This window comes from Klebsiella sp. TF21-TM, from assembly GCF_019753495.1.
Lineage (GTDB): Bacteria > Pseudomonadota > Gammaproteobacteria > Enterobacterales > Enterobacteriaceae > Klebsiella > Klebsiella quasipneumoniae.
In genome coordinates this window covers 1-101,822 of record NZ_JAIJYL010000020.1, presented here as the reverse complement: position 1 = coordinate 101,822, position 101,822 = coordinate 1, and the positions used below count along the sequence as shown (strand labels likewise).

The following is a 101,822-nucleotide window of genomic DNA, read 5'->3' as shown; positions in this document are numbered from 1 at the left end:
GAAGGGCGAGGCGAAGCCGAGTCATCCTGCACGACCCACCAATGTAAAAAGGCGCCCTAAAGGCGCCTTTTTGCTATGCGCGGAACGCACGCTCTGGCCACGAGCCTCCCCGTGGCGATAAACCGCTATCAACGCTGATACAGCGGATCTTCAACCCTGGCGGCGGTGAGATTCTCCCCTTCTTCTCGCACGATTTCCCATAAGGCCTGGGCGGCGGTCGACAGCGAGCGATTTTTCCGGCATGCCAGCATCAGCTGCCGCTCCATTATCGGAGTGAGTCGCTTCACCGCCAGATGGCTTCCCTGCGGTAACGGCAGCGCCAGCGCCGGCAGTACGCTGATGCCAATTCCCGACTCCACCATCGGAAACAGCGTTGCCGGATGGCCAATCTCCTGCACAATGTTCGCCCGGACAGCCAGCCTGCTGAGAGCCGCATCAATCAGCGGACGGCTGCCGGAGGCATAGTCCTGCAGGATCAGTCTCTCATCCCGTAGCGCCTGCCATGGCACTTCAGTCAGGCTGGCAAAAGGATGATCCTCCCGGCAGAGCAGCAAAAAAGGTTCCGCCAGGACCACTTCACATTGCAGGTCCGCCGCCGGGCCAGGGTCAATCACAATGCCGAAATCCACTTCCCCCTGGCGAATACTCTCCAGCACCCACTGCTGAGGCCGGTCGTGCAGCACGAAATCGATATCAGGATAGCGACGATTGCTGTGAGCAATACACTGGGGAATAAGGTGGGCGGAAATCGTCTGACTGGCGGCAACCTTGACGGTGCCGCTCAGCTGCTGGCCTACCCGACCGGCATCGCGCAGCGTCACCGCCAGCTCATCGAGCAAACGCTCCAGCCTGCCTGCCAGCTGCTGACCCGCCTCGGTGAGGACCACCTCCCGGGTGGTACGGTCGAGGAGACGGACCCCGGTCTGATGCTCCAGCTCCTTGACGCTGTGGCTGACGGCCGACTGGCTTAAGCCAATCATCTCCCCCGCCCGGCTAAAGCTCCTGGCGCGGGCGACGGTAACAAATACTTTTAACTGACGCAGAGAGTAATTCATCTTTTTTATTCATGAATAGATGCAATAAATCAATTTTATTTCTCAAATCAAAAAAAGCACAATAACGCATCTCTTTTCAGGAGCGTTTATGAAACTTTTCCGCATTCTCGATCCGTTTACGGCAACCCTGGTCACCGTTGTCCTGTTGGCCTCATTCTTCCCGGCCCGTGGCGCTTTCGTCCCCTTCTTTGAACATCTGACCACCGCCGCCATCGCCCTGCTGTTCTTTATGCACGGCGCCAAACTCTCCCGGGAGGCAATTATCGCCGGCGGCAGCCACTGGCGTTTGCATCTGTGGGTGATGTGCAGCACCTTTATTCTCTTCCCGGTGCTGGGGGTTCTGTTTGCCTGGTGGGCGCCGGTGAAGGTCGATCCGATGCTCTACAGCGGCTTTATTTATTTGTGCATTCTGCCGGCCACCGTGCAATCCGCCATCGCCTTCACCTCGCTGGCCGGAGGCAACGTCGCGGCGGCGGTCTGCTCAGCCTCGGCCTCCAGCCTGTTGGGCATCTTTGTTTCACCGCTGCTGGTGGGTGCCCTGATGAACCTTCATGGCGCAGGCGGTAGCCTCGAGCAGGTCGGAAAGATCATGCTGCAGCTGCTGTTGCCTTTCGTGCTCGGCCATTTATCGCGGCCGTGGATCGGCAACTGGGTGGCGAAGCATAAGAAGTGGATTGGTAAGACCGACCAGACCTCGATTCTGCTGGTGGTTTACTCCGCCTTTAGCGAGGCGGTGGTGAACGGCATCTGGCATAAAGTGGGTCTGGGATCGCTGCTGTTTATCGTGGTGGTCAGCCTGGTGCTGCTGGCCATCGTCATCGCAGTCAATGTATTCGTCGCCCGCCGCTGCGGCTTTAACAAAGCCGATGAAATTACCATCGTCTTCTGCGGTTCGAAAAAGAGCCTGGCCAACGGCATCCCAATGGCCAATATTCTCTTTCCGACCTCCATCCTCGGCATCATGGTGCTGCCGCTGATGATCTTCCATCAAATCCAGCTGATGGTCTGCGCGGTGCTGGCGCGGCGCTATAAACAGCAAACCGATGCGCGTCTCGCTCAGGAAAAGGCCAACGCCGCCAAAGCTTAACGCGCTTTCTTCAGGGGCTGGACCAGATCGCTCAGCCCCTCGCTTTTAATCAGCAGGGTCAGCGCCATCAGCTCGCCGAGATGGCCGGCAGGGAATTGATCCTTGCGCGCAAACCACAATAAATACTCCTCCGGGACATCGATTAAACGACGCCCCTTGTATTTACCGAACGGCATCTCAGTATTGGCGATCTCGACCAGCTGCGCTTTATCCACGTTATTCTCCCAGCAGACGCATCATTTCGGCTTCGTCAATCACCTCGATGCCGAGCTCCTGCGCTTTCGCCAGCTTAGAACCCGCCGCTTCGCCAGCAATCACTAGATCGGTCTTCTTCGATACGCTGCCCGCCACCTTCGCCCCCAGCGCCACCAGACGCGCTTTGGCGTCATCCCGCGACAGCTGACTGAGGCTGCCGGTCAGGACGACGGTTTTGCCTGCAAACGGGCTGTCAATCTCTTCCGCCTTCACCACCACCGGCGCCGGCCAGTGGACCCCTTCCGCCAGCAGCTGCGCGATGACATCGCGGTTGCTCTCTTCGGCAAAGAAGTTGAAGGTATGGGTGGCGACCACAATGCCGACATCAGGGACCTTCTGCAGCTCCTCAATGGAAGCCTGCTCCAGGGCCTTGAGAGTGCCGAAATGCGCCGCCAGGCCCGCCGCCGTCGCTTCTCCTACCTCGCGAATGCCTAAGGCGTAGAGGAAACGCGCAAAGGTTGTCTCTTTGGCTTTCTCGAGAGCGTTGACCACCTTTTGCGCGGACTTCGGCCCCATCCGATCCAGCCCGGTCAGTTTCCCTGCGGTCAGCCGGAACAGATCCGCCGGGGTATGGACGTACTCTTTCTCCACCAGCTGGTCGATGATCTTGTCGCCCATGCCATCAACGTCCAGCGCGCGACGGGAGACAAAGTGCTTGAGCGACTCTTTACGCTGCGCGCCGCAGATAAGGCCGCCGGTACAGCGGGCTACCGCCTCGCCTTCCACTCGCTCAACGTCGGACTGACAGACCGGGCAGTGGGTCGGGAATTCAACATCCCGGGCATCTGCCGGGCGTTCGGAAAGCACCACGTTGACCACCTGAGGGATCACGTCGCCTGCCCGGCGAATCACCACCTTGTCGCCGATTTTCAAGCCTAAGCGTTCGATCTCATCGGCATTATGCAACGTGGCATTACTCACCAGCACGCCGGCGACATGGACCGGCTCCAGGCGCGCCACCGGCGTAATCGCCCCGGTGCGGCCCACCTGGAACTCCACGTCCCGGACGAAAGTCATCTGCTCCTGGGCGGGGAACTTAAAGGCCACGGCCCAGCGCGGCGCGCGGGCCACGAAACCTAACTGCTCCTGCAGCGCCAGCGAATCGACTTTGATCACCACGCCATCAATGTCAAAGCCCAGATGGGGACGATCTTCCTCGACTTTACGATAGTAAGTGAGCACTTCCTCGGGGGTATGACATAGGGTGACGCGATCGCTCACCGGTAATCCCCATGCTTTAAACTGCTGTAAACGGGCCGAGTGGCTGGCCGGCAGCTCACCGCCCTCCAGCACCCCAACGCCGTAGCAGAAGAAAGTAAGCGGTCGCTTCGCGGTGATGCGCGGGTCCAGCTGGCGCAACGAGCCCGCCGCCGCATTGCGCGGGTTAGCAAACACTTTTCCGCCGGTGCGTCGAGCTTCTTCATTGATTTTTTCGAACCCGGCCTGCGGGAGGAATACTTCCCCGCGCACTTCCAGGCGTGCGGGAATATTATCGCCATGCAGCCTGAGCGGGATGGTGCGGATGGTTCGCACGTTAGAGGTAATGTCCTCGCCGGTGGTGCCGTCGCCGCGGGTCGCCGCCTGCACCAGCACGCCGTTTTCGTAGAGAATGCTCACCGCGAGGCCGTCGAGCTTCAGCTCGCAGCAGTAGATGAGAGGGTCAGTGCTTTTCAGGCGATCCTGCACCCGCTTGTTGAAGGCCAGAAAGCTCTCTTCGTCAAACACGTTGTCCAGCGACAGCATCGGCACTTCATGGCGGATCTGGCTGAAGGCGGTCAGCGGCGCCGCCCCCACGCGCTGAGTCGGTGAATCCGGGGTAATCAGCTCCGGATGCTGGCTCTCCAGCTCGCGCAGCTCGCGCATCAGCCGGTCATACTCCGCATCGGGCACTTCCGGTGCGTCCATAACGTGGTACAGGTATTCATGATGGCGAAGCGTGGTTCGCAGTTCAGTCAGTTGTTGTTCGATCGGTTCCATATCACACCATCAATGATAAAAAACCCCCGACAGGCGGGGGTTGAGAAGGAGTTGAGATAACGCGCGACGTCAGGCGTTCGCGTCTTTCACTTCGCGAATACGATCCTGGTATTCACGCAGTTTTTGCGGCGTCATCATGCGACGCTGATCGTCAAGCACCACGCCGCCCACTTCATCGGCGATATACTGCGCAGACTGCAGCATCAGCTTGAAGTTCTGCAGTTCATCACCGTAGGAAGGGACCTGCATAAAGATAGTCACCCCAGGGGTCATCATATCCGCCATGCTGTCCGGATTGAAGGTCCCCGGCTTCACCATGTTGGCCAGGCTGAACAGTACCGGGCCGCTGCCGTCCGGGCTCAGATGGCGGTGGAAAATATTCATTTCACCAAACTTGAACCCGGCCTGCTGGATGCTATTGATAAGCACCTCGCCGTTAAGCTGCGCGCCATGGTGCGCGGCAACGTTCATCACGATGACCGTCTCTTTACGCTCTTTCGGCTGGGGCGCTGCAGGCTGCTGCGGCTCTGTCGGCTGCGGTTCAGCAACCGCGGGCTGCGGCGCGGCAACAGGCTGGGGCGCAGGCTGCTGCGGAGCGGCCGGTTGCGGCTGGGCGACGGTCGGGGTCACCGGCTGCGGCGCGACAGGCTGTTGCACAGCAGGTTGCGGCTGGTGTTGCGGCTGCGCGGGTTGCGGCTGTTGCCAGCCAGGCTGTGGAGCTGCATGCGGCGCAGACGGTTGTCCCTGCGGTTGTGCCGGGGCCTGGCGCGGCGGCGCCTGACGAACCGGTTCCTCAGGACGCACAGGCTGCTGCATCTGGCGCTCGTAAGGCGGCTGGTACTGGTGCTGCGGCGCCTGACGAGGGGCTTCATGCTCCCCATGCGCGCCGTGCGGAGCGTGAGTCACCGGATGAACGCGGACTTCACCTACGCCTTCAACATTATCATCAAAGTCGTCGTTTTCCGACTCATCGTCGCGCGACTTCATACGTTTCAGTGGGCGATCGCGAAACATCGAAGAACGTTCTTTACGGCTGGTCCAGAAACCATGTACCAGTAAAGCGATTATGGCGATCGCGCCAACAATGATTAATATCAGACGCAAATCCTGCATCATTATATTCTCTGTTGTTCTAACACCTTGCCACCACGGCAAACATTTACTCACTAAGAGTATTTGCCGATTACCTCAAGTGCAAGTGCGTCGGTCGCTTTCACCACATAAAGATGAACTAAATCGTGCTTTTTGCTGTTTTTTCGAACATTTCCTAACTGGTTATTGTCTGACGACCCGATAAAATAAGCGAGCATTCACACTGGATGTTCAAAAAGGAGCAATGCCTGGCTATGGTTTCATCATCCGCACCGACCCCGCGTAGCGGCGTATACTACTTTTCGCAGGGCTGGAAACTCATCAGGCTGCCGGGCATACGTCGTTATGTCTTCCTGCCTTTACTGGTTAACGTGCTGCTGATGGGCGGTGCTTTCTGGTGGCTGTTTACCCGTCTCGACAGCTGGATCCCTTCGCTGATGAGCCATGTGCCTGACTGGCTGCAGTGGCTAAATTACCTGCTGTGGCCGGTGGTGGTGCTGTCGATCCTGCTGGTGTTTGGCTATTTCTTTTCTACTATTGCCAACTGGATTGCCGCCCCGTTCAGCGGCCTGCTGGCGGAACAGCTGGAAGCGCGTCTGACTGGCGCCACCCCGCCGGACGTCGGCGTCTTTGGCATCATGAAGGATATTCCGCGCATCATGAAGCGTGAGTGGCAGAAGCTGGCCTGGTACCTGCCCCGCGCCATCGTACTGTTGCTGCTCTACTTTATACCCGGCGTTGGCCAGACGGTGGCCCCGGTACTCTGGTTCCTGTTCAGCGCATGGATGCTGGCGATTCAATACTGCGATTACCCCTTCGATAACCACAAGGTCCCCTTCAGGACCATGCGCGAAGCGCTGCGCAGCCGCAAGGTGATGAATATGCAGTTTGGCGCGCTCACCAGCCTGTTCACCATGATCCCGGTGTTAAACCTGGTGATCCTCCCGGTGGCTATCTGCGGCGCCACCGCCATGTGGGTCGATTGCTATCGCGACAGACACGCCAGCTGGAAGTAACAGCAGCACTTCCCCTGGAGCGGCGAAAGCCGCTCCTTATATCTCACTTATTCCTTCTTGATCATCATTATTTCCCTTCCGCATATAGATATGCTAAATCCTTACTTCCGCATATTCTTTAAGCGGGTATGCTGATGCCGTACCCCCAAATTTCATACAGTTAAGGACGGGCCATGAGTAAGATTTTTGAAGACAACTCCCTGACTATCGGTCATACGCCGCTGGTACGACTGAACCGCATTGGTAACGGCCGTATCCTGGCAAAGGTAGAATCTCGTAACCCGAGCTTTAGCGTAAAATGCCGTATCGGCGCCAATATGATCTGGGATGCTGAAAAGCGCGGCGTGCTGAAACCTGGCGTGGAACTGGTCGAACCGACCAGCGGCAACACCGGTATCGCCCTCGCCTACGTGGCGGCGGCTCGCGGCTACAAGCTAACGCTAACCATGCCGGAAACCATGAGCATCGAGCGTCGTAAGCTTCTGAAAGCGCTGGGCGCCAACCTGGTGCTGACTGAAGGCGCCAAAGGCATGAAAGGCGCCATTCAGAAAGCGGAAGAGATTGTCGCCAGCAACCCGGAAAAATTCCTGTTGCTGCAGCAGTTCAGCAACCCGGCTAACCCGGAAATCCACGAAAAGACCACCGGCCCGGAAATCTGGGAAGACACCGACGGTCAGGTGGATGTCTTCATCTCCGGCGTAGGTACCGGCGGTACGCTGACCGGCGTCAGCCGCTACATTAAAAACACCAAGGGCAAAAAAGATCTGTTCACTGTCGCGGTTGAACCGACCGATTCGCCGGTTATCTCCCAGGCGCTGGCGGGTGAAGAGCTCAAGCCGGGCCCGCACAAAATTCAGGGCATCGGCGCCGGCTTCATTCCTGGTAACCTGGATCTGAAGCTGGTGGACAAAGTGATCGGTATCACCAATGATGAAGCGATCTCCACGGCACGCCGCCTGATGGAAGAAGAAGGCATCCTCGCGGGTATCTCTTCCGGGGCCGCCGTTGCCGCGGCGTTGAAGCTGCAGGAAGATGAAGCCTTTACCAATAAGAATATTGTGGTTATCCTGCCTTCCTCGGGTGAGCGTTATTTAAGCACCGCGCTGTTTGCCGATCTCTTCACCGAGAAAGAACTGCAACAGTAGTGCCAGCTTGTAAACAATGTGTAAAAAAGCACCTTTTCAGGTGCTTTTTTGTGGCATACGTCAAAGTTTTACCCCTCCTGGCATTGATTCACCTCGTAGGGTCTGGTATTTAACCAGCACATTTATTTTGATGCGCGAAATTATTCAGAAGAGGATTTCCGCCAGCTGAATCGATTTTATGATTTGGTTCAAGTCTTCCTTTCGCGGCATAATGTTTAATGACGTGCTAGACGTCAATGGCCCGCAGGTCTTCGCAGCGCCAGGCGCTGCCGACGCCAAGGCCGGAAACGTAACGCCGGCGCTAACAATACAGGCTAAAGTCGAGTCGTTAGACTAGACTTTAGGTCCACAACACTAAACCTATAAGTTGGGGAAATATAATGTTCCAGCAAGAAGTTACCATTACCGCTCCGAACGGTCTGCACACCCGCCCTGCTGCTCAGTTTGTTAAAGAAGCTAAAGGCTTCACTTCTGAGATCACTGTAACCTCCAACGGCAAAAGCGCCAGCGCCAAAAGCCTGTTCAAACTGCAGACTCTGGGCCTGACCCAGGGCACCGTAGTAACCCTCTCCGCGGAAGGCGAAGATGAACAGAAAGCGGTTGAGCATCTGGTTAAACTGATGGCTGAACTCGAGTAAGTTCACGGGTTCTTTTTCATATCAGTCACAAGTAAGGTAGGGTTATGATTTCAGGCATTTTAGCATCCCCGGGTATCGCCTTCGGCAAAGCACTGCTGCTGAAGGAAGATGAAATTGTCATCGACCGGAAGAAAATTTCTGCCGATAAGGTTGATCAGGAAGTCGAACGTTTCCTGAGCGGCCGCGCCAAGGCCTCCGCCCAGCTGGAGGTCATCAAAACCAAAGCTGGTGAAACTTTCGGTGAAGAAAAAGAAGCCATCTTCGAAGGGCATATTATGCTGCTGGAAGATGAGGAGCTTGAGCAGGAAATCATAGCCCTGATTAAAGATAAGCATATGACTGCCGACGCGGCAGCCAATGAAGTTATCGACGGTCAGGCCACTGCCCTGGAAGAGCTGGACGATGAATACCTGAAAGAACGTGCGGCTGACGTACGTGATATCGGTAAGCGCCTGCTGCGCAACATCCTTGGTCTGGCCATCATCGATCTGAGCGCGATTCAGGATGAAGTCATTCTCGTCGCCGCCGATCTGACCCCGTCAGAAACCGCACAGCTGAACCTGAAAAAAGTGCTGGGTTTCATCACCGACGCGGGCGGCCGTACCTCCCACACCTCCATCATGGCGCGTTCCCTCGAACTGCCGGCCATCGTGGGCACCGGCAGCATCACGGCGCAGGTGAAAAACGGCGACTATCTGATTCTCGACGCGGTGAACAACCAGGTTCTGATCAACCCGTCTAACGAGCAAATTGAAGCGCTGCGTAATCTGCAGGCTCAGGTTGCGGAAGAAAAAGCCGAACTGGCGAAACTGAAAGATCTGCCGGCGATTACTCTCGACGGCCATCAGGTTGAAGTGTGCGCCAACATCGGTACCGTTCGCGACGTCGAAGGTGCTGAGCGCAACGGCGCCGAAGGCGTAGGCCTGTATCGTACTGAATTCCTGTTCATGGATCGCGACGCGCTGCCAACCGAAGAAGAGCAGTTTGCGGCTTATAAAGCGGTGGCTGAAGCCTGTGGCTCTCAGGCCGTTATCGTGCGTACCATGGACATCGGCGGCGACAAAGAGCTGCCGTACATGAACTTCCCGAAAGAAGAGAACCCGTTCCTCGGCTGGCGTGCTGTGCGTATCGCGATGGATCGTAAAGAGATCCTCCGCGATCAGGTTCGCGCCATCCTGCGTGCCTCCGCTTTCGGTAAGCTGCGCATTATGTTCCCGATGATCATCTCTGTTGAAGAAGTGCGTGCGCTGAAGAAAGAGATCGAAATCTACAAACAGGAACTGCGTGACGAAGGTAAAGCATTTGACGAATCCATTGAGATCGGCGTGATGGTGGAAACACCGGCTGCGGCGACCATTGCTCGTCATCTGGCCAAAGAAGTTGATTTCTTTAGTATCGGCACCAATGATTTAACGCAATATACTCTGGCAGTTGACCGTGGTAATGATATGATTTCACATCTTTACCAGCCGATGTCACCGTCTGTACTGAATCTGATTAAGCAAGTTATTGATGCTTCTCACGCTGAAGGTAAATGGACTGGCATGTGCGGTGAGCTTGCGGGCGATGAACGTGCTACACTTCTGTTGCTGGGTATGGGGCTGGACGAATTCTCTATGAGCGCCATTTCCATCCCGCGCATCAAGAAGATTATTCGTAACACGAACTTCGAAGATGCGAAAGTATTAGCAGAGCAGGCTCTTGCTCAACCGACAACGGACGAGTTAATGACGCTGGTTAACAAGTTCATTGAAGAAAAAACAATCTGCTAATCCACGAGATGCGCGGCCCAAATTACTGCTTAGGAGAAGATCATGGGTTTGTTTGATAAATTGAAATCTCTGGTTTCTGATGACAAGAAAGACACCGGAACTATTGAGATTGTTGCTCCCCTCTCCGGTGAGATCGTCAACATTGAAGACGTGCCGGATGTGGTTTTTGCGGAAAAAATTGTGGGCGATGGGATTGCCATCAAACCGACCGGCAACAAAATGGTCGCGCCGGTAGACGGTACCATTGGTAAAATTTTCGAAACCAACCATGCGTTCTCTATTGAATCTGATAGCGGCATCGAGCTGTTCGTTCACTTCGGTATTGATACCGTTGAACTGAAAGGCGAAGGCTTCAAGCGTATCGCTGAAGAAGGCCAGCGCGTGAAAGTCGGCGACCCGGTTATCGAATTCGATCTGCCGCTGCTGGAAGAGAAAGCCAAGTCGACCCTGACTCCGGTGGTTATCTCCAATATGGACGAGATCAAAGAGCTGATCAAACTGTCCGGTAGCGTGACCGTGGGTGAAACCCCGGTAATCCGCATCAAGAAGTAATATCTGCTGCATAAAAATGGCGCCGAAAGGCGCCATTTTTTTATATCGCGTGGGTCACCGGCTGATAGCATTTTTCGCGGGATAAGATACGCAATCCTTCCGGAGTGCTCTCCAGAATTCGCCGCTCGCTGTCAGAGACCAGCAGTTCACACTGATATCCACCGGCCAGGCCGAACAGCGACCGCGCCACGCAGGCATCCTCCAGCGCCGCCTCCCCTGAAGTATCAAAATGACCAACAATGCGTCCCTGCTGACGGATTACTAATCGATAGCTTTTCATCTCTGTTTCTCCAGCGGAGGCAGGATCAGTTCGTCACATCCCTGCGCGGCAGTCCAGTTCATCACCTCCAGCACGCGCTGGGCGGCTGCCTCCGTCGCAGCACCCAGCGCCAGGCCGGAAAGCAACCCGCTCACCAGCTCGGCGCAGAACAGATCGCCGGTACCCTTTAAATCCGTCTCCACCCGCGGGTGAACCACCACCTCCACCGCATCGGCCGTCACCACCAGCACATTGATCGTCGAATCAGCCTCTCCCGGCGCGCTGGTGATCACCACCCATTTGAGGCTGTCCGACAGCAGGCTACGCGCCGCGGCGACCGCCTCCGGCTGATTGCGACAGCGCTGGCCGCTCAGCGTCTCCAGCTCAAACAGATTAGGGGTGATCCCTTGCGCCAGCGGCAGCAGGTGCTGACGATAGGCGTCCGGGATCTCGGCCTTGACGTAGATGCCGCTGTCGACATCGCCAATCACCGGATCCACCAGAATACAGAGATCGGGATGGCGGTCGCGGACCCGCGTCAGCCACTGCGCCAGACGTTCAATTTGCACGGCGTTGCCCATATAACCGGTGGTCACCGCACGCAGTTCGCGCAACGCGTCGCGCTCCTCCAGCGCCTGCAGGTACCCGACAAACCACTCCTCCGGGATAATGCCGCCATAGAACGTCTCATAATGGGGCGTATTGCTGAACAGCACCGTCGGCACCGCCAGCACGCGCAGACCGTGCTGTTTAATCGCCGGTACCGCGATGCTGTTGCCGACGCTGCCGTAGACTACCTGCGACTGCACGGCGACGATATCGACTTCCGACGCCCGGCTTTTGTCGTGAAAGAGCACTGATTGTATGTCATCTTGCTGGCCCATCTTTTCTCCCCCCGCTGGACAGCGGGTCACGCTCTGATTATGATTCGTCCTATGCTAAATTTCATTTTGTCATAGGTCAATAATGTTTGCCGGAAAAACCGCCAGCGATATCTTCGATCATATCCGCCATCTGGTGCAGAGCGGTGGCTTGCAGCCCGGAGAGGTTCTGCCGCCGGTCCGCGAGCTCGCCAGCCAGCTTGCGGTGAATCGCAATACCGTCGCCGCCGCCTATAAACGGCTGGTCACCTCCGGGCTGGCCGTCAGCCAGGGACGAAACGGCACAGCTATCAAAGCCCGGGATCCGCTGCCAGCGCTGGAAGGCGGTGACCCCACGACGCCGCTGAACGATCTTTCCAGCGGCAATCCGGACCCCGCCAGGCTGCCTGATTTACCACGCTATCTGGGCCAAATTGCCCGCACGCCCCGCCTGTATGGCGATGCCCCCATCGAGCCGCGGCTAGGAGAATGGGCTGAGGCATGGTTTGCCAGGGAGATAACCGTTCCCTTTGCCCTGAATCTCGCCAGCGGGGCGATTGACGCGCTGGAGCGTCTGCTGTGCGCCTTGCTGCTCCCCGGCGACGGCGTGGTGGTTGAAGATCCCTGTTTTCTCAGCAGCATCAATATGGTGCGTTACGCTGGCTTTACCCCCTGCCCGGTGGCGGTGGATGCCGAGGGGATGGATCCAGACGGGCTGGAGGAGGCGTTACGCAACGGCGCGCGGGCGGTGATCTTGACCCCGCGCGCGCACAATCCTACCGGCTGTAGCCTGACGGAAACCCGGGCGCATGCCCTGCGGGAGGTGCTGGCCCGCTATCCGCAGGTGCTGGCGATCGTCGATGACCATTTTGCCCTGCTGTCGGCCACGCCCTGGTTTTCTCCTCTGCCAGCGAGCACCCAACGCTGGGCGGTGGTGCGTTCGATGTCAAAAACCCTCGGGCCAGACCTGCGGCTGGCTTTTATCGCCAGCGATGTCGACACCTCCTCCGCGCTGCGTCTGCGGCTTAACGCCGGCAGCCAGTGGGTCAGCCATCTGCTGCAGGATCTGACGCTGGCCTGTCTCACCGATAAGGCGTTTATCGCCTCGATGACGGAGACCCGCCGTCACTATCGGCAACAGAATGAGAAACTGGCGGCAGCGCTGGCCCGGCACGGCGACAGTCATGCTGCGCCTGGCGATGGCCTCAATTTCTGGCTGCCGCTGCCAACGGCGAGCCAACCCTACGCCTTACGCCTGGCCCGGGCCGGCTGGCTGGTCCGCGAGGGGGAGGTGTTTGGCATCAGTACGCCCTCCCACGGGCTACGCCTGTCGCTGGGTCGCCTGAGCGATGCTGAAATTGCCCGCCTGGCGGCCGATATAGCCCAGGTGTTAGACGCCCCCTGACGCAGGCAGTGCGCCGAACGCATCGGGGAGGGATGGCAGCTGTCGACAACTTACTGAAAAATTAAACGAAAACAGGCGTAGTCTTACCTGCATGACCGGAACGTCGAGACGGATACAACGCTCTCGGTGGCTGACAAATCGCTCACAATAAGGAGCACCAGAGATGCATCACATTGACCTGACGCTAAAAACAGTCATTGAGGCCTGCGACCGCGCTATCTCGCAGGAAGATTACGATACCCTGATGGGCTATTACGCGGAAGACGCCGCGCTGGTCGTCAAACCGGGCATGGTGGTCAGAGGGAAAGAGAATATCCGCAAAGCGTTTATCGCCATTGCCGACTATTTCCAGCACCGGCTGATAGTGACTCAGGGGAAAATGGAGGTCATCGAGGGCGGCGGCAATGCGCTGGTGATTATGGAGACCCGGCTGGATATCCCGACGGCACAGGGGATAACACAGGTTACGCGACGCGCAACCTATGTCTTTCAGAAGCAGGGCGAGCGCTGGCTGTGCACCGTCGATAACTCCTACGGCACCGACCTGCTCGATGATTAAATACCCGCTCCCTGGCTAAAGTGTTCCTCGCCGAACACGCCGGTGGAGAGGTAGCGATCGCCGCGATCGCAGACGATCGCCACCACCACCGCGCCTGGATTTTCACGAGCGATACGTAACGCCCCGGCTACCGCGCCGCCAGAGCTGACGCCGCAGAAAATGCCTTCCTGTACCGCCAGCTGACGCATGGTGTTCTCGGCATCCTGCTGATGAATATCCAGCACCGCATCCACCAGCGAAGCGTTAAAGATCCCCGGCATATACTCTGCCGGCCAGCGGCGTATCCCGGGAATACTGCTGCCCTCCTCCGGCTGCAGGCCGACAATGGTCACCGGTTTACTCTGTTCGCGCAGAAAACGTGACACGCCGGTAATGGTGCCGGTGGTCCCCATACTGGAGACAAAGTGGGTGATACGCCCCGCGGTCTGCTGCCAGATTTCCGGCCCGGTGGTAGTGTAGTGGGCGTAGGGGTTGTCCGGGTTGTTGAACTGATCGAGCAGTTTGCCCTCCCCGCGCTGAGCCATCTCCAGGGCCAGGTCGCGGGCCCCCTCCATCCCCTGCTCTTTGGTGACCAGGATCAGCTCGGCGCCATAGGCGCGCATCGCGGCCCGGCGCTCCTGGCTCATGTTATCGGGCATCAGCAGCTTCATCCGGTAGCCTTTCAGCGCGGCGATCATCGCCAGCGCGATACCGGTGTTGCCGCTGGTCGCTTCAATTAGCACGTCGCCGGGCTGAATTTCGCCCCGCTTTTCCGCTTCAACGATCATCGACAGCGCAGCGCGATCTTTCACCGAACCGGCTGGATTATTGCCTTCAAGTTTGACCCAGATTTCGCTGCCATTGTCCGGCCCCAGACGCTGAAGCCTGACCAGAGGGGTATTGCCGATGGTGTGTTCGAGTGTATTCACGATTTTTACTCAATAAAAAAGCCGGGCGGCGCTTCGCTTACCCGGCCTACCAGACGCATGATAATTCCAGACCGGGTAAGCACAGCGTCACCCGGCAAAAGCACATGGATTTAAGCTATCAGGCCGACTGCGCCAGAGCAAGCTCGCCGCGCGGTTCGATACGCTCGGAACCGTTGTACAGGCGCGCGTTTTGCAGCCCGACGAACAGCCGTTCTCCGCGGGACGGCGCCTCATCGCCCGTTAACACTACGCTCAGCGGTTCGTCATACCACCCCAGAGGCTGGACGACTAATTGGGTGTAGTGGCCTTTCGGGCTGGCCTCCAGGACCTGCACCGGCAGCGGCGAATCCAGGCTGGTTCGGCGGCTGATGTCCACTTCCCACGGACGCAGGAACAGATCCACCGGCCCCTGGTAAGCCGGGGTATAGCCTAACGGCCAGCGGTGAGCGCCAACGTGGAACTGTCCGCCGCGGATAACCCCCTGCAGGCGATTCACTTCCCCCATGAACTCCAGCACGAAGCGGGTCGACGGCTCACGCCACACGCGTTCAGGCGCATCGGCCTGTTCGATGTTGCCCTGGCTCATCACCACCACCCGGTCGGCAACTTCCATCGCCTCTTCCTGATCGTGGGTGACGAACACGCTGGTAAATTTCAGCTCTTCATGCAGCTGACGCAGCCAGCGGCGCAGCTCTTTACGCACCTGCGCATCCAGCGCGCCGAAAGGTTCATCCAGCAGCAGAATTTGCGGCTCTACCGCCAGGGCGCGCGCCAGCGCCACGCGCTGTTTCTGACCACCGGACAGCTGCGCCGGATAGCGATCCGCCAGGTGAGCCAGTTGCACCATCTCCAGCAGTTTGGTCACTTTGGCTTTAATCGCCGCGGCGTTGGGTCGTTCGCGGCGCGGCAGCACGGTCAGGCCAAAGGCGATGTTATCGAACACCGTCATATGGCGGAACAGCGCATAGTGCTGGAAGACGAAGCCCACTTTACGGTCGCGGGCGTGCATCCGGCTGACGTCGGTACCGTGGAAGCGGATATGACCGCTGGTCTGATGCTCCAGCCCGGCGATAATCCGCAGCAGGGTCGTTTTCCCGGAGCCGGAAGGCCCCAGCAGCGCAACCATTTGTCCGGAAGGGATATCCAGCGAGATATCATTCAGCACCTGGGTGCGACCAAACGATTTCTTAATATTGGCAATCTCAATGCTCATGATTTCCCTCCTGTTGCGCGCGTTTTTCCTGATTGGCCAGACGCCATTGCAACATACTCTTTAAAAACAGGGTCAGAATAGCCATTAACGTCAGCAGGGCCGCGGCGGTAAACGAGCCGACGGTGTTGTAATCCTGCTCCAGTAATTCAATTTGCAGCGGCAGCGACAGCGTTTCTCCGCGGATCGAACCGGAGACCACCGACACCGCGCCGAATTCGCCGATGGCGCGGGCGTTGGTCAACACCACGCCGTACAGCAGCGCCCAGCGAATATTGGGCAGCGTCACCCGGCGGAACATCTGCCAGCCGGAAGCGCCCAGCAAGACCGCCGCCTCATCTTCATGACTGCCCTGACTCATCATCACCGGCACCAGCTCACGCACCACAAACGGACAGGTGACAAAGATCGTCGCCAGCACCATGCCCGGCCAGGCGAACATGATTTGCAGGTTATGCGCATCAAGCCAGCCGCCCAGCGGACCGTTAGAGCCGTAGAACAGCAGATAAACCAGACCGGCTACCACCGGCGAGACAGCGAACGGGATATCCAGCATCGTCAATAGCAGCTGGCGTCCCGGGAACGTAAAGCGCGTGACCAGCCAGGCCAGCAAGGTCCCGAACACCAGGTTCACCGGCACGGTAATCAAGGCAATCATCACCGTCAGCCAGATGGCGTGGAGCATGTCCGGATTGGCCAGGTTTTCCAGCACCGGCATTAACCCTTTGCTGAAGGCCTGGATAAAGATGTAAAGCATCGGCACCACGAGGATGAAGGCGGAGACCAGCATCCCGACGCCAATCAGAAACCATTTTCCCCAGTTGATGCGGGGCGCGTCGTAGCGTTTCAATTGAGTAACTTCCGCCATTAGTGACCTACCACGCGTCGACCAAAGCGACTCTGCAGGGTATTGATGGAAAACAGCAGCAGCAGTGAGGCGGCCAGGATCACCGAGGCGATGGCGCTCGCCGCCGGATAGTCAAACTCCTGCAGTCGAATAAAGATCATCAGCGACGTCACTTCCGTCTTCCACGCGATGTTGCCGGCGATAAAAATCACCGCGCCAAATTCGCCGAGGCTGCGGGTAAACGACAGGGCAATGCCCGCCAGCAGCGCTGGCGACAGCTCCGGCAGCACCACCTTGCGGAAGCTCTGCCAGCGCGTAGCGCCCAGCGTTTCCGCTGCTTCTTCATATTCCGGTCCCAGCTCTTCCAGCACCGGCTGCACGGTACGTACCACGAAGGGGATGCTGGTGAACGCCATCGCCACGGCGATACCGAGCCAGGTATAGGTCACTTTAATATCGAACTTCGCCAGCCATTCCCCGTAAATGCCGTTAACCGAAAACAGCGAAGCCAGGGTCAGGCCGGCCACCGCCGTCGGCAGCGCAAACGGCAGATCCATTAAGGCATCCAGCAGCGTGCGGCCCGGAAAACGATAGCGGGTAAGGATCCACGCCATCAGCAGGCCGAAGACGCCGTTAAAAATCGAGGCCACGAACGCCGACAGCAGCGTCACCTTATAGGCCGCCACCACCTGCGGGTTGGTGATCACATCCCAGTACTGCGCCCAGCTCATCTGCGCCAGCTGCATCACCAGCGCGCTGAGCGGTAATAACAGAATCAGACAGACAAACAGCAGGCTGGTGCCGAGGCTCAGGGTAAAGCCCGGCAGCACGCGCTTGGACGACACAGCAAACATTACTTACGCCCCGCCGCCAGCAGTTTGTCCAGTTCGCCGCCGCTGGCGAAGTGGGTCTTCATCACCTCAGGCCAGGAGCCAAACTTGTCCTCCACGCGGAACAGTTCGGTCTGCGGGAATTTATCCTTCAGCGAATCCATCACTTTCGGGTTGTTTACCCGATAGTAGTAGTCGGTAATGATGGTCTGCGCCTGCGGACTGTAGAGCCAGTTCAGGTAGGCCTTCGCCGCCTTTTCCGTGCCGTTGGCTTTGACGTTTTTATCCACCCAGGCCACCGGGAACTCCGCCAGAATGTTGGTTTTCGGGATCACCACTTCAAATCCCTGCGCCTCATACTGCTTGCGAATATTGTTCACTTCCGACTCGAAGCTGATCAGCACATCGCCCAGGCCGCGCTCAGCGAAGGTGGTGGTCGCCCCGCGTCCGCCGGTGTCGAAGACTTCGACGTTCTTCAGGAACTGGGTCATAAACTGTTCGGTTTTGGCTTTATCGCCGCCGTCGGCTTTATCCGCCGCGCCCCAGGCCGCCAGGTAGGTGTACCGCGCGTTGCCCGAGGTTTTCGGGTTCGGGAAGATCAGCTTAACGTCAGAGCGGACCAGGTCATTCCAGTCATGAATGTTTTTCGGGTTGCCTTTGCGCACCAGGAAGCCCATCGTCGAATAGAACGGCGAGCTGTTGTTCGGCAGGCGGCTTTGCCAGTCGGCCGGGATCAGGTTGCCTTTGTCATGCAGGATCTGCACGTCCGTCACCTGGTTGTAGGTCACCACGTCCGCCTTCAGGCCCTGCAGGATCGCCAGCGCCTGCTTGGACGAGCCAGCGTGCGACTGCTTGATGGTCAGCTTGTCCCCGCCATTGTCCTTCGCCCACTGCTGCTCAAAAGGCGGGTTAAGGGCGGCAAACAGCTCGCGGGAGACATCATAGGAGCTGTTCAGCAGCTCCGTCGCCTGCGCCTGCGCCACCAGCAGCATGGAAGCCGCCAGCGCCAGATATCCTTTTTTCAGTGATTTAACGGCCATTGCGCACCCTTATCAAAAATGATCATTTACTGATGATCATCATATTTATAACGGGTACGAAAGGAGTAACGGTTTTATATACCGTTTGGCGATTTGGAAGTCGAAAAGGGAATAAGCACCTGGCAAAGCTTAGCTGAAAGCGGCTGGCAAATAAGGTGATGAAATCGGACGAGGGGCGAACAGCGTGGCACACTTTGTTAATGGAAAACAGCACAAATGACGCCCGGCAGTTGCGCCGCCACCTGACGCCGCAGGAGCGCCGCCTGTGGCACCAGCTGCGCGATCGCCGTTTTGCCAGCTACAAGTTTCGCCGCCAGCATCCCGCTGGACCCTATATTCAAGATTTCGCCTGGTGATTGAGTTCGCCGGCGACCAGGATGACAGCCGGACTGAATACGATGCCCGGCGCACAACATGGCTTAAGCAGCAAGGCTGGACCGTTTTACGCTTCTGGAATATCGAGTATGACCGGAACGAAACCGGCGTGCTGCAGGTGATCCTGCGCACGCACGAGGAACTCTCCCCCTCACCCCGGCGCTCTCCCTCAGGGAGAGGGTTAGGGTGAGGGGAAAGCATTACAGCGCCTGAATACGCTCCAGGGACGGCGCGAAGTAATAGCCGCCGGTCACCGGTTTGGTGAAGCGCAGCATCGCGTCGCGTTTGCCGTCGGTATCGCCGAACATGCTCAGCAGCTGCTGCTCGATGTTGTACAGACGCGCGCAGTAGGCGCAAAAATAGAGGCCATGGGTACCGCTGGCGGTGCCATACGGCAGGCTCTGGCGGACGATTTTCAGCCCTTTGCCATCTTCTTTTAAGTCAACGCGGCTCAGGTGAGACGTGACCGGACGTGCGTCGCCATCGATCTCTTCGTTGGCTTCCTTGGTGCGGCCAATCATCATCTCCTGATCCGGCACGCTCATGCGGTTCAGCTGTTTGAGATTATGCTCCCAGCGCTGGACGAATACGTAGCTGCCGCCCGCATCCACGCCGTCTTTGATCACCGCCACTTCACGACGGGTTTCTTCCCCCGCCGGGTTTTCGGTGCCGTCGACGAAGCCGCTGAGGTCACGCTCTTCCACCCAGCGGAAGCCGTGGATCTCTTCTTTCACCTCGATAGCGTCGCCAAAGGCGGCCAGCGCGGCCTGCGCCACCGAGAAGTTCACTTCATGGCGGGCGGATAAAATATGAATCAGCAGGTCATACTGGGTGGATGGCGCCAGCCCTTTGCCGTAGACCGGAAAATCTTTTAACTCCTCCGCCCCTTCGCCGCCGCTCAGCTGACGCCAGACGGTATTGCCGAACGCCACCACCGCACCGAGTTTAGCGTCGGGGAATTTAGCCTGGAAGGTGGCCACGTTATCGACAAAATTTTTGCTCGCTTCGCGCAGGGCGTTAACGTCCCCTTTGATATTGGCTTCAATCCAAATCGCCGCGCGGCAATGTTCCGGCAAAATGCCGCTCTGAACCTGAGACATCGCTCCTCCTGAAATGATGCAACTACAACGCTGTCGCGTTGCTAACGCGCCATTGTAACCGTTTTTCAGGGCCGTCGTGTCTCTTCAGATCAATTTAGCGACGCCAGATAATTTTGCTGACCTTCCAGTTTTTCAGCGTATCGTCGGAGGGCATCAGCTCCTCCGGGCCGCTCCAGTGACCGGTGAAGGCGTAACTGATGTGCTGGCTCCCCTCGGCCTGACACTCGACGACCGCGCCATTGTCATTGCTGGCTTTCTGGCAGTTGCCGAAGGCTTTGCTGTACAGGTCGCTGAACGGTGTGCCGATTTTCACGCCGCTGGCGGTTTTGATTTCGGCATCGCGGACGTCAATCCGGCTGATGGCGCCGTTGTCGCCATTGATGGTCAGCGCCACGCTGTTGTCTTTCAGCGCTTCAAAGTAGTGGACGATATTCCCCTTATCGGTCTTCATTCCGCTGCGCAAACGGTAGTCGCTCCCCAGCGCATCGCTAATGGCCTGTTCGTTGAGCGGCGTGGACGCCGTCAGTTTCCCCACCCCCTGCTCGGTCACCTCGGTGGAAGAACCAAACCAGTTCCACGGATAGGCCGCCGACCAGTTGACCGCGCTCATCGTTGAGCAGCCGGTCAGCGCCAGCGGAAGCGCGCAGAGCATTACACGTAGCGATTTCATATCACAATCCTTTCTGAGTCATTCAACGCATGTTGGAGTTCACGATCGGCAAAAAGTGCCATTAAAAGGTGGTCTGGCGAAAACAGGCGCCGAGGCGACGGCTGGTCGCCAGCCACCACAGGGCATACCCATCCGCCGCCAGCAGTCCGATGGTCAGCGAGGAAGGAGATTCGCCGCTCAGCCATAGCATCGGCTGCCACAGCAACAGCAGCACTTGCGATAACACCAGCAGCCAGCGCATCGCCCGCCACAGGCGCGGCAGGCGCTGACGATAGCCGCTAAGCAGAAAGGCCAGCACCGCCGGCACGCCGGGGAGTAGACCGAGCCAGAAGCGGTCGTGATCGGGATAGAACAGATTTAGAATCGCGTCGCCCTGCTGACGCGACGCGCCGGCCATCAAGAACAGCACCCAGGTGCGGGCCTGTAACAACAGCACGCACCAGAAAAGGAAAGGCAGACGCAGACGGCCATGGGCATCAAAATCGGCGGAGATAAACTCAGTATTCTTCATCTTCAATCAGGCGTTTGCCCAGGGTCAGGACATCGGCGTACTCATAGCCCAGCCGCTCGTACATCCCCTGCACCACGTCGTTGTCCTCGCGGACCATAATATTGATTTTCGGGCAGCCGCGAGCAATCAGCTTTTTCTCCAGACGGTTGAGCAGCGCGTTCGCGATCCCCCGACCGCGATATTCAGGATGGACGCCCAGATAGTAGGCCGACCCGCGATGGCCGTCATATCCGCCCATCACCGTACCGACAACTTCGCCGTTCACTTCCGCCACCAGAAACAGGCTGACATCGTGATTCAGCTTGCGCTCAATATCCATCTCCGGATCGTTCCAGGGACGCAGCAGATCGCAACGCTCCCACAGCGTCACAACCTCTTCGAAATCCTGCTGGCGAAAAACGCGAATCTCCATGGTATTCCCCACCATTGACGGTTAAAAACAGTGATTATGGCGCGAATATGACTGATAGCCAATATCAGGCGAAATCAGCGACAAAAAATGGCATAATATGACTTTGTCATGTATTGAAATGAAAAGTAAAACAATTCTTATTTTGAATGGTCGTAACGGCAAACGCGATACGATATAACATTGGACATCACTTGTTTACAATTCAGGCCGAATGAGCACTTTTAAACCCTTAAAAATACTTGCTTCGCGCCGTCAGGTGCTGAAAGCCGGGCTGGCTGCCATGACGCTGAGCGGCGTCACTGCACAGGTCAGCGCAAAAGAGCAGCCACTGAAAACATCAAATGGACACAGCAAACCCGCCGCCAAAAAGGCCGGCGCTCGCCGCATTGTGATGCTCGACCCGGGCCACGGCGGCATCGACACCGGGGCTATCGGCCATAATGGCTCGAAAGAGAAGCATGTGGTGCTGGCGATCGCTAAGAACGTGCGCAGCATCTTGCGCAGCAACGGCATTGACGCCCGCCTGACCCGCACCGGCGATACCTTTATCCCGCTGTATGACCGCGTGGAGATTGCCCATCAGCACGGCGCCGATCTGTTTATGTCGATCCACGCCGATGGCTTCACCAACCCGAGCGCTGCCGGCGCCTCGGTGTTCGCTCTGTCAAACCGCGGCGCCAGTAGCGCCATGGCGAAATACCTCTCCGATCGCGAAAACCGCGCCGACGAGGTCGCCGGTAAGAAAGCGACGGATAAAGACCATCTGCTGCAGCAGGTGCTGTTCGATCTGGTACAGACCGACACCATTAAAAACAGCCTGACGCTGGGCTCGCATATCCTGAAAAAGATCAAGCCGGTGCATAAGCTGCACAGCCGCAATACCGAACAGGCGGCGTTCGTGGTGCTGAAGTCGCCGTCCATACCGTCCGTGCTGGTGGAAACCTCGTTCATTACGAACCCGAATGAGGAAAAACTGCTCGGCACCACCGCCTTCCGGCAGAAAATCGCCACCGCGATTGCCAACGGCATTATCAGCTATTTCCACTGGTTCGATAACCAGAAAGCCCATTCGAAGAGACGTTAATGAAACCCGATGCCGCGCAGGTTAAAACTTTTCTGCTCCAGCTGCAGGACAGCCTCTGTCAGCAGCTAAGCGCCGTGGATGGCGCGCCGTTTATTGAAGACGCCTGGCAGCGGGAAGGCGGCGGCGGCGGACGCAGCCGGGTGCTGCGCGACGGCAATGTGTTCGAGCAGGCGGGGGTCAACTTTTCCCATGTCCATGGCGACGCCATGCCAGCCTCCGCCACCGCCCACCGCCCGGAGCTGGCCGGACGCAGCTTTGAAGCCATGGGCGTCTCGCTGGTGGTCCATCCGCTGAACCCCTATGTGCCCACCAGCCACGCCAACGTGCGGTTCTTTATTGCCGAAAAGCCTGGCGCCGAGCCGGTGTGGTGGTTCGGCGGCGGCTTTGATTTAACCCCCTACTACGGCTTTGAAGAGGATGCCGTCCACTGGCATCGTACCGCCCGCGATCTGTGTCTGCCGTTCGGCGAAGCCGTCTATCCGCGCTATAAAAAATGGTGCGATGATTATTTCTATCTGAAGCACCGCCAGGAACAGCGCGGGATTGGCGGTCTGTTCTTTGACGACCTGAACACCCCGGATTTTGACCACTGCTTCGCCTTTATGCAGGCAGTGGGTAACGGTTACGCTGACGCCTATTTACCCATCGTCGAACGCCGAAAAGCCACGCCGTACGGCGAGCGTGAGCGCCATTTTCAGCTCTATCGCCGCGGCCGCTACGTCGAATTCAATCTGGTCTGGGACCGTGGCACCCTGTTCGGTCTGCAGACCGGCGGTAGGACGGAATCTATTCTGATGTCGATGCCGCCGCTGGTGCGCTGGGAATATGATTACCAGCCGGAGGCCGGCAGCCCTGAGGCGGCGCTGAACGAGTTTATTAAAGTGAAAGCCTGGATCTGAGCGACGCCAAATCAGACCAAAAAGCCCCGGAGTACCGGGGCTTTTTTATGACATTTACAGCGGTTCGGTTTGCGCTTCGACAACCGCCAGCGCCACCATATTCACGATGCGACGCACAGAGGCGATCGGCGTCAGGATATGCACCGGCTTCGCTACCCCCATCAGCACCGGCCCGACGGTGACCCCTTCCGAACTGGAGACGCGCAGCAGGTTATAGCTGATCCGGGCGGCTTCCATATTCGGCATCACCAGAATATTGGCCGACCCCTTCAGCGGGCTGTCCGGCATGCGATCGTTGCGAATGCTTTCCACCAGCGCGGCGTCGCCATGCATTTCGCCATCGATCATCAGCTCCGGCGCGCGCGCCTTCACCAGCTCAAGGGTTCTGCGCATCTTGCTGGCGGACGGGCAGTCGGCAGAGCCAAAGTTGGAATGCGACAGCAACGCCACCCGCGGTTCGATACCAAAGCGACGCACGCTTTCCGCCGCCATCAGGGTGATCTCCGCCAGCTCTTCCGGCGATGGATCGTGATTGACATAGGTGTCAGCGATAAAGGTGTTGCCGCTCGGCAGCAGCAGCGCGTTCATCGCCCCGGCGGTGCTGACGCCGTCGCGATAGCCGAACAGCGGCTGCACCACGCGGTAGTGGTCGTGGTACTCGCCAATGGTGCCGCAGATCATCGCATCCGCTTCGCCACGGTGAACCATGATGGCGCCAATCACCGTGGTGTTGCTAATCACCGCCCGCTGCGCCTGCTCCTGGGTAATGCCGCGGCGTTTCATCAGCTGGTAGTACTCGCTCCAGTACTCTTTAAACCGTGGGTCGGATTCATTATTGACGATCTCGAAGTCAACGCCGGCCTTGATCTGCAGGCCCAGCTTCTGGATGCGCATTTCAATCACGCTCGGGCGCCCCACCAGAATCGGTTTGGCCAGCCCCAGCGACACCAGCTCCTGGGTGGCGTGCAGCACCCGGGTCTCCTCCCCTTCCGCCAGCACCACGCGCTTCGGCTCTTTGCGTGCTTGAGAGAAGATAGGCTTCATAAACAGGTTGGTCTTATAGACGAACTCGCTCAGCTTCTCGATATAGGCGTCAAAATCGGCGATCGGGCGCGTCGCCACGCCGGAGTCCATCGCCGCCTTCGCCACCGCGGGGGCGATCTTGACGATAAGCCGCGGATCGAACGGTTTCGGAATAATGTAGTCCGGGCCAAAGCTTAAATCCTGATCGCCGTAGGCGGAGGCCACCACTTCGCTCTGCTCGGCGTGGGCCAGCTCGGCAATGGCATGCACCGCCGCCAGCTTCATCTCTTCGTTGATCGCCGTCGCGCCGACGTCCAGCGCGCCGCGGAAGATGAACGGGAAGCAGAGGACGTTGTTGACCTGGTTAGGGTAGTCGGAGCGGCCGGTGCAGATGATGGCGTCATCGCGGACCTGCTTCGCCAGCGGCGGCAGAATTTCCGGCTCCGGGTTGGCCAGGGCGAGGATCAGCGGCGCGCGCGCCATCTTCTTCACCATCTCCGGGGTCAGCACTTTCGGACCGGAGCAGCCGAGGAAAATGTCCGCGCCGTCGATCACGTCATCGAGGGTGCGTTTGCCGTCGTCTTCCACTGCGTAGGCCGCTTTGGTTTCCGCCATGTTCGGCTCACGATCCTTATAGATAACGCCTTTCGAATCGCAGACCACGATGTTGTGCTTTTGCATCCCCAGCGCCACCAGCAGGTTCATGCAGGCGATAGCCGCCGCCCCCGCGCCGGAGACCACCATCCGCACGTCGGACAGATTCTTCTCAACGACGCGCAGGCCGTTGAGGATCGCCGCGGTGCTGATGATCGCCGTGCCGTGCTGATCGTCATGGAACACCGGAATATTCATCCGCTCGCGCAGCTGCTGCTCAATGTAGAAACACTCCGGCGCTTTAATATCTTCGAGGTTGATGCCGCCGAAGGTCGGCTCAAGGGCGGCGACGACGTTAATGAATTTGTCCGGGTCCAGCTCATCGACTTCGATATCAAACACATCGATGCCGGCAAATTTCTTAAACAGGACGCCTTTGCCCTCCATTACCGGTTTGCCGGCCAGGGCGCCGATGTTGCCAAGCCCCAGCACCGCGGTGCCGTTGGAGACGACCGCCACCAGGTTGCCGCGGGCGGTATATTTGTAGGCCGCCAGCGGATCTTTTTCGATTTCCAGACAGGGGGCCGCGACGCCCGGCGAGTAGGCCAGCGCCAGATCGCGCTGGGTAGCGAGAGGTTTGGTCGGCGAGACCTGGATTTTTCCGGGAACCGGAAATTCGTGGAAGTCGAGGGCGCTCTGTTTTAACTGCTCATCCATTTTATATTCCTTTCTTTCACGTATCGTTCGTAGGGAAAAAGCGTGATGACCATCCTGTCGTTCACCTTTCAGTGGCAGACAGTATCCCTCCTGGCGGGGCGATAAACTTTGAACACCGCCAAACTCTGGCCATCGCTATGATCTGGTTGTTATCAATTTATAGCGGTTATGTTACCCGGATTCGCCGCCAATAATAGCCCCGTCTGCTATGCTTTTTGGTTATGTACCTCATCAATATTTATACCGCATACCGGCAAGCACTCATGTAACACCTTGTTCCAGGAGGACTTATCCATGAATCAGCTAGACAGTATTAAGCAGTTCACCACCGTGGTCGCCGACAGCGGCGACATCGAATCCATCCGCCACTACCATCCGGAAGATGCCACCACCAACCCCTCCCTGCTGCTGAAAGCCGCCGGGCTGGCGTCCTATAGCGGACTCATCGACGACGCGATCGCCTGGGCCAAAAAGCAAGGAGGCAGCCGCGAAGCGCAGGTAACTCACGCCTGCGATAAGCTGGCGGTCAATTTTGGCGCGGAGATCCTCAAAAGCATTCCTGGCCGTGTCTCCACCGAGGTGGACGCCCGGCTCTCCTTCAACCGGGAGAAGAGTATCGAGAAGGCGCGCCATCTGGTGGCGCTGTATCAGGAGATGGGCATTGATAAGTCACGGATCCTGATCAAGCTGGCCTCCACCTGGGAGGGGATCCGCGCCGCCGAAACGCTGGAAAAAGAGGGGATCCACTGCAACCTGACGCTGCTGTTTTCCTTCGCCCAGGCCCGGGCCTGCGCCGAAGCCGGTGTCTATCTGATCTCCCCTTTCGTCGGGCGTATTTATGACTGGTATCAGGCGCGCAAACCGCTGGATCCTTACGTGGTTGAGGAAGATCCAGGAGTGAAATCCGTGCGCAATATCTATGACTACTTCAAACAGCATAAATACAACACCATCGTGATGGGCGCCAGCTTCCGCCGCACCGAGCAGATCCTCGCCCTGGTCGGCTGCGACCGCCTGACCATCGCCCCGCCTTTATTAAAAGAGCTGCAGGCCAGCGACGCCCCGGTGGTGCGCAAACTGATCCCTGCCAGCCAGATCCTGCCGCGCCCGGTGCCGCTCAGCGAGGCGGAGTTCCGCTGGGAACATAATCAGGATCCTATGGCGGTCGAAAAGCTGGCGGAGGGTATCCGCCTGTTCGCCGTCGATCAACGCAAACTGGAAGATCTGCTTGCCGCCAAACTGTCACTTTAGTCTCACGGAGAAAACTATGTCCCGAAGAGAGCTTGCCAACGCCATCCGCGCCCTCAGTATGGACGCGGTGCAGAAAGCCAATTCCGGCCACCCCGGTGCGCCAATGGGGATGGCAGATATTGCCGAAGTGCTGTGGAACGATTTTCTTAAGCACAATCCGCAGAACCCTGGCTGGGTGGACCGCGACCGCTTTATTCTGTCCAACGGCCACGCGTCGATGCTGCTCTACAGTCTGCTGCACCTGACCGGCTACGATCTGCCGCTGTCAGAGCTGAAGCAGTTCCGCCAGCTGCACTCTAAAACACCGGGTCACCCGGAGCATGGCTATACCCCCGGGGTGGAGACCACCACCGGCCCGCTGGGCCAGGGGCTGGCGAACGCCGTCGGTATGGCCATTGCCGAACGCACCCTGGCGGCGCAGTTTAACCGCCCCGGTCATGAGATTATCGACCATCACACCTGGGTTTTCATGGGCGATGGCTGTCTGATGGAGGGGATCTCCCATGAGGCCTGTTCGCTGGCAGGCACGCTCGGATTGGGCAAGCTGATCGGTTTTTACGATCACAACGGCATCTCCATCGACGGCAAAACCGAAGGCTGGTTTTCCGACGATACAGCGGAACGCTTCCGCGCCTACCACTGGCATGTGATCGGCGATATCGACGGCCACGATCCGCAGGCCATCAAACAGGCCATTACGGAAGCGCAGGCGGTGAAAGATAAGCCGTCGCTGATCATCTGTCGGACCATCATCGGCTTCGGTTCGCCCAACAAAGCCGGCTCAGAGGAGTCGCACGGCGCGGCGCTGGGTGAAAAAGAGGTGGCCCTGGCCCGCCAGCAGCTGGGCTGGAAATATCCGCCCTTTGAGATCCCGAAAGAGATCTATCAGGGTTGGGATGCGCGGCCACGCGGCGAAAAAGCCGAGCACGCCTGGAACGAGAAATTCGCCGCCTACCAGCAGCAGTTCCCGGAACTGGCCGCTGAGCTGACCCGTCGCATGGCAGGCGCCCTGCCGGAGGATTTTGCCGCGACGGCGCGCGACTACGTGGCGAAGCTGCAGGCCGAGCCGGCGAAGATCGCCAGCCGTAAAGCCTCGCAAAATGCGCTGAACGCGTACGGCCCGCACCTCCCGGAGCTGCTGGGCGGTTCGGCGGATCTCGCGCCGAGTAACCTGACCATCTGGTCTGGCTCGACATCGATTAAAGAGGATCCCGCCGGCAACTATATCCACTACGGCGTGCGCGAATTCGGCATGACCGCGGTGGCCAACGGCATCGCCCTGCACGGGGGCTTCATTCCCTATACCTCGACCTTTCTGATGTTTGTGGAATACGCCCGCAACGCCGCGCGCATGGCGGCCCTGATGAAGGCCCGGCAGATCATGGTCTATACCCATGACTCCATCGGTCTTGGGGAAGACGGTCCGACCCACCAGGCGGTGGAACAGCTGGCCAGTCTGCGGCTGACGCCCAACTTCAGCACCTGGCGCCCTTGCGACCAGGTGGAGACCGCCGTCGCCTGGCAGGCGGCCATCGCGCGTCAGGGCGGACCGACGGCGCTGATCCTGTCGCGACAAAACCTGGCGCAGATGCCGCGTACCCCGCAACAGGTTCAGGATATCGCCCGGGGCGGCTACGTGCTGAAGGATGCCGGCGGCAAACCCGACCTGATCCTCATCGCCACCGGCTCGGAAGTGGAAATCACCGTCCTGGCGGCGGAAAAACTGTTGGCCAACGGAGTGAATGTGCGGGTGGTTTCGCTCCCCTCCACCGACGTGTTTGATGCTCAGGACGAGGCCTGGCGCGAGTCGGTGCTGCCGTCGGACGTCAGCGCCCGGGTGGCCGTCGAGGCCGGGATAGCGGACTACTGGTATAAATATGTCGGCTTAAAAGGCAAGATCGTCGGCATGACCGGCTACGGTGAATCCGCCCCGGCGGAGCAGCTGTTCCCGTTCTTTGGCTTTACGGTCGACCATATCGTCGCCACCGCCGAACAGGTGCTTAACGGGTGATCCACAGCGTGGGCCAGGCATCTGGCCCCTGCCAGTTGTCGCACGTCGGCTGCTGTGCGTAACGGGAGAGGCTGAACCGCTGGCCGTCAAAACGCCAGCGGGTCTGGATCCCGCAATCGCCAGACGCGCGCCCCTTGTCCAGGGTCACCAGCTCATGACGACGGTCATCATAGCTGGCGTTAATCAGCTCAATCTCCCGCGGCGCCTCGCCGGGCGGCTGAAATGGCAGCGTCAGCCGCACCTGACGGGCGACATACGGGCGCTGGCGGGAGACCAGCCAGGCCAGCCAGACGGTGTTGTACGCCCCGGATTCACAGCTGGTCATCAGCAGCACTTTGTCATCCGTCAGCGCAGTGACGCGAATTTCGCGGCGGAACGGATCGAGGGAGCAGTTGCTGTTGCTCATCCGCTCATTGCCGTAGTCCATCAGATCGTTGAGTTCATCACGTCCCAGCGGCGACTGCGCCGTGACCGCGCTCGCCACCGCGCGCAGCGCCGGCGCCGGCGGTACGCTGAGCGGCGGCTCCTCCCCTTTGCCGACCCAGGCCGTTTCGCTGCCCACCCGCTTTTGCCGGGCGTCGATAAATAACAGGGCCGCTTTCAGCCCTTGCAGGGAGATGGTCTGCAGGCCGTTGGCCAGCGAGAGGGTTTTTCCCTCCTGGACCCGCTGGAGGAAGGCATCGATCGTCACGCTGTCGTCGGTTTTAATGAGTTTATCTTCAATGCGCCAGCGCTTGTCGGTCAGGGACAGCGGTTTACCATCCAGCAGCAGGCGCGGCGCTATCGGCGCGAGCGTCGCCACCGGATTGCCGGTGCCGCCCAGTTCGATACGCAGGCTGGCGTCAGTAGCCGCCCCGGCGCTGCGGCTGAGGGTCATCACCAGACCATAATGCAGCCCCACGTTGCGGGTGACGCAGAAATTTTGGTTATTACAGGTGACCTGCCAGTCGTTGAAGCGCTGCTGCGCCGGTGCCGACCATGCCTGTGAGCAAGGCAGCACCGCCAGAAAGAGGAAAAAAATGATGCGAAAAAGCATGAACCGCCCGACCCCAGATAAACCCGACCACGGCGCCTATCCTGGACAACGGCAGCCGCTGACTCAATCGGATTTGTCAGAGTTCCCCGACATCAGGCCGGAGGTTTGCAGATACTGCAGCAGAATGACCGCTTTCCCGTCGCGGATCTCCCCATCAGCGACCATCTGTAGCGCCTGGCTAAAGGGCAGCTCCAGCACCTCGATGGCTTCGTCATCCACCCCGCCGCCGCTGGTGGTTCGCTGGGCGTCGCTGTACTCGGCGATAAAGAAATGCACCACTTCGGTGACGCCGCCTGGCGACATAAACAGCTCAAACAGCTTTCGCACCTCGCCCACTTCATAGCCGGTCTCTTCCACCGCCTCTTTCCGAATGCAGGCCTCCGGCTCGTCGTTGTCCAGCAGCCCGGCGCAGGTTTCAATCAGCATGCCGTCATGATTGCCATTGACCCAGGTGGCGACCCGGAACTGACGCACCAGGACCACCGTCTGCTTATGGCGGTTATACAGCAGCACGGTGGCGCCATTGCCGCGATCGTAGACCTCGCGTTTGTGGCGCACGACGCTGCCGTCCGCCCGCGTCAGCTCATAGGTCATGTTGCGTAGTACGAACCAGTTCTCAGAGAGGATTTTATCTTTAATGACGTGAATATTGAGTGACATACCGACCCCAAAGCGTAAAAGGACGCCCTCATACTACGCTGCGGAGCCGGGTTTGTCGTCAGTGAAGCGGCGTCGTTTTCAGCCCCAGATAGTCAAGGATCCCCTGCGCCGCATGACGGCCTTCCGCCATCGCCGTTACCACCAGGTCGGCGCCGCGCACGGCATCGCCGCCGGCGAAGATCTTCTCCTGACTGGTCTGATAACGGTAACGGCTCTCCACTCCGGCTTTAATCCGCCCCTGGCTGTCCAGCGCCACCCCGGCCGCTTCCAGCCAGGGCATGCGGTGCGGGTGGAAGCCAAAGGCCATGATCACCGCCTCTGCCGGCATAACAAACTCGCTGCCGGGGATCGGCGTCGGGCGGCGTCTTCCGCCGGCGTCCGGCGCGCCAAGCTCGGTGCGCAAAAAGCGAACCCCGTTCACCCGTCCGTTCTCGTCCAGCTCAAGCGTCACCGGCTGGACGTTAAACTCAAAGAGCGCCCCCTCTTCGCGGGCGTTTTTGACCTCTTTTTTCGAGCCCGGCATGTTGGCTTCATCCCGCCGATAGGCGCAAGTCACCTGGCGGGCGCCATGGCGCAGCGCGGTGCGCACGCAGTCCATCGCCGTATCGCCGCCCCCCAGCACCACCACGTTCAGCCCGGCGGTGTTGACATAAGGCTCCTGCGCCGATTCCGCCAGCCCCATCACCTGTTTGGTGTTGGCGATAAGAAACGGCAGCGCATCGTAGACCCCGGGCGCCTCTTCATTCGGCAGGCCGGCCTTCATGGAGCGATAGGTTCCGGCGCCGACGAACACCGCGTCATACTCAGCCAGCAGCGTCGCCAGGGGGATATCTTTCCCCACCTCGCAGTTGAGCTCAAAGCGGACGCCCATCTCGCAGAAAATCGCCCGCCGCCGGGCCAGCAGTGACTTATCCAGCTTGAACGCCGGAATGCCGAAGGTCAGCAGGCCGCCGATCTCCGGATGACGGTCAAAGACCACCGGCTGTACGCCGTGGCGCACCAGCACATCGGCGCAGGCCAGCCCGGCCGGTCCGGCGCCGATAATCGCCACCCGTTTACCGCTCGGCTTAACCTGCGAGAGGTCCGGACGCCAGCCGCTGGCCAGCGCCTGGTCGGATATAAATCGCTCAATATTGCCGATGGTGACCGCGCCGCTTTCATCGCGCAGGGTGCAGGCGCCCTCACACAGCCGGTCCTGAGGGCAGACGCGGCCGGTGATCTCCGGCAGACAGTTGGTCTGATGGGACAGGGCGACCGCGGCGGCGATATCCCCTGCCTTCACCAGCTCGACCCACTGCGGAATGTGGTTATGCAGTGGACAGGTCCATTCACAGATGCTGTGTTCTCCACATTTCAGGCAGCGGGCGGCCTGCTGCCGGGCCTGCGTCGGGGTGAACGGCTGATAGATCTCCTCAAAGTGGCTCTTACGCGCCTCCGCCGCCAGCTTATCCGGCTCTCCGCGCGGCGGCGTCATCGCCATTTGCCTGGCCTTCTCGCCGGCGTCGGGCTGCCTGGCGGGGGCCGCGCCGCGCTGCCACGGCTGCGCCTCCTGGCAGGCCGACCGCAGACGCCGCTGCCTGGCCAGCGTGGTCAATGTCTCATCGTCGGCGAGGCTCAGCGCCTGCGCCGGACAGTTTTCCACACAGGCCGGTCCCGCCTCGCGGCCCGCGCACAGATCGCATTTTTGCGCGCTGGCTTTCACCTGGCCTGCGGCTTCCGGCGTGACCACGACCTGCATCACCCCGAACGGGCAGGCCACCATGCAGGATTTACAGCCAATGCATTTCTCCTGACAGACCTGAACGCTGTCGCCAGTCTGGGCGATGGCGCCGTTGGGGCAGCTGCGGAGGCAGGGGGCGTCTTCGCAGTGGCGGCAGGTGATGGCGTTACGCTGCCCTTTTGCTTTAATCACGGTGATACGGGGCAAAAAGCGCTGCGGGGTCAGCGCATGTTGCTCCTCGTTATGCGCCATTACGCAGGCCACTTCGCAGGCCTGGCAACCGATACATTTTCGGCTATCGCTCAATATAAAGTGGTTCATGGCTTCCTTTTGTCTTATTGGTGAATAACCCCTTAATGCGCATGCCTATTTATTACCCGACAAGACGAGGCCGGAACAATGTTCATTTGCCCAGGATACCCTTTTTCTGGAAAGAATCCGTTTTGGATCAATTTTTTTGACTTAAATGAAATCAGGTTTCACACCGGCAAGGAATAATGCGTCCCCAGGTGCTGCGGGCGAAGCGGAGTGGCCGACCCGGCGGCAGGAAAGTTCGATGTTTCTTTACGATACGGCAAAAGCAACATGATAAATTACACTATCTCCTTAATTTCTCCACGATTGCCGGAGGCGCTGGGGCTAAAGTGGCACAGGCTGTGCAATAACAAGAACATGTGCATATGAGGTTTTTATTCTGATGGCGAATTTCTTTATCGATCGCCCCATTTTTGCGTGGGTACTGGCAATCCTGTTATGCCTGACGGGCACCCTTGCCATTTTGTCGCTACCGGTTGAACAGTATCCCGATCTGGCCCCGCCGAATGTGCGGGTCACGGCCAACTATCCCGGCGCTTCCGCGCAAACCCTGGAGAATACCGTCACCCAGGTTATCGAACAGAATATGACCGGCCTCGATAACCTGATGTATATGTCATCCCAGAGCAGCGCCACCGGCCAGGCGACCATCACCCTCAGTTTTACCGCCGGTACCGACCCGGATGAAGCCGTGCAGCAGGTGCAAAACCAGCTGCAGTCGGCGATGCGTAAGCTGCCGCAGGCGGTGCAAAACCAGGGGGTAACGGTGCGCAAGACTGGCGATACCAATATCCTGACCCTCGCCTTCGTCTCCACCGACGGCAGTATGGATAAACAGGATATCGCCGACTACGTCGCCAGTAACATTCAGGACCCGCTCAGCCGCGTCAATGGCGTAGGGGATATCGACGCCTACGGCTCGCAATACTCAATGCGCATCTGGCTCGATCCGGCAAAGCTCAATAGCTTCCAGCTGACCACCAAGGATGTTACCGACGCCATCAGTTCGCAGAACGCCCAGATTGCCGTCGGCCAGCTCGGCGGCACGCCTTCCGTCGATAAGCAGGCGCTGAACGCCACCATCAACTCGCAATCTCTGCTGCAAACCCCGGAACAGTTTCGCAATATCACCCTGCGCGTCAATCAGGATGGTTCAGAAGTGACCCTCGGCGATGTCGCTACCGTGGAGATGGGGGCGGAGAAGTACGACTATCTTAGCCGCTATAACCGCCAGGCCGCCTCTGGCCTGGGAATTAAGCTCGCCTCCGGCGCCAACGAAATGGCCACCGCGGAGCGCGTGATCGCTCGCCTCAATGAGCTGTCGCAGTATTTCCCGCACGGGCTGGAATATAAAGTCGCCTATGAGACCACCTCCTTCGTGAAGGCTTCCATTACCGACGTGGTGAAAACCCTGCTGGAGGCGATCCTGCTGGTTTTCCTCGTGATGTATCTGTTCCTGCAGAACTTCCGCGCCACCCTGATCCCGACCATCGCCGTGCCGGTGGTGCTGATGGGCACCTTCGCGGTGCTTTATGCCTGTGGCTACAGCATCAACACCCTGACGATGTTCGCGATGGTGCTGGCTATCGGCCTGCTGGTGGATGACGCCATCGTGGTGGTGGAAAACGTTGAGCGCATCATGAGCGAGGAAGGCCTGTCGCCGCGGGAAGCCACCCGCAAATCGATGGGACAAATTCAGGGCGCGCTGGTGGGGATCGCGATGGTGCTGTCGGCGGTGTTTGTGCCGATGGCCTTCTTCGGCGGCACCACCGGCGCTATCTATCGCCAGTTCTCAATTACTATCGTCGCGGCGATGGTCCTCTCGGTGCTGGTGGCCATGATCCTCACCCCGGCCCTTTGCGCCACCCTGCTCAAACCGGTTAAGCCAGGTGAATCTCATGAGAGAAAAGGCTTCTTCGGCTGGTTCAACCGCACCTTTAACCGCAGCGCCAGCCGCTATGAAACCTTCGTCGGCAAAATTCTTCATCGCTCGCTGCGCTGGATGCTGATCTATGTCGTTCTGCTCGGCGGGATGGTGTTCCTGTTCCTGCATCTGCCCACCTCATTCCTGCCGCTGGAGGATCGGGGGATGTTCACCACCTCGGTACAGTTGCCGAGCGGCAGCACCCAACAGCAGACGCTGAAAGTGGTGCAGAAAGCGGAAGATTACTTCCTCAATAACGAGAAGCAAAACGTGGAGTCGGTGTTCGCTACCGTTGGCTCCGGCCCCGGCGGCAACGGGCAGAACGTAGCCCGTATGTTCGTGCGCCTCAAAGACTGGGACCAGCGCGATCCGCAAACCGGCTCCTCCTTTGCCATTATTGAACGCGCCACCAAAGCGTTTAATCAGATCAACGAAGCCCGGGTCATCGCCAGCAGCCCGCCGGCGATCAGCGGCCTCGGCAGTTCGGCAGGCTTCGATATGGAGCTGGAAGATCACGCCGGTAAGGGGCACGATGCGCTGATGGCGGCACGCGATACGCTGCTTGAGCTGGCGGGTAAAAACCCGCTGTTGACCCGGGTCCGGCATAACGGGCTCGACGACAGCCCGCAGCTGCAGGTCGATATCGATCAGCGTAAAGCTCAGGCGCTGGGCGTCTCCATTGACGACATCAACGATACGCTGCAAACCGCGTGGGGGTCGAGCTACGTCAACGACTTTATGGATCGCGGGAGGGTGAAGAAAGTCTACGTCCAGGCGGCGGCGAAATATCGGATGCTGCCTGACGATATCAATCTCTGGTACGTCCGCAACAGCAGCGGCACGATGGTGCCGTTCTCGGCCTTCGCCACCTCGCGCTGGGAGACCGGCTCGCCGCGTCTGGAGCGCTACAATGGCTATTCGGCGGTGGAGATCGTCGGTGAGGCGGCGCCGGGCATCAGTACCGGTACCGCGATGGACATGATGGAGAAACTGGCCGCGCAGCTGCCAACCGGCTTTGGCCTCGAATGGACCGCCATGTCCTATCAGGAACGCCTCTCCGGCGCCCAGGCGCCGGCCCTGTACGCGATTTCTCTGCTGGTGGTGTTCCTGTGCCTGGCGGCGCTGTACGAGAGCTGGTCGGTGCCGTTCTCGGTGATGCTGGTGGTCCCGCTCGGGGTGATTGGCGCCCTGCTGGCGACCTGGATGCGCGGCCTGGAGAATGACGTTTACTTCCAGGTGGGTCTGTTGACGGTGATCGGCCTGTCGGCGAAAAACGCCATTCTGATCGTCGAGTTCGCCAATGAGCTCAACGAGAAAGGCCAGGATCTGCTCAGCGCCACGCTGTCGGCCTGCCGTCAGCGCCTGCGCCCCATTCTGATGACCTCGCTGGCGTTTATCTTCGGCGTCCTGCCGATGGCCACCAGCACCGGAGCCGGCTCCGGCAGCCAGCATGCGGTCGGTACCGGGGTGATGGGCGGGATGATCTCCGCCACCGTGCTGGCCATCTTTTTCGTACCGCTGTTCTTTGTGCTGGTGCGCCGCCGCTTTCCGCTGAAGGAGCGTCCGCAATAAACCGTCGGGCGTCGGCGGCGAGCCGGAATAACAGAAAAGGCGACCTGATGGTCGCCTTCTTTATGTGTTCAGAACCATGACGCGCTTATTTACGTCGCGTTATTCCCCTGCTCACATTGCGGAAATTTATTTACGAAGCATGCCTTCAATAAAATCTTTCCAGTTCCCCAGTTCATGTTCAATCATAATAGCCTCTCTTATTATTATGGTCGATTCTATATAACTTCATTGCTGATGGGAAGTTATGCTCCCCTATTGCTCTGATTGTCTTGTGGACCGCTGACAGAGAGAAAACCTCTGGTTGCCGCCACTATGCCGTCTCGTATGTAAAAATTATGTGACGCAGAGCACCATCAGGCAACATTTTCGTAATATTGTTAGTGCCCTCACATCATGCCCGCGACTGGGCGAATTTTAATCACCCGAAAACATGGCATAAGATACCCGGTAAAAAGTTATATTTATTCATCTGAATCACGTATTATTTCAATAAGGCTTATATATTCGGAAATATCTGAGTTAACCGCTTAATTGAATGTTAAAGGTTTATCTATGCTCACCATGTACGGAATTAAAAACTGCGATACCATTAAAAAAGCCCGCCGCTGGCTGGAAGCGCATCAGATTGACTATCGCTTCCATGACTACCGCGCCGATGGCCTCGACCGCGCGCAACTGGATACCTTTATTGCCGAACTGGGCTGGCAGGCGCTGCTGAACACCCGCGGCACCACCTGGCGCAAGCTGGACGAATCGCTGCGCAACAGCATCGATAATGCCGATGCCGCCGCCGCATTGATGCTGGAAATGCCGGCGATTATCAAACGCCCATTGCTCTGCGCGCCCGGTCGTCCTATGCTGCTGGGTTTTAGTGAAGCAAGTTATCAGCAGTTTAACGAGGTATAGTCTATGTCTTGCCCGGTCATTGAGCTGGCTCAGCAGCTTATTCGCCGCCCTTCCCTTAGCCCCGATGATGCGGGATGCCAGGCGTTAATGATTGAACGCCTGCGTGCGATCGGCTTTACCGTTGAACCGATGGATTTCGGCGATACGCAGAACTTCTGGGCCTGGCGCGGCCACGGCGAGACGCTGGCCTTCGCCGGCCACACCGACGTGGTCCCGGCAGGCGACGCCGACCGCTGGATCAATCCGCCGTTCGAACCCACCATCCGCGACGGGATGCTGTTTGGCCGCGGGGCGGCAGATATGAAAGGCTCGCTGGCGGCGATGGTGGTTGCCGCTGAGCGTTTTGTCGCGCAGTACCCGAACCACCGGGGCCGGCTGGCGTTTTTGATTACCTCTGATGAAGAGGCCAGCGCCAAAAACGGCACCGTCAAAGTGGTGGAGACGCTGATGGCGCGTAACGAGCGTCTGGACTACTGTCTGGTCGGCGAACCCTCCAGTACCGAAGTGGTCGGCGATGTGGTGAAAAACGGCCGTCGCGGCTCGCTGACCTGCAATCTGACCATTCACGGCGTACAGGGCCATGTCGCCTATCCGCACCTTGCCGATAACCCCGTCCATCGCGCGGCGCCGATGCTGGCGGAGCTGGTCACTATCGAGTGGGATAAAGGCAATGAATACTTCCCGCCGACCAGCATGCAGATTGCCAACGTGCAGTCCGGCACCGGCAGCAACAACGTGATCCCTGGCGATATGTTCGTCCAGTTCAACTTCCGCTTCAGTACGGAACTGACGGACGAGATGATCAAAGCCCGGGTGGTCGCCCTGCTGGAAAAATACCAGCTGCGTTACAGCGTGGAGTGGTGGCTCTCCGGCCAGCCGTTCCTCACCGGACGGGGCAAGCTAGTGGATGCGGTCGTCAACGCGATTGAGCACTATAATGAGATCAAACCGCAGCTGTTAACCAACGGCGGCACCTCAGACGGACGGTTTATCGCGCGCATGGGGGCGCAGGTGGTAGAGCTGGGCCCCGTGAACGCCACGATTCACAAAATTAATGAATGTGTGAACGCCGCCGACCTGCAGCTGCTGGCGCGGATGTATCAACGCGTAATGGAACAGCTGGTCGCCTGACGTACTGACGTAAAGAGGAAGCGCGCATGGAATGGCTTATTAAACACTGGTGGATTCTGGTGCTGGTCTTTTTGGTGGGGGTAATTATCAACGTGATTAAAGATCTGAACCGCGTTGACCACAAAAAATTCCTTAACAACAAACCCGATCTGCCGCCGCACCGTGATTTTAACGATAAATGGGATGATGACGACGACTGGCCGAAGCACGACCAGTCGAAGAAACCGTAAGTTTGCCTTTATCGCGGTACCACCCGCCTGTAACCCCGGCCGCCGGGGTTACAGCATTTCGATGATATCGTCCCCTTTCGGCGTACTGCCGCTCAGCGCCTCATCAAAATAGTGCTTCGGCACGGTATAGCGCAGTCGCTCAATCGCAAACTGCATGCTGCGATCGTCGATGGCATGCCCCAGATCGTCAACAATATCTAAGGTCACGTCGCCCCCCGCCTGCAACAACGCCTCCTGAGCCGACACCGCCCATGCCAGATCGATAACCCGATCGTCACCACCGTGGATCAGGTGAATGGTGGTGGCCGTCGTTGCGGTGACCGGCAGCGTCGCGTAGCGGCCATTAAAGGCGATCACCCGCGAAGCCAGATCCGGCGCCGCTTTGATGCTCTCCAGCGACATGATCGCCCCCTGAGAGAAGCCGATCAGCGCGGTGGCCAGCGGGCTGACGCCGCTCTTTTCCTGCCAGTAGCGCACAATGTCAATAAAGGTCGGCATAATGGCGTCGATACGCTGCTGACGATTCTCTTCCGTCACTCCCTGCACCGAAAACCACTGCCGGCCGTTGGGACCGCAAGGCTCCACCCCGCCAATGCTAACGATCAGCGCATCAGGAAACTGCGGCGCGAACCAGCTGCCAATTTGCCCCATGGAGACCGGGTTATCCCCCACGCCATGAAACAGCAGCAACAGCTGTTGCGCAGGCGTCGCAGGGCTTTGAACAATAAAATGATCGTGTTTCATGGCTGTCTCCTTTGTGTATGCGGGCAGTGTACGCCGCTCGCCAGATATGACCATGCCATTTAACTGAATGAGTTAGTTAAAAAAATTGCAGGTGCGCTACCTGCTGACGCAGCGCCTCAGCGCGCGCTGCATCGAGGAAGCGCAAGGCGTCAGCGGCCTCCTGACGCCATCTCGCCAGCAGCGCTTTACGCCCTGTTAGCTGCAGCGCGGCGCAGAGTTCGGCCTCTTCTTCCCCCTGCAGGCGCCCGCGCAGCGCCGGCAACGGCATGTCGACCTGCATCAGCAGACGATTGAGGCAACCCAGCGCCGCAGCCAGCGGGCGATGGGCGAAGGCAAAGCTGGCCGCTTCCAGCCAGTCCTCCTCACTAAGCATAGCCCCTGAAACGGCCGGCAGCGGCGCGGGCGCGTCCCGCCACGGGCGCAGCCAGTATTCATCGCGTTGTAGCCGCTGTGCCTCCCGCTGCGCGAGCTGATGCCCCGCTGCAGTCAGCGGGAACAGAGCCATCGCGGTATAGCATCCGCTGCTGGCCTCGCGATGAGTACCCAGCCGCACGAGGATAAACCCGCAGCGTTGCCAGAAGCGCCACAGCTCAGGGGTATAGCCAAAGCTGACGGAGAGATAGTCATAACCTGCGGCATCGGCGGCGATATCCGCGATCATCTGCTGTCCCAGCCCTTCGCGCTGGCGGGCGGGGTGGACGGCGATCCGACTGACCCGCAGCCCGCGCAGCGTCGCCGCGAGGGGACTGCCGCCATGCGCCGCCAGCGACTGGGCGACCAGGTTCCCTCGCGGCCGGCGAAAACCCGCCCACACCGCCCGGCTGAGTTCAGGAGAAAGTCCCCCCTCGGCCACCAGCCACAGCGCGCCCACCACCGCGCCGCCGGCGCGTGCACAGCGGAAAGCCTGGCCCGGCGCGTCCATCATGCGCCGCAGATCGAGAGGAGAAGTGCGGTAATGCGCCCCGGACAACAGCTGGTACATCGCCTCCGGCAGCGCCGGCCGCGTTTGCCAGCTGGACTGATCGACCTCTTCCACGGCAACCTCCCCCGTCGGCGCATCGCGAAATGCCTCATCGCTGAAGATCAGCAGCTGACTGATGGCTGACTCCAGCGGACAGCCCGCGGCCCAGCGGATCGGCGCGCTCAGGCTAAACGACTGCAGATGGGGCAGGCTGGCGCAAAATTTCAGCAGGAACCCGCGCCCGGTGCCTTCATAACCCTGCACCGTCGTGGTGAGTAGCGTGCGGGGAAAACGGCTTACCAGCTGCCGGAGAAGCGGAGCCGGAATGGCCGCGGCCTCATCGACAATCAGCCAGGACGCCGTTTCTTTCGACGACAGCAGCGCATCAGGCGCCATAAAGCGAAACGCCTCGCCGGCAAAGCTCGCCAGCACATCGACGGCGCTGCGGGTCGGGGCGGTAACGATGGCCTCGCCCGCGAGCTGGCGCAGCAACATGCCCGCGAGGGCGGATTTGCCACGCCCTCGTTCAGCCGTCACCGCCGCGATACCGGGCGGTAGACGCAACAATTGCGCAAGGATCGCCGCCTGTTCGGCCAGCGGGTGACCCTCGGCGGGATGCCAGTCAGGGCGCGGGACGGCCAGCGGGAGCCGCGGCGAGTCCGACTGCCGCCAGAGCAGCACATCGGGGTCGGCGATAAACTGCCGACAGCAGCGGAGAACAAAGTGGGGGGTAGAGATCGGGTCGGGCGTATCGCTCCAGCGCAGGGAGTCCTCATCCACGCGGGACGGCCAGTCGGCGAAGGGGGGCGTCAGCAGCACCAGCCAGCTTCCCGCCCGCAGGGTACCGCTCAGGGCCGCCAGGGCGGCTACATCAAATCCGCGCCGGGCATCGAAAAAGGCGTGCATGACTTCCCGCCCCAGCAGCGTCTTCAGGGCGCCAGGCGCCACCCCGGGCGCGAAAACCGGCTCGGGGCCCACCCACAGGCCATCGCCGGCGAGCCTCTCCCGCAGCGCCTGCGCCTGCTGCAGCGTCCAGGCCTCGTCGCCGCTGAGTACCAGCAGGCGGCGAATTCCCTCCCGCGCCATCTGCGCGGTGAGGTCAAGCAGCGCGTCCATCATCGGTGGCGATTACAGGGCGCTGCCGAAGGTGTTGCACTGCGCCGGGTCGCCGCTGTCGAAACCGCGTTTGAACCAGGTGTAGCGCTGTTTTGACGTGCCGTGGGTAAAGCTGTCCGGTACCACCCGACCCTGGCTCTGCTGCTGCAGACGGTCGTCGCCGATGGCCTCGGCGGCGTTCAGCGCCTCCTGCAGATCGCCGGTTTCCAGAATATCCTGCTGCTGCATATTATGGCCCCAGACGCCGGCGAAGCAGTCTGCCTGCAGCTCCATCTTAACCGACAGCCGGTTGGCTTCGGCCTCGGTGGCATGCTGCTGTTGCTGGCGGACTTTCGGCTCAATGCCCAGCAGTTTTTGTACGTGATGACCCACTTCATGGGCAATGACGTACCCCTGGGCAAAGTCGCCGTCGGCGCCCAGTTTATTTTTCATCTCATCGTAGAATGACAGGTCGATATAGACCGTGCTGTCGGCAGGACAGTAGAACGGCCCCATCACCGACTGGCCGGTACCGCAGCCGGTACGGGTCGCGCCGCGGTAGAGCACCAGCTTTGGCTGGGGGTACTGGCGGCCCATCTTTTCAAAGATCGGTCCCCAGGTATCTTCGGTGGTGGCCAGGATCACCGAAGTAAACTTCGCCGCTTCATCGTCTTTCGGACTGATTGAGCGCTGCGTGGAGGTCTGCTGCTGCGGCATCGGTTCGCCGGTCAGCATGCCGGTCAAATCCACGCCGTAATAGCCCGCCACCAGCACAATAATCAGCAGCACAATGCCGCCCTTCCCGCTCGGCAGCCGGAAGCCGCCGCCCCCGCCGCCAAACGGCGAGCCCGATTGACCGCGTCGATCTTCAACATTGTCGCTTTCGCGACGCCCTTGCCAGCGCATAAGCACCTCATTCCCTGTTATGTATCAATAGCAGAGATCGTAGGCGGTTCAGCGCAGGATTACCACAGGAAACAGCAAGAGACGCCAGAAGATGAGACCATCTTCTGGCGGCGGGCGAGTTAGTCGAGCTTAACGCCCAGGCGGTGAGCCACTTCTTCGTAGGCTTCGATCAGGCCGCCAAGGCTCTGGCGGAAGCGGTCTTTGTCCATTTTATCAAGGGTGTTTTTGTCCCACAGGCGGCTGCCGTCCGGCGAAAACTCATCGCCCAGTACCACTTCGCCTTTGAACAGACCAAACTCCAGCTTAAAGTCCACCAGAATCAGACCGGCGTCATCGAACAATTTTTTCAGCACGTCGTTGGCTTTGTAGGTCAGCTCGCGCATCCGCGCCAGATTCTCTTTGCTCACCCAGCCAAAGGTTTCGCAGTAGGAGTCGTTGACCATCGGATCGTGCATGGCATCGTTTTTCAGGAACAGATCGAACAGCGGCGGATTCAGCTCGATACCTTCTTCAATGCCTAAACGTTTTACCAGCGAGCCTGCCGCACGGTTACGCACCACGCACTCCACCGGCACCATATCCAGTTTTTTCACCAGGCATTCGGTATCGGAGAGCAGCGCTTCCATCTGGGTAGGGATGCCCGCTTCTGCCAGTTTGCTCATAATGAAGTGGTTGAACTTGTTATTCACCATGCCTTTACGATCGAACTGCTCGATGCGCGCGCCATCACCTGCTGACGTATCGTTACGGAATTCCAGTACCAGCAGGTCCGGATTATCGGTGCTGTATACTGTCTTCGCCTTACCACGATACAACTCAGCTTGCTTTTTCATCTTTCACTACTCCAGTGATATTGAGCCTAAAAATACGTTTCCACCTATACACAAAATCATTCAAAGTGCATCGAGGCGGCAACTGAGCGAATCCCCAGGGGCTTACAAAAGTAAGTGACTGGGTTGAACGAAGGCGGCCAACAAAGAGGCAATTTGAAGGATGATGTGTATACGCACACGTTTGCGTCACTATATATTAAAAGGGCCGGATTGCTCCAGCCCTTTTGATTACTTGTTAAATGCGGCCTGGAATACGGCTACCAGAGCGTCATTTTGCGACTGCGTCAGGGTGTGGCCTTTCGGGTCGATGAACTGCAGGCTACTGCGGTTATCGAGGTCGCCGACCTGAAGTTTGTAGTCACCGGAGACCAACTGCGGGTCGCGTGCGCCCAGCTCCTGCCAGCTGCTGTCAGACAGCGGCTTGTAGGTCAGCGCCATGCTGCCCTGAGAGCGCGTGCTGTCGGTCACTTTCATCCCCACTTTCTCGAGGGCGCCCGGCAGACGCTGCCACACCATGTTAAACGGCGCGCGAACGACGAGCATTGGCAGGCCAGTATCGTCGGCAGCGCTCTGCACGTCGAAGGTGGCGCCCGCGCTGCGCTGAGCGGCGTTCTGGGCGCTGGTGGCGTTCATGTCCAGGCCTTCCGAAATGACGTTCAGCATGGCGGTGCTGTAGCGCTGCAGTGACGCCGGATCGGCAACCGGTTTACCCGCCTGCTCCAGATTCACCAGCTTGACCACAACCGCTTGCTGATAGCCCTGCGGTTTGACGGAGATTTGATAACGACCGCGATACTGCTGATCTTCATCAAGACGGTTCCACTCAACCCAGTCGGTGTTCAGCGTCTGGCTCGCATCATCGCGCTTGGCGATAACGTAGTTCTTCGACTGAAGAATGCTGGTAACCTGCGCCCACAGCGAACCGCTGCGGCCGTTTTCGACCATCAGCGTCGCGGTATCACCGTTGAACTGGGTGCGGGCGCCGCTAACCAATGCCAGCGGCTGCGCCGGCGGGCGAATGTCCAGCGCCTTGCCGACCGCGCCGGTGCTGTTGGCCACCGGAATGTTGTAATCACCCACCTGAATCGGCAGGATCATCCCCGCCGGCGCGTGAAGTTCGCTCAACGGTGACGCCTGTAAATAGGCCTCATCACCGCTCACCTGACGCTTATAGCGCGAGTCGGAACTACAGGCCGCGAGGAGTAGAACCAGCGAAACACCCGCAACCTTCGCCAGGCGCGACTTCTGTACTGAGTAAGCCATCAAATCTCCCTAAACTTTACAGCAAACCGGCATGCTTCAGCGCGGCGGTAACGGCTTCACGACCCTGGTCGGTGATAGGCGTCATCGGCAAGCGCAGCGTATCGGTCGCCACAAGACCCAACGCCTTGCATCCCCATTTCACCGGGATAGGATTGGGTTCGACAAATAATTTTGTATGCAATGGCATCAGACGCTGGTTAATCGCCCGGGCTTCGGCAAATTGACCCGCCAGCGCCAGACGGCACATGTCGGCCATTTCGCGCGCCGCCACGTTGGCGGTAACGGAAATCACGCCCACGCCGCCGAGCTGCATAAAGTCCATACCGGTCGCATCGTCACCGCTCAGCAGAATAAAGTCGTCTGAAACCAGCTCTTTGATCTGGTGAACACGACTTAAGTTCCCTGTTGCTTCCTTAATACCGACAATATTTTTAATTTGCGCCAGACGGCCAACGGTTTCCGGCAGCATATCGCAACCGGTACGGGACGGCACATTATACAGAATTTGCGGCAGGTCAGTATGTTCGGCGATAGCTTTAAAGTGCTGGAACAGGCCTTCCTGGGTCGGACGGTTATAATAAGGAGTGACCGTCAGGCAGCCGACTACGCCGCTGTCGTTAAAACGTTTGGTCAGGCTAATCGCCTCTGCGGTTGCATTGGCTCCCGTTCCCGCGATAACCGGGATACGCCCGTCAGCCAGTTCCAGCGTCATCATCACCACGTCGCCATGCTCTTCATGGCTCAGCGTTGCGGATTCACCGGTAGTCCCTACCGAAACGATCGCCGAGGTTCCGTTGGCGACATGGTAATCAATCAGTTTTTTCAGGCTTGTCCGGCAGACATTACCGTTTTCATCCATCGGCGTGACAAGCGCTACAATACTTCCCGTGAACATGGGCCATCCTCAGAGCAGAAGTGCGACAAGATTCTCAATGTTACGTTTGGAGCTGCAATAAAAGCAAGAGACCCGACGCCATCAGGGATGTTGTATGGCGGTTTTTTTTATGCTTTCCTAATGTTACCTCACCTTTTTAAAGGAAGAACAGGTTTGACAGCCTCATTACAACACTATCTGGTTATTACCGCCCTGGGGGCTGACCGTCCCGGCATCGTGAATACGATCACTCGCCACGTCAGCAGCTGCGGTTGTAATATCGAAGACAGCCGGCTGGCCATGCTCGGTGATGAGTTTACGTTTATCATGCTGCTTTCCGGTTCGTGGAATGCGATTAACCTGATCGAATCAACCCTGCCGCTGAAAGGCGCGGAGCTGGAGCTGTTGATCGTGATGAAACGCACCACCGCGCGCCCGCCGCAGGCCATGCCAAACACCGTCTGGGTCCAGGTTGAGGTGCCGGACTCACCGCATATCATCGAGCGCTTCACTGCCCTGTGCGATACATGGAATATGAATATCGCGGAACTGGTGTCCCGCACGCAGCCGGGAGACGGCGATTCCGCGCAGCTTTTTATCCAGATAACGGCTCACAGCCCTGCGACGCAAAATGCAGCAAATATCGAACAAGCGTTCAAAGCCCTATGTACAGAACTCAACGCACAAGGCAGTATTAACATCGTTAATTATTCACAGCATGATGAACAGGATGGAGTTTAACCCATGACCCCACTGAAAGCCGGTGATCTTGCACCGAAATTTAGCTTACCGGACCAGGACGGCGAGGAAGTAAATTTAACCGACTTCCAGGGACAGCGTGTCCTGGTTTATTTTTACCCGAAAGCCATGACCCCGGGCTGCACCGTCCAGGCGTGCGGCTTGCGCGATAATATGGACGACCTGAAAAAAGCCGGTGTGGAAGTGCTGGGCATCAGCACCGATAAACCGGAAAAGCTCTCCCGTTTCGCCGAAAAAGAGCTGCTGAACTTTACGCTGCTGTCTGATGAAAACCATCAGGTTTGCGAGCAGTTTGGCGTCTGGGGCGAAAAATCCTTTATGGGGAAAACCTACGACGGGATCCACCGTATCAGCTTCCTCGTTGATGCCGATGGCAAAATCGAACACGTCTTTGATGACTTCAAAACCAGCAATCACCACGACGTGGTGTTGAACTGGCTGAAAGAAAACGCCTGATGCAAAGCAAGACGCCGGGGGAGAAAACCTCGCCCGGCGTCTTTTTTTATCCTCAATGCCTTAGTCGTCGTCGACGACCAGGCCATCCGGCCAGGCATGCACCACCGCTTTAATTAACGTGGCCAGCGGAATGGCGAAGAAGACGCCCCAGAATCCCCACAAACCGCCAAAGATCACCACCGACAGGATAATCACCAGCGGGTGCAGATTCACCGCTTCCGAGAACAGCACCGGTACCAGCACGTTACCGTCCAGTCCCTGAATAATCAGATAGACCGCGAACAGACTCCAGAACTCGGTGCCAGCGCCAAACTGAAACAGCGCCACCCCTACCACCGGAATGGTCACCACAAACGCGCCGATATAGGGGATCAGCACCGAGAAGCCCACCAGCACCGCCAACAGCAGCGAGTAGTTGAGGCCGAAAAGGATAAAGCCTATCCAGGTGGCGACGCTGACGACAATCATCTCCAGCACCTTACCGCGAATGTAGTTGGTGATTTGCTGGTTCATCTCCTTCCATACCTGCCCGGCCAGACCGCGGTTTCGCGGCAGCACGCGGCGTACCGCGTTGAGCATCTGCTCTTTATCCTTCAGCAGGAAGAAGACCATCAGCGGCACCAGCACCAGATAGACCGCCAGCGTGAGCAGCCCCACCAGCGAGGCGAGAGAATACTTGACCACCGAGTCGCCCACCGTCAGCATCCGGGTGCGCATATTTTCCGCCATCGCGTCGATGATGCCGGCATCCATCAACGCCGGATAGCGCCGCGGCAGCGTGGCGGCGAAATCAGAGAGCTTGTTAAGCATGCCCGGCATATCGCGGATAAGGTAGATCCCCTGCTGCCAGGCCACCGGCAGCACCACAAAGGCCAGCAAGAGCAGAATACCCACAAAGAGGATTAGCACCAGCGAGGTCGCCCAGGTGCGCGACAGGCCGATGCGCTCCAGGCGAACGGTCGGCCACTCCAGCAGATAGGCCAGCACGATAGCCACCAGTAACGGGGCCAGCAGGCCGCTGAAAAAGAACATGATGCCGAAACCGGCAAGCAAAATAACCAGCAGCGCTATCGCCTCAGGGTCGCTGAATCGACGGCGGTACCACTGCATTAACATCTCGAGCATAAAACCTTCCCTGAAGCGCAACGCGGCGACAAACGGGGGAATTGTATCGAAATGTCACAAAAAAGACTTCGCTTTTTGATGCGCAGCAGACAAACCCGTCTCCGCCGTGAAGAACCTATTTTCAATGCGTCTAACGCCAGCTAAACTCGCTGGGATGCGGCCAGGGAACATTGCGTCGCACAATCGGTCAAACTGGCACACCCACATTACAGGACAGAGGTTATGTTCAGGCAGTTGAAGAAAACGCTGGTGGCGACCGTGATCGCGTCGCTGACGCTGGGTTCGTTAGGCCCTGCTTTTGCTGACTCCGCAGATACCCTGCCGGACATGGGGACCTCCGCAGGAAGCACGTTATCGATTGGTCAGGAAATGCAGATGGGGGATTACTACGTCCGCCAGCTGCGCGGCAGCGCGCCGCTGATCAACGACCCTCTGCTGGTGCAATATATCAACGGGCTGGGCATGCGTCTGGTCTCTCATGCGAATTCGGTGCGCACCCCGTTCCACTTCTATTTGATTAATAACGACCAAATTAACGCCTTCGCCTTCTTCGGCGGCAATGTGGTCCTCCACTCCGCCCTGTTCCGCTACTCCGATAACGAGAGCGAACTGGCCTCTGTCATGGCGCACGAAATTTCCCACGTTACGCAGCGGCATCTCGCCCGCGCAATGGAAGATCAGAAACGCAATGCGCCGCTGACCTGGGTCGGCGCGCTGGGTTCAATTCTGCTGGCGATGGCCAGCCCGCAGGCCGGGATGGCGGCGCTGACCGGGACGCTGGCCGGCACCCAACAGGGCATGATCAGCTTCACCCGTCAGAACGAAGAAGAGGCCGACCGGATCGGTATTCAGGTTCTGCAACGCTCAGGATTCGACCCGCAGGCCATGCCGATGTTTATGGGTAAACTGCTTGATGAGTCGCGCTACTCAACGCGGCCGCCGGAAATGCTGCTCACCCACCCCCTGCCGGAAAGCCGGCTTGCCGATGCCCGTAACCGCGCCAACCAGATGCGCCCGGTTGTCGTACAGTCCTCAGCGGACTTCTATCTGGCGAAGGCGCGTACCCTCGGAATGTACACCAACGGCGACAATAAGCTAGGCACCGATCTGCTCAACGCCTGGGATAAAGGCAATATCCGCCAGCAGCATGCCGCGCAGTATGGCCGCGCTCTGCTGGCGATGGAAAGCAACAACTTTGACCAGGCGCGCAAAACGCTGCAGCCGCTGCTCAGCGCCGATCCGCAAAATCCCTGGTTTCTCGATCTGGCCACCGATATCGACCTCGGGCAGAAGAAAACCGGCGACGCCATCAACCGCCTTAAAAACGCTCGTGAACTGCGAACCAATCCTGTGCTGCAGTTGAACCTGGCCAACGCCCTCCTGCAGGGCGGACAGCCCGGGGAAGCGGCGACCATCCTGAATCGTTATACCTTTACCTATAAAGAGGATGGCAACGGCTGGGACCTGCTGGCGCAGGCGGAAGGCGCCCTGGGCAATCGCGACCAGGAGCTGGCGGCGCGGGCAGAAAGCATGGCGCTGGTCGGCCAGCTGGAACAGGCGATTTCCCTGCTCAGCAGCGCCAGCTCGCAAGTGAAACTCGGTAGTCTACAGCAGGCCCGCTACGATGCCCGCATCGACCAGCTACGTGAGCTACAGGCCCGCTTCCGCCCCTACCAAAAAATGTAAGGAGACCCCATGAACGACGCGGTAAAAATTTACCATAACCCACGCTGCTCGAAGAGCCGCGAAACGCTGAGCCTGTTGAATAGCCACGGCATCGATCCTGAGGTGGTGCTTTATCTTGAGACGCCACCGGATGCCGGGACGCTGCGTCAACTGCTGCAGCTGCTGGGTATGGAGAGCCCCCGCGAGCTCATGCGCCAGAAAGAGGATCTGTATAAATCGCTCAATCTTGCCGACCCGGCGCTCAGCGAAGCCGCGCTGATACAGGCGATGGTCGACAACCCTAAGCTCATCGAACGCCCAATTGTCGTCAGCCGCGGCCAGGCGCGTATTGGCCGACCACCGGAGCAGGTCCTTGAGATCGTGAGCTAAGCCACCCGCGCCGCGCTACGCGGCGCTTTTTTTACGTAGCTGATTCCAGATCTTCCACGCCAATCCCTCCCGCCCGTCTTGCAGTGCTACTGTTCATCTAACGCTCAATCCACTGGACGGATGAACATGAAAAAACCAACCTCAACGCCTCACGATGCCGTATTTAAGACCTATCTCTCCCACCCTGATACCGCCCGCGATTTTCTGCGGCTGTACCTGCCCGAGACGCTGCTTAAAGTGTGCGATCTGCGTACGCTGCATCTTGAGTCCGGGCATTTTGTCGAAGACGATCTGCGTCCCTTTTACGCCGACATTCTGTATTCCCTGAAAACCACGGCGGGAGACGGCTATATTTATGCGCTTATCGAACACCAGAGCACGCCCGACCGGCATATGGCCTTTCGTCTGATGCGCTACGCCATCGCCGCCATGCAGCGCCACCTTGATGCCGGCCACGATCGGCTGCCGCTGGTGATCCCTGTTCTCTTCTACCACGGTCTGGTAAGCCCCTACCCGTTCTCACTGCGCTGGCTCGATGAATTCGTCGCTCCGGAGCTGGCCGGCCACCTTTATCACGGGGCGTTTCCGCTGGCGGACATTACCGTCATTCCGGATGACGACATTGCCACCCACCAGCGCATGGCGACGCTGGAGTTACTGCAAAAACATATTCGACAACGCGATCTGGCGCAGCTCCTCGACAAACTGAGCGAATTATTATTGACTGGTCTGGCGACGGAATCGCAGGTACAAGCCCTGATGCACTATCTGGTGCAGGCAGGCAACGCGCGAGAGCCGATCAAGTTCATTCGCGAGCTGGCGTTACGTACGCCGCAGCACAAGGAGACGTTGATGACAATTGCGGAATATCTGGAACAGCAGGGTCTGGAGCGGGGCCTGGCGCAGGGACTGGCGCAGGGCCGTCAGGAAGGCCGGAAAGAAGAGGCGCAGCGTATCGCCGCCGCTATGCTACACAGTGGCCTGGCGCGCGACCTGGTCGCCCGGTTGACCGGGCTGACGGAGGAGGAACTGACTCCGCAGGCGGACTAGAGTTTAAGGATCTCTTTCACGAAGGGGATCGTCAGCTTGCGCTGAGCGGTAATCGAGGCATGATCCAGCTGATCGAGGGTCATAAAAAGCGAGCGCATCTCGCGATCCAGCCGCTTCAGCAGGAAGCGGCACACGTCCTCCGGCATCTCAAAGCCGCGCAGTCTGGCGCGCAGCTGCAGGGCCTGCAGTTTGTCTTCATCCGACAGCGGCTGCAGCTTATAGATCTGCCCCCAGTCAAGCCGCGAGGCAAGATCCGGCAGACCAAGATTCAGTTGCCGCGGCGGCCGGTCGCCGGTGATCAGCAGCCGGGTTTTACCTGATTCCAGGATCCGGTTGTAGAGATTAAAGATGGCCATTTCCCAGGGCTCATCCCCGGCGACGCACTCGATGTTATCGATGCAGACCAGGGCCAGCTGTTCCATCCCCTCCAGCACCTCCGGCACAAACCAGGTGCGTTTATCCAGCGGCACGTAGCCCACGGCATCCCCGCGCTGGGAAAGCTCGGCGCAGGCGGCGTGTAACAGGTGGCTGCGACCCGCCCCTTCACGTGACCAGATATAAATATACCCGCTGTGTTCCTGGCGCAGTACGTTCTGGAGGGCAGCAAGTAGGGAAGGATTATCACCCGGCCAGAAACTCGCGAAGGTTTCGTCGTCAGGAAGATACAGTGGCAAAGAGAGCTGTGCCGGTGCGTTCAGATGGACCTCAACATAGGCTTACAGAAAAACGCGAAGAGTTTATCACAGATTTAGGTCAGGAGAGAACCGGGCGGGATCGCCGCCCGGTCAGGCGATCGTTATTTAACCTCTTCGCTATCCACGGCGTCGAGAACCACCTCTTCCGGACGCAGGACGCTGATAAGCTTGAAAATCAGGCTGAGCGCGATACCGACGATGGTGGCCAGCGCCATCCCTTTCAGCTCAGCGGCGCCGATGTGCACTTTGGCACCGCTGACGCCGATGATCAGGATCACGGAGGTGAGGATCAGATTCTGCGCTTTGCTGTAATCCACCTTCGATTCAATCAGTACGCGGATCCCCGAGGCGCCGATCACCCCGTACAGCAGCAGCGACACGCCGCCCATCACCGGCACCGGGATGATCTGGATCGCCGCCGCCAGTTTGCCGACGCAGGAGAGCAGAATCGCAATGATCGCCGCGCCGCCGATAACCCAGGTGCTGTAGACGCGGGTAATCGCCATCACACCGATATTTTCCCCGTAGGTGGTGTTAGGCGTCGAGCCGAAAAAGCCGGAAATGATCGTCGACAGGCCATTGGCAAACATCGAACGATGCAGGCCCGGGTCGCGGATCAGATCGCGTTTGACGATATTGGCCGTCACCACCAGGTGACCGACGTGCTCGGCAATCACCACCAGCGCAGCGGGCAGAATGGTGAAGATGGCGAACCATTCAAAACGCGGCGTGTAGAAGGTTGGCAGCGCGAACCAGTGTGCTTCGGCGATCGGGGTGGTATCAACCACGCCCATCACAAACGACAGCGCATAGCCCACCAGAACGCCAATCAGGATCGGGATAATCGCCAGGAAGCCGCGGAACAGGACCGAACCAAACACCGTCACCGCCAGGGTTACCATCGAGATAATAATGGTTTTGCTGTCCGGTGACTGGCCGTCGGCTGGCAGCAGCCCGGCCATATTGGCCGCCACGCCTGCCAGCTCCAGACCGATAACCGCCACGATGGCCCCCATCGCCGCCGGGGGGAACATCACATCCAGCCAGCCGGTACCGGCTTTTTTGACAATAAAGGAGACGAGGCAGAATAGCACGCCGCACATAATGAAACCGCCCAGCGCCACTTCATAGCCCAGCGGCAGCAGGAGCAGCACCGGAGAGATAAAGGCGAAACTCGATCCCAGATACGCCGGGATTTTGCCTTTACAGATAAAGAGGTACAGCAGCGTACCAATACCGTTGAACAGCAGCACGGTGGCCGGGTTGATGTGGAACAGGATTGGCACCAGCACCGTTGCGCCGAACATGGCAAACAGGTGCTGCAAACTAAGCGGGATAGTCTGTAAAAGCGGCGGTCTTTCACTCACCCCGATAGCACGGCGCGTCATAGTGTTTTCCTCTGAGATGGTTAGTTATGTGTGTTTTATTCAAAAAAAAGCCGACTCTCAAAGTCGGCTTATTTATCGTTATTCGATTATTTCGTACCAAAGATCTTGTCGCCGGCATCGCCGAGACCGGGAATGATGTACCCGTGCTCGTTCAGTCCCTTATCGACAGAGGCGGTATACAGCTCAACGTCCGGGTGCGCTTTCTCCAGCGCGGCAATCCCTTCCGGCGCCGCCACCAGCACCAGCACCTTGATGCTGGTGCAGCCGGCGTTTTTCAGCAGATCGATAGTGGCGATCATCGACCCACCGGTGGCCAGCATCGGGTCAACCACCAGCGCCATCCGCTCATCGATGTTGGACACCAGCTTCTGGAAGTAAGGTACCGGCTCAAGGGTTTCTTCATTGCGATAAATACCCACCACGCTGATACGCGCGCTTGGCACGTGCTCAAGCACCCCTTCCATCATGCCGAGGCCTGCGCGCAGGATAGGCACGACGGTAATTTTCTTGCCCTTGATCTGCTCAACTTCCACCGGGCCGTTCCAGCCCTCGATGGTCACTTTCTCGGTTGCCAGATCGGCGGTGGCTTCATAAGTCAGTAAGCTGCCCACTTCTGAGGCGAGTTCACGGAAGCGTTTGGTGCTGATGTCGTGCTCGCGCATCAGGCCCAGCTTGTGTTTGACGAGTGGGTGTTTGACTTCCACAATCTTCATTCTCTTTCTCCTCTGAGGGGCAGCCACAAAAAAAATCGCGGGATTATACCGCTTTTTTCGGATTAGGCCATACCCATCTTGCTTGACGTATATCAAGCAAAGTGATTTAGAGACAAAAAAACCGGAGACGAGGCTCCGGTTTTAGCGCGGGGTTCTGCCGGGCGGCGCTAACGCTTACCCGGACTGGAAACCACGCAGGCTCGATAAGCGCAGCGCCATCGGGAAATTATAGCTGCTCCCCGTTGCTGGCAATCACCTTCTTATACCAGTCGAACGACTTCTTCTTACTGCGGTCCAGCGTGCCGTTGCCTTCATTATCTTTATCCACGTAGATAAAGCCGTAGCGTTTTTTCATCTCCCCCGTGCCGGCGGAAACCAGATCGATACAGCCCCACGGGGTATAGCCCATCAGGTCAACACCATCTTCGACCACCGCCTTTTTCATCTCCGCGATATGGGCGGAGAGATAATCGATACGGTACTGGTCATCCACGCTGCCGTCCGCTTCACGAACATCGATCGCGCCAAAACCGTTTTCGACAATAAACAGCGGTAGCTGATAGTGATCCCAGAACCAGTTCAGCGAATAGCGCAGGCCGACCGGATCTATCTGCCAGCCCCAGTCCGACTTTTTCACGTACGGGTTGGAGACCAGGCTGGTGGTTTCATCATAATCGAGCAATGGGTTGTCTTCGGTGGCTTTGGTGGCGAAGGACATATAGTAGCTAAAGCCGATGTAGTCGACACAGCCTTCGGTTAACGCCTGACGATCGGCTTCGGTCATGTCCAGGCTAAAGCCGCGGCGGGCAAAATAGTTGAGCAGATGCTGCGGATAGCGGCCGCGCACGTGGACGTCGGTGAACCAGTACCGGCGGTGCATGGCGTTCATCGCCATCATCATATCGTCCGGCGCGCAGGTCAGCGGATAGATGGGACACATGGCGATCATGCAGCCTATCTGCAGAGCAGGGTTGATCTCGCGCGCCGCTTTCACCGCCAGCGCGCTGGCCACCAGCTCATAATGTGCGGCCTGGTACATCACCGGTTCCCGATCTTCACCCGGCACATACTTCAGACCGGAGTTGGTGAAGGGGGCAAAGTCCTCATGGTAGTTGGCCTGGTTGTTGATCTCGTTGAAGGTCATCCAGTACTTCACTTTATGCTGGTAGCGGGTGAAGACGACCCTGGCGAAGCGCACGAAAAAGTCGATCAGCTTGCGGTTACGCCAGCCGCCGTACTCGGTGACCAGGTGATAGGGCATTTCAAAATGCGACAGCGTAATGACCGGTTCAATACCGTGTTTCAGACATTCGTCGAACAGATCGTCATAAAACTGCAGGCCAGCCTCGTTCGGCTCCTGTTCATCGCCCTGCGGGAAAATACGCGTCCAGGCAATCGAGGTGCGGAAACATTTAAAGCCCATTTCGGCAAACAGCGCCAGGTCCTGCGGGTAGCGATGATAAAAATCGATCGCCTCATGGTTCGGGTAGTTTTTCCCCGCTACCACGCCATCGGTGATTTCCCGCGGCACCCCGTGGGCGCCGGCGGTCATGACATCCGCCACGCTGACCCCCTTGCCCCCCTCCTGCCAGCCGCCCTCTAACTGATGCGCCGCCACCGCGCCGCCCCACAGAAAACCTTCTTTAAATCCGGACATAATCTCTCCCTAAGGTCGATCGTCGCCAGGCGAACGATAGTGCTGATTGAAATGGTAAACCGCGCCAATCAGGCCTGCATCATTGCCGTGACTGACGGTATCGAGATAGTCGGCAATGCCAAACCAGGCCAGATGCTGGCGCAGCAGCGTCAGAAATCCAGGGCGTTCCACAATGCCGCCGCCGATAAAAATAGTCTGCGGATCGAAGATATTGACGAGGTTATAAAGGCCATGGCCCAGGCCATTGAAGAACTCGGCGACCAAACGCTGGCAAACCGGGTCGCCGGCGTCGTAGCGGTCAAAAATCATTTCACCAGTGACGCTATCCAGCGGCGCGCCAATATGTTCCGCATAGCGATGGCGCAGCACCCGCAGGGTGCAGTTTTCATTCATCGAGTAGCGACGGGGATCGCGTCCGCCGGGACGATCGGTTAGCATATAGCCGAACTCACCGGCGCGAAAACGCGCCCCGTGGATCAGCTGATGTTGGCAAAAAATCGCTCCACCGATGCCAGTGCCGATAGTGAGCACCAGAAAATTGGCCATTTCCGCCGCTTTGCCCTGCCAGCGCTCGGCCAGCAGCACACAGTTGGCGTCGTTTTCCACCGAGACCGGCAGCCCGGTTCGCGTCTCGAGCCACGATTTCATGGCGAAGTTGTCAAATCGACGGATAGCGCCGCCCATGGTGATAAAGCCGCTGTGGGGATCGACATAGCCCGGCGCGCTGATGGCTATACCTTCGCACGACGGGTGGGCCGCCAGCCACGACAGGATGGTCTGTAAGATATGATCGCCATCGCTGTCATTGATTGACTGCTTCGCGGTTTCCAGCAGCCTGCCGTCGCGGGTCATGACGCCCATCTTTAGCGCGGTGCCGCCGATATCAAATGCCGCAATCTTCATTCATCCCTCCCCTGTCGAGCATAATGCACCGGTGATCCACACGGCGGCCAACCAAAGAAACCGGTTTCAGTCGTATGATGAGGATTCCCTGGCACTGAGGCAAGCACAAGGCTGTACCCGGTTTCATTTTCGTGAGCAGTATCAAATTTGACCATCCGCCAACGGTTTTACGCCGACTGTAAAGCAGGCTCGCAAACGTTTGCTTTCCCTGTTAGAATTGCGCCGATTTTTCTTGCTTACCGCAAACGCGTGGAGACTTCGCAGTGACCGACAAAACCTCTCTCAGCTATAAAGATGCCGGCGTGGATATTGATGCAGGCAACGCTCTCGTCGACCGTATTAAGGGCGTGGTGAAGAAAACCCGTCGCCCGGAAGTGATGGGTGGACTGGGCGGATTCGGCGCGCTGTGCGCACTGCCGCAGAAATACCGCGAGCCGGTACTGGTCTCCGGCACCGACGGCGTCGGTACCAAGCTGCGTCTGGCAATGGATCTGAAGCGTCACGACACCATCGGCATCGACCTTGTCGCCATGTGCGTGAACGACCTGGTGGTTCAGGGCGCTGAGCCGCTGTTTTTCCTTGATTATTACGCCACCGGTAAACTGGACGTCGATACCGCAGCCAGCGTCATCAACGGCATCGCCGAAGGCTGCCTGCAGTCCGGTTGCGCGCTGGTGGGCGGTGAGACCGCAGAGATGCCGGGGATGTACCACGGCGAAGATTACGACGTGGCGGGTTTTTGCGTCGGGGTGGTGGAAAAATCAGAAATCATCGACGGCAGCAAAGTCGCTGACGGCGACGTGCTGGTGGCGCTGGCCTCCAGCGGCCCGCACTCTAACGGCTATTCGCTGGTGCGTAAGATTATTGAAGTTAGCGGCGTTGACCCGCAGACCACCGACCTTGACGGCAAACCGCTGGCCGACCATCTGCTGGCGCCGACCCGTATCTATGTGAAATCGGTTCTCGACCTGATTGCCAGCGTTGACGTCCACGCCATCGCCCATCTGACCGGCGGCGGCTTCTGGGAAAATATTCCGCGCGTGCTGCCGGACAACACCCAGGCGGTGATTGATGAGTCTTCCTGGCAGTGGCCGTCCGTCTTCAACTGGCTGCAAACCGCCGGTAACGTCAGCCAGCATGAGATGTACCGTACCTTTAACTGCGGCGTGGGGATGGTTATCGCCCTGCCGGCTGCAGAAGCAGACAAGGCCATTGCCCTGCTGAACGAGAAAGGTGAAAACGCGTGGAAAATCGGGTATATCAAAGCCTCCGATTCCGAACAGCGTGTGGTCATTGCATGAAAAACATTGTGGTGCTGATTTCCGGTAGCGGCAGTAATTTGCAGGCGATCATCGACGCCTGCGGCCGGAAACAGATCAACGGCACCCTGCGTGCGGTATTCAGTAACAAGGCCGATGCGTTCGGCCTTGAGCGCGCGCGCGCGGCCGGGATCCCGGCCCACGCGCTGGCGCAAAGTCAGTTTGCCGACCGGGAAGCGTTCGATCGTCAGCTGATGCATGAAATTGACGCCTACGCCCCGGATCTGGTGGTGCTGGCGGGCTATATGCGTATCCTTAGCCCCGCCTTCGTCAGCCACTATCAGGGACGTCTGCTGAACATCCACCCTTCGTTACTGCCGAAGTATCCTGGCCTGCATACCCATCGCCAGGTGCTGGAAAACGGTGACGAGGAGCATGGGACCTCGGTGCACTTCGTCACCGACGAGCTGGACGGCGGTCCGGTTATCCTGCAGGCCAAAGTGCCGGTCTTTGCTGGCGACAGCGAGGAAGAGGTCACGGCGCGGGTTCAGACCCAGGAACATGCCATTTATCCGCTGGTGATAAGCTGGTTCGTTGAGGGACGTCTGCGCATGGAGGGCAACCACGCCTGGCTGGATGAACGACAGCTTCCCCGCCAGGGCTATGCCGCTGAAGAATGAACAACAGCCCCGCCTTTCGCCATCGCGGGGCTTTTTTTTAATTAAAATTGTTTATTAATCAAACATCTCACAGAAATAATTCTTCTTACTGTCATATAGTTGTGACACAGTAAATCGCTATGCAGAAAAATTCGTCATAATAGTCTACGTCCTGTGAGTAAAACGGAGTGTGAGCGGTAATGGGCCAGGAAAAGCTATACATCGAAAAAGAACTCAGCTGGTTGTCTTTTAACGAGCGCGTGCTGCAGGAAGCGGCGGACAAGAGTAACCCGCTGATTGAGCGCATGCGCTTCTTAGGGATCTACTCCAACAACCTTGATGAGTTTTACAAAGTGCGCTTCGCTGAGCTTAAGCGCCGGATTATTATCAGTGAAGAACAAGGCAGTACCGCCCATTCTCGCCACCTGTTAGGCAAAATCCAGGCCCGCGTTCTGAAGGCCGATCAGGAATTCGATAGTCTGTATAACGAACTGCTGCTGGAGATGGCGCGCAACCAGATCTTCCTGATCAATGAGCGTCAGCTGTCCGTCAATCAGCAGGCCTGGCTGCGCAACTACTTTAAACAGTATTTGCGCCAGCATATCTCGCCGATCCTGATTAACCGCGAAACGGACCTCGTGCAGTTTCTGAAAGATGATTACACCTATCTGGCGGTGGAGATTATCCGCGGGGAAAACATCAACTATGCCCTGCTGGAAATTCCGTCGGATAAGGTCCCGCGCTTCGTAAACCTGCCGCCGGAAGCGCCTCGTCGCCGTAAGCCAATGATCCTGCTGGATAACATTCTGCGATATTGCCTGGACGACATCTTTAAAGGCTTCTTTGATTACGATGCGCTGAACGCCTACTCGATGAAAATGACCCGTGACGCCGAGTACGATCTGGTGCATGAGATGGAGTCGAGCCTGATGGAGCTGATGTCCTCCAGCCTGAAACAACGCCTGACCGCCGAGCCGGTTCGCTTCGTCTACCAGCGCGATATGCCGGACGCGATGGTCGAAATGCTGCGCGATAAGCTCTCCATCTCCAACTATGACTCAATGCTGCCGGGCGGCCGCTATCACAACTTTAAAGACTTTATCGGCTTCCCGAACGTGGGTAAGGCCAATCTGGTCAATAAACCTATGCCGCGCCTGCGTCATCTGTGGTTTGATAAATTCCGCAACGGCTTCGACGCCATTCGCGAACGCGATGTGCTGCTCTACTACCCCTATCATACTTTTGAGCATGTGCTGGAGCTGCTTCGCCAGGCCTCGTTCGACCCCAGCGTACTGGCGATCAAAATCAACATCTACCGCGTGGCCAAGGATTCGCGCATCATCGACGCGATGATCCACGCCGCCCACAACGGTAAAAAAGTCACCGTGGTGGTGGAGCTGCAGGCGCGTTTTGACGAAGAGGCCAACATTCACTGGGCGAAACGCCTGACGGAAGCGGGCGTTCACGTTATCTTCTCCGCGCCGGGCCTGAAGATCCACGCCAAGCTGTTCCTTATCTCGCGTAAAGAAGGCGATGAGGTGGTGCGCTACGCCCACATCGGCACCGGTAACTTCAACGAGAAGACCGCGCGGATCTATACCGACTATTCGCTGTTAACCGCCGATGCACGCATTACCAATGAAGTCCGCCGGGTGTTTAACTTTATTGAAAACCCCTACCGCCCGGTCAGCTTCGATTACCTGCTGGTGTCGCCGCAGAACTCGCGTCGTCTGCTGTATGAGATGATCGACCGCGAGATCGCTAATGCGCAGAACGGGCAACCGTCCGGTATTACCCTGAAGCTGAACAACCTGGTGGACAAAGGGCTGGTGGACAGACTGTATGCCGCCTCCAGCTCCGGCGTGCCGGTCAACCTGTTGATCCGCGGCATGTGCTCGCTGATCCCCGGTCTGGAAGGCATCAGCGAAAATATTCGCGTCATCAGCATTGTGGACCGTTTCCTCGAGCACGACCGGGTCTACTGTTTTGAAAACGGTGGCGATAAGCAGGTCTGGCTCTCCTCTGCCGACTGGATGACGCGTAATATCGATTATCGTATCGAAGTTGCCGCCCCGCTGCTCGACCCGCGCCTGAAACAGCGGGTGCTGGATATTTTTGATATCCTGTTCAACGATACGGTAAAAGCGCGCTATCTTGATAAAGAACTGAGTAATCGCTATGTGCCGCGCGGCAATCGCCGTAAAGTGCGCGCTCAGATGGCGATTTACGATTATCTCAAATCACTCGAACAACCCGACTAACCTATGCCAATAAACGAAAAAACCCCTCGACCGCAGGAGTTCGCTGCGGTTGACCTTGGTTCGAACAGTTTTCATATGGTGATCGCCCGTGTCGTCGACGGCGCCATGCAGATCATCGGACGCCTGAAACAGCGCGTACATCTGGCCGATGGCCTCGATGAAAACTCGGTGTTGAGCGAAGAAGCCATGACCCGCGGGCTGAACTGCCTGTCGCTGTTTGCCGAACGCCTGCAGGGATTTTCTCCCTCCAGCGTCTGCATCGTCGGGACGCATACGCTGCGTCAGGCGACCAATGCGGCGGAGTTTCTTAAACGCGCGGAAAAAGTGATCCCCTACCCGATCGAGATCATCTCCGGTAATGAAGAAGCGCGCCTGATATTTATGGGCGTGGAGCACACGCAGCCGGAGCGCGGCCGTAAGCTGGTGATTGATATCGGCGGCGGTTCGACCGAGCTGGTCATCGGTGAAGATTTTGAGCCCCGCCTGGTGGAAAGCCGCCGCATGGGGTGCGTGAGTTTCTCCCAGGCCTACTTCCCGGGCGGGACGATCAATAAGGAAAATTTCCAGCGCGCTCGCCTGGCGGCGGTGCAAAAGCTGGAAACCCTGGCCTGGCAGTTCCGTATTCAGGGATGGACCGTGGCGCTGGGCGCCTCCGGCACCATTAAAGCCGCCCAGGAAGTGCTGGTGGCGATGGGCGAGAAGGACGGGTTTATTACGCCGGAACGCCTCGAAATGCTGGTCAGTGAGCTGCTGAAACATAAAAACTTCGACGCGCTCAGCCTGCCCGGCCTCTCGGAAGACCGTAAAGCGGTCTTTGCCCCGGGGCTGGCGATCCTGTGCGGCGTGTTTGACGCGTTAGCCATTAAAGAGCTTCGTCTGTCTGATGGCGCGCTGCGTGAAGGCGTGCTGTACGAAATGGAAGGCCGTTTCCGCCACCAGGATATTCGTAGCCGCACGGCGCAGAGTCTGGCGAATCAGTACAACATCGATCGCGAACAGGCGCGCCGGGTGCTGGAAACCACCACCCTTATGCTGGAGCAGTGGCAGGAGCAGAATCCGAAGCTGGCCAATCCACACCTCGCGGCGCTGTTGAAGTGGGCGGTGATGCTCCATGAGGTGGGCCTGAATATTAACCACAGCGGTATGCACCGCCACTCGGCCTACATTCTGCAGAACAGCGACCTGCCGGGCTTCAACCAGGAGCAGCAGATGCTGATGGCCACGCTGGTGCGCTATCATCGCAAAGCGATAAAACTCGACGACCTGCCGCGCTTTACGCTATTCAGGAAAAAGCAGTTTCTGCCGCTGATCCAGCTGCTGCGCCTCGGCGTGCTGCTGAATAACCAGCGTCAGGCCACCACCACGCCGCCGACGCTACGGCTGCAGACGGAAGCTCACCACTGGACGCTGACCTTCCCGCACAACTGGTTTAGCCAGAATGCGCTGGTGCTGCTGGATCTGGAAAAAGAGCAGCAGTACTGGGAAGGTGTGCCGGAGTGGCTGCTGAAGATTGCGGAAGAAGAGCCAGACGCCTGATCGCCTCTGTGGATAGCATACGAGCCGGGCCATCGCGCCCGGCTTTTTACCGCTTCAGGCGCTCATCCCCTCCGCCAGCTGCGCCAGAGGTACCGGAACGCCAATATCATAGCCCTGCATATAATCTATCCCCAGCGCGATGACCGCCTGGCGTATCTCCGGCGACTCGACATATTCGGCCACCACTTGCATGTTCTTCATCCGCGCCAGACGACAGATAGAGTCCACCACCTGGTAATCAAGACTGCTGGCGAGCAGATTGCGAATAAAGCTGCCGTCGATTTTAAGAATATCGACGTTCATCGTTTTTAACCGCGCATAGCTGGCGTAGCCGGTACCAAAATCATCGATCGCTACCCGGCAGCCCAGCGCCCGCAGACGCTCTAAAGTCTGGCAAACCAGCTCGGGGTTGCTGAGCGCATAGTTTTCGGTCAGCTCGAAGATAATCTGCCATGGCTCAATGTTGTAGGCCTGCAGCAGGTTTTCCACCTCCTCGGGAAACTGACTGCGGCTCAGCGAGACCGGAGAGAGGTTGATCGCCAGCCGCAGACCGGGCAGCGACCGCCGGTTGGCATCCATAAAGGCCAGGGTGTGCTCAATGACCCACTGATCCACGCGCGTGGACAGCCCAAACTCGTGCGCCACCGGCAGGAACTCGTTTGGCCCCGTCAGCTCCCCCGACTCCCCTTTCATCCTCAACAACACTTCATGGTAGTTGTCGCCGCGAATGCCCTGGATAGGTTGCGCCATCAGGACAAAATGGTCTTGCTCCAGCGCCTTGAGGATGCGGTTCATCATCACCACTTTGTCTTTCAGATCCTGCTGGACATGCCCGGCGCCGCGGCGCTGCAAATTCTCCGGATGGCCGCTGGCCAGCGACATGTCGGCAATCGTGTTCAGCTCGCCAAGCAGCAAATACAGATGCTTCACCGGCGAGCGGACGTTGCAATAGCTCATGCCGATCCGCGGCTGCAGGGGGACCCCGTCCCAGTGAAAACGGAACTGTCGCAGGGAGCGCTCAATTAAGTGAATGCGCGCCTGGTACCCTTCGCTGTTGAGACGAAACACTAAATCGTGACCGGCAAGATGATATACCGCTTCGTTCGGCTGCAGCAGCGCACGCAGGTGATTCGCCAGCATTTGCTTATATTGAATGCGCAACAGCACCCCATAGTGGCGGCCCAGCAGCTCAAGCTCAGGAATACGCAAAAAACAGAGCGTCGACCAGCTCGCGCCGTTCAGCGCCCGGCTCAGCGCCCGCAGATTCGGCATATGTACCACCGGGTCGAGGAAGGCCATCTGTCGGACGCGGGCGTAGATCAGCCGCTGCTGTGTCGCCAGCATCGCCGTATAGGCGACAATAAACGAGAACACCAGATAGCTTGACGAAGTGATCGCCAGCTGAGTGTTATAACTTGGATAAATGGGTAAATAACGGTAATGAAAATGGATCACGGCGATCAGTACCGGCGTCCAAATCAGCGAGATAAAGCGATAGCCAAAACGCATCGCCCCCCACAGCATCACCGGCATCAGTAAGGATAATGTATAATTTGTACTGAATATAGTGCTGCTATCATTAAGCGGCATCAATAATAGCCCCAGCAGCAGGATTAATATCGCCACCCAGCTGATGATTTCAATTTTTTTTATTTTTGGATCAATTTGTAAGCGAACCTGAGAAATAAATCCGCGCAAATAAAAAGGGTTACGAATTACCCGCAGCAGTAAATAACATAAGGGTACGCCGGTCAGGCACCCTACCATCAGCGCCTGAAAGGTGATTAACGACCGTAAACTAAACGGCGAGACGCCGGTCATCTCCGTTGTGCGCGGATGCAGCCCCAGAAACTCGGCGATCTGCGACAGAATCAGAAAAATGACCGAAGGGAGCAGCATTTGCCAGAACAAACGATGCGGCATCAGTCTGACGTTACCGTGCGATACCTGCTGCCGTTGGGGAACAAAGATGCGGTATCCGCCCCAGCAGAGTACGCAGGGGATCAGAAAATGGAACAGTACGCCAAAGGCCTGTTCCGGCGTCATGCCCCGGGCCAGCGTAAGCAGCAGGCCAACGATAATACCGGGGATCGCCGCCCAGCCGAAAAACATCATCAGGCTGAGCACCAGCGCCAGGGGAAGATAATAAAGATAAACCATGTGACCATTCAGCACGGTATATGTATTCATCCCTCTGGCAAGGGGTAATAACAGCACAGGCAGGAGAAGCGGTAAGGCCCACCATTTGTCGCGATATTGTTGATAGTATTTTAATAAATTCATAGGTGCTCTACAGAGAGCCTCTGCTCCTGCGAGGCATATTCAGGCAGGCATCCAACCACCCCATGCTGACCGCATAAGTAATAACGATACGGTAACGTCCGCTGATTTTAGTGGCCAAGAGAATGAGGCTGTTGATATAAATCAACAAATGCTGACACCAACATTAATAAAACTTATTTTTTCACCATTCCCTGGCTAATAAAGTGAGCATGTAAATACGCCGATTATCTTATATAACATTAATTAATGTTTTCACTGCCGCACTTTTACATCTGCATCAATTGACCCCACCTCGTTCCTGTGCCTTAATACCCCCATCGCCCATCTTCGGGTATACTTCAAGGAACCTTTTGTGAGTCAGGCACCCAGTATGCGTAAACGACATCGATTTAACCGTCGCATGACCCGTATCGTACTGCTTATCAGCTTTCTCTTCTTCTTTGGACGCTTTGTCTACTCCTCCATTGGCGCCTGGTACCATCACCAGGATAAAAAAGCGTCGCAGGAGTCAACGCTCACCGTCGAGCCTTCCGCCCGCGAGTAACCCGTTGAGCCCGATGCCGGGTGCGCCCCCAACCGCTGTCAGAGACGCCCGTTTTCGAGACTCTATCCCTGACGAGGCATGTGTTGCCGCTGGCGATTTATAAGCGCACGGCCTGTAGCAGACGCAGCATTTCCGCCATTCCTTTGGTAATCACTTTATCCTGACGCATGACAACCGCCAGCTGACGGTACAGCGACGGGGCCAGAGAATGTACCGTTAAGCCACAGCGATCCTCCGCCTGCTCCACCGCCATGCGGGGCACAATACTGTAGCCCAGCCCGGCCCGCACCATGCGTTTGATCGCCTCGATGCTTCCCAGCTGCATCACCGGCGTGACCGCCAGGCCCGCCGAACGGAACCAGCGGTCAATCAGATCCCGCGTGCCGCTGCCCGCCTCGAAGGCAATGAGCGGCAGCGCCTGCAGCGCTTCAGGGGTGCACACCGCCGGGATCCCCGCCTCGTGGCTGGGATGAATGACCACGAACTCCTCGTCAACCACTGCGGTCACTGCCAGACTGCGCCCCTGCACGGGCAGGGTAACCAGTCCAAGATCGAGCCGGTTTTCCTCCACCGCCCGGACGATATCCAGCGTGTTGCCGGTGGTCACCCCCACCGTCAACAGCGGGTGCTGCTGACGAAGATGCTGCAGAAGCGGCGGAAGAAGATGAATGCAGGCCGTCGCGCCGGTCCCCAGCGTCAACGAGCCATTAACTTCCTGGCTAAATGCGCTGACCGACTGCACCGCGCTATTCACCGCCCGATCGATCTGCTCGCTGTGGGCCAGCAGCGCCATACCCGCCGCCGTCGCCTTGATCCCACGCCCGGTGCGCTCCAGCAGCCGAGTCTGTAAAAATTGCTCCAGCTGACGCACCTGCAGGCTAACGGCAGGCTGGGAGATCCCCAGCGCGTCGGCGGCGGCGGAGAAGCTGCCGCGCTGTACGACCAGCCGGAAGGTCGCCAGGTTTCCCAGGTTCAGTGTTGTCATGCAAAGTTTCTCTTATACCGCGCATAAGGTGGCCGCTCTGCCAGAACAATAGCCTGCCGGGTATGCTCAGGACAACTGTCTTAACGGAATGAAAAACCATGGAAACACCGGCTATTCCCCGACGCCTCGCCTTCACGGCGGGCGCTCAGCAACTGATCAACTGGGGTATCTCTTTTTATATGCCCGGCACCTTTGCCGGAGCAATCGCCGCCGACAAGGGATGGAGCTCGCCGCAGATTTATCTTGGCCTGACGCTTGCGATGCTGATCATGGCTGCGGTCTCCCCGTTGGTCGCCAGGCTGCTGGCTCGCTTTGGCGGACGGCTGGTGGTCACCAGCGGAACCTTACTGATAGCCGCCAGTTGCGCGATGATGGCCTGGCGCCCTTCGCTGGTCGGCTGGTACGGCGCCTGGCTGCTGACCGGCGTCGGCATGCGGCTGTCGTTGTATGACGCCCTGTTCGCCGCGGTAGTGAATCTTTACGGCCAGCAGGCGCGGAAAACCATCTCTCACATCACCCTCGCCGGCGGCCTGGCCTCTGCCCTCTTCTGGCCGCTGGGGGAGGCTTTACTCACGGTGATGTCCTGGCAGGATGCCCTGCGGATCTATGCGCTGTTTGGCCTGCTGAGCGCATGGCTGAGTTATCAGCTGCCCCGCCAGCGGCTCGGCTCACCGACGAAAGCGAAAGCTCCGACAGCGGATGGCGATCGGCGTAACGGCATACGTTATGCGCTCTTTATTGCGCTGATCACCTTCATCTCCACCGGCACCTCCACCCATCTGCCGGAGTTTATCAGCCACTTTGGCCTGCCGGTTGCCCTCGGAATGCTGTGGGGATTGGGCCAGACCGGCGCCCGGCTGGGGGAAGTGCTGGCCGGTCGACGCGTCACCCCGCTCGCGCTGACGCGTTTTACCGCGCTCGCCATGCCGCTCTGTTTTCTCGTTGGCGTGAGCAGCACAGCTTATGCCGGGTGCGCAGCCGGGTTTGTGCTCGGCTATGGCGCGATAAACGGGCTGGTGACGATTGTTAAAGCGACGCTGCCGCTGGCGCTGTTTAGCGCAGAAAGCTACGCCAGCCGCACGGGTCTCCTGCTGATCCCCGGGCAACTGATGGCGGCTGCCTCCCCCTTTGCCTACGCATGGTTGAACCATCGGCTGGGTATCGTGGGTGGAATGTGGATTTCCACCGGGTTAACGCTGATCGTTGCCGGACTGGCGCTGGCGATGGTGCGTGGGGCGGGTAAGGTACAGCCGGGTAAACTTTCCGCGCTCCGCACGGCGGCGGCAAAAAATGGGCCAGCTGAACATCTGCCGGAACCGCAAACGGGGAATTCACAAGGAAACCTCACCCTGCCAGATAACCTTCTGGGACGACGGGATTAAAGGGATGTCTAAAGTAAAAAACCCTCTGTAAAAACAGAGGGTTTCGTTTCTTTCAGCTAACGCCGGGGATGACTCGCACTCTATTATCAATAGCCCCGCACAGACCAGTAAAACGGAGAGGTCGCTACTTTTTCAACAGAATCTGCCGGTAGCGGTCTTAAGGCTCACCAAGTGCAGCCTCAATCTGCTCGCAAAACCACTTCAGTGAAGTGGATTTTTCACTTCGCGAATGCCAGTGCAGGGTCACTTCGAAAGATGGTACCTCGAAAGGTAGAGCGACGACTTTCAATGGCTTATCTCCTGGAAACTCGCAAAAGCTCCAGGCAATGCGATAGGGCAAGATAGTGATCATCTCGGTCCCGGGGATGATCTTTGGCAGTACCGAAAAATGTGGGATGCGTAGCCGCACTCGGCGCTCGACGGCCATTTTTTTCAGGACGTCTTCTACCATGCCATGGCCGGATGTTCGGGTGACAATTGCATGGGGTTCGGCGAGAAATTGCTGCATGTTCATCTGCGTGCCAATACGTGGATGAGCGTCATCGACCAGGCAACAGTATTGCTCGCTCATCAGCCTTTGGTGGGCAATGCCGGCCCCCGGCAATATCTGACTACAGATAGCCGCGTCGATATGCCCATCGTTCAGCCATGTTGCAACCTGGTCGATCTCAAGCGGCACGATGTCAAGCTCGATACTGGGCGCTATCTGGTTGAGACGGTCGAGCACTCTTGGCAGCAACGCAATTTCGCCCAAATCCGACAAGGCAAGGCGAAAACGTCGCTTTGAGGTTGATGGGGAAAATTTGCGTGCCTCGGAAACGGCATCATTGATGCTACGGCTGGCTTCCTTGAATCCCTCATAGAGCTGAGTAGCCAACCGCGTAGGTTGCATGCCTTGTTGGTTACGTACGAATAAGGCGTCATCGAACTGTTCCCTGAGTTTGGCCAATGCATAGCTCACTGATGGCTGAGTTACGCAGAGTCGCTCGGCAGCCACGGTGACACTCTGGGTTTCATAAAGCGTGACGAAAGTCGTGATCAGGTTGAGGTCGAAACCGGCCATTGGCTAATCTCCAGTTGTATATAGATAGTGTCTATGCGCTGAAGTCAAAGTATTTATTTGATCGATTTTAGTCATCTTTCTACAGTTGAACTACATTACATTTACTGAATATTAACTTTATGAAAACAATTCACTCCGCTGCATATGCGCTACTGCGCCGCCACGGCATGACCACCATCTTTGGCAACCCCGGCTCCAACGAACTGCCGTTCCTGAAGAGCTTCCCGGAAGACTTTCAGTACGTACTCGGCCTTCACGAAGGTGCGGTGGTGGGCATGGCCGACGGTTATGCGCTGGCCAGCGGCAAGCCGGCGTTCGTCAACCTGCATGCTGCGGCAGGCACGGGTAACGGTATGGGAGCGCTGACCAACTCCTGGTACTCGCACAGCCCCTTGGTGATCACCGCGGGTCAGCAAGTGCGACCGATGATCGGGGTAGAGGCCATGCTGGCCAACGTCGATGCTACGCAACTGCCCAAGCCGCTGGTGAAGTGGAGCTACGAGCCGGCCAACGCCCAGGACGTACCGCGAGCCCTGAGCCAGGCGATCCACTATGCGAACACCACGCCGAAAGCACCGGTGTACCTGTCGATTCCTTACGATGACTGGGATCAGCCTTCGGGACCCGGCGTCGAGCACCTGATCGAGCGCGACGTGCAGACGGCCGGTACGCCAGACGCTCGGCAACTGCAGGTGCTGGTCCAGCAAGTGCAAGACGCTCGCAATCCGGTGCTGGTACTGGGCCCCGATGTCGATGCGACGCTGTCCAACGACCACGCAGTGGCTCTGGCTGACAAGCTGCGCATGCCCGTCTGGATCGCCCCGTCGGCGTCGCGCTGCCCGTTCCCTACCCGTCACCCCAGCTTCCGGGGCGTGCTGCCAGCGGCTATCGCTGGCATCAGCAAGACCCTGCAAGGCCATGACCTGATCATCGTGGTGGGTGCGCCGGTGTTCCGTTATCACCAGTTTGCCCCCGGTGATTACCTGCCGGTCGGGGCGCAACTGCTGCACATCACCTCCGATCCGCTAGAGGCTACACGAGCACCCATGGGCCATGCGCTGGTCGGCGACATCAGGGAAACCCTGCGCGTGCTGGCCGAAGAAGTCGTCCAGCAGTCCCGGCCGTATCCAGAAGCACTCGCTGCGCCTGAGTGTGTCACCGACGAGCCGCACCACCTGCACCCGGAAACGCTGTTCGATGTACTCGATGCGGTCGCCCCGCACGATGCCATCTATGTCAAGGAATCGACCTCGACAACCACGGCATTCTGGCAGCGCATGAACCTGCGTCATCCAGGCAGCTATTACTTCCCGGCAGCGGGTGGCCTGGGCTTCGGCCTGCCGGCCGCCGTTGGCGTGCAGCTCGCCCAACCGCAGCGACGAGTCGTCGCACTGATCGGTGATGGCTCTGCCAACTACGGCATCACCGCGCTCTGGACGGCCGCGCAATACCGGGTCCCCGTGGTGTTCATCATCCTCAAGAACGGCACCTACGGTGCCCTGCGCTGGTTTGCCGGGGTGCTCAAGGCCGAGGACTCCCCTGGCCTCGACGTTCCCGGCCTGGACTTCTGTGCCATTGCCAAAGGCTATGGGGTCAAGGCCGTACACACCGATACCCGGGACAGCTTCGAAGCGGCACTACGAACTGCGCTGGACGCCAATGAACCCACCGTCATTGAGGTGCCGACCCTGACCATCCAGCCTCACTAACCTCATGTGAACGTGGTCGCCGCCGGCGCCTCGCTCACTAATCTTGATAACAACAATAAGAGATACAACAATGACTCAACGACGTGCCTTGGATGTCGCGGGCTCCGCTCCGCTTGGAAAACTCCACTATACCCTACTCTTCTGGTGTTCCTTCATCATGCTGTTCGATGGCTATGACCTGGTCATCTACGGCTCTGTCGTGCCGCAATTGATGGAGCATTGGGCATTGACTCCGGTCATTGCCGGCTGGATGGGCAGTGCCGCGCTGTTCGGCATGATGTTCGGCGCTGTCGTCATCGGCCCGCTGGCAGATCGCCTGGGACGGCGCAAAGTTATTCTCAGCGCCATGACGCTGGCCAGTGTTTGCACGCTGGGTACCGCATGGGCCTGGGATGCGGAGAGTTTCGCAACTCTGCGTTTCGTCACCGGCGTCGGGCTGGGCGGGGCGATCCCCAACATCGTCGCGTTGATGAATGACCTGACACCGAAAGCACGTCGCAGCCGAATGACCACTATCATGCTCAGCTTCTACTCGATCGGGGCAATTTTTTCGGCTCTGGTAGCCATGTTTATCATTCCTCGCTTTGGATGGGAGGCAACGTTTCTGGTGGGCGGCATCCCGCTGCTGTTCCTGCCGTGGATGTACCGCCAACTGCCCGAGTCGCTGAACTTCCTGCTGAAAAAGGACAAGGCCGCGGCCAGTGCGCTGCTCAAACGCATCGATCCCGCCGTCGACGCTGACCAGGTACGTTTCGATGCGCCCGTACGCACTTCGAGCGCGGCACCGTTGTCGCGTCTGTTCACCGAAGGACGTGGCGTGGGTACGGTGTTCCTGTGGCTGGGGTTTGGCATGTGCATGCTGATGGTCTATGGGCTCAATACCTGGTTGCCGAAGATCATGGTCTCCGGTGGCTTCCCGCTGGGTTCGAGCCTGATGTTCCTGGTGACCTTGAACATTGGCGCCACCTTCGGCGCCCTGGGTGGTGGCTGGCTCGCCGATCGCTGGGGCTGCAAGCCCACGTTGATACTGTTCTTCCTGCTGGCGGTGATCTCACTCTGCACGCTGGGTATCAAGCCTGGCCCGCTGCTGCTCAACGCTATGTTGCTGATCGCCGGTGCCACCACCATCGGCACCCTGGCCGTCATCCATGCCTTCGCTGCACAGCAGTACCCGAGCGAGATCCGTGCGACGGGCGTGAGTTGGTGTTCGGCAATTGGCCGTTTCGGGGCCGTGGCTGGCCCGGCAATGGGCGGCCTGATGCTGAGCATTAACCTGCCACTGCAGCTCAATTTCATTCTCTGCGCGGTCCCCGGATTGGTGGCGATTTTCGCCATTGCCATGATCAAAAGAAGGGCCGTTGCCAGCGTGGGCTTGAATGCCCAGCCGGCAGACACCCATCACTGAACAACGTGCCCAATACTGATAAAGGAGATATTCCGTGAGTCAAGTCAATCACACGCCGTATCGCGATCTTCACCTGCTGCCGATTGCCGGCGCATGGCGTGAAGGCAGTGCGCCGCAATCACTGCAGGTCAGCGATCCGTACAACGGAGAAACCCTGCTGCAGATCAAGCAGGCTACCCGCGATGACCTGGACGAAGCCTATCAGGCCGCGCAGCGCGCCCAGGTCGAGTGGGCGATGATAGGACCGGGGCAGCGCTCTGCCATCCTGCACCGTGCGGTGCAGATCTTCGATGAGCGTCGCGAGGAGATCATCGGCTGGATCATCCGCGAGTCGGGCAGTACCCGCATCAAGGCGCAAATCGAGTGGGGTGCTGCGCGCAGCATCACCCTGGAGTCAGCCTCTTTTCCGGCGCGGGTGCACGGGCGCATTCTGCCGTCCAACGTCCCGGGCAAGGAAAATCGCGTTTACCGAGAGCCGCTGGGTGTGGTGGGGGTGATCAGCCCATGGAACTTCCCGCTCCACCTCACCCAGCGTTCGGTGGCACCGGCATTGGCCTTGGGCAATGCCGTGGTGATCAAGCCCGCGAGCGATACCCCCGTGACGGGCGGCCTGCTGGCCGCGCGCATCTTCGAGGAAGCCGGCGTTCCGGCAGGCGTGATTAGCGTGCTGGTCGGCTCTGGTGCCGAGATTGGTGATGCGTTCGTCGAGCATCCGGTACCCAAATTCATCTCCTTCACGGGCTCGACCCCTGTGGGCGCCAACATTGGCCGTATCGCCAGCGGTGGCAAGCACCTCAAGCACGTGGCACTGGAGCTGGGCGGCAACAGCCCGTTCGTGGTGCTGGCCGATGCCTACCTGGAGCAGGCGGTAGCAGCGGCGGTGATGGGCAAGTTCCTGCACCAGGGGCAGATCTGCATGGCGATCAACCGCATCATCGTCGAGGACGCACTGTATGACCGCTTCGTCGAGCGCTATGCCGAAAGAGTCAAGGCGTTGAAGGTGGGCGACCCCAGCGAGCCGGATACCGTGGTCGGGCCTATCATTAACCGCAAGCAACTGGACACGTTGCTGAGCAAGGTGGCGCGGGCCAGGGAGGAGGGTGCCCGTCCGGTCGTCGAAGGTGACGTGCGTGGGCAACTGCTGCCGCCTCACGTGTTCGCCGATGTGACGGCAGAAATGGAGATCGCCCGCGAGGAAATTTTCGGCCCGCTGGTCGGCATTCAGCGCGCGCGAGATGAGTCCCACGCGCTGGCGCTTGCGAACGACAGCGAGTTCGGGCTATCTAGCGCCGTGTTCACCGCCGACCTGGAGCGCGGCGCGCGTTTCGCGCGTCGAATCAAGGCTGGCATGACCCATGTGAACGACATTCCGGTCAACGACGAGGCGCACGCTCCCTTTGGCGGTGAGAAGAACTCGGGGCTGGGGCGTTTCAATGGTGAGTGGGCAATCGAGGAATTCACCACCGATCACTGGATCAGCGTGCAGATGACACCACGCAAATACCCGTTCTAGCACACTGGCGCAGGTCCCTTCCGGCTTGCGCCTGGTCCTGCGAATCCACTGACGCCGTGATTCTTCTGATTTCTACGGCCAGATCGAGGACATTTATCAGCAGCATTACCTGGACTTGTCCAACCGTCCGTCTTGTCGACCGGCTACTCGTTGCAGACCGAGTTGCGCCACTCCCAGAACCGTGAAGACGGCAAAGCGTTGTATGGCGATATCGACAACAAGAGTTACGGCGCCATGACCACCCTGACAATCGGCGGGCATGGCGTGGGTTAGCGGTGGTGCAATGCCTCAGGACATAGACGGCATTTATGTTTTGCCAGGTACGCATTTATTTGTGAGACAGAGAATGGCTTCCTGAAGTGGCCATTCATTTACTCGAAGGAGCAGCGATGAAAATTGCAATAGTGGGCGCAGGGGCGATGGGCGGCCTGTTTGGTGCGCGCCTGGCCTTGGCTGGACAGGACGTGTCTTTCGTCGAGGCGTCGGAGACGACCATCGAGGTCATCTCTCGCCAGGGCTTGCGCCTGGAGACGCCTGACGTACAGGAAAGCGTCTGGGTGCCAATCTCTCGTGCACACCAAGTGACAGGCCACTTCGACCTGCTGGTGATCTTTACCAAGGGGTTTCATACCGCCGCCGCCATCGAGTCAGTGCGCCACCTGGTGGGGCCGCAGACCTGGGCGCTTTCGGTGCAGAACGGGCTGGGCAATGCCGAGCTCATCGCCCGCGTGGTTCCGGCCGAGCGCATCATCGTCGGCATGACCAACTTGCCGGCAGACCTTGTCGCGCCTGGCGTGGTGCACAGCCACGGCGAAGGGCACATCAATATCTGGGCAGGCAATGGTAAGGACAGCCCGACCGTGCACGAAATCGCGGCGAATTTTAGCCAGGCCGGTTTGCCGTGCGAGGCCGATCCGCAGGTGCAGGTGTCGATCTGGGAGAAGGTGGCGTTCAACGCAGCGCTCAATTCGGTTTGCGCGGTGACCCGCAGGACCGTGGGCGCGCTCGGCCACGCTGAAGAGGGACGGCAGGTGACCTCCCGCATCGTCAGCGAAACCGTGGCGGTTGCACAGGCTGCTGGCATTGATGCTGATCAGCGGCGGGTTATCGCTGCTGTCGACTATGCCTTTCGCAATCACCAGCAGCACAAACCGTCGATGCTGCAGGATGTCGAGGCAGGTCGCAAAACCGAGATCGATTTCATCAATGGCGCGGTGGTCGAGCGCGGCAAGCGCCTGGGCGTCGCCACGCCGGTGCTGGAGATGCTGTTCAGCCTGGTGAAGTTGAGCGAAGGCTAGATTTCCCGGCGCTGAAGGCGAAACGCCTTTAGGGTCAGGTCCGTGGTGCGCTTGAAGAACCGTGAGAAGTAAGCCTGCTCGACGACCCCCAGGCTGTCGGCGACCTGTCCAACCGTCAACGAGGTGTAGATCAGGTTGCCCTTGGCTTCGGGCATGATGCGCTGGTGTTCCCTGAAGTACTTTCGATCAGCAGCGTCAGGTTTTCCAGATACTGCAGGCCGCGCTCCCTGGGCTTGGCGGCCAACTGGTAGCACTCTCGTGAGCGCCGTGAAATCCACACCAGCAAGGTGACCCTGGCACTGTTTTCAGGGAGGAGATCAAAATTCAAAACCAGAGAGTACCATCAAAAATTCCATTGAAAAAACCGTGCTTCCCGTTGCTAACAGCTGCCAGAAAGTGCCAGACATAAAAACAAAAAAGCCCGCAGTTACGCGGGCTTAGAGGTACTTTACTGCTTTTACGTGCAGGCTGTTGCCAGACGTTAAATCATTCCCACTCAATTATTTACAGATGTCGTAACCAATTGACTGAAAACAACATTTTTAAAAACAAAATCCCAGATACCGTTTTATATACCGTCACTGGGAAATTGTGCCCCGTTTCGTCAGTTCGTCATATTGCCGTTCACAGACTCTTCCGGCTTCAGCTGCCCGGTCAGCGTATTCTGCCAGTTGCCGGTTTCGTTCGAGAGATTTTTCGAGCACGTCGGCAAGCAAAACTCCGGTGTCTGCGGCTGACGTCCCAGCGCCGACAGTGGCGTTATACTGCCTGAGCTGCTCACGGATGGCAACGAGCTGCTGCTGCAGCCGGCCAGCGCGAGCGGCAGCATCAAGAGCATCATTGCGCGCCTGGTCGATCCTCTGCTGCGCCTCACGTTCATTGGTTGCTTTCTCCTGTTCGTCATGTTGACGGGCTTTATCATCTTCTGCTTTGCGGTCTGCCTTCGCCTGCGCATAACCGGCGTCGTACTGCCTGTCACCGTGAACATTCCAGGCTACAACGCCTCCGGTCACCAGAGCAGCAAGCATCGACACGATAAGCAACTGTTTCCAGTACGCTTTCACGAATGCCGTGATCATGATTCATTTACCGACTCGGAACCGGTCATTAACGGTAACTCTCTACTATCCTTCGCCACATTAACCGGCCAACGGTATCCGGTAACCCTTTCCTTGGAAAATGAACGAATGTTAATTGCATCAGACTGGTTCCCGCCAAGAACCATCAGGTCGCCATTTTTTTTCTTCCCGACAACAAATCCGACATGGCCTCCGCCGTCACGGCTGAATACAACCACACAACCATAAGCTGGTTCTTTAATCTGAACCCCCCAGTTGAGATAGGATTTTGCAGATTCGAAGCGTGTTGATTTAATTCCACTTCGTTCGAGCATTGCACCTACGAATGCGGCGCACCATGGCGTTTCATCATCTTTAATCCCACCACGCTTAATGTCTTTCCAGAATTGAATAATCAGTGGGTTATGACGTGGTCCTTTAATTTCCATCTGGCCAATATGTTTACGTGCTTCTGTAATCCAGGGTAACTCACTCATGATGACCTCGATATCTTGAAGATTTGCACAACGTTGCCGCGCGTCTTCAGCACCGCGGCGAACATCACAGCATTGATAACGACCTCAGAAAGATCTGCGGTCATGGGGAAGTGGTACAGGTATGAGTACGCGGTACGCAGCGGGATACTGGCCGCCGCCACGATGAGGAAATAGGCTATCCACCCACCCCAGCGGCGGTGGCGCGATCCGTTGCGCTGGAAGAACATCACCCGCAGCGCTATCCCGCCGCAGATGATTGCATTAGCGATAAGCAGCAGATCATGGCCTGTCATCGTCTTTTCCTCCCGGGATTAAATCGCGCGGATTGTCAGAGCGGTGATACAGCCATATCCCAACCCGCACAGCGACAATCGCCGCAACGAACGCGCCGGCGGAGTAGACAATGCCCCGCTCGAACGAGTCCTGTGTGATGGTTGGGATCATGCTGGCAACGCCGATAAGGATTGATGCTGTGGGTTTGTAGAAGAGAAGACCGCATAGAAAGCTGAGTAGCGCCAGGAGAACGCGGCGCTTGACCGGATACTCAACAGCAGAGGTAACAAAAATTACCGCCCCAGCCAGCGACCCCAGCGCCACTTCAGGAGGTACGCCGGCGATTACTGCCGCCAGCGCACCGTAGCTAAGCCCCTGATTTATCGTATCAGCGGTTAGCGATGCAGACATGATGACCACCGTTTACTATGCATGATGAACCTCCTTAGTTTGGTAAGCTCATCATACACAATAAACCGTTTATGAATAAATGGTAATAGTTATCAAACTTCTTGATCTTCCGAGAAGTCTGTTTCAAATACGTCTTTATCAATGTAGGCTTCAAAGCCATCATGATTTTTCATATAATAACCACCGATCCGTGGCTTCTCTCTGACAACGAAATCTGAAGATACGGTGATGTTAAACCCTTCTGAATTACTAAGAACAGCAGAATAATCAGGGTTTATAACTACACTTACAATTTCCATTGCTTCAACTACCTTATTTGAACGATATAATAACAGAGACATAACCCCCCCCTTAGCAGGAATAAAATAAAACTGCGACGGTTACTGACGTTAATAATCTATTCTCTAATACAATATATTGAGAATTCTGATACACGCATAATTTACCTGTAATTGAAACATCAGGCTGTGTAGCAGAAAGATTTACTGACGTGCCTGTTGCAATCGACACAGGAGCCTGACTTGGTACGTTAAAAAACTCTGTAAACAACTGATTATTTAGCTCCAGCCCGTATACTCCATATTTTCCTCTCCTCTGCTGAACTCCTTCCCCAATATTAATTGTGGCGATCGCACCTGCGGCTAGTGTTATTTTTTGCCCTAAGTAGGCCTTAAATCTTACATGCCCCTCGCTAGTTATCTCGAAAATATCAGTTTGAGGTGTAGACTGATCCTGAGTATTTGAATATTTACCTATAATTTTTTGAGCAGTATTTGTTGATCCAGTTGGCATAAAACTTTCACCAACAAGGTCGAATACTTTTTGCAGATCATTAAGTGGGCCTATCCTAACCCTTGATCCAATTGAGCTCATCTGGTTAAAAGAGTTAATCGATGCACCGTTAAAGTCAAGTTCACGAAAGCCATTTGTATTAAGCGAAATATCAATAGCTGATTGAAAATCAGTTCTTGATGTCCGTCCTGTTTCTATGTAACCATCACATTTAAATGACTTCTGTATACCAGCAAATTTCATTACCGGAGATACGGTGTCACTTCTGACACCAATATGTTGCATTTGCCCGCCTGATATACGAACATTGACCCCGTCAGAGCAGTAAATTATAGGTGCTGCAATGGATGGGTCTATTGATGAAACAACCCCAGTGTCATTCCTGTTAAACTGTGGATTTATCACAGTAAAGTTTTGCGGGTATGCCATATATAAATTTGAACATCTAAAATTTCCTGGCTCGAAATGTGGTTGAACTAAAGTTATGCCGTGGTTTCTCGTAGACCCTCCAGGTCCACTCATATGAGCAAATGCACGGCAAAGATCTGTTCCAGTATATCTACATGTTTCAATCTGAGGCCTGATAAAAATAAGGTTATTATTATTATCACTTGCATGAATTCCTATACGAATCCCTGTAGCACCAAAGTTTTGAACTATTAAATTTATAAATACACAATCCCATGCATGATCTATATTCAATCCCATCCCTGAGTTATTAAACCTTACGTTTTCTGCATATCCGAGTCTAACCGCAGATGAAACATTGGATTTCCCAAGCTGAATTAATGATATTCCACTAGTTGCTGTATCACTTAGTGAAACACCTCTTCTCTCCATGCTGAAATTCTTGAAGTAGAATCTGCATGACGTAAATGATAAAACTCCATTTTCAACGCTATCTGACCAAATAATTGTTTGATCATGACCTTCGCCAACTATAGAATAAAGCGTCATTTGAGTAAGCGATGGAGATGCACTTAAGTTTGTAAACTCTGGTAGTTTTTCTATGTAATATTCACCGCCAGGAATTTCGAGTTGCCTATGATATTTACCTGCATCTTTTAATGCCTGAATCAAAGCATTAGACCAGTTGGTAACTTCATTCCCAAGCACAACTTTCGTTGTGGTAAGGTGATAGTACTCCCATAGATTTACTGGTTTAGCATTAAGCGCAGTGGAAATATTAACAATTGAACTTAACTCCCACTGCCTCATGAAGCCAACTAAGAAAGCACCAAGACCAGGATCAGTTGATGCTAATTTAATGGCAAGATCTGCTGTATCTGTCATCGAAAAAACTGGTATTGGCTTACCGTTGCTATCCCATCCTAACAACGAGTTTTTCCGAACAGATACCGGGCTTAGTTGGTCAACAGTGCTTTCTGGAACCCGTAGAGTTCTCGCAAAATTACTGTCAATTTTCTGATCAAGAATGGCATCACCAGCTTTCCAAGCGTTAGTGTTGTCAGCGATCTGCCCATCAACATAATTCTTCGTGGCCGCATCCTGCGCCTGTGACGGGTCACGCAGGTTTCGAATGCGGTTGTTGAGTGCGTCATAATAGTTCGCAATGAACGACGGCTTGCGCAGCGCCAGGCGGAGAAAGCTAAAGCACTGCTGGATAAGCATGGTCAGCTTGTCGAACGCATCCTCATGGACTTCTGCGAAGAACTTCCCCTGGTTGCGTAGGTCAGTCTCCTGGATAACTGGCAGATCACGTGAGATAGAGATTTGCCATCCGTTGGCCAGCGGGGACATCAGCACAACATTCCCGCCAGAATAGGTACCTGCCCCGGTAACGGAGTAATCAGTATCCAGAGTCAGCACCGTAATATTTTCATTAATGTCAGCGACCTGGACGGTGAGATCTGACTTCTTGAAGATGCGGAACGTGTACGGGAAAGATGTGGTAACGCCGTTCCCTGTGTAGTCGTTATGGTCGACTTCGGTTGAGACCGTCATATGAAATCTCCGGATGTCGCAGCGCCCGGCGCGCCACACTGGAGATCATTCTATTACCCATCAAACCATATATGAATAAAACAGATCTAAACGAGCAAAAACATTACCATTAAGGTAAACAAAAGAGCTCTGGAAAACTTTGTTACCTTTTGATATATGTATATATATACAGTATTTATGGGAGTATTCCTAATGCCAGAGCGGTACCAGTATCCTGTCGACGAAGGTTTTGCGGATCGTATTCACACCCCGGAAGGGGTCAGATCCCTGGTTGTAAAATCACAGCTGATGGAGTTGCTCAGGGAAATGGAGCGAGACGGCCACGATGTCAGCGGTGCGGCGGCGGAACTGGTGGCACTGGTTAATTATGTGACAAGCTCGCAGTTGTCTATGCGGGAGCTGCAAACACACCTGGATTTCTGCGCAATGCAGTTGCGGCAGCATCTGAGGTAACGGAACCTTACCAGACTAGGAATCTTCTATGGCTAAAAACCGAACATAATTCTACAATCACATCGCCACATTCAGTGGTCTACGCACGGTAAGTAAAAATGAAAAAAGTAATCGCTGTCCTGTTTGTTCTGATGTCTCTGGGTTCTGCTACACAGGCTTTTGCTGGTAACTGCCAGCATGATAATGATACAGCTGCTGACGGATCGCGTTGCGGCGGCCGTTCTGCTGATTCTCGCCCCGGCGGTCAGTAATAAATAAGGCCGCGAAAGCGGCCTTTGTGACATGTCACACTAATGGTAGCTTGTACACTACAGCCGCCAGAATAACGAAGGTTATAAAATATATGACCTTCGAACTTGTATCACCAATCCAGCCTTTCTTAAGAGCAAATATAATCGTAAAGAAATAAGCGGTTCCACAAACAACGACGACTACAAACCAAAAAAATATCAGCGCAATATTCATCATTATTTCCATCAATTCCCCACCGCCTTTCCAAGATCTGGGGCGCGGCGCGGAGAGGTATCTCCTGGCTCCCACCAGCTCGTTGTGTTGAATTCCCGCTGCGCGCGGTCCCTTACCCTGTCGTTGTACCCTGGGTTTGCCATCTCCTGAAGCTGTTGCAGGATCAGGTGATTGGTAATGGCTTTAGCATACCAGAGGTTGGCAAACGGGGTGATCATCCGAGCGGTCTTTAGCGCATCGGCGCCGAAAGAAGTATCTTCTCCCTGAAGCGCTTTCTGTGGGTTGGTGATCAGCAACTTTGTCAGCTGTTCGGCGAAACTCAATACCGGACCGCCAATTGTGGCCGCGATGCTTGACCCATATTGCGTGTGATCCTGGAACAGGAAATCGCCATAGATACCGAACGAACCGCCTTTCAGCAACGCCTGCACCCAAGTGGTAGGCTTTGTCATGTCCAGCGGGTCATTGCCTGTCAGCAGGCTGTTCATCTGGTTAGCAAACATCCCGGCCAGCGTCGTACCCGCAATATAGGACGCCAGGAATTTGATGGCTGGCACAGTATCCAGATCGCTCGCCCTGTTAACCAACTGGCGAAAACCAGCGAACGGCGTGGTTTTAAAGAGCATGAAGCTTTTAAGCAGCTGGCCTGCATCATCGCGGGCGTAGGTATCCAGACCGGTGGCCGTTGTCACTGCGCTGGTCATCTCACCATGAGTGATCCCCAGCAATTTCTGAGCAGCTTCCGCCCGGGCGTTACGCACCATGCGAGTAATCGTCTGCTCGGCCTCTGCGTCGAATGCTTCCTTCATCCGCTTCAGGCGTTCAGGTGACATATCGCCAAGAGCTGCCAGTGCCGTATCACTACCGGCGCGCACCTGGGCGATCCTGTCAGCCATAATATTGGTGATCACCTCATCCGGAACGGCGTAAATAGCGTCCGGCGTCATGCCCATATGTCCTGCTGTAGTCATTGGCCGCAGCTCTGCCGCTGCCATGATAGCCCAGTCCTCATTACTCCATCCCTTATTTGCCAGGATGGTTTTATCTGAGCCCTTAACTTCATCAAGGGTCTTAAATTTGCGGGTTAGCTCGCCAATGTTTTTATACATCAGCAGGCCAAATGACGCCTTGTTTGCCCGGTCCATTGCAATCAGCCCGGACCACTTCAGGGTTTTCTCAGCAAACCAGCCGGTAATGCCGCGAGACAGGTCAAAACCTCCCATCTTAGAGACGACAGCAGCATGCGAATCTACCAGCAGGCCAAGCTCCGCATTCGCGCGCTTCGCATCGCCGTTAAACAGGTTTCTCAGCGTATTTGCAGAGAGCCGCATGCCATTACGGTCAAAGCCTAATGCCTGCGCATTCGCGCGCATGATAGCCTGATCGCTGGTTGCGGTCAGAACGCTGGTACCGAGCATGGCGCTGGTCATAAGGTTACGGAGACCGCCAACAGCTGACGTGAATACGCTCGATGTGGCCGCACCATTAAGGCCGGCCATTGAGTTAAACATGCGCTCGACCATCTTGCGCTCATCGTTCATCTTGCCGACTTCTTTTCCGCCGGTCACCGCACGCTGATAGACACGGTCCAGTACCAGGGAAAAGTTTCTTGCAGCATCAGGTCCGAATGCTTTCACAACCCCCAAATCGCGAGAGGAAGATTGCAGGTGCGACATCATTACACCCGCCACCGGCTGCTGAGTGTAGCGCTCCATGTAGGCAAAATGGGATTGGGCGTCTTTAAACGCCATTACCCTGCTCTGGGAACCGCGGTTCTTTATCCCGCCGGTCCCCATGAATGCGCCCGGGTCGATTTTGTTGGCACCGTCGGTGGCCTTCGTTTCAAAGATCGCTTCCAGCGCCTGGCGATACTCGATGTCATTCATCGGGCTGCCGTCAGGATTAACGTAATTGCTGCGATCCTGGGTGTTGTAAACGTCATCCACCCATGCCTGCCGTGCAAACTCAATCGGCGGCTGGCGGCCTGAAAGTCGCGCCTTAGCCTGTTCTGCCAGCGGCAAAGATGCCAGCCACTCATCGCGCCCGGCGTTGCGGATAAAATCGGCGTCGTCTACATACGGCAAATGCCAGTCGTCGCGCAACCCGATATCAAAACCGTTGTCGTTCATCTCCTGCCGTGCCCGGCTGGTTACGTCATTCCAAACCTGTGCGATTTTCTTCGCCTGAGGGTTACCGGTGTCTTCACCGTAAAGCTCCTTCAGGATCTGGAACTGTGCTGATTTAGCAGCCTGCTGGTCGAAGAGACTGCGGAAACGCTGTTCACCAAGCGCTTTACTCTGCTCAAAGAATTTTCTAACGTCATCACCGGCTTTCAGCAGTTCAGCGCTGAGCTGGCGCGACCAGTCCTGATAGGCGCCTGTCGCCAGTTCCTCTGCAGATGTCACGGCAATATCTTTACCATCAGAGGTACGCCGACCAGCAAAGATAAACTGCTGCAAATTGGCGGGTGTCTGCTGTTCTGGCGGGATATTCGCATCGAGGGTGTCTGTTACCCTGCTGATGGCCAGCGCGTTCTGTGCGACGCGCTGGCGCTTCTTATAGACATCGTGCACAACGCGCTGACGCACAAGCTCAGCGGCCTCCATGTACGTCTGTGCATCAGGGATACCAGTCTTGCCATCCCGGGCGTTTTTCTGGTGAACGTCGCGCACGGCCTCTTTGATCCGGTCTTCAATATTTTTCAGCTCATCAGCCTTGGGCTGGCGACCCAGCGTCTGGGCAATGGCTTCAACACATGCCTGTTTCATTATGGGTTCCTCAGGAAGCACGCTGCTGCAACGGAATAAACTTTCGACTCTGCCTGTACGGTCTGGATCTGGTCGTCAAATTCAGCCAGAACGTCAGAAAGTTTTGCTGGCTGTCCGGTGTCAGGGTGCGCGATCGTTAATTCTGGATTCGCAGTTGCCATATCACGTGCGGCCATCAGGTCGTAACTGTTTGATGAAATCGCCTGGCCGGTGTCAGGATCAACACTGACCTGCCCGCCAGTTTCGTCGGCTGCCGTAAATGCACTTTCTGCGCGCGGCGCCGGAGCTTCTCCAGCCAGTTCTGACGGCGTTTCATACATGACACCATTCTCTTCGAAAACCTGCCGCATTGCATGGTACTGCTCGTTTGCTGATTCCAGCATGCCGGGCCGCGTCGGACCATCCAGCCCACGGGCCATCATTCCGATGTTCACCGGTTGCCCGTCAGAAAGCTGGCGATACGCTTCATCCATGGCCGACACATGGCTGTTGATACTTTCGTTGCTGGCATGCAGAACCGGGGACGACTCGATGTCGTAATAAAGCCCCTCGTTCAGAGTGTGGGCCGCATCGATGTCGCTAGGTTTAATTTCTGTCTCACGCACCAGGCCACGCATACTTTCAGGGATGATCCCCTGCTGAATACGGGACAGATCAGCGCGGGCCTCATAAAACTGACCGCCCTGCTGATGTGGCGCAAGAGTGTCGCGGGCATTCTGAAGGCGCTCTCTGGCAGTAGCGAGCTGGTTGGCTATGTCATCAAGCTGCGCCCTGTTTTCAGCATAATAACGGCGATTAGCGCCACCGCTTCCGGTTGGTGCTGCATCACGGATGGCTTTATCCTGAGCCTCAAGTTTCGCTACTGTACGCTCACCATTAGCAATCTCTGACTGCCACACCTTCCTGTCACCACGGGATAAAAGCTGATCTGCGTTCTGCTGCAATTCACTCATTCGCGATTCGTAGGTAACCTGCGGCACCTCTGGCGCAGTAGGGCCATCACCTAACGGGGAAGGTTGCGGTGCTGCCTCATTTCCCGGTGACGGTGAAGCAGTTTCGTCAGGTACGCTCTGAACCTCTGCCGCGGGGATCGGCGCTTCGGCATCTGCCGGAGGTGGCGTATCAGCATTTCGCGATGCCAGGTGATGAGCACCACCAAAGGCACCGCCAAGCACAGCGTCAACCAGCATCGCCTGCCCGTCAAATACCCGGTACTGCTTCGCCATATCGGAATAACCTTTCTCCTCCAGTGTTTCGCCAACTGAATAACGGTTAAGGCCACCAAATCCTGTGTTGATTGCGACACCTGACGCAATGCGCGTGGCCAGCGTTGTACCGATAGCAGCGGGAAGCGCCATGCCTGCGGCATTGAAGGAACTCTGTTGCGCAGCCAGATTACGCGCTGTGGACTCGTCTACACCTTTGGCTCTGAAGTCCTGATATGACTGCTCATAGGTAGATCCAAAAGCCGTGGCGGCGCCGACCGTAGGGCCGCCGATGATTGAGGCACCAATCGCTGGCGCAAACTGGCCGAGCCCATAAAGCACCTCTGCGGCCGTACCCTGACTGCCGGCGTCTGGTTTCACATAACCGCGCGCGCCCTGCAGTTGCTTACCGATCGTGTCATAGGTGTCGTTCAGGGCTTTATCAGCGTCAGGGAACATAATGCGGAAAATGTTCACCGTCGGCGCCACATCTGCCGTGAATGCTGGATCGCTGATAAGTCGCTTGCTGAAACCAACGGCAGACTGCGCCAGCCCGATTGTTCCCTCCGCTACACCGCGCACAGGTGCGGAAATAGATCCCTGAAAAAACGTCGGATCATAGTCTTCTGGCCGCGCCGGGTTGGCTGTCGTTTTATCGTCCGTCCATGCCTGGCCTTCAGGAGCCAGAGAAAATACATCGGCCATTATTCAACCCTCACGACTATTGCCTGATTTGTTTTTGGGTCTGTCGCCCAGCGCCCGCTGCCGCTAACCAGGCGATACTGGTTATTGCCAATGTTCACCGGCGTAAAGTTTGAAGCGGCATTTTCATTCAGTCCGGCGTCTTTCAGCGCTTGCTGTGCCGCCACTGTGTAGCGATCCTTGAAAGTGGATTTATCCATGCCGAACGGCATTACCACGTCACCGCCATTGAAGCCTTTGTAAACCCCTCCAGTGGCGTATTGCGCGGCCTTCTCTACCACATCCGAATTAGCCGCATCGGTGCGGGTCATTGATGCATCTCCAGACTGGTAAGCGATCCCGGCGTAAGCGGATTTGAACAGGCTATAACTCAGCTGTCTGGCCTGCGGGTTATTGGCAAATGCATTGCCAACCTGATCATCAAATGCACGCTTCAGCTTGTCCTCGCTGGGTAGTTGCACCGGTGTGATCCCGGCATCTTTCATGCCCTTAGTGGGGTTAAGCAGTTGATCACCGGCTAGGATAACTTTGGAGACATCATATTTATTCATGGTCGGCTTGTAGCCAATGAACTGGCTGTACGCGATCGATGGCTTCGTGTTGTCGTACTGATTATCCGGGGTGCCGAGCAACAGCGCAGAGTAGGCGGTTGCCGCGCTGCTCGGTGCAATGGCTGACGCAACCTGCCGCATCGCGGGAGCCGGAAGAGTCTCGCCCATGTTCTGCAGGAGCTTTATCGTCTGGTCGACATTTTGCGTTCCGCGTACCTGCTGAGCCAGAGCATTAGCCTCTTCACTGCTTAGTATCGGGGCATTGATTCCAAGCTCACGCAGCCGATCCTGAGATGAAAAGCGGTTGGCTACTTCAGCAGTGATATCGTTTGGATTGTTACTTGAGATAGGCTTATAGGCACCTATGTCCACCGCGGCATTGAACGGAATATTCTGGCGCTGGCTGATCACCTTCGTAGCGGCGGCTGATACCTGGTCGAATAATTCAGCTCGCGATGCATAACCCTCCCCTGTCTGTTCCGGCGTCGGCTTCAACTGGTTGACGTATGCCGTGATGCTGCTGGTCGGCATGTTGCGGAATGAGCCAATGTACTGCCCGGCAATCTGCGTATTCCTGAATTCGGTGTAACGCTGGCTTCCATCCCGCACGCCGTAGGCAGCCATAAAATCAGCTTCCCCTGGCGGGTTTGGGAACTCAACACCTCGCATATAAGCCGCGGTGGCGTCGCGAACCTGGCTATCGATAGCCGTTCTGTATTCGGCCTGCTGCTGCCGGCGGATCTGGTCAGCCTGGCGCAGAAAAGTGGCCTGTGCTTCCGGCGTTGCGGCGTCGAATGCTGCATTGCCGGTGTAGCGTTTATTGCTGGTTGGCAACTGAGAGAGGCCCAGCGCTGCGCTGACGCCGGTTGATAGCTGGTCAGAACTGTATGGTTGCGTGCCATTTTCATGTTTGATGATGGCGGCGCAGAGCGCCTGCAGCGTGTCAGGATTGGAAGCATCAAGAGGCTGGTTAGCAGTGACGCCGAGCTGCGCGCAAACCGCTTTGATGTATGCGGCCGTGTCGTTATTGTCAGACGGCGGCGCCCAGCGGTTAATGATCTCGCCAACGGTATCAATCCCCTGCCGCTGGTAGGATATTAGGTTGCGCCCCAGCGCGCGGATCCCGTGTTCAGGGGTCTCGAATTTAGCAAACCGTCCATCACTACCATTCTGGCCAATCCACGGGTTAGAAGAGCTCGCCTCTAAGTTCCCCGGGTTGTTGTTGCGTACCCCTCGCGGGCCATCTGCTGATGCTTCACCGCCGCCGGCGACAGCACGGCGTGAACCGGCGGCCGTATCGCTCAGCTCACCGTTGCTATGAATGAAGCCGATCGCGTTATTTGCTGACCACTGAGAAAGCGCGCCATCTGCTACCTTCTCTTTGAATTCCACCTTTTTGGCCTGTATCTGCTCAGGACTCCACCCATGTGCGGCGCCGAAGGTTTCTATTTGCTGAAACGCCTGCTGATTAGCCAGCACATAGTTGGCGTTATCGCCGTACATCGCCGAAGCGGTTTTGGCGCCGGTGGTCAGCGTTGCCTGGAACTGCCCCTCTTCATACGCATTGAGCTGCCCTATCTCATGCCGGCCAGCCTGAGATGTAAACTGGATGCGCTGCTGCTGAGCCTGCTGCAGGAATCCCTGGCGCGCCGACTCCGGCAACTGCATCGCCAGCTCCTGAGCCTTTGCGTCAAAGAGCTGGGTGTATTCCTGCCCCTTGCCGAGGGCATTTTTACCCTGCAGGTTAAGCAGGCCATTCTGCGGGTTGGTCATCAGATCGCTTGCGGTCTGCGTCAGTTGCAGCGATGCATCCTGTGCCATAGCGACATCTGCGCGCTGTTTAGCCTGGCCGAATACGTCAAGCGCCTGGCTTCCCGCGCTCAGCAGCGCATCGCCTGCGTTTGGTTGATCGAATGCCTGAAATCCCTGAGTGGAAACGCCGCGGCTTTCAACCTGACGACCGGCTACGGTTGGTACAACTGGCATGGTTTTCTCCTTATCGACCGGAAGGCGTGCCGATGGCAGCAGAAATTGGTGCGGCCTTGCTCTGTGTGAACGGACTCCATGTGCCACCAAACGTCTGATACGCGCCATAGGCTTTCAGCGGTGCCGTGAGTAACGTTTGGGTTACAGCAGCGTTGGACTGACTTTTTGCTGCATTCCCTTCTGCGATCGCATTCATACCCTGAACCTGGTACCCATACGCCTCTCGCTGCGCATTATTCACGGTAGTAAGCGCGTCGAGCGTCCCGAACTGCGCCGTATCACCGAAAATATCCAATGATGTGCCAGAGGAAAGATCGGCCCCGGTTGCGCCCATAGTCGCGGCCTGTGTACCGGCAGCCTGCCGGCTTCGGCGGCGCACCTCTTCAGCCTGAATATTGCCGCGGTTAACGGCATCCTGCGCCTGATTTTCGGCAATATCAGCATTCTGGTTAGCAACCGCCTGGGCATATTTACCTTGTTGATGCTGGCTGTATGCTGACATAGCGCCTATCACAAGTGTTGCGCCGGCGGCGATGGTTGCTGGTTCACACATCAGTTTTTCTCCATGTAAAAGCGGTGGAACGGCAGGCCGAGCACACCATACGGCGCCGGGTCTTCCAGGGTAAAACCGAGCCAGTGCAGCCACGCTTTTGCGACGTGGTTACGGGCATCGACATAATTTTCGAGATACGGATAGACGGACAGCATTGCAGCAACCACCTTCCGGCAGCGGCGCAGAAATGTGCGCTGATAGCGCTCCAGATCATCCGTGCCGACAAGCCAGGGGATCCCGCTGCCGCCAATCATTGAAGCGGGTGCCACGCCAAAGACGGTGACAACGCGGCCGTTTATCAAACCGGCACAGCAGAAGGTTGATGTGCGAAGGCCACATTCCAGAACACGGGAAGCACTCCAGCCATTCGTGGCGGCAAACTCTTCGATGTCTGCCAGGCGCACGCGGGGGATAATTTCAGCGATGTGCGCTGCGGTGGCCGGGACTATCTGAGCGTTAATCATTAGAAACCTCCCACGGTGATGCGGGGGATCACCGCCAGCACAGAAAGCGGCAGCGGGTCAGTCTGACGAATTTTTACCCGCCCATTTTTATCCCAGTTGCTGTCGAGTTTGACCTCTACTTTGCCTGTGGCGTCATCAACCGGATCGTCGTAAAACTCAAACTCGCGCTGAGGGTATTCGTACCACTGGCCGCCTGGAGTTGATGCCCAGATGCCTCGGCTGGCGTTGACCACCAGCGTCACGGAATTGATCAGCTGTTTCTTATCGAGCAGCGTCTCCTGCCCGTTAATATTGATGTCCAGGGTTTCAAACTGGGCGTTAATCGGCAGGCCGATGTGGACCACTGCGCCGGGTTTCTCCAGCGTAACGGCGCCGCCGGTGACGACTTTCTGCGGCTCTACACTGGCGTCGGACAGTACATTGACGGTCTGTCCTTCAAGGTGATCGAGTCCGGCGAATGTCTGGCGGGCCATATACCAGTTAGTGGTGGCGGTATTGCGCAGGACAGGAGGAATATTCCTGTTGGCTGTGACGGTTACCGAGTTGCCGCTTTCAACCGAAATAATGTCGCAGCGCAGCTGCATGGCAACGGCGCTACCATCTTCAGGATCGGTTCCTGTGTAGGGGAACTGGATCTGTGCGCCGACGTCTCCCGCGGTAAAATAGCTGGCCCCGCTCATCGTCAGGGTATACGGCACCTGATAACTCCAGTCCCCGCTTCCACCGGTGATAGTCGCCGCCCGGCTGCCGGTGTTGCGTCCGTCATAGGTCAGTCCGCTGTCGACAAAGAAAGCGTCAAGGTCATCGGTGAACTGGCGGCTTGCCAGCCTCTCGATATAGCGTTTCGTCTGGCCGTTGATAGTGCGGTTAACCACGAAATAGATCGCATCCTCGCTGCCTTCACTGATACCGCAAGTGCTCTCATATTTCCCGGCGCTGGATTGCGGAGACCAGGCGAAAACCTGCTGATCACGCAGATAGGTCAGCACCAGCAATTTTCCATCGTCACGCACGCAGAACGCGCTGGAAAACGGAACAATACAAAACGCCCAGTCGACAATGCTGCGCTTCTGGAAAAGGTGATTAGCGAGGATTGTCAGGTCGTTGCCCTGGAATCCATCAACATCAAACGAGTAGGCCAGATCCCGCACGACGCTGCCCTTCTCCTGGATAAAGAGCGCGATATTCGAAACCGCGATAGGAGGGACATCGCTGCAGCCGTTTGAGCCCTGAGAACTCAGGGAGAATGCAGACGGCGTAAGCACTTTATTCTGGTCACCGGTCACAACAAACTCACCGCCGGAGGTCAGAACAACCAGCGATCCGACATCGATAAGGTGGCGAATTTCGTTAACCTGCCGGCCAGCGTAGGTATAAACGATCCTGTCATCGTCCTGCGTCGGGTTGCTCTTGCCGAAGTCTTTATAGTCACCGGTACGGCTGGCCCAGATGGTTTGCGGATACGCAGGAGACGCAGCGAAGTACAGCCTCTGCTGGTAGTAGACGACCGTCGCCGGGTAGCCATTGACGCTGTTCCATGCATAGCGCGCCCACTTGTAGCTGGCCTTGTCAGCACCGACAACGTTCTCAGGGATACGAGAAACCACATCAGCGGTTGCAGTCAGCCCGTCACCGACGACGGCAGTGATCCGCACAATGCCAAAACCACTATGCAGGTATTCCCACTGCACGCCTGTATCATCATCGCCGGTTCCGCCCCAGCCATCCCACGCCATACCTTCGGTGTGTGATGGGCGTAGCGTCCCGGTTTTTCCTTCGGTATTGGCGCGATAGTAGTTGCTGTCGGCGCGCCGGATATCCTCGATCGATGTGCTCTTGCTGGTTTCCCATACCGGTACAGAGTCAACGGCTGGCTGCTCGAGGTAGAACAGCTTTCCGACCTGTTCGGCGCCGAATATTGCAGAGCTCGCGGTAAGAGTGATTGTGCCAGTGGTGGCGCTGGCCCAGACAGTTTTGGACTCGTCGACGTTGATATCCTCAAACGGGCCGTTAGTTGTCTGCACATCGACGATCTGCCAGTTGTCATGCGCATACCGGCGCAATTCTTTAGGCGGATAGGACGGGTGCACGATCGTCATCACGTCGGCGCTTTGGGTGAATTTCAGGCCGAAAACATCATTTTCTGTATAAGGTGTCGCCAGCTCGTAAATCACATCGCCGGTGGTGAGCACCAGGCCGCCGTCTTTGATGACGCGCATGTAATTGTGACCAAACTCCAGCGCATAGGTCTGCACCGTCGAAAACTGGAAAGGTATCAGGCGACATTTGCGATCCGGGTATTTCGCCGCGGCGATGAACTGCGTGCCCGGGCGGTTCTCTACCCCGCCATACTGCCGCACAATAAAGTTATCGCACTTGCGCAGTGCCACCTGGTACTTCGCCATATCGATGCGGCCATAGAGCGATGGAGCAATTTCGCCACCTGAGAAGCTCGGTTGTATCCAGCTAACAGCCATCAGCACATCCTCGCTACGGTAAAAGGATCGTCAGGCATTTGCGGTTCCTGCGATTCGTTCATGCTGTGAGAGCCAGCGCTGAGGATGATCCGGCTATACATACTCAGGGCATTATTGCCGAGGTCGGCATTACCCGTGAGAACCATGTTAATAGCCGCGGCCAGGCGCCAGGATAGAGCCTCCTGGAAGATGGGATCGAACATGTTCACGTCGGTGATGCGGGCAACATACCGAAGCCAGGCCTGCGGCAGATCGGTGTAAATCAGTCGCCCCGTGCCGGCGCTGTCCGCGCCGACCACATACTGCACGCGCATGGCAGCCGTTGGATACCGAACACCGGGGACCGGAATTTCAATAATCTTCAGGCAGTCAGTCGGATACGTGTATGCGAATGCCCAGTCCTGCGGCGGGTTGTTGGTGTCAGCCAGCGCGATATTCTTGGTCGCAAAATTCCAGTCAAAGTCGGCCAGCACAGCATCTCGAATCGACTCGTAATACAGCGAGCATTGCCCGGCTTCTTTGCTGGCTTCTTCAAGGCTGTTGATACTCCGGTTATTACCGATGTTGCTCAGTGCCCGGTTGCAGATCTCAATGACAGAGGCCATTACTCGCCCCCTTCACCGTAAAGCGTCTGCGCCGCCGTCTTCGGCGCCTCACCTGAAATAGGCGACAGCGCCATATCGGTGATTTGCAGATCCGCGCTGCGGAAAGTGCCATCGTCGCCTTCACGCGCCGAGATACCCTTAATCACTGCTTTTGCGGTGATCATCACCTCAGTGCCTACATTCTGCGGCTGCGCTTTCAGCTTATTCAGGGTGTCATTGTTCAGCGTGATGCACAGCCCCCACGGATATTCGTCACGGGTTTTGGTCTCGCCGCTTTCATCCTGGTAGCTGTCGGTGCCGGTTTTGAGATTGACCATTTCCATAGAACGCTCCTACAAGAAAGGGGCCGAAGCCCCCTGGTTTATTCTGAGGCTCAGACGCCTAAATCTTTTCGCTTTTCGGCGATCTTCTCGCGCAGCGTTTCGGCTTTGGTGTTGTGATGAGGCTTCTCGTTAAAGAGCAGCTCGTACTCTTCGCGGAGCTTATCCAGCTCGTCATCGCCACCACCGCCTTCGTTCAGCGGCTCAGGTTTAACGACGGCGGGAGCCACAACCTTTTGCGTTGCCTTCGCCTTTGCTTCCTTCGCCGCTTCGTTCAGCGGCTCCAGCGCGGAGCCAGGCACCCCGTCATACTCAATCTCTGAACCCTCCGGCCAGAGGTTGTTATGGATATGGGACAGACGCAGCACGCGGTATTTTGCTTTTTCAGCTGACATCGATATCTCCTTAGCCGGTCACTTTAGAGCGGGTCGGGTACGGGGTATTAGCATCAACGTCCAGGTTGATACCAGAGGTGAACGCGCCAGCAGTCAGCGGGCCGGTGGCTACGGAGTAGTTCACACGCAGATAGCGCAGAACGCCCGCCGGTACCTTCGCCGACACAACGCGCTTACCAGCTTTAAGCGCTGCCAGAGCCAGGGCGCCGCTGTCATAAATGGTCGTCCAGGTGCTGTTGTCAGGGCTGGTCTGCAACTGCACGTTGACGGTGGCGGCGCCAGCAGCGGTGGCCGTGGTGTTAACGAGAGCCCAAAACTCCAGCAGATAACCAACGCCGATATCACGGCGGGTGCCGTCGACAGGCGCCAGGTCAATAACATCGGTAGAAGCAGCAGTAGCCGTAACCGCCTGCGCTTCGGAGAACATCAACAGTTTGTCGAGGATCATCTTCATTTCTCCATTTAGCAGCCCGTTACCGGGCCGCTGGTTATAGTCAGGGGTTAAACCACGCGAGCTTCAGTTTCCAGAAGCGCATCGGTTTCGCGAATCGGAACGCCGCGGAAACTGGTCCACCAATCGCCTTCAGTCTCTTTGACGCTAATCGCCAGAGAGGATTTCTCCAGCGATTGCAGGTCAAGAGCCTGGGCTACAGTGCGGTTCATGTAGAACACCGGGCGCCCCATGCCACGGTTAGGGATGCGATGCAGCGCTTTCACCATGAGCTTGGCGATGTTCGCTGCCGCAGCAGGATCGGACAGGTCGCTGATATCGATGTTCGCGATGCGCACAACGTAGCGCCAGTCGCGCAGGCACAGGCCGTTATCCCACTTATAGTGGGTGCGGTAGCCTTCATACTGGCCGCCGCTGGCATCTTTCAGAGTCTGCTGGCCTTTATCTTCCATCTGCAGACCTGCTTTCTGGCCTTTCGGGAAGATACCGTGAACGGTGTTTTCGCCCCATACAATGAGCCAGATTGAAGTGTTATCGGTGCCAGTACCGCCGGCGTCGATAATGTTTTGCGCGTTGGTAGCCGTCAGGTCGGAGTAGCGAGAAGACAGGCCCATGAACTGCTGCGGGTTAACGCTGGAGTCGCCATAAAAAAGCGTTTGAGCCATCTGCTGATTCATCGCCTCGAGGAAAGCGCGATCTTCTGACAGCCGAAATTCAGCGGTATTTCCGTTCAGATCTGCCAGAGATTTATCAATCTCCGCATAGGTTTCCAGCATGCCAATGCCATCGGTAACCTGCACAGTGGTCGATTTGCTCGGCTGGACGCCGTAATTGAGCAGACGCCAGGTCGCCGACGGCAGGCCAGAGCGAATGGTCGTACGATGACCTGTCGGCAGGTTGCCTTCAACGATCAACATGTCCTGCAGGATCGGGTTGGTTTGGGAAAGGAGTTCGATAATTTTATCGACTTTCCCGTTCGGGTCGATGCGCTTACCCCAGTCTGCCAGCGTCAGCGCAGTAATGCCTTTAACAGCCATGGTTATATCCTCTCTTATTTGCCATAAAGCACTTCGGCCGCACTACGCTGACCGCTTTCTTTTCCTGTCACCACGCCATCTTCTGACATGGCTTTTCCTACTTTGACGAACGCCTTAACCAGCTCCGGGTGATTACCCAGCCCTGTGCCGTTCAGATACTCTTTCAGCGCCGGCGTGCCGAAGGTGTCTAGGGCTCGCTGAGCAACACCGAGGTTGGCCGTCAACTTATCGCCGCCGATTTCTTTATCGGCCTTCACAGTTGCTGCCCACTCTTCAGTTTGCGCCTGCCAGGCTTCTGCCTGACGCTGCTGCACACCGGCCAGAATTTTCGGGTATGCATCCACCAGCTTCTGCGCCTGCTCATTGGTCAGGTTCAGCTCGCGCGCTACCGGCTCGAAATCTTTCAGCGCTTCGGTATCCAGGTCGACGCCATCGGCAGCCGTAAATTCATACTTCTCTGGCGCGCCTTCCTGCTTCTGCTCTTTCTCGGCTTTTTGCTGCTCTCCGTCCTGGTTCTCAGCCTTTTCTTGCTGGCCTTCACCATCAATGGAAGGGTTTTCACCATCCTGTTGTGCAGGCTGATCGCCCTGAGGGGCAGGACCTGTGCCTGGTGCAGATGGTTCAGATGCTGCCGGCGCAGCGCCGCCATCAGCGGGCTGCTCATTGCAAAGACGGCGGTGTAACAAACGTTCAAACAAAGTCATTGCTCATCCCCTTAAACAGGAATTGTTTTGGCTTTCAGCTGCGTAAGGACAGCATTCAGCGTGGTACGAAGAGCCGCGGCATCATTGAGAATCGCGTTGTACTTCGTCACCAGGTCGTTGTGATCAACAAGGAGACCAGCCACATCGCTTGCACTGGATGCGGTATCTGCGGTTGCGGTAGCTGCCGCAGCGGCGGCAATGGAGGCTCCGAGCTTTACGCCGCCGTAGTCAGTGGTCGTGGGCGCGCCAATTACCGCCGGCGCCGGATCGGGAACTTCAACGATCTGCTTATTGCCATCGAAACGGACTACGCGCTGTTTTTGGATCTGAGTCATTTGATTACCCCATTAGCCTCTGCGGCCATCTTCAGATACTGTTCAGGGCAGTGCGCCATGACGCGCTGGAACAATGCCAGCGCCAGGTTGCGCTGCCCCTCGTTGAAAGCAGTCACTTGCGGATCACCGGCAAAGCAGGCAGAAAACACCTTGCCCTGCTCCAGTACCCCCCAGATCACCCGGCGGCCCTGCTCGCTACCCATGACGAAACGGATATCTTCAATGTCACGCTGTTGAAGGATTTCCTTCTCGCGTGCAGATTCAGCAGCCAACTGGTCATCATCAAAATCTGTCATTGCTGACCACCTGCAGGAGCACCTGCTGCGTTAGAAAGTGCTGTCAGTACGCTGGGATCCGCCGTCTGCGCTTCACTGAGAGTCTTGGCACCCTGAGCGGCAGCCATGCCCATAGCCACCATTTGCTGCTGTTGCTGCTGCTGAGCGCGCTGCTCGCGAACCTGCTCAACCTGTTCCTGTGGAACGATGACTGTCGGCGAGACACCGGACATCTCCGCGAATGCATCAATGGCTTGATCCACGTTGAGTTTGTCCAGCGCTTCCGGTTTGGCCTGTGCCAGCTGGCCAATGAAGCCGACGGTGGATGACAGGCTGGATAGCCCAATAGATTTCTGCGCCTGCGCCATCACCGAGATGTACTCAATGCGCAGCGGCATACCCTGCAGGACGTCCGGCGGGGGCGGGAGAAGGTTTTTTCTCGCCATGATGGAGAAGGTGCGATCGATAAGTGGGTTCAGGCATTCATCGTTCAGACGTTCCAGCACCGGGCCCAGCATCAGCAACTTCTCTTCTTTCATCTCGATCACTGCTTCAACCGGCATCGAGCGGGTATTGATGTTCTGCAACATCATGAAGAGGTCGACAAAGTAGGCGCTGTTGATGATCTGCCGGGTATCCTGGATATCGGCGAGCAGGTCGGCGGTATTCGGGTTAACCAGATAGGCAGGCTTGAAACCATCCTGGCCGGTTACCTGATCGATATAGGTGATATCGCCAGGCAAAAGGGAAACACGCTGGTTGCGGAGTGATGACGGACCAACCATCGGCGGGTTGGTGGCCTTGTCGATCAGTTGGCTTTTTCGCTTCTGCTCCAGTTGCAGAGCTTTAACCTGGCCGAGGGCAATCATACCCGGGCAGGATGAGCCGTATACGTCCTCGCCGTTCACTTCCCAGCGCGGCGCCATAATCGGAAATTCATCGAAACCAGACTCACGCAGCAACTTATCGCTGTCGCCGCCAACCTCGTAATAAACCGATTTTACCGGCTTATTTTTGCTGTTGAGCTTGGCAGTATCGCGGTCGATGTTCGGATAAACGGCATGAATAACTTCGATCCAGCTTTCGTAGTTCCCGGAATCCCACATGCCCTTCACTGAATCGCTGACGTTATTGAGGCCAAACTCCATTACCAGCTGGCGCACCGTCATGGAGAATTTGCGGAAACAGGTGTCAACGCTGCCGCGCGCAGAGTTCGCCATGTAGTAACTACCGATCGGAAACATCATCGTGCGGATAACGTCGCTGTCATCTTCCAGAACAGCCATAGCGCCGGTGCTGTAATTCCCCAGGCTGGCGTAAAGCAGCGGCAGCGACTGGTAGATATTGGATTTGTTGAATACTTCGTTCATGCGGCGCTGAACGACTTCAAGCCACAGTTTCACTGGGCCGTAGTCCATCATGTCAGGGTCAGGCGTTGCCAGCTTGAACCACGGGCGCGCAGGAGAAGTGATCCCCGACATCATGCCGCTCGATAGCGTGCGTGCTGCCAGGGTGGCGGTGGGGTCAACAATTTTCGTATTGCGGCGGTCATCCCGGTTTACATCGGTGACCAGGAAGCGTGAGCCACGCGGATTGATGAAATCGCTCAGTTCGCGCCAGTGCGGATCGAACGATGAGCGATCATTAGTGAGCTGTGCCTGCTGCTTTTGCAGTTGCTCTTTCAGGGTTTCCGCTGCCATCTGCCGCGCTCCAGTTACTGACCGAGCAGCGTTTTGCCGCTGGTATTTGCGGCGGAGGTATCACCCTGCGCACCGGTCAGCAGCGTAGAACTACGCCCGGCGGCCGCACGACGGCGCCTGGTTTCTTCATCGCGGGAATCGACTACAGCCTGATCCTGTTCCTGCGGAGCCGCCTGAACTTCTGGTGCTGCAGGCACTGAAGGCTTGCTGCCAATGCACATATCGATACTCCATACGCGTTTAAATTATTACCAATTTAACCACATATGATTTATTTGTCGTAGTGTATTGACCTTTTGACGATAAATTATTACCTTTTTGGTAAACACAACATGAAAGCGCACCCCATTCCCTTCCATTGGTGGCTTTGTCGTTACTCAGATGGCGGAGTGCGCTTCCAGGTGTGAAAGCATCCGGCGTATGGCACATGCGTCGATAGCGGTCCGGGGGCTCCTTGGTACATGGCCCAGCGGGTAGCCGGAATGTGCAAGCCATGCCCTGCATGCACGACAGCGACTCACCATCGTGGCGGTACGGTGTGACACCTCGGAAGAGACGAGGATGCAACGATGAGAGCATTGGCGGAAGCAACGCCTCCCTCGCCGGGTGGTCCACTGTGGTAATCAGTGCTCTCTTCGTTGTGGCATTAGCTCAGTCGGATAGAGCAACCGCCTTCTAAGCGGTTGGTCGCAGGTTCGAATCCTGCATGCTGCACCAGAATCACGCCTCAGGACCGTGATACCCGTAGTTCCAGTGCAAGTTTGGCGGTGGCAGTTATTCCCTTTCTGACCACCGCCCTTTTTACAGCAGGACGCCATTGCGATGACTTCATGCTGTAAACCCTGTGACACCCAGCCAAGGACGGCACTTTCCATCATCCCTGTTTCGCCCGGTTCGTCCGGGCATTTTTTTGCCAGTTGGTTACCTGCCGGGTATTATCAAACACTCACACAGCAAGGAGGTTTTATGTCAGAACAGGCTTATGATTTATCCAAGATAAAAGAGATTGATCAGACTGATGATACTCAAAAGGCAAACTATCTTTTGGCTAATGGGTGGGTTTTGTTGAAGGTCACCGAATCTCAGTCCCACGACTCCAACGGAGCATTATATTCTACAGTTTGGTTTACTATCGGAAACCCTCAGTAATTATTAATGGCCCGCCGATGCGCGGGCTTTTTTTTACGCCCACGGGTCGTACTCGCTGATCACGTTGGGCTGCTTGCCGCCGGTAGCAGGGAAATCTGAACGCTTCGTCACCGGGTATGCGAACGTCAGAAGCAGCGCATCGCCCTTGCCCGGCGACCGGCCCAAACGCTCTTTAATATCCTCTTTCGGCTCCATGACGATCTTACCGTCCACCCTCACCTTGTACTCTGCTGCGGACAGGTCGTCCGCCGTCTCCTGGTCGTCCAGCGCGCCGCCGAGCTTGAGCCACGTCTTACAGGCGTTGAACATCTCGCCGCGCTTATTCAGCATCTGTGGATCTGCCGATGCGCCGCCGAACGGCACAAGCTGCCAGGTGCGGCCCCAGCCGTCGCCGATGGACTTCAGCCCGGTACCGTAACCGAAGTCGATAAACACCGCGTCAGCCTGGTACTGGTACTCAAAGTCGGCGATACGCTTCGCCATAATCAGATCGTCGGTGGTCTTGTTGCCGGTCCACAGCACTTTGCTGTGCAGCCCCTGGCGGAGATAAATCACTGCGTCATCCACGCCGGAATATGCCGGGTCGACGCCGATTATTCGCGGGGCGTGCGCCACCTGCGCAGCGGTAACAACGCGCTTCATCGCCTCATCAGTCAGCCCGGTAGGGATGAACTGCAGCTCCGACGCATCAGGGAAGATCCCGCGCACGCGGACCTTCACAAAGTCGCTATCCTCGCCGTAGTCGTCCACCCATTTCTGCAACTGCTGCTTGTTGGTGCCTTCGACGGTGCGGCTGTCGATTTGCGCGCACTTCCAGCGATGCTTGTATTTGCGGAAGCACTCGCGGAATCGCCCGGTGTTGCGCGTCGGGTTACCGAACGCCACCCAGATAATTTCGGTATCCTCGTCCGTCAGCGCACCCTCGGCAACCTCCCAGACCAGATCCGCGATGTTGGATGCTTCGTCGAACACCACAACGATGCGCTTACGCTCGTTGTGCAGGCCAGCAAATGCCTCGGTGTTGTGCTCAGACCAGGGAATAGCATCGGCGCGCCAGCGTTTGTCGTGGCCCGGATCGTTGCTGTACATCGCGGTTGCGGTGCAGGTGAACCACTCTTTCGTGATAGCCAGGTTCGACCATTTGATGATTTCCGGCCAGGTCTTCGTGCGCAGCTGGTTGTCGGTGTTAGCGGTCACCACCACCTTGCAATCTTCACAGGTGGACATAGCCCAGTTAATCAGCATCGAGATGAACGCAGATTTGCCGATGCCGTGCCCGGATGCGCGGGAAATCATCAGCGGCTGGTGACGAGTCGCGGGATTCTGCAGGTGCTCGCCTATCTCGCGGAATGCGTCAGCCTGCCACTGTCGCGGCCCGGAGGCGTGCGCCAGTTCGGTGCCATCCTCACCCCACGGGAACGCATACAGCGCATAGCCAAGCGGGTCATGGGTGAAGCTGGCGATATCGTCGATCAGCTGTTCTTCCGGGGATAAATCGGCGTCTGTCACTGGTCACCACCATTGCGCTCTTTCAGGCGCTTGCGCGCGGCGGCCATGCGGTCGGCGATAGTGACGTTCACGTTAACTTCCATGCGCTCTTTGAACGCGTTAACGTCGACGTGCTTACCGATTAGCTCGAGGTTCTTCACCTTGTCGGGCCATTTCACCTTCTTCAGGATATGCTCGACATCCTCAACAGAGAGATCAGCCTCGCCATTCTCTTTTTGCAGAGAAGCCTGGGTCGTCTTGATGGTAGCGATATCCATAGCACTGAGAGAGGTACGCCAGACCTTCGGCCATTCAGCGATCGGCTTCATCCCGCCGTCATCGTTCAGGATATCCAGCACATCCATCTGGTCGATTTCCACCAGGCGCAGCAGCACGTAATCGGCGCTGACGCGCAGGCGCTTGTTGCGCTCCTCCATGAGCTCAGCGATTCGTTTCTGGATACGCTCATCACGCATCATCGTGCTGGCTTTGACGTGGGCAGACTTGGGGGAGAACCCGGCATTGATGGCCGCCTGCGTCTGATTTTCAGGGCATTTCACATACTCCTTGGCGTAGGCTTCCTGCATCACCGTCAACGGTTTGTACTGAGTTGATTTGCGCTTCGGATCCTTTGGCATGGTAAATACTCCCAAAAATAATTACCTTTTAGGTAATAATACCATGCCACCAGCGATGTTACATGATCGGAATATCATCATCACTCACCCACCCGGCCCGGTTTATCAGGTAGGTAACGACACCCCGCACTTCAACATCGTCCAGGGCATCCCCTTCCAGCGCCTCACCATCATCAGTGATAAGCGCCTGCCCGCGGACAACAGCAAATTCAGTTTTTCCGGCATACGCGATAAGGACATGATCACCCTGCTTTGGCCGGCGGCAGACATCGACGATGGCATAACCGGCGGCAGTCTCCAGGGCGCGACAGTTGGCGTCATACTGACAAAGGCGGGAAACGGTTAGCGTTTGCTCAACGTAGTCTGCGGCAGGTGATGGAAAGCCCATGATGAACCTCACATAAAAATACTGTATATATAAACAGTATAATCATGCGAGGGTTTAGTCAATATTACGTGACATGTCACAGCGATAGTTTTGTTTCGTGCCAGCCAAGAGTGGCCCAGCACTGAGAGTCACCAGAGCAAGGGCATGATGCCACCGGCAGTTGATCGCCGCACTTCCCGCATCGGCGCTTACTGATGGCGTTAATCTTGCCGCGCACCCGGGCATCATCCTGACGAATTAGCAACGCGATGTACTCAGCCATTTCATACGGCGCACGACCAGGGCGCCGGGCGGCGCAGTTCCGCGCCAGCATTTCCTGCTCCTGCTCATCAAGCACCAGCTCGAGCTTTCTCTCACCGGCGGCGGACTGCCGCGCGCGCTGCGCGGCTTTGCGTTCTGCGGGGGATTTAGGCATCACTTCACCTCCTGCGGTGCGGCCGGCAGCGGCATCCAGTGAGTCGCCGGTAACTCGCGCCCAGAAATAACTGATGTGAAGAAACGACAATTTGCAGCAGAGCACTCCATTTCGCCAACGTTAACCACCCCTCCCATTGCGGTAAGCGCGATGTCGCCAACTTCCGGCATCCGCTCTCTGACCGGAATCCATTTACCCGGCACGGTAGCGGGTTCACTGCCGGGTAGTTGCGGGGCGGCTGCGGCCTTGCGGCGTTCCTGTAGCTCTTCCAGAGCAATCGTCAGCGCGTAATAAAACGAGTGGTCAGCTCGATTGTCGGCGCGTTCTGCGTTATCGCGCGCCAGTTTGACACTGTTCAAAAGCTGGATGACGCTGTTTTCTGCTAACTGGTTATTGGTCATTGGTTGACTCCTTCTGCTGCCCGGTTAACTATCACGCCGTCATAAATCTCATTTAGATGGCCTCTCAGTTCCATCCGACGCAGTGCTGACAGCATGTAATCGCATTCGACCTGCTTATTGCCGGTGAATGGCTTATCCTCTGCGTTTCCCCAGCAACAGTTTCCCTGTGGCCATCCGTGAACCTTTCGAACCTTTCCATTGACTACATGCAGTAACCCCCAGCCTGGCGGAAGGTCTTCGACAGAGATAATCCCCGGCTCGCTGATAAAGAATCGCCAGTCACCCATGCCAAGCTCCGGGCGTATCCGGAAGCGTTTCTTCCTGTCTGCCAGTAGGTCGGCACGGGAACACTTCGCCTCTATCAGGCAGGATGCGAAATTCCTGAACCCCATCGCGTCTGGCTGCTCACCGGTACTGGTGACAGCGACAAAGCGATCGTGAAAGCAGACTTTGAAGCCGTTCCGCTTGAGGAATTGATAGGCTATCTGGCAAAGTTCATCGTGTGTCAGCGCCATCACTCAGCCTCCACCTTGATGCCAGCGTTAACACACGCACGATGAAACTCCAGTTTCACGCCGAACAAAATCTGTTTCCTCTCTTCAATTGCTACCTCTGCGAGATAGTCTTCGAGCATTTTTAGCTTCGGAAGCTTCACGGTGCGGGCCTCCAGCCCGGCGATGCGCTGGCGCAGTGCTGTGTTATCGTCGAACAGCTCACAGATGTGGCGATTCTGCTTGCGAACGCGATTTTCGCTTTCAGTCATTTGCTGCTGCGCCTTCTCCAGCTTTTCGCTGTTAGCCTCAGCTGTTTTTCTCCACGTTGCGCAAATACGTTTCTCTGATTCCAGTGCCTCTACCAGCTCCATGGTCTCCGCCGGGG

Annotated in this window: 97 protein-coding genes, 1 tRNA gene and 6 pseudogenes; 37 read left to right on the top strand and 67 right to left on the bottom strand. The window is 57.2% G+C overall.

The genetic code is table 11. The features are described from left to right. Positions 1 to 128: 128 nt before the first annotated feature. Positions 129 to 1,055, bottom strand: a complete 927-nt coding sequence (locus K5R89_RS18605) for a LysR family transcriptional regulator (protein WP_048336277.1) — start codon at positions 1,053 to 1,055, stop codon at positions 129 to 131. A gap of 88 nt (positions 1,056 to 1,143) precedes the next feature. Here K5R89_RS18605 and K5R89_RS18600 point away from each other — a divergent pair, with 88 nt between their 5' ends. Then, entirely contained in the window at positions 1,144 to 2,142 is a 999-nt protein-coding gene (locus tag K5R89_RS18600) for a bile acid:sodium symporter family protein (protein WP_023290588.1), read from the top strand. Here K5R89_RS18600 and K5R89_RS18595 read toward each other — a convergent pair. The 3 genes from K5R89_RS18595 to zipA form a co-directional block, all read right to left on the bottom strand. Next, positions 2,139 to 2,357: a DUF3820 family protein gene (locus K5R89_RS18595; protein WP_004202007.1), complete on the bottom strand. Its 219-nt coding sequence runs from the start codon at positions 2,355 to 2,357 to the stop codon at positions 2,139 to 2,141. The two genes, K5R89_RS18600 and K5R89_RS18595, sit on opposite strands and share 4 nt — an antisense overlap. 1 nt (position 2,358) lies before the next feature. Further along, entirely contained in the window at positions 2,359 to 4,374 is a 2,016-nt protein-coding gene (gene ligA / locus K5R89_RS18590) for an NAD-dependent DNA ligase LigA (RefSeq protein ID WP_217259531.1), read from the bottom strand. 69 nt (positions 4,375 to 4,443) lie between these two features. Further along, on the bottom strand, positions 4,444 to 5,490 hold the full coding sequence (zipA, locus tag K5R89_RS18585) for a cell division protein ZipA (RefSeq protein WP_023290590.1): 1,047 nt from the start codon (positions 5,488 to 5,490) through the stop codon (positions 4,444 to 4,446). A 230-nt stretch (positions 5,491 to 5,720) separates the two neighbouring features. On the opposite strand from zipA, the gene cysZ reads away from it, so the two are divergent. From cysZ to crr, 5 genes are all read left to right on the top strand, one after another. Further along, positions 5,721 to 6,482: a sulfate transporter CysZ gene (gene cysZ, locus K5R89_RS18580; protein WP_023290591.1), complete on the top strand. Its 762-nt coding sequence runs from the start codon at positions 5,721 to 5,723 to the stop codon at positions 6,480 to 6,482. 173 nt (positions 6,483 to 6,655) lie between these two features. Further along, entirely contained in the window at positions 6,656 to 7,627 is a 972-nt protein-coding gene (cysK, locus tag K5R89_RS18575) for a cysteine synthase A (protein WP_023290592.1), read from the top strand. Between the two features lie 380 nt (positions 7,628 to 8,007). After that, positions 8,008 to 8,265, top strand: a complete 258-nt coding sequence (gene ptsH, locus K5R89_RS18570; RefSeq protein WP_002913505.1) for a phosphocarrier protein Hpr — start codon at positions 8,008 to 8,010, stop codon at positions 8,263 to 8,265. A gap of 44 nt (positions 8,266 to 8,309) precedes the next feature. Next, a complete protein-coding gene (ptsI, locus tag K5R89_RS18565) occupies positions 8,310 to 10,037 on the top strand; it encodes a phosphoenolpyruvate-protein phosphotransferase PtsI (protein WP_004201998.1) in 1,728 nt (575 codons plus the stop codon). A 42-nt stretch (positions 10,038 to 10,079) separates the two neighbouring features. Beyond that, a complete protein-coding gene (gene crr, locus K5R89_RS18560; RefSeq protein WP_000522253.1) occupies positions 10,080 to 10,589 on the top strand; it encodes a PTS glucose transporter subunit IIA in 510 nt (169 codons plus the stop codon). 40 nt (positions 10,590 to 10,629) lie between these two features. Here the strand turns inward: crr and K5R89_RS18555 are convergent, their stop codons facing one another. Further along, positions 10,630 to 10,869 (bottom strand): hypothetical protein, encoded by a 240-nt coding sequence (locus K5R89_RS18555; protein WP_044524307.1) that lies wholly within the window; start codon positions 10,867 to 10,869, stop codon positions 10,630 to 10,632. Beyond that, on the bottom strand, positions 10,866 to 11,732 hold the full coding sequence (gene pdxK, locus K5R89_RS18550; RefSeq protein ID WP_023290594.1) for a pyridoxine/pyridoxal/pyridoxamine kinase: 867 nt from the start codon (positions 11,730 to 11,732) through the stop codon (positions 10,866 to 10,868). Before pdxK ends, K5R89_RS18555 begins: the two co-directional genes overlap by 4 nt. Positions 11,733 to 11,814: 82 nt before the next feature. On the opposite strand from pdxK, the gene ptsJ reads away from it, so the two are divergent. Together ptsJ and K5R89_RS18540 are read left to right on the top strand one after the other, a co-directional pair. After that, positions 11,815 to 13,113 carry a transcriptional regulator PtsJ gene (ptsJ, locus tag K5R89_RS18545; protein WP_217259530.1) on the top strand — a complete coding sequence of 433 codons (1,299 nt, stop codon included), beginning with the start codon at positions 11,815 to 11,817 and terminating at the stop codon, positions 13,111 to 13,113. Positions 13,114 to 13,276: 163 nt separating this feature from the next. Next, entirely contained in the window at positions 13,277 to 13,672 is a 396-nt protein-coding gene (locus tag K5R89_RS18540) for a nuclear transport factor 2 family protein (protein WP_023290596.1), read from the top strand. On the opposite strand, the gene cysM is transcribed toward K5R89_RS18540, so the two are convergent. The 5 genes from cysM to cysP all read right to left on the bottom strand — a co-directional run bounded on the left by cysM (position 13,669) and on the right by cysP (position 18,507). After that, entirely contained in the window at positions 13,669 to 14,580 is a 912-nt protein-coding gene (cysM, locus tag K5R89_RS18535) for a cysteine synthase CysM (RefSeq protein ID WP_044524311.1), read from the bottom strand. The two genes, K5R89_RS18540 and cysM, sit on opposite strands and share 4 nt — an antisense overlap. A gap of 118 nt (positions 14,581 to 14,698) precedes the next feature. Beyond that, the gene (gene cysA, locus K5R89_RS18530) at positions 14,699 to 15,793 is read right to left on the bottom strand and encodes a sulfate/thiosulfate ABC transporter ATP-binding protein CysA (RefSeq protein WP_044524313.1); all 1,095 of its coding nucleotides are present in this window, start codon (positions 15,791 to 15,793) and stop codon (positions 14,699 to 14,701) included. Then, positions 15,783 to 16,658, bottom strand: a complete 876-nt coding sequence (gene cysW, locus K5R89_RS18525) for a sulfate/thiosulfate ABC transporter permease CysW (protein WP_004201990.1) — start codon at positions 16,656 to 16,658, stop codon at positions 15,783 to 15,785. Before cysW ends, cysA begins: the two co-directional genes overlap by 11 nt. Further along, positions 16,658 to 17,491, bottom strand: a complete 834-nt coding sequence (cysT, locus tag K5R89_RS18520) for a sulfate/thiosulfate ABC transporter permease CysT (RefSeq protein ID WP_002913626.1) — start codon at positions 17,489 to 17,491, stop codon at positions 16,658 to 16,660. The genes cysW and cysT overlap by 1 nt, the downstream gene beginning before the upstream one ends. Continuing rightward, a complete protein-coding gene (gene cysP, locus K5R89_RS18515) occupies positions 17,491 to 18,507 on the bottom strand; it encodes a thiosulfate/sulfate ABC transporter substrate-binding protein CysP (RefSeq protein ID WP_032444750.1) in 1,017 nt (338 codons plus the stop codon). Before cysP ends, cysT begins: the two co-directional genes overlap by 1 nt. 200 nt (positions 18,508 to 18,707) lie before the next feature. Between cysP and K5R89_RS18510 the strand changes: the two are divergent. Beyond that, positions 18,708 to 19,072, top strand: a pseudogene (locus tag K5R89_RS18510) (DUF559 domain-containing protein). Between the two features lie 10 nt (positions 19,073 to 19,082). Here the strand turns inward: K5R89_RS18510 and K5R89_RS18505 are convergent. The 4 genes from K5R89_RS18505 to K5R89_RS18490 form a co-directional block, all read right to left on the bottom strand. After that, a complete protein-coding gene (locus K5R89_RS18505) occupies positions 19,083 to 19,982 on the bottom strand; it encodes a Dyp-type peroxidase (protein ID WP_048297987.1) in 900 nt (299 codons plus the stop codon). A gap of 94 nt (positions 19,983 to 20,076) precedes the next feature. Next, positions 20,077 to 20,652: an RpoE-regulated lipoprotein gene (locus K5R89_RS18500; RefSeq protein ID WP_101989152.1), complete on the bottom strand. Its 576-nt coding sequence runs from the start codon at positions 20,650 to 20,652 to the stop codon at positions 20,077 to 20,079. 61 nt (positions 20,653 to 20,713) lie between these two features. After that, positions 20,714 to 21,163 carry a DUF2919 domain-containing protein gene (locus K5R89_RS18495; RefSeq protein WP_217259529.1) on the bottom strand — a complete coding sequence of 150 codons (450 nt, stop codon included), beginning with the start codon at positions 21,161 to 21,163 and terminating at the stop codon, positions 20,714 to 20,716. Then, positions 21,150 to 21,575, bottom strand: a complete 426-nt coding sequence (locus tag K5R89_RS18490; RefSeq protein ID WP_002913637.1) for a GNAT family acetyltransferase — start codon at positions 21,573 to 21,575, stop codon at positions 21,150 to 21,152. Before K5R89_RS18490 ends, K5R89_RS18495 begins: the two co-directional genes overlap by 14 nt. 211 nt (positions 21,576 to 21,786) lie before the next feature. Between K5R89_RS18490 and amiA the strand changes: the two genes are divergently transcribed. Together amiA and hemF are read left to right on the top strand one after the other, a co-directional pair. After that, complete coding sequence (gene amiA / locus K5R89_RS18485) at positions 21,787 to 22,659, top strand: N-acetylmuramoyl-L-alanine amidase AmiA (protein WP_004201984.1); 873 nt, start codon at positions 21,787 to 21,789, stop codon at positions 22,657 to 22,659. Continuing rightward, positions 22,659 to 23,558, top strand: coding sequence for an oxygen-dependent coproporphyrinogen oxidase (gene hemF / locus K5R89_RS18480; RefSeq protein WP_032453691.1), 900 nt, complete (start codon positions 22,659 to 22,661; stop codon positions 23,556 to 23,558). The genes amiA and hemF overlap by 1 nt, the downstream gene beginning before the upstream one ends. A 54-nt stretch (positions 23,559 to 23,612) precedes the next feature. On the opposite strand, the gene maeB is transcribed toward hemF, so the two are convergent. After that, positions 23,613 to 25,892, bottom strand: coding sequence for an NADP-dependent oxaloacetate-decarboxylating malate dehydrogenase (gene maeB / locus K5R89_RS18475; protein ID WP_023290604.1), 2,280 nt, complete (start codon positions 25,890 to 25,892; stop codon positions 23,613 to 23,615). 294 nt (positions 25,893 to 26,186) lie between these two features. Between maeB and tal the strand changes: the two genes are divergently transcribed. Beyond that, entirely contained in the window at positions 26,187 to 27,143 is a 957-nt protein-coding gene (tal, locus tag K5R89_RS18470) for a transaldolase (protein ID WP_023290605.1), read from the top strand. 16 nt (positions 27,144 to 27,159) lie between these two features. Further along, positions 27,160 to 29,154: a transketolase gene (gene tkt, locus K5R89_RS18465; RefSeq protein WP_065883046.1), complete on the top strand. Its 1,995-nt coding sequence runs from the start codon at positions 27,160 to 27,162 to the stop codon at positions 29,152 to 29,154. Here tkt and K5R89_RS18460 read toward each other — a convergent pair. From K5R89_RS18460 to aegA, 3 genes are all read right to left on the bottom strand, one after another. Continuing rightward, on the bottom strand, positions 29,144 to 30,190 hold the full coding sequence (locus tag K5R89_RS18460; RefSeq protein WP_023290607.1) for a DUF1176 domain-containing protein: 1,047 nt from the start codon (positions 30,188 to 30,190) through the stop codon (positions 29,144 to 29,146). The two genes, tkt and K5R89_RS18460, sit on opposite strands and share 11 nt — an antisense overlap. 63 nt (positions 30,191 to 30,253) lie before the next feature. After that, a complete protein-coding gene (gene nudK / locus K5R89_RS18455) occupies positions 30,254 to 30,850 on the bottom strand; it encodes a GDP-mannose pyrophosphatase NudK (protein WP_002913754.1) in 597 nt (198 codons plus the stop codon). A 58-nt stretch (positions 30,851 to 30,908) separates the two neighbouring features. Continuing rightward, positions 30,909 to 32,891 carry a formate-dependent uric acid utilization protein AegA gene (aegA, locus tag K5R89_RS18450; protein WP_217259528.1) on the bottom strand — a complete coding sequence of 661 codons (1,983 nt, stop codon included), beginning with the start codon at positions 32,889 to 32,891 and terminating at the stop codon, positions 30,909 to 30,911. 376 nt (positions 32,892 to 33,267) lie between these two features. Here aegA and acrD point away from each other — a divergent pair, with 376 nt between their 5' ends. Beyond that, on the top strand, positions 33,268 to 36,381 hold the full coding sequence (gene acrD / locus K5R89_RS18445) for a multidrug efflux RND transporter permease AcrD (RefSeq protein ID WP_032453700.1): 3,114 nt from the start codon (positions 33,268 to 33,270) through the stop codon (positions 36,379 to 36,381). Positions 36,382 to 36,507: 126 nt separating this feature from the next. Here acrD and ypfM read toward each other — a convergent pair whose 3' ends face one another. Continuing rightward, a complete protein-coding gene (gene ypfM, locus K5R89_RS18440; protein ID WP_100181659.1) occupies positions 36,508 to 36,567 on the bottom strand; it encodes a protein YpfM in 60 nt (19 codons plus the stop codon). Between the two features lie 366 nt (positions 36,568 to 36,933). On the opposite strand from ypfM, the gene K5R89_RS18435 reads away from it, so the two are divergent. From K5R89_RS18435 to K5R89_RS18425, 3 genes are read left to right on the top strand one after another with little or no spacing between them, the layout of a single operon-like run. Further along, a complete protein-coding gene (locus tag K5R89_RS18435; protein ID WP_023290610.1) occupies positions 36,934 to 37,287 on the top strand; it encodes an ArsC family reductase in 354 nt (117 codons plus the stop codon). 3 nt (positions 37,288 to 37,290) lie between these two features. Beyond that, on the top strand, positions 37,291 to 38,418 hold the full coding sequence (gene dapE, locus K5R89_RS18430) for a succinyl-diaminopimelate desuccinylase (RefSeq protein ID WP_023290611.1): 1,128 nt from the start codon (positions 37,291 to 37,293) through the stop codon (positions 38,416 to 38,418). A gap of 26 nt (positions 38,419 to 38,444) precedes the next feature. After that, complete coding sequence (locus tag K5R89_RS18425) at positions 38,445 to 38,648, top strand: YpfN family protein (RefSeq protein ID WP_002913768.1); 204 nt, start codon at positions 38,445 to 38,447, stop codon at positions 38,646 to 38,648. A gap of 48 nt (positions 38,649 to 38,696) precedes the next feature. Here K5R89_RS18425 and ypfH read toward each other — a convergent pair whose 3' ends face one another. The 6 genes from ypfH to dapA all read right to left on the bottom strand — a co-directional run bounded on the left by ypfH (position 38,697) and on the right by dapA (position 45,345). Further along, positions 38,697 to 39,392 carry an esterase gene (gene ypfH / locus K5R89_RS18420; RefSeq protein WP_023290612.1) on the bottom strand — a complete coding sequence of 232 codons (696 nt, stop codon included), beginning with the start codon at positions 39,390 to 39,392 and terminating at the stop codon, positions 38,697 to 38,699. 76 nt (positions 39,393 to 39,468) lie between these two features. Continuing rightward, positions 39,469 to 41,472 (bottom strand): tRNA(Met) cytidine acetyltransferase TmcA, encoded by a 2,004-nt coding sequence (locus K5R89_RS18415; protein WP_217259527.1) that lies wholly within the window; start codon positions 41,470 to 41,472, stop codon positions 39,469 to 39,471. A 9-nt stretch (positions 41,473 to 41,481) separates the two neighbouring features. Then, positions 41,482 to 42,354: a neutral zinc metallopeptidase gene (locus tag K5R89_RS18410; protein WP_023290614.1), complete on the bottom strand. Its 873-nt coding sequence runs from the start codon at positions 42,352 to 42,354 to the stop codon at positions 41,482 to 41,484. Positions 42,355 to 42,473: 119 nt separating this feature from the next. Beyond that, positions 42,474 to 43,187 carry a phosphoribosylaminoimidazolesuccinocarboxamide synthase gene (gene purC, locus K5R89_RS18405; protein ID WP_002913801.1) on the bottom strand — a complete coding sequence of 238 codons (714 nt, stop codon included), beginning with the start codon at positions 43,185 to 43,187 and terminating at the stop codon, positions 42,474 to 42,476. Between the two features lie 228 nt (positions 43,188 to 43,415). Continuing rightward, positions 43,416 to 44,450 (bottom strand): outer membrane protein assembly factor BamC, encoded by a 1,035-nt coding sequence (gene bamC, locus K5R89_RS18400; RefSeq protein WP_023290615.1) that lies wholly within the window; start codon positions 44,448 to 44,450, stop codon positions 43,416 to 43,418. A gap of 16 nt (positions 44,451 to 44,466) precedes the next feature. Continuing rightward, positions 44,467 to 45,345: a 4-hydroxy-tetrahydrodipicolinate synthase gene (dapA, locus tag K5R89_RS18395; protein WP_023290616.1), complete on the bottom strand. Its 879-nt coding sequence runs from the start codon at positions 45,343 to 45,345 to the stop codon at positions 44,467 to 44,469. A gap of 153 nt (positions 45,346 to 45,498) precedes the next feature. Between dapA and K5R89_RS18390 the strand changes: the two genes are divergently transcribed. Then, a complete protein-coding gene (locus tag K5R89_RS18390) occupies positions 45,499 to 46,065 on the top strand; it encodes a glycine cleavage system transcriptional repressor (RefSeq protein WP_002913804.1) in 567 nt (188 codons plus the stop codon). Positions 46,066 to 46,068: 3 nt separating this feature from the next. Continuing rightward, positions 46,069 to 46,539, top strand: a complete 471-nt coding sequence (gene bcp, locus K5R89_RS18385) for a thioredoxin-dependent thiol peroxidase (protein ID WP_004201935.1) — start codon at positions 46,069 to 46,071, stop codon at positions 46,537 to 46,539. Positions 46,540 to 46,599: 60 nt separating this feature from the next. On the opposite strand, the gene K5R89_RS18380 is transcribed toward bcp, so the two are convergent. Together K5R89_RS18380 and K5R89_RS18375 are read right to left on the bottom strand one after the other, a co-directional pair. Beyond that, positions 46,600 to 47,664, bottom strand: coding sequence for an AI-2E family transporter (locus tag K5R89_RS18380; RefSeq protein WP_217259526.1), 1,065 nt, complete (start codon positions 47,662 to 47,664; stop codon positions 46,600 to 46,602). 54 nt (positions 47,665 to 47,718) lie between these two features. After that, the gene (locus tag K5R89_RS18375) at positions 47,719 to 47,835 is read right to left on the bottom strand and encodes a hypothetical protein (RefSeq protein WP_032429201.1); all 117 of its coding nucleotides are present in this window, start codon (positions 47,833 to 47,835) and stop codon (positions 47,719 to 47,721) included. Positions 47,836 to 47,886: 51 nt separating this feature from the next. Here K5R89_RS18375 and bepA point away from each other — a divergent pair, with 51 nt between their 5' ends. The 3 genes from bepA (at position 47,887) to K5R89_RS18360 (ending at position 50,769) form a co-directional block, all read left to right on the top strand. Then, entirely contained in the window at positions 47,887 to 49,350 is a 1,464-nt protein-coding gene (bepA, locus tag K5R89_RS18370) for a M48 family metallopeptidase (RefSeq protein ID WP_217259525.1), read from the top strand. A 9-nt stretch (positions 49,351 to 49,359) separates the two neighbouring features. Beyond that, positions 49,360 to 49,719, top strand: a complete 360-nt coding sequence (gene arsC, locus K5R89_RS18365) for an arsenate reductase (glutaredoxin) (protein WP_217259524.1) — start codon at positions 49,360 to 49,362, stop codon at positions 49,717 to 49,719. A gap of 126 nt (positions 49,720 to 49,845) precedes the next feature. Further along, positions 49,846 to 50,769 (top strand): Rpn family recombination-promoting nuclease/putative transposase, encoded by a 924-nt coding sequence (locus K5R89_RS18360; RefSeq protein ID WP_023290620.1) that lies wholly within the window; start codon positions 49,846 to 49,848, stop codon positions 50,767 to 50,769. Here K5R89_RS18360 and K5R89_RS18355 read toward each other — a convergent pair. The 5 genes from K5R89_RS18355 to bglK all read right to left on the bottom strand — a co-directional run bounded on the left by K5R89_RS18355 (position 50,766) and on the right by bglK (position 56,125). After that, positions 50,766 to 51,467, bottom strand: coding sequence for a DnaA inactivator Hda (locus K5R89_RS18355; protein ID WP_020947395.1), 702 nt, complete (start codon positions 51,465 to 51,467; stop codon positions 50,766 to 50,768). The genes K5R89_RS18360 and K5R89_RS18355 overlap by 4 nt on opposite strands. Before the next feature lie 98 nt (positions 51,468 to 51,565). Continuing rightward, positions 51,566 to 52,852, bottom strand: a complete 1,287-nt coding sequence (gene uraA, locus K5R89_RS18350; RefSeq protein ID WP_023290621.1) for a uracil permease — start codon at positions 52,850 to 52,852, stop codon at positions 51,566 to 51,568. An 86-nt stretch (positions 52,853 to 52,938) separates the two neighbouring features. Next, positions 52,939 to 53,565, bottom strand: a complete 627-nt coding sequence (gene upp, locus K5R89_RS18345; protein ID WP_004201927.1) for a uracil phosphoribosyltransferase — start codon at positions 53,563 to 53,565, stop codon at positions 52,939 to 52,941. A 226-nt stretch (positions 53,566 to 53,791) separates the two neighbouring features. Next, positions 53,792 to 55,222 (bottom strand): 6-phospho-beta-glucosidase, encoded by a 1,431-nt coding sequence (locus K5R89_RS18340; RefSeq protein ID WP_023290622.1) that lies wholly within the window; start codon positions 55,220 to 55,222, stop codon positions 53,792 to 53,794. A gap of 9 nt (positions 55,223 to 55,231) precedes the next feature. Beyond that, positions 55,232 to 56,125 (bottom strand): beta-glucoside kinase BglK, encoded by an 894-nt coding sequence (gene bglK, locus K5R89_RS18335; protein ID WP_023290623.1) that lies wholly within the window; start codon positions 56,123 to 56,125, stop codon positions 55,232 to 55,234. Between the two features lie 263 nt (positions 56,126 to 56,388). On the opposite strand from bglK, the gene purM reads away from it, so the two are divergent. The 4 genes from purM to ppx all read left to right on the top strand — a co-directional run bounded on the left by purM (position 56,389) and on the right by ppx (position 61,840). Next, complete coding sequence (gene purM / locus K5R89_RS18330; RefSeq protein ID WP_004201922.1) at positions 56,389 to 57,426, top strand: phosphoribosylformylglycinamidine cyclo-ligase; 1,038 nt, start codon at positions 56,389 to 56,391, stop codon at positions 57,424 to 57,426. Beyond that, positions 57,423 to 58,064 (top strand): phosphoribosylglycinamide formyltransferase, encoded by a 642-nt coding sequence (gene purN, locus K5R89_RS18325; RefSeq protein ID WP_217259523.1) that lies wholly within the window; start codon positions 57,423 to 57,425, stop codon positions 58,062 to 58,064. The genes purM and purN overlap by 4 nt, the downstream gene beginning before the upstream one ends. 179 nt (positions 58,065 to 58,243) lie before the next feature. Continuing rightward, positions 58,244 to 60,304 (top strand): polyphosphate kinase 1, encoded by a 2,061-nt coding sequence (ppk1, locus tag K5R89_RS18320; protein ID WP_002913838.1) that lies wholly within the window; start codon positions 58,244 to 58,246, stop codon positions 60,302 to 60,304. Between the two features lie 3 nt (positions 60,305 to 60,307). Continuing rightward, positions 60,308 to 61,840 (top strand): exopolyphosphatase, encoded by a 1,533-nt coding sequence (gene ppx / locus K5R89_RS18315; RefSeq protein ID WP_004201914.1) that lies wholly within the window; start codon positions 60,308 to 60,310, stop codon positions 61,838 to 61,840. 54 nt (positions 61,841 to 61,894) lie between these two features. On the opposite strand, the gene K5R89_RS18310 is transcribed toward ppx, so the two are convergent. Then, entirely contained in the window at positions 61,895 to 64,123 is a 2,229-nt protein-coding gene (locus K5R89_RS18310; protein ID WP_217220436.1) for an EAL domain-containing protein, read from the bottom strand. Between the two features lie 370 nt (positions 64,124 to 64,493). On the opposite strand from K5R89_RS18310, the gene K5R89_RS18305 reads away from it, so the two are divergent. Then, a complete protein-coding gene (locus tag K5R89_RS18305) occupies positions 64,494 to 64,667 on the top strand; it encodes a YfgG family protein (RefSeq protein ID WP_017900441.1) in 174 nt (57 codons plus the stop codon). A 97-nt stretch (positions 64,668 to 64,764) separates the two neighbouring features. Here K5R89_RS18305 and K5R89_RS18300 read toward each other — a convergent pair. After that, positions 64,765 to 65,677, bottom strand: a pseudogene (locus K5R89_RS18300) (LysR family transcriptional regulator). A gap of 73 nt (positions 65,678 to 65,750) precedes the next feature. On the opposite strand from K5R89_RS18300, the gene K5R89_RS18295 reads away from it, so the two are divergent. Continuing rightward, positions 65,751 to 67,034 carry an MFS transporter gene (locus K5R89_RS18295; protein WP_217259522.1) on the top strand — a complete coding sequence of 428 codons (1,284 nt, stop codon included), beginning with the start codon at positions 65,751 to 65,753 and terminating at the stop codon, positions 67,032 to 67,034. A gap of 157 nt (positions 67,035 to 67,191) precedes the next feature. Here the strand turns inward: K5R89_RS18295 and K5R89_RS18290 are convergent, their stop codons facing one another. Next, the gene (locus K5R89_RS18290; RefSeq protein WP_101881309.1) at positions 67,192 to 68,097 is read right to left on the bottom strand and encodes a LysR family transcriptional regulator; all 906 of its coding nucleotides are present in this window, start codon (positions 68,095 to 68,097) and stop codon (positions 67,192 to 67,194) included. 119 nt (positions 68,098 to 68,216) lie between these two features. Here K5R89_RS18290 and mdlC point away from each other — a divergent pair, with 119 nt between their 5' ends. The 5 genes and pseudogenes from mdlC to K5R89_RS18265 all read left to right on the top strand — a co-directional run bounded on the left by mdlC (position 68,217) and on the right by K5R89_RS18265 (position 74,022). Further along, positions 68,217 to 69,806 (top strand): benzoylformate decarboxylase, encoded by a 1,590-nt coding sequence (mdlC, locus tag K5R89_RS18285; protein WP_046881834.1) that lies wholly within the window; start codon positions 68,217 to 68,219, stop codon positions 69,804 to 69,806. Positions 69,807 to 69,876: 70 nt separating this feature from the next. Further along, complete coding sequence (locus tag K5R89_RS18280; RefSeq protein WP_101881308.1) at positions 69,877 to 71,211, top strand: aromatic acid/H+ symport family MFS transporter; 1,335 nt, start codon at positions 69,877 to 69,879, stop codon at positions 71,209 to 71,211. A 34-nt stretch (positions 71,212 to 71,245) separates the two neighbouring features. Beyond that, positions 71,246 to 72,724, top strand: a complete 1,479-nt coding sequence (locus tag K5R89_RS18275; protein ID WP_217259521.1) for an aldehyde dehydrogenase family protein — start codon at positions 71,246 to 71,248, stop codon at positions 72,722 to 72,724. A gap of 126 nt (positions 72,725 to 72,850) precedes the next feature. Continuing rightward, positions 72,851 to 72,997, top strand: a pseudogene (locus tag K5R89_RS18270) (OprD family outer membrane porin); the annotation flags it as partial. A gap of 116 nt (positions 72,998 to 73,113) precedes the next feature. Further along, a complete protein-coding gene (locus K5R89_RS18265) occupies positions 73,114 to 74,022 on the top strand; it encodes a ketopantoate reductase family protein (RefSeq protein ID WP_101881306.1) in 909 nt (302 codons plus the stop codon). Here the strand turns inward: K5R89_RS18265 and K5R89_RS18260 are convergent. The 7 genes from K5R89_RS18260 to K5R89_RS27505 all read right to left on the bottom strand — a co-directional run bounded on the left by K5R89_RS18260 (position 74,019) and on the right by K5R89_RS27505 (position 79,018). After that, positions 74,019 to 74,177 (bottom strand): AraC family transcriptional regulator, encoded by a 159-nt coding sequence (locus K5R89_RS18260; protein ID WP_032700880.1) that lies wholly within the window; start codon positions 74,175 to 74,177, stop codon positions 74,019 to 74,021. The two genes, K5R89_RS18265 and K5R89_RS18260, sit on opposite strands and share 4 nt — an antisense overlap. Positions 74,178 to 74,600: 423 nt before the next feature. Next, positions 74,601 to 75,101, bottom strand: coding sequence for a DUF2514 domain-containing protein (locus K5R89_RS18255; RefSeq protein ID WP_217259520.1), 501 nt, complete (start codon positions 75,099 to 75,101; stop codon positions 74,601 to 74,603). Then, positions 75,098 to 75,577: a TIGR02594 family protein gene (locus K5R89_RS18250; protein ID WP_004197429.1), complete on the bottom strand. Its 480-nt coding sequence runs from the start codon at positions 75,575 to 75,577 to the stop codon at positions 75,098 to 75,100. Before K5R89_RS18250 ends, K5R89_RS18255 begins: the two co-directional genes overlap by 4 nt. Then, positions 75,574 to 75,870 carry a phage holin family protein gene (locus K5R89_RS18245; protein WP_217259519.1) on the bottom strand — a complete coding sequence of 99 codons (297 nt, stop codon included), beginning with the start codon at positions 75,868 to 75,870 and terminating at the stop codon, positions 75,574 to 75,576. The genes K5R89_RS18250 and K5R89_RS18245 overlap by 4 nt, the downstream gene beginning before the upstream one ends. Then, entirely contained in the window at positions 75,857 to 76,261 is a 405-nt protein-coding gene (locus K5R89_RS18240) for a putative holin (RefSeq protein ID WP_004146394.1), read from the bottom strand. Before K5R89_RS18240 ends, K5R89_RS18245 begins: the two co-directional genes overlap by 14 nt. 92 nt (positions 76,262 to 76,353) lie before the next feature. Next, entirely contained in the window at positions 76,354 to 76,602 is a 249-nt protein-coding gene (locus K5R89_RS18235; RefSeq protein WP_254242838.1) for a hypothetical protein, read from the bottom strand. A 10-nt stretch (positions 76,603 to 76,612) separates the two neighbouring features. Beyond that, on the bottom strand, positions 76,613 to 79,018 hold the full coding sequence (locus K5R89_RS27505) for a phage tail protein (protein WP_254242837.1): 2,406 nt from the start codon (positions 79,016 to 79,018) through the stop codon (positions 76,613 to 76,615). A gap of 156 nt (positions 79,019 to 79,174) precedes the next feature. Between K5R89_RS27505 and K5R89_RS18225 the strand changes: the two genes are divergently transcribed. Both K5R89_RS18225 and K5R89_RS18220 read left to right on the top strand, forming a co-directional pair. Further along, on the top strand, positions 79,175 to 79,471 hold the full coding sequence (locus K5R89_RS18225; RefSeq protein WP_004200532.1) for a hypothetical protein: 297 nt from the start codon (positions 79,175 to 79,177) through the stop codon (positions 79,469 to 79,471). Between the two features lie 98 nt (positions 79,472 to 79,569). Further along, the gene (locus K5R89_RS18220) at positions 79,570 to 79,722 is read left to right on the top strand and encodes a transmembrane anchored protein (protein WP_071606113.1); all 153 of its coding nucleotides are present in this window, start codon (positions 79,570 to 79,572) and stop codon (positions 79,720 to 79,722) included. A 225-nt stretch (positions 79,723 to 79,947) separates the two neighbouring features. On the opposite strand, the gene K5R89_RS18215 is transcribed toward K5R89_RS18220, so the two are convergent. From K5R89_RS18215 to K5R89_RS18140, 16 genes are read right to left on the bottom strand one after another with little or no spacing between them, the layout of a single operon-like run. After that, complete coding sequence (locus K5R89_RS18215) at positions 79,948 to 82,704, bottom strand: hypothetical protein (RefSeq protein ID WP_217259518.1); 2,757 nt, start codon at positions 82,702 to 82,704, stop codon at positions 79,948 to 79,950. Beyond that, a complete protein-coding gene (locus K5R89_RS18210; protein ID WP_217259517.1) occupies positions 82,704 to 84,614 on the bottom strand; it encodes a hypothetical protein in 1,911 nt (636 codons plus the stop codon). Before K5R89_RS18210 ends, K5R89_RS18215 begins: the two co-directional genes overlap by 1 nt. Continuing rightward, positions 84,614 to 87,148 (bottom strand): hypothetical protein, encoded by a 2,535-nt coding sequence (locus K5R89_RS18205; protein ID WP_217259516.1) that lies wholly within the window; start codon positions 87,146 to 87,148, stop codon positions 84,614 to 84,616. Before K5R89_RS18205 ends, K5R89_RS18210 begins: the two co-directional genes overlap by 1 nt. 10 nt (positions 87,149 to 87,158) lie before the next feature. Further along, positions 87,159 to 87,701: a hypothetical protein gene (locus K5R89_RS18200; RefSeq protein ID WP_217259515.1), complete on the bottom strand. Its 543-nt coding sequence runs from the start codon at positions 87,699 to 87,701 to the stop codon at positions 87,159 to 87,161. Next, a complete protein-coding gene (locus K5R89_RS18195) occupies positions 87,701 to 88,165 on the bottom strand; it encodes a hypothetical protein (protein ID WP_074384769.1) in 465 nt (154 codons plus the stop codon). The genes K5R89_RS18200 and K5R89_RS18195 overlap by 1 nt, the downstream gene beginning before the upstream one ends. Then, on the bottom strand, positions 88,165 to 90,642 hold the full coding sequence (locus tag K5R89_RS18190) for a hypothetical protein (RefSeq protein ID WP_217259514.1): 2,478 nt from the start codon (positions 90,640 to 90,642) through the stop codon (positions 88,165 to 88,167). The genes K5R89_RS18195 and K5R89_RS18190 overlap by 1 nt, the downstream gene beginning before the upstream one ends. Continuing rightward, positions 90,642 to 91,247 (bottom strand): hypothetical protein, encoded by a 606-nt coding sequence (locus K5R89_RS18185; RefSeq protein WP_004141350.1) that lies wholly within the window; start codon positions 91,245 to 91,247, stop codon positions 90,642 to 90,644. The genes K5R89_RS18190 and K5R89_RS18185 overlap by 1 nt, the downstream gene beginning before the upstream one ends. Then, on the bottom strand, positions 91,247 to 91,570 hold the full coding sequence (gene gp10, locus K5R89_RS18180) for a capsid staple protein (RefSeq protein ID WP_217259513.1): 324 nt from the start codon (positions 91,568 to 91,570) through the stop codon (positions 91,247 to 91,249). Before gp10 ends, K5R89_RS18185 begins: the two co-directional genes overlap by 1 nt. 50 nt (positions 91,571 to 91,620) lie before the next feature. Next, on the bottom strand, positions 91,621 to 91,962 hold the full coding sequence (locus tag K5R89_RS18175) for a hypothetical protein (RefSeq protein ID WP_004152442.1): 342 nt from the start codon (positions 91,960 to 91,962) through the stop codon (positions 91,621 to 91,623). Positions 91,963 to 91,972: 10 nt separating this feature from the next. Further along, positions 91,973 to 92,410 (bottom strand): Bbp16 family capsid cement protein, encoded by a 438-nt coding sequence (locus K5R89_RS18170; RefSeq protein ID WP_217259512.1) that lies wholly within the window; start codon positions 92,408 to 92,410, stop codon positions 91,973 to 91,975. 53 nt (positions 92,411 to 92,463) lie between these two features. Beyond that, on the bottom strand, positions 92,464 to 93,450 hold the full coding sequence (locus K5R89_RS18165; protein WP_048982556.1) for a major capsid protein: 987 nt from the start codon (positions 93,448 to 93,450) through the stop codon (positions 92,464 to 92,466). A gap of 14 nt (positions 93,451 to 93,464) precedes the next feature. Beyond that, positions 93,465 to 94,154 carry a peptidase gene (locus K5R89_RS18160; protein ID WP_217259511.1) on the bottom strand — a complete coding sequence of 230 codons (690 nt, stop codon included), beginning with the start codon at positions 94,152 to 94,154 and terminating at the stop codon, positions 93,465 to 93,467. Between the two features lie 11 nt (positions 94,155 to 94,165). Continuing rightward, the gene (locus tag K5R89_RS18155; protein ID WP_217259510.1) at positions 94,166 to 94,489 is read right to left on the bottom strand and encodes a phenylalanyl-tRNA synthetase subunit beta; all 324 of its coding nucleotides are present in this window, start codon (positions 94,487 to 94,489) and stop codon (positions 94,166 to 94,168) included. Beyond that, positions 94,486 to 94,785, bottom strand: a complete 300-nt coding sequence (locus K5R89_RS18150) for a hypothetical protein (protein ID WP_004141364.1) — start codon at positions 94,783 to 94,785, stop codon at positions 94,486 to 94,488. Before K5R89_RS18150 ends, K5R89_RS18155 begins: the two co-directional genes overlap by 4 nt. Then, the gene (locus tag K5R89_RS18145) at positions 94,782 to 96,464 is read right to left on the bottom strand and encodes a portal protein (RefSeq protein ID WP_004141366.1); all 1,683 of its coding nucleotides are present in this window, start codon (positions 96,462 to 96,464) and stop codon (positions 94,782 to 94,784) included. The genes K5R89_RS18150 and K5R89_RS18145 overlap by 4 nt, the downstream gene beginning before the upstream one ends. A 14-nt stretch (positions 96,465 to 96,478) precedes the next feature. Beyond that, entirely contained in the window at positions 96,479 to 96,685 is a 207-nt protein-coding gene (locus tag K5R89_RS18140; RefSeq protein ID WP_004141368.1) for a hypothetical protein, read from the bottom strand. Between the two features lie 419 nt (positions 96,686 to 97,104). On the opposite strand from K5R89_RS18140, the gene K5R89_RS18135 reads away from it, so the two are divergent. Together K5R89_RS18135 and K5R89_RS18130 are read left to right on the top strand one after the other, a co-directional pair. After that, positions 97,105 to 97,181: transfer RNA gene (locus tag K5R89_RS18135), tRNA-Arg, on the top strand. Between the two features lie 249 nt (positions 97,182 to 97,430). Next, complete coding sequence (locus K5R89_RS18130; RefSeq protein WP_182250296.1) at positions 97,431 to 97,613, top strand: hypothetical protein; 183 nt, start codon at positions 97,431 to 97,433, stop codon at positions 97,611 to 97,613. A 33-nt stretch (positions 97,614 to 97,646) separates the two neighbouring features. On the opposite strand, the gene K5R89_RS18125 is transcribed toward K5R89_RS18130, so the two are convergent. The 8 genes and pseudogenes from K5R89_RS18125 to K5R89_RS18095 form a co-directional block, all read right to left on the bottom strand. Then, a complete protein-coding gene (locus K5R89_RS18125) occupies positions 97,647 to 99,122 on the bottom strand; it encodes a terminase (protein WP_217259509.1) in 1,476 nt (491 codons plus the stop codon). After that, positions 99,119 to 99,739 carry a terminase small subunit gene (locus tag K5R89_RS18120; RefSeq protein WP_217259508.1) on the bottom strand — a complete coding sequence of 207 codons (621 nt, stop codon included), beginning with the start codon at positions 99,737 to 99,739 and terminating at the stop codon, positions 99,119 to 99,121. Before K5R89_RS18120 ends, K5R89_RS18125 begins: the two co-directional genes overlap by 4 nt. 58 nt (positions 99,740 to 99,797) lie before the next feature. Further along, a complete protein-coding gene (locus K5R89_RS27500) occupies positions 99,798 to 100,127 on the bottom strand; it encodes a hypothetical protein (protein ID WP_017896964.1) in 330 nt (109 codons plus the stop codon). Between the two features lie 76 nt (positions 100,128 to 100,203). Next, positions 100,204 to 100,542, bottom strand: a complete 339-nt coding sequence (locus tag K5R89_RS18110) for a hypothetical protein (RefSeq protein WP_217259507.1) — start codon at positions 100,540 to 100,542, stop codon at positions 100,204 to 100,206. Further along, a pseudogene (locus K5R89_RS27495) lies at positions 100,542 to 100,784 on the bottom strand (DUF551 domain-containing protein); the annotation flags it as partial. The pseudogene K5R89_RS27495 and the gene K5R89_RS18110, both read right to left, overlap by 1 nt. After that, a pseudogene (locus tag K5R89_RS27490) lies at positions 100,782 to 100,943 on the bottom strand (DUF551 domain-containing protein); the annotation flags it as partial. The pseudogenes K5R89_RS27490 and K5R89_RS27495, both read right to left, overlap by 3 nt. Further along, a complete protein-coding gene (locus K5R89_RS18100) occupies positions 100,940 to 101,458 on the bottom strand; it encodes a hypothetical protein (RefSeq protein ID WP_181481104.1) in 519 nt (172 codons plus the stop codon). The pseudogene K5R89_RS27490 and the gene K5R89_RS18100, both read right to left, overlap by 4 nt. A gap of 119 nt (positions 101,459 to 101,577) precedes the next feature. Further along, positions 101,578 to 101,822 (bottom strand): annotated as a pseudogene (locus tag K5R89_RS18095) (ead/Ea22-like family protein); the annotation flags it as partial.

Excerpts from the sequence above, each read along its gene's own strand:
- K5R89_RS18605 (WP_048336277.1), bottom strand. The coding sequence starts at position 1,055 with ATGAATTACTCTCTGCGTCAGTTAAAAGTATTTGTTACCGTCGCCCGC.
- K5R89_RS18600 (WP_023290588.1), top strand. The coding sequence starts at position 1,144 with ATGAAACTTTTCCGCATTCTCGATCCGTTTACGGCAACCCTGGTCACC.
- ligA (WP_217259531.1), bottom strand. The coding sequence starts at position 4,374 with ATGGAACCGATCGAACAACAACTGACTGAACTGCGAACCACGCTTCGC.
- zipA (WP_023290590.1), bottom strand. The coding sequence starts at position 5,490 with ATGATGCAGGATTTGCGTCTGATATTAATCATTGTTGGCGCGATCGCC.
- cysZ (WP_023290591.1), top strand. The coding sequence starts at position 5,721 with ATGGTTTCATCATCCGCACCGACCCCGCGTAGCGGCGTATACTACTTT.
- cysK (WP_023290592.1), top strand. The coding sequence starts at position 6,656 with ATGAGTAAGATTTTTGAAGACAACTCCCTGACTATCGGTCATACGCCG.
- ptsH (WP_002913505.1), top strand. The coding sequence starts at position 8,008 with ATGTTCCAGCAAGAAGTTACCATTACCGCTCCGAACGGTCTGCACACC.
- ptsI (WP_004201998.1), top strand. The coding sequence starts at position 8,310 with ATGATTTCAGGCATTTTAGCATCCCCGGGTATCGCCTTCGGCAAAGCA.
- crr (WP_000522253.1), top strand. The coding sequence starts at position 10,080 with ATGGGTTTGTTTGATAAATTGAAATCTCTGGTTTCTGATGACAAGAAA.
- K5R89_RS18555 (WP_044524307.1), bottom strand. The coding sequence starts at position 10,869 with ATGAAAAGCTATCGATTAGTAATCCGTCAGCAGGGACGCATTGTTGGT.
- pdxK (WP_023290594.1), bottom strand. The coding sequence starts at position 11,732 with ATGGGCCAGCAAGATGACATACAATCAGTGCTCTTTCACGACAAAAGC.
- ptsJ (WP_217259530.1), top strand. The coding sequence starts at position 11,815 with ATGTTTGCCGGAAAAACCGCCAGCGATATCTTCGATCATATCCGCCAT.
- K5R89_RS18540 (WP_023290596.1), top strand. The coding sequence starts at position 13,277 with ATGCATCACATTGACCTGACGCTAAAAACAGTCATTGAGGCCTGCGAC.
- cysA (WP_044524313.1), bottom strand. The coding sequence starts at position 15,793 with ATGAGCATTGAGATTGCCAATATTAAGAAATCGTTTGGTCGCACCCAG.
- cysW (WP_004201990.1), bottom strand. The coding sequence starts at position 16,658 with ATGGCGGAAGTTACTCAATTGAAACGCTACGACGCGCCCCGCATCAAC.
- cysT (WP_002913626.1), bottom strand. The coding sequence starts at position 17,491 with ATGTTTGCTGTGTCGTCCAAGCGCGTGCTGCCGGGCTTTACCCTGAGC.
- cysP (WP_032444750.1), bottom strand. The coding sequence starts at position 18,507 with ATGGCCGTTAAATCACTGAAAAAAGGATATCTGGCGCTGGCGGCTTCC.
- K5R89_RS18505 (WP_048297987.1), bottom strand. The coding sequence starts at position 19,982 with ATGTCTCAGGTTCAGAGCGGCATTTTGCCGGAACATTGCCGCGCGGCG.
- K5R89_RS18500 (WP_101989152.1), bottom strand. The coding sequence starts at position 20,652 with ATGAAATCGCTACGTGTAATGCTCTGCGCGCTTCCGCTGGCGCTGACC.
- K5R89_RS18495 (WP_217259529.1), bottom strand. The coding sequence starts at position 21,163 with ATGAAGAATACTGAGTTTATCTCCGCCGATTTTGATGCCCATGGCCGT.
- K5R89_RS18490 (WP_002913637.1), bottom strand. The coding sequence starts at position 21,575 with ATGGAGATTCGCGTTTTTCGCCAGCAGGATTTCGAAGAGGTTGTGACG.
- amiA (WP_004201984.1), top strand. The coding sequence starts at position 21,787 with ATGAGCACTTTTAAACCCTTAAAAATACTTGCTTCGCGCCGTCAGGTG.
- hemF (WP_032453691.1), top strand. The coding sequence starts at position 22,659 with ATGAAACCCGATGCCGCGCAGGTTAAAACTTTTCTGCTCCAGCTGCAG.
- maeB (WP_023290604.1), bottom strand. The coding sequence starts at position 25,892 with ATGGATGAGCAGTTAAAACAGAGCGCCCTCGACTTCCACGAATTTCCG.
- tal (WP_023290605.1), top strand. The coding sequence starts at position 26,187 with ATGAATCAGCTAGACAGTATTAAGCAGTTCACCACCGTGGTCGCCGAC.
- tkt (WP_065883046.1), top strand. The coding sequence starts at position 27,160 with ATGTCCCGAAGAGAGCTTGCCAACGCCATCCGCGCCCTCAGTATGGAC.
- K5R89_RS18460 (WP_023290607.1), bottom strand. The coding sequence starts at position 30,190 with ATGCTTTTTCGCATCATTTTTTTCCTCTTTCTGGCGGTGCTGCCTTGC.
- nudK (WP_002913754.1), bottom strand. The coding sequence starts at position 30,850 with ATGTCACTCAATATTCACGTCATTAAAGATAAAATCCTCTCTGAGAAC.
- aegA (WP_217259528.1), bottom strand. The coding sequence starts at position 32,891 with ATGAACCACTTTATATTGAGCGATAGCCGAAAATGTATCGGTTGCCAG.
- acrD (WP_032453700.1), top strand. The coding sequence starts at position 33,268 with ATGGCGAATTTCTTTATCGATCGCCCCATTTTTGCGTGGGTACTGGCA.
- K5R89_RS18435 (WP_023290610.1), top strand. The coding sequence starts at position 36,934 with ATGCTCACCATGTACGGAATTAAAAACTGCGATACCATTAAAAAAGCC.
- dapE (WP_023290611.1), top strand. The coding sequence starts at position 37,291 with ATGTCTTGCCCGGTCATTGAGCTGGCTCAGCAGCTTATTCGCCGCCCT.
- K5R89_RS18425 (WP_002913768.1), top strand. The coding sequence starts at position 38,445 with ATGGAATGGCTTATTAAACACTGGTGGATTCTGGTGCTGGTCTTTTTG.
- ypfH (WP_023290612.1), bottom strand. The coding sequence starts at position 39,392 with ATGAAACACGATCATTTTATTGTTCAAAGCCCTGCGACGCCTGCGCAA.
- K5R89_RS18415 (WP_217259527.1), bottom strand. The coding sequence starts at position 41,472 with ATGATGGACGCGCTGCTTGACCTCACCGCGCAGATGGCGCGGGAGGGA.
- K5R89_RS18410 (WP_023290614.1), bottom strand. The coding sequence starts at position 42,354 with ATGCGCTGGCAAGGGCGTCGCGAAAGCGACAATGTTGAAGATCGACGC.
- purC (WP_002913801.1), bottom strand. The coding sequence starts at position 43,187 with ATGAAAAAGCAAGCTGAGTTGTATCGTGGTAAGGCGAAGACAGTATAC.
- bamC (WP_023290615.1), bottom strand. The coding sequence starts at position 44,450 with ATGGCTTACTCAGTACAGAAGTCGCGCCTGGCGAAGGTTGCGGGTGTT.
- dapA (WP_023290616.1), bottom strand. The coding sequence starts at position 45,345 with ATGTTCACGGGAAGTATTGTAGCGCTTGTCACGCCGATGGATGAAAAC.
- bcp (WP_004201935.1), top strand. The coding sequence starts at position 46,069 with ATGACCCCACTGAAAGCCGGTGATCTTGCACCGAAATTTAGCTTACCG.
- K5R89_RS18380 (WP_217259526.1), bottom strand. The coding sequence starts at position 47,664 with ATGCTCGAGATGTTAATGCAGTGGTACCGCCGTCGATTCAGCGACCCT.
- K5R89_RS18375 (WP_032429201.1), bottom strand. The coding sequence starts at position 47,835 with ATGTTCCCTGGCCGCATCCCAGCGAGTTTAGCTGGCGTTAGACGCATT.
- bepA (WP_217259525.1), top strand. The coding sequence starts at position 47,887 with ATGTTCAGGCAGTTGAAGAAAACGCTGGTGGCGACCGTGATCGCGTCG.
- arsC (WP_217259524.1), top strand. The coding sequence starts at position 49,360 with ATGAACGACGCGGTAAAAATTTACCATAACCCACGCTGCTCGAAGAGC.
- K5R89_RS18360 (WP_023290620.1), top strand. The coding sequence starts at position 49,846 with ATGAAAAAACCAACCTCAACGCCTCACGATGCCGTATTTAAGACCTAT.
- uraA (WP_023290621.1), bottom strand. The coding sequence starts at position 52,852 with ATGACGCGCCGTGCTATCGGGGTGAGTGAAAGACCGCCGCTTTTACAG.
- upp (WP_004201927.1), bottom strand. The coding sequence starts at position 53,565 with ATGAAGATTGTGGAAGTCAAACACCCACTCGTCAAACACAAGCTGGGC.
- K5R89_RS18340 (WP_023290622.1), bottom strand. The coding sequence starts at position 55,222 with ATGTCCGGATTTAAAGAAGGTTTTCTGTGGGGCGGCGCGGTGGCGGCG.
- bglK (WP_023290623.1), bottom strand. The coding sequence starts at position 56,125 with ATGAAGATTGCGGCATTTGATATCGGCGGCACCGCGCTAAAGATGGGC.
- purN (WP_217259523.1), top strand. The coding sequence starts at position 57,423 with ATGAAAAACATTGTGGTGCTGATTTCCGGTAGCGGCAGTAATTTGCAG.
- ppk1 (WP_002913838.1), top strand. The coding sequence starts at position 58,244 with ATGGGCCAGGAAAAGCTATACATCGAAAAAGAACTCAGCTGGTTGTCT.
- ppx (WP_004201914.1), top strand. The coding sequence starts at position 60,308 with ATGCCAATAAACGAAAAAACCCCTCGACCGCAGGAGTTCGCTGCGGTT.
- K5R89_RS18310 (WP_217220436.1), bottom strand. The coding sequence starts at position 64,123 with ATGAATTTATTAAAATACTATCAACAATATCGCGACAAATGGTGGGCC.
- K5R89_RS18305 (WP_017900441.1), top strand. The coding sequence starts at position 64,494 with ATGCGTAAACGACATCGATTTAACCGTCGCATGACCCGTATCGTACTG.
- K5R89_RS18295 (WP_217259522.1), top strand. The coding sequence starts at position 65,751 with ATGGAAACACCGGCTATTCCCCGACGCCTCGCCTTCACGGCGGGCGCT.
- K5R89_RS18290 (WP_101881309.1), bottom strand. The coding sequence starts at position 68,097 with ATGGCCGGTTTCGACCTCAACCTGATCACGACTTTCGTCACGCTTTAT.
- mdlC (WP_046881834.1), top strand. The coding sequence starts at position 68,217 with ATGAAAACAATTCACTCCGCTGCATATGCGCTACTGCGCCGCCACGGC.
- K5R89_RS18280 (WP_101881308.1), top strand. The coding sequence starts at position 69,877 with ATGACTCAACGACGTGCCTTGGATGTCGCGGGCTCCGCTCCGCTTGGA.
- K5R89_RS18265 (WP_101881306.1), top strand. The coding sequence starts at position 73,114 with ATGAAAATTGCAATAGTGGGCGCAGGGGCGATGGGCGGCCTGTTTGGT.
- K5R89_RS18260 (WP_032700880.1), bottom strand. The coding sequence starts at position 74,177 with ATGCCCGAAGCCAAGGGCAACCTGATCTACACCTCGTTGACGGTTGGA.
- K5R89_RS18255 (WP_217259520.1), bottom strand. The coding sequence starts at position 75,101 with ATGATCACGGCATTCGTGAAAGCGTACTGGAAACAGTTGCTTATCGTG.
- K5R89_RS18250 (WP_004197429.1), bottom strand. The coding sequence starts at position 75,577 with ATGAGTGAGTTACCCTGGATTACAGAAGCACGTAAACATATTGGCCAG.
- K5R89_RS18245 (WP_217259519.1), bottom strand. The coding sequence starts at position 75,870 with ATGACAGGCCATGATCTGCTGCTTATCGCTAATGCAATCATCTGCGGC.
- K5R89_RS18240 (WP_004146394.1), bottom strand. The coding sequence starts at position 76,261 with ATGTCTGCATCGCTAACCGCTGATACGATAAATCAGGGGCTTAGCTAC.
- K5R89_RS18235 (WP_254242838.1), bottom strand. The coding sequence starts at position 76,602 with ATGTCTCTGTTATTATATCGTTCAAATAAGGTAGTTGAAGCAATGGAA.
- K5R89_RS27505 (WP_254242837.1), bottom strand. The coding sequence starts at position 79,018 with ATGACGGTCTCAACCGAAGTCGACCATAACGACTACACAGGGAACGGC.
- K5R89_RS18225 (WP_004200532.1), top strand. The coding sequence starts at position 79,175 with ATGTATATATATACAGTATTTATGGGAGTATTCCTAATGCCAGAGCGG.
- K5R89_RS18220 (WP_071606113.1), top strand. The coding sequence starts at position 79,570 with ATGAAAAAAGTAATCGCTGTCCTGTTTGTTCTGATGTCTCTGGGTTCT.
- K5R89_RS18215 (WP_217259518.1), bottom strand. The coding sequence starts at position 82,704 with ATGAAACAGGCATGTGTTGAAGCCATTGCCCAGACGCTGGGTCGCCAG.
- K5R89_RS18210 (WP_217259517.1), bottom strand. The coding sequence starts at position 84,614 with ATGGCCGATGTATTTTCTCTGGCTCCTGAAGGCCAGGCATGGACGGAC.
- K5R89_RS18205 (WP_217259516.1), bottom strand. The coding sequence starts at position 87,148 with ATGCCAGTTGTACCAACCGTAGCCGGTCGTCAGGTTGAAAGCCGCGGC.
- K5R89_RS18200 (WP_217259515.1), bottom strand. The coding sequence starts at position 87,701 with ATGTGTGAACCAGCAACCATCGCCGCCGGCGCAACACTTGTGATAGGC.
- K5R89_RS18195 (WP_074384769.1), bottom strand. The coding sequence starts at position 88,165 with ATGATTAACGCTCAGATAGTCCCGGCCACCGCAGCGCACATCGCTGAA.
- K5R89_RS18190 (WP_217259514.1), bottom strand. The coding sequence starts at position 90,642 with ATGGCTGTTAGCTGGATACAACCGAGCTTCTCAGGTGGCGAAATTGCT.
- K5R89_RS18185 (WP_004141350.1), bottom strand. The coding sequence starts at position 91,247 with ATGGCCTCTGTCATTGAGATCTGCAACCGGGCACTGAGCAACATCGGT.
- gp10 (WP_217259513.1), bottom strand. The coding sequence starts at position 91,570 with ATGGAAATGGTCAATCTCAAAACCGGCACCGACAGCTACCAGGATGAA.
- K5R89_RS18175 (WP_004152442.1), bottom strand. The coding sequence starts at position 91,962 with ATGTCAGCTGAAAAAGCAAAATACCGCGTGCTGCGTCTGTCCCATATC.
- K5R89_RS18170 (WP_217259512.1), bottom strand. The coding sequence starts at position 92,410 with ATGATCCTCGACAAACTGTTGATGTTCTCCGAAGCGCAGGCGGTTACG.
- K5R89_RS18165 (WP_048982556.1), bottom strand. The coding sequence starts at position 93,450 with ATGGCTGTTAAAGGCATTACTGCGCTGACGCTGGCAGACTGGGGTAAG.
- K5R89_RS18160 (WP_217259511.1), bottom strand. The coding sequence starts at position 94,154 with ATGACTTTGTTTGAACGTTTGTTACACCGCCGTCTTTGCAATGAGCAG.
- K5R89_RS18155 (WP_217259510.1), bottom strand. The coding sequence starts at position 94,489 with ATGACTCAGATCCAAAAACAGCGCGTAGTCCGTTTCGATGGCAATAAG.
- K5R89_RS18150 (WP_004141364.1), bottom strand. The coding sequence starts at position 94,785 with ATGACAGATTTTGATGATGACCAGTTGGCTGCTGAATCTGCACGCGAG.
- K5R89_RS18145 (WP_004141366.1), bottom strand. The coding sequence starts at position 96,464 with ATGGCAGCGGAAACCCTGAAAGAGCAACTGCAAAAGCAGCAGGCACAG.
- K5R89_RS18140 (WP_004141368.1), bottom strand. The coding sequence starts at position 96,685 with ATGTGCATTGGCAGCAAGCCTTCAGTGCCTGCAGCACCAGAAGTTCAG.
- K5R89_RS18130 (WP_182250296.1), top strand. The coding sequence starts at position 97,431 with ATGTCAGAACAGGCTTATGATTTATCCAAGATAAAAGAGATTGATCAG.
- K5R89_RS18120 (WP_217259508.1), bottom strand. The coding sequence starts at position 99,739 with ATGCCAAAGGATCCGAAGCGCAAATCAACTCAGTACAAACCGTTGACG.
- K5R89_RS27500 (WP_017896964.1), bottom strand. The coding sequence starts at position 100,127 with ATGGGCTTTCCATCACCTGCCGCAGACTACGTTGAGCAAACGCTAACC.
- K5R89_RS18110 (WP_217259507.1), bottom strand. The coding sequence starts at position 100,542 with ATGCCTAAATCCCCCGCAGAACGCAAAGCCGCGCAGCGCGCGCGGCAG.
- K5R89_RS18100 (WP_181481104.1), bottom strand. The coding sequence starts at position 101,458 with ATGGCGCTGACACACGATGAACTTTGCCAGATAGCCTATCAATTCCTC.